Here is a 112,877-nt window from a genome sequence, read left to right on the forward strand (position 1 = left end):
AAACCGTGGTGCAGATGCGGTTGCAGCAGGGCGCCGATCGGGTCGGCCTGCAGGTTTACTGCGGTGGCGGCGGGAAAGGACGGGCTGCGCTGGCCCAGGTGGTCGTACAGCCACAGGCCCAGCCGCAGCATCCAGCGCGGCCGCAGATGCGGTTCCCACGGCAGCACGAAGCGCAGTGGCTGCACCAGGAAGGGCGCCTGTCGGCGGACGATCTCGCGTTCGCTCAAGGCCTTGCGCACCAGCGCGAATTCGCCCTGTTCCAGGTAGCGCAGGCCACCGTGGATCAGCTTGCTGCTGGCGCTGGAAGTGTGCGCGGCCAGATCGTGCTGTTCGCACAGCAGCACGCGCAGGCCACGGCCGCTGGCATCACGGGCGATGCCGGCACCGTTGATGCCGCCGCCGATCACCAGCAGGTCTACCTCGTGCATGGGGCTCCCGTGTGTCCAGGTAGAGTCGAGCTTGCTCGACTGACTCCCGCGTAGAGTCGAGCTTGCTCGACTGCTGGAGAAACAGTCGAGCAAGCTCGACTCTACCGAACAGGGCAGTCGAGCAAGCTCGACTCTACCGAATGCGGGTGACGGAAACGACGACGGGCCCCGCAGGGCCCGTCGCGTTATTGCAGTGAAGCGGGTACGTGCTTAGAAGCGGGCACCGATACCGAAGCCCACGGTCCACGGGTCGATCTTGGCTTCACCCACCTTCACGCCATCGATCTTCACGTCCGGGCGCGAGCGCATGTAGCGCGCGTCGGCACGGGCGAACCAGGTGGAATTGATGTTCATGTCCACGCCGACGGTACCGATCACGCCCTTGGCATCCTTCAGGCGGATGTCCGAGGTGCTGCCATCGGACAGCGATTCATTGCTGAATGCCGACTGGAAGTAGCCCACGCCCACGAACGGACGGAACACGTTGTCAGCCTGGCCGAAGTGGTACTGGCCGCTCAGTGCGACCGGCTGCTGCTCGACGCTGCCCAGGCGGGCATTGCCCGGGCCCTTCACGCGGTGGTCGAACTTGTCGGCAGCGCCCCACAGTTCAACGGCCCAGTTGTCGTTGACGTAGTAGCTGAAGCTGACGGTCGGCGCCGGGCCGCCATCGACCTTCTTCACGCCTTCGATCGGATCGTTCTTCGGCTGCAGCAGCGTCACCCCGCCAACCACGGCAAAATGCTTGCCCGAGGCGGTGTCGGTGCTGCTGCTGTCCTGGGCGAAAGCGGCCGGCGCAAAGGCGGCGGAAGTCAGCAGGGCGAGGCTCAGAATACGGATGGAGCGCATGGGGGAATCTCCTGATGTTTCTTGTTTTGGGCCCCCGGTTGCGGGGCGAGCACACCGTAGTCGCCCCAACATGAATCGAATCCGACGCGCGTTAAAAAATGGTTTTCCTTGTTCAGCGAGCAGCGCGAAAGCGCTGTTTCAAAGGGGTTTTTGATGCAGCGTGATGTTCATGCTGTTGGAGATGATGTGAGTGTCGAACACCTGTGCATCGGCTTTCCTGCGCAGGTGAACGACGACTGTCGCGTGTTGTTGCTGGGTTCGATGCCGGGCGTGGCATCGCTGCAGGAACAGCAGTACTACGCGCATCCGCGCAATCGCTTCTGGCCGCTGCTGGGCGCGCTGTGCGGTTTCGATGCGGACCTGCCCTACGCGCAGCGCCTGCACGCGCTGGCCGCCGCGCGGGTGGGGCTGTGGGATGTGATCGGCCAGTGCCAGCGGCGCGGCAGCCTGGATGCGGACATTGTGCGTGGCAGCGAAGTGCCCAATGCGCTGCCTGCGTTGATCGCCGCCCTGCCGTCGCTGGTGCTGATCGGCTGCAATGGTGCCGCCGCGGCGCAGGCCTTCCGGCGCTGGGTGCTGCCGCAGCTGGTGGCGCCGCCGCCGGTGCTGGCCTTGCCTTCCACCAGCCCGGCCAATGCCGCCTGGTCCTTGCCCCGCCTGCGCCAGGCCTGGCAGCCGGTGGCCGACGCACTGGCGACATGAAGCGGACATCGGCGGGACAATACGCTACCCACTGGAAGGCCGCGCAGGCCCGTGGCAACAGCGTGTCCCGGTGGCGTGCGTACTGAAAACACTTGTAACGGTTGGCGCTGGCCCCCGCTGGCCGCACAATAGACGTTTCCCTACACCAGATTGCCGGAGTTATCCCCATGGCCGAAATCAAGGAAGCACTTGTCCCCGATATCGGTGACTACAGCGATATCCCGGTAATCGAGGTGCTTGTCGCCGTCGGCGATACGGTCAAGAAGGACCAGGGCCTGGTCACGCTGGAAAGCGACAAGGCCACGATGGAAGTCCCGTCCTCGGTCGCCGGTGTGGTCAAGGAAATCAAGGTCAAGGTCGGCGACAACCTGTCCGAGGGCAAGGTCGTGGCGCTGATCGAAGTGGCCGAAGGCGAAGCCGCCAAGCCCGCCGCTGCCGCCCCGGCTCCGGCCAAGGCCGCTGCCCCGGCTGCCGCCACCCAGAGCGCGCCGGCCCCGGCCGCTGCTGCCCCGGCCGCCCCGGCCGCCAGTGGCGGTGCGGTGGAAGCCCTGGTGCCGGACATCGGTGATTACACCGACATCCCGGTCATTGAAGTGCTGGTCGCCGTGGGCGACACGGTGAAGAAGGACCAGGGCCTGGTCACGCTGGAAAGCGACAAGGCCACCATGGAAGTGCCGTCCTCGGTCGCCGGTGTGGTCAAGGCACTGAAGGTCAAGGTCGGCGACACTCTGTCGCAGGGTGCCGTGGTCGCCATCATCGAAGCTGAGGGCGCCGCCGCTCCGGCCGCTGCTGCCCCGGCCCCGGTGGCTGCCGCGCCGGCCGCCGCCCCGGCCCCGGCCCAGGTCAGCGCCCCGGCGCCGGCCGCCGCCGCCCCGTCTGCGGGCGCGCCGTCCAGCCCGCCGGTGCAGTTCAACGCCGATGGCGTGCTGCCGGCCAAGGTGCCCTATGCCACCCCGGCCGTGCGTGTGTTCGCCCGCGAACTGGGCGTGGACCTGCTGCAGATCAGCGGCACCGAAAAGGGTGGCCGCATCACCAAGGGTGACGTGCAGAAGTTCGTCAAGGCCGCGCTCAGCGGTGGCGTGCCGGCTGCCGGTGGTGCCGCCGTGGCCGCCGGTGGTGGCCTGAACCTGCTGCCGTGGCCGAAGGTCGACTTCAGCAAGTTCGGCGAAACCGAAGTGCAGCCGCTGTCGCGCATCAAGAAGATCTCCGGCGCGAACCTGGCCCGCAACTGGGCGATGATTCCGCACGTCACCCAGTTCGAACAGGCCGACATCACCGACCTGGAAGGCCTGCGCGTGGCGCTGAACAAGGAAAACGAGAAGGCCGGCATCAAGCTGACCATGCTCGCCTTCCTCATCAAGGCCAGCGCCGCGGCACTGAAGAAGTTCCCGGAATTCAACGCTTCGCTCGATGCCAGCGGTGAAAACCTGACCCTGAAGAAGTACTTCCACATCGGCTTTGCCGCCGATACGCCGAACGGCCTGGTCGTGCCGGTCATCCGCGACGTGGACAAGAAGGGCGTGGTGCAGATCGCGCAGGAAACCGGCGAACTGGCCAAGAAGGCGCGCGACGGCAAGCTGGGCCCGGCCGACATGAGTGGCGGCTGCTTCTCGATCAGCTCGCTGGGCGGCATCGGTGGCACCGCGTTCACCCCGATCGTCAATGCACCGGAAGTGGCCATCCTGGGCGTGTCCAAGTCCTCCATCCAGCCGGTCTGGAATGGCAAGGAATTCGCGCCGAAGCTGATGCTGCCGCTGTCGCTGAGCTACGACCACCGCGTCATCGATGGCGCCCTGGCCGCACGCTTCACCACGTACCTGTCGCAGGTACTGGCCGACATGCGCCGCGTGCTGCTGTAAGGCCGCGCTTCGCCCCCACCGTGCGGCCGCTGCCCCTGGCGCGGCCGCGTGAACAGATGCAGTGACAGCCCGCCGGCCCGCCCGGCCGGGCACGAGGAAAACCACCATGGCCACGATTGAAGTCAAGGTTCCCGACATCGGCGATTACAGCGATGTGCCGGTGATCGAAGTGTTGGTCGCCGTCGGCGACACGGTGAAGAAGGACCAGGGCCTGGTGACCCTGGAATCGGACAAGGCCACCCTGGAAGTGCCGTCGTCGGCCGCCGGTGTGGTCAAGGAAATCAAGGTCAAGCTGGGCGACACGCTGTCCGAAGGCGCCGTGGTCGTGCTGCTGGACGCTGAAGGCGCCGCCGAAGCCCCGGCCAAGGCCGCCGCGCCGGCCCCGGCTGCGGCCGCCCCGGCCAGCAAGCCGCCGGTGACCCCGTCGCACCGCGCCCCGGCCGAGCCGGCGGCACCGAAGCCGGCGCTGTCCAGCGGCAAGCCGGCCGACATCGAATGCGAAATGGTCGTGCTGGGCTCGGGCCCGGGCGGCTACACCGCCGCCTTCCGCGCCGCCGACGTCGGCCTGGACACGGTGCTGGTCGAGCGTTACGCCAGCCTCGGCGGCGTCTGCCTCAACGTGGGCTGCATTCCGTCCAAGGCGCTGCTGCACGCCGCTGCGGTCATCGACGAAGTGGCCCATGCCGGTGATTTCGGCGTCGAGTTCGGCAAGCCGACCATCACTCTGGACAAGCTGCGCCAGTACAAGGAAAAGGTCGTCAACCAGCTGACCAAGGGCCTGGCCGGCATGGCCAAGCAGCGCAAGGTCCGCAGCGTGCAGGGCGTGGGCAAGTTTGTTTCCGCCAACGAGCTGGAAATCACCGCCGCTGACGGCAGCACCCAGCTGCTGCGCTTCCAGAAGTGCATCATCGCCGCCGGTTCGCAGGCGGTGAAGCTGCCGAACTTCCCGTGGGACGACAAGCGCGTGATGGATTCCACCGACGCGCTGGAGCTGGCCGAAGTGCCGGGCTCGCTGCTGGTTGTCGGCGGCGGCATCATCGGCCTGGAAATGGCCACCGTGTATGGCGCGCTGGGCAGCAAGGTCACCGTGGTCGAGTTCATGGACCAGCTGATGCCGGGCGCCGACAAGGACCTGGTCAAGCCGCTGGCCGACCGCCTGAAGAAGCAGGGCATTGAAGTGCACCTGAAGACCAAGGCGTCCGGCGTCACCGCCGATGGCAAGGGCATCACCGTCACCTTCGAGGCCGCCGAGGAAGGCCAGGCGCCGGCATTGGCGCAGGGCACCTTCGACCGCGTGCTGGTGGCCGTGGGCCGCTCGCCGAACGGCAAGAAGATCGATGCCGAGAAGGCCGGCGTGCAGGTCACCGATCGCGGCTTCATTCCGGTCGACCGGCAGATGCGCACCAACGTGCCGCACATCTTTGCCATCGGCGATATCGTCGGCAACCCGATGCTGGCCCACAAGGCCACGCACGAGGGCAAGCTGGCCGCCGAAGTGGCTGCCGGCCACAAGAAGGAATGGGTTGCCCGGGTGATCCCGTCGGTGGCCTACACCAACCCGGAAATTGCCTGGGTGGGCGTGACCGAGACCGAAGCCAAGGCAAAGGGCCTGAAGGTTGGCGTGGCCAAGTTCCCGTGGGCCGCCAGCGGCCGCGCGATCGGCATCGGCCGTACCGAAGGCTTCACCAAACTGATCTTCGACGAAGAGACCCACCGCATCATCGGTGGTGCCATCGTCGGCGTGCATGCCGGTGACCTGCTGGCCGAAATCGGCCTGGCCATCGAAATGGGTGCCGAAGCCGAAGACATCGGCCACACCATCCACGCGCACCCGACGCTGAGCGAATCGGTGGCAATGGCCTCGGAAATCTACGACGGCACCATCACCGATCTGTACATGCCGAAGAAGAAGTAACGCGCTCGCGCGCTGTAAACAAAAACCCGGCGAAAGCCGGGTTTTTTGTTGCCTGAAGCATGCGTGGGGCTTCGGTTGCTGCTGTGGCGAGGGTCGGGGCCGCGCCGCGGGTGGCCGGCATTCCGGCAAATGTCCCCCGGCCGCCGCTTGGCGGCGCCAGCCTCCTCCTTGAATTTGCCCGAATGCCTGCCACCCGCGATGCGGCTCGGCTTTCGGCGGACAGAAAGCCGCGCCCTCCACAGCCCGCGCCCGACACACCATCAGCCACGCGTTCTACACGGGAACACAAAAAAACGCGGCGCCTGGTTGCCCGGGCGCCGCGTTGGAGAGAGAGAGCGGTAACGCTTAGAAGCTGACGCTGATGCCGGCCACCGGGCCCTTGAATTCCTGCTTCAGGCCGATGGTGCCGTCGCTGCCCTTCTGGTCCACGTCCAGCTTGAACCAGTCGTAGCCGGCGAACACGCCGAAGTTGTCGGTGAAGCGGTAATCAACGATGGCATTGGCGCGGCTCAGGTCGCCCTTGTAGTCGTCGAAGCTGCCCCAGCGGGTGTTCAGGTACTGGCCCTGCAGGGTGATCATCCACTTTTCCGACGGGGTGAAGCTCAGTCGCGCACCGACCACCGGCGCCACGCCGTCGGCCTTCTCGTCCAGGAACTGGCCTTCATACACGGTGCCCAGATCGGCATAGCCCTTGGTGCTGACCTTGGCGTACTCGGCACCCAGCTGCAGGCCCAGGTCGAACTTCTCGGTGTCCACCACCGAGTAGTCGTACACCAGGCTGGCCACCTGGTACTTCAGTTCGGCCTTGACGAAGCTGTCGGCCGGCACGTTGACGTCACCGAAGGTGATGTCCTGGCCCAGCGTCTCGCGGCGGTCCTTGTCGTACTTGAAGTAGTTGAACAGCAGGCGCTGGCGGTCGCTGATGCGGAACATGCCGTCGATGCGCGGTTCCCATTCCTTGCCGCCCAGCTTGAAGTCCTCGGAGAAGCCGATGTCCTGTCCGGCCACGTTGGTCTGGCCACGCAGCGTGTTGTCCGAATCGATGTTCATCGCACCCAGGCGCAGGGCGAAGCGGTCATCGCCTTCCGCAGCTTGGGCGGACGAAGCGAAGGAAGCGCCAGCGGCGAGCAGCGAGAGGGCGAGCAGGGTGGGTACGGAGCGCATCAGAGAGTCCTTGCGGTGGTTCATTCGGGATGAAAGCCACTGTGCCGGACGCGCGCGTCCACCCTACGTGAACGTATGGTCCACGTTGCGTGGACGGTTCAGCGCGGTCATGACGTTGCAAAGAAGATGGCCCCGGAGCGCGCTTCGGGGCCATCCTGGGACCTGCTGGGCGGAGCATCGACGAGGAAGTGCAGCAGGCAGGTCGAAAGGTCAGACTGCAGGCGTGCGGGAAAGTTCCCGGCCGTGCGACCAAAGTTCAATGCGCTGCGCTGCAGCATGCGGCGGACGCCATTGTCCCCCTGCTGGGCCGTAAAAAACCTGCCGTTCCCGCAACTTGCGGCTTCCGGGATGAACAGGCAGCGGTTGTCTCGCAAATTGTCCCATTGCTATAATTTGGCGGCTCGATGAGGCACCCCCTGTTTTAGCGGCCTCAGCCATTCACTTGTAACCACGTGGGACGTCCTGTGCTGAACTCCGTTGAAGCGGGTCGGCGACTGATGCTGCGCGCCGCGGTCTACCCGCTGGCTGCAGTCGCTGTGCTGGCTCTGGCCTTCCTCCTGGTAGGGCCGAAGTACGCCCTTGGCGCCCTGGCGTCCGGGGTGGCGATCTCGGCCGGTGGCTGGGTCGCGGCACGGATGGCGCTCAGTGGTGGGGCGGTGGCAGCGGGTTCGGCGATGGCGCGGCTGATTGTCGCGATTGTCGCCAAGTGGGTCGTGGTTTTCGGCGTCCTGCTGGTGGGGTTCCTGGTCTTCAAGCTGCCTGCATTGGCGCTGCTGGCCGGTATCGCCGTCGGTTTGATGTTCCAGGTCCTGGCCATGGCCAGGCGTTGACAAAAATTCAATTAACGAAGGTTCCGGACACATGGCGGGCGAGGCTCTAACCCCTACCAGCTACATCCAGCATCACCTGCAGAACCTGACCGCCCCGGTCGGTAACGGCGAAGGGATGTTCTGGCACATCCACGTCGATACGTTCCTCACCGCGGTCCTGATGGGCCTGGTGATCGTGGTCGCGTTCTGGCTGGGCACCCGCAAGGCCACCGCTGGCGTGCCGGGCAAGTGGCAGGCCTTCGTGGAAATCTGCCTGGAGTTCGTCGACCGCCAGGCCAAGGACACCTACCACGGCAAGAGCAAGCTGGTCACGCCGATCGCCATCACCATCTTCTTCTGGATTCTGCTGATGAATCTGCTGAAGATGATCCCGGCCGATTTCATCGCCAAGCCGCTGGAAATGGCCGGTATCCACTACTGGAAGCCGGTGCCGACCGCTGACGTCAACGCCACCCTGGGCATGGCCTTCAGCGTGTTCTTCCTGATGCTGTTCTTCGCCCTGCGTGCGAAGGGCCTGGGCGGTTTCATCAAGGAATTCCTGACGGCGCCGTTCGGCAAGTGGATGATGCCGTTCAACCTGATCCTCAACATCGTCGAGTGGCTGAGCAAGCCGATCTCGCTGGCGATGCGACTGTTCGGCAACATGTTCGGCGGCGAAATCGTGTTCCTGCTGATCTGGGTGCTGGGTGGTGCCGGTTTCTTCGGTGCCATTGCCGGTGGTGCGTTCGGCCTTGGCTGGATGCTGTTCCACCTGCTGGTGATCCCGCTGCAGGCCTTCATCTTCATGATGCTGTCGATCGTGTACCTGAGCCTGTCGGAAGACGCTCACTAAAGTTCCAAGCTTCAACGCGTTTCAACCTTCATCCGTTTCATCACCCTTAGCAACTTAGTTCCTGGAGATAACCATGTACTTCGCCGTCCTGACCAACTTCGCGCAGATTCAGAGCTCCACCGCCCTTGCCGTCGGCATCATGATCGGCCTGGCCGCGCTGGGCGCCGGTCTGGGTCTGGCCATCATGGCTGGTAAGTTCCTGGAGTCGGCCGCCCGCCAGCCGGAACTGATCCCGGTCCTGCAGGTCCGCATGTTCATCACCGCCGGCCTGATCGACGCCGCGTTCATCATCTCGGTCGCCGTCGGCCTGCTGCTGGCCTTCGCCAACCCGCTGTCGGCCGCCTTCGCTGGCGCCGTCACCAAGGCTCTGGCCGGCTGATACAGCGGTTTGAGACGACCGGGTGCTGATGCACCCGGTTTCGGATGAAGGTCCGGGTGCGCCGCTCCGGCGGCGCATCCACCCCGAAACCAGCGATCGAGCTAACCATGAATATCAATTTCACCCTTCTTGCGCAGGCGCTCGCCTTCGCTGGTCTGATCTGGATCATCGCGACCAAGATCTGGCCGCCGCTGATGAACGCGATCGAAGAGCGCCAGCAGAAGATTGCTGAAGGCCTCGCCGCTGCCGACCGCAGCCAGAAAGATCTGGCCCAGGCGCAGGAAAAGGTCAACGAAGCACTGAAGGACGCACGCACCAAGGCCAACGAGATCATCGACCAGGCCCACGCGCGCGCCAACCAGATCGTCGACGCTGCCCGTACCGAAGCGATCACCGAAGCCACCCGTCAGAAGGAACTGGCCCAGGCTGAAATCGACGCCGCCGCCAACCGTGCCCGTGAAGATCTGCGCAAGCAGGTGTCCGCGCTGGCCGTGACCGGTGCCGAAAAGCTGCTCAAGCGCGAAATCGACGCCAACGCCCACAAGGCGCTGCTCGACGAGCTGGCCTCGGAGATCTAAGGATGAGCCAGGCCCTCACGCTTGCCCGCCCGTACGCCCGCGCCGCCTTCGCGACCGCGCGCGACGAAGGCACGTTCGCGCCGTGGTCGGACGCCCTCGCGTTCTCCGCCCACGTCGCCGCCGACCCGCGCGTGGCGGCCCTGCTCGCCAACCCGGAGCTGGGTCGTGACGACGCCGTCGCCCTGCTGGCGCCGGTGAACCACGGCGAAAGCTACTCGCGTTTCCTGGCCATCCTGGCCGAATCGCATCGTCTGCCGCTGCTGCCGGAAATCGCCGGCATGTACGACGCCCTGCGCGCCGAAGCCGAACAGGTGGTCAAGGCCACCGTGACCTCGGCCGCCGAACTGTCGGCCGGCGAGCTGGACGCGATCAAGGTCGCGCTGCGCAAGCGCTTCAACCGCGAGGTCGATGTGACCACCGCGGTGGATGCCTCGCTGATCGGCGGCGCCGTGATCGATGCCGGCGACGTGGTCATTGATGGTTCGCTGAAGGGCAAGCTGGCCCGTCTGCAGACCGCGCTCGCTAACTGAATTCATTTAACGTCCGGCCCCGCTGCCGGCACTAGGACTTGACGATGGCAACCACGCTCAACCCCTCCGAAATCAGCGAACTGATCAAGAACCGCATCGAGAAGGTCAAGCTGGCCGCGGAATCGCGCAACGAAGGCACCGTGACCAGCGTGTCCGACGGCATCGTGCGCATCTTCGGTCTGGCCGACGTGATGCAGGGCGAAATGATCGAACTGCCGAACAACACCTTCGCCCTGGCCCTGAACCTGGAGCGCGACTCGGTCGGCGCCGTGGTCCTGGGTGACTACGAGAACCTGCGCGAAGGCGACGTCGCCAAGACCACCGGTCGCATCCTGGAAGTGCCGGTCGGTCCGGAACTGCTGGGCCGCGTGGTGAACGCCCTGGGCGAACCGATCGACGGCAAGGGCCCGCTGGGCACCGACGTCACCGCCCCGGTGGAGCGCGTTGCTCCGGGCGTGATCTGGCGCAAGTCGGTCGACCAGCCGGTGCAGACCGGTTACAAGTCGGTCGACTCGATGATCCCGATCGGCCGTGGCCAGCGCGAGCTGATCATCGGCGACCGCCAGACCGGCAAGACCGCCATGGCCATCGATGCGGTGATCAACCAGAAGGGCACCGGCATCAAGTGCGTGTACGTTGCGATCGGCCAGAAGGCTTCGACCATCGCCAACATCGTGCGCAAGCTGGAAGAGAACGGCGCGCTGGCCCACACCATCGTGGTTGCCGCTACCGCTTCCGAATCGGCTGCCATGCAGTACATCAGCGCCTACTCGGGCTGCACCATGGGTGAGTACTTCATGGACCGCGGCGAAGACGCGCTGATCGTGTACGACGATCTGTCCAAGCAGGCCGTGGCCTACCGCCAGATCTCGCTGCTGCTGAAGCGCCCGCCGGGCCGTGAAGCCTACCCGGGTGACGTGTTCTACCTGCACTCGCGCCTGCTGGAACGCGCTGCCCGCGTGTCCGAGGAATACGTCGAGAAGTTCACCGAAGGCAAGGTCACCGGCAAGACCGGTTCGCTGACCGCGCTGCCGATCATCGAAACCCAGGCCGGCGACGTGTCCGCCTTCGTTCCGACCAACGTGATCTCGATCACCGACGGCCAGATCTTCCTGGAAACCGACCTGTTCAACGCCGGCATCCGCCCGGCCGTGAACGCCGGTATCTCGGTGTCGCGCGTCGGTGGCTCGGCCCAGACCAAGATCATCAAGAAGCTGTCGGGCGGCATCCGTATCTCGCTGGCCCAGTACCGTGAACTGGCTGCGTTCGCGCAGTTCGCCTCGGACCTGGACGAAGCGACCCGCAAGCAGCTGGAGCGCGGCCAGCGCGTGACCGAGCTGATGAAGCAGAAGCAGTACGCGCCGATGTCCATCGCCAACCAGGCGCTGTCGATCTACGCCGTCAACGAGGGCTACCTGGACGACGTGCCGGTCAACAAGCTGCTGGCGTTCGAAGAAGGCCTGCACGCCCACTTCGCCAACACCCAGGGCGAACTGGTCAGCAAGGTCAACGCCACCGGCGGCTGGGACAACGACATCGAAGGTGCCTTCAAGAAGGGCATCGCCGAGTTCAAGACCACCGGCAGCTGGTAATCGCGGTCCTGTAGAGCGGAGCCATGCTCCGCTGGACCAGATGACAAACGGTTGAACAACGCGGGGCAGCAGCCCCGCGCCACGGGAAACAAGAGATGGCAAGCGGACGCGAAATCAAAACCAAGATCAAGAGCGTGCAGAACACCCGCAAGGTGACGCGCGCCCTGGAAATGGTCTCGGCCTCCAAGATCCGCAAGGCGCAGGATCGGATGAAGACCTCGCGTCCGTACGCGCAGGCGATGAAGCAGGTGATCGGCCACCTGGCCCAGGCCAGCACCGATTACCAGCATCCGTTCCTGGTCGAGCGTGAGCAGGTCAAGCGGGTCGGGTTCATCGTGATCTCCTCCGATCGCGGCCTGGCTGGCGGCCTGAACAACAACCTGTTCCGCAAGATGCTGGGCGAAGCCAAGGCATGGCAGGACAAGGGTGCCGAAGTGGACCTGGTGACCATCGGCCAGAAGGCATCGACCTTCTTCCGCCGCGTGAAGGTCAACATGGTCGGCAGCGTGACCCACATCGGCGACGTGCCGAAGCTGGAATCGCTGATCGGTGTGATCAAGGTCATGCTCGACGCCTTCACCGAAGGCAAGGTCGACCGTGTGTACCTGGTCTACAACCGCTTCGTGAACACCATGACGCAGAAGGCCAGCTTCGATCAGCTGCTGCCGCTGCCGCCGGCTGAAAAGCAGGTCGCTCACCACGACTGGGACTACCTGTACGAACCCGATGCCGCGACCGTGCTGGAGCACGTGATGACGCGTTACATCGAATCGCTGGTGTACCAGGCACTGCTGGAAAACGTCGCCTCCGAACATGCCGCACGCATGGTCGCGATGAAGGCGGCGAGCGACAACGCCAACAAGCTGATCGGCGAACTGCAGCTCGTCTACAACAAGGCGCGCCAGGCAGCGATCACCCAGGAAATCTCCGAAATCGTCGGCGGCGCGGCAGCAGTCTGACCGCGTTCGTTCAAAGCACACATTTAGAGGATGCAGCAATGAGTCAGGGCAAGATCGTTCAGATCATCGGCGCGGTCGTCGACGTCGAATTCCCGCGTGAGTCGGTGCCGAAGGTGTATGACGCACTGAAGGTCGACAACACCGAAATCACCCTCGAAGTCCAGCAGCAGCTGGGCGACGGCGTGGTGCGTACCATCGCCCTCGGTTCCACCGATGGCCTGAAGCGCAACCTGGTGGCCACCAACACCGACCGCGGCATCTCCGTGCCGGTCGGCGCTGGCACCCTGGGCCGCATCATGGACGTGCTGGGCCGTCCGATCGACGAAGCCGGCCCGGTGGCCGCCAGCGACAGCTGGGAAATCCACCGTGCAGCCCCGTCGTACGAAGACCAGAGCCCGGCCACCGAACTGCTGGAAACCGGCATCAAGGTCATCGACCTGATGTGCCCGTTCGCCAAGGGCGGCAAGGTCGGCCTGTTCGGCGGCGCCGGCGTCGGCAAGACCGTCAACATGATGGAACTGATCAACAACATCGCCAAGGCGCACAGCGGTCTGTCCGTGTTCGCCGGCGTGGGTGAGCGTACCCGTGAGGGCAACGACTTCTACCACGAAATGAAGGACTCCAACGTCCTGGACAAGGTGGCGATGGTGTACGGCCAGATGAACGAGCCGCCGGGCAACCGTCTGCGCGTCGCCCTGACCGGCCTGACCATGGCCGAGTACTTCCGCGACGAGAAGGACGAAAACGGCAAGGGTAAGGACGTCCTGCTGTTCGTCGACAACATCTACCGCTACACCCTGGCCGGTACCGAAGTGTCGGCACTGCTGGGTCGTATGCCGTCCGCCGTGGGTTACCAGCCGACCCTGGCCGAGGAAATGGGCGTTCTGCAGGAACGCATCACCTCGACCAAGAACGGTTCGATCACCTCGATCCAGGCCGTCTACGTGCCCGCCGATGACTTGACCGACCCGTCGCCGGCGACCACCTTCGCCCACCTGGACTCGACCGTCACCCTGTCGCGTTCGATCGCCTCGCTGGGTATCTACCCGGCCGTCGATCCGCTGGATTCCACCAGCCGCCAGATGGACCCGCTGGTCATCGGCCACGAGCACTACGACACCGCCCAGCGCGTCCAGCAGACCCTGCAGAAGTACAAGGAACTGAAGGACATCATCGCCATCCTGGGCATGGACGAACTGTCCGAAGAAGACAAGCAGGCCGTGTCGCGCGCCCGCAAGATCGAGCGCTTCTTCAGCCAGCCGTTCCACGTGGCCGAAGTGTTCACCGGTTCGCCGGGCAAGTACGTGCCGCTGAAGGACACCATCCGTGGCTTCAAGGCCATCGTCGATGGCGAATACGACCACCTGCCGGAGCAGGCGTTCTACATGGTCGGCGGCATTGAAGAAGCGGTCGAGAAGGCCAAGAAGATGGCTGAGAAGGCCTGATCATGAGCACCATTCGTTGCGACATCGTCAGCGCTGAACAGGAAATCTTCCGTGGCGAAGCGACCCTGGTCGTGGCGACCGGTGAGCTGGGCGAGCTGGGCATTGCGCCCAAGCACGCCCCGCTGATCACCCGACTCAAGCCCGGCAAGGTCGTGGTCACCACGCCGAACGGCGAGCAGCTGGATTTCGCCATTTCCGGCGGCATCCTGGAAGTGCAGCCGCAGGTAGTGACCGTGCTGGCCGACACGGCCATCCGCGCCCAGGACATCGACGAAGCCTCGGTCCGCAAGGCCAAGGAAGAAGCCGAGCGCATCCTGGCCAACCGTGGTGAAGCGATGGAAGTGGCCGAAGCCCAGCAGAAGCTGGCCGAAGCCGTGGTCCAGCTGCAGGCCCTGGAACGTCTGCGCAAGAACCTGAAGCACTGAGGTTCACCCGCAGCACCCACGAAAACGCCGGCCCAGTGCCGGCGTTTTTGTTTGTGCGGATAATGGGCCGAGGCGCGTAGAGTCGACCGTTGGTCGACTATCGCGCGCACCGCCTCAGCGGTAGACCACATACCGCATCAGCAGGAACGACACGCACGCCAGGCCGCCTTCCACCAGCGGCTTGGCCAGCCATGCGTACTGCAGGCCCAGCGCATGGTCGGCGGCGGCCACCAGCAGGGTGCTGGCGATCGTCACCAGCGCCCACAGCGGCAGGAAGCGCGCGAACCGGCGCCACCCCAGCCGCTGGCGGCCCTGGCCATCGGCGAAGGTGTAGCGCCCGTTGAGCCAGAACCCCAGCAGCATGCCGCCCACGCGCCCGGCCACGTTGGCCGGCACCACCGGCATGCCCGCCGCCGTGCAGGCGACGAACAGCAGCCAGTCCAGCAGCAGCTGGGCCAGGCCGACAACAAGGTAGGAACGTCCCTGGCGGAACAGGCTCATGGCGGACGGCAATGGCAATGGATGCCCATGTTAACGGCCTGCGTTCTAGAATCGTCGGCAACGACCTACGGATAGCCGCCCATGACCCAACCCCTGCACGTGATCATCCTGGCCGCCGGCGCCGGCAAGCGCATGAAGTCGGTGCTGCCCAAGGTGCTGCAGCCGATCGCCGGGCAGCCGATGCTGGCGCATGTGATCGCCACCGCGCGCGAACTGCAGCCGGCGGCGATCCACGTGGTCTACGGTCATGGTGGCGATGCGGTCCGCCAGCGCTTCGCCGGCCAGCCGGACCTGCTGTGGGCCGAACAGGCGCAGCAGCTGGGCACCGGCCACGCCGTGGCCCAGGCCATGCCCGAAGTGCCCGACGCCGCGCAGGTGCTGGTGCTGTACGGCGATGTGCCGCTGATCCGCGCGCAGACCCTGCGTGACCTGCTGGCGCAGCCGGGCCGCCTGGCGGTGCTGGTGGCCGAGATGGACGACCCGACCGGCTACGGCCGCATCCTGCGCGATGCCGAGGGCAAGGTCGGCGCCATCGTCGAACAGAAGGATGCCGATGACGAGCAGCGCCGCATCCGCATCATCAACACCGGCATCATCACCGCCGAATCGACCGCGCTGCGGCGCTGGCTGTCGCAGCTGTCCAACCGCAACGCGCAGGGCGAGTACTACCTGACCGATGTGTTCGCCTTCGCCGCCCATGAGTTCACCCCGGCGGAGATGGCCCTGGTGGCCGACGCCCAGGAAGCCGAAGGCGCGAACGACCCCTGGCAGCTTTCGCAGCTGGAACGTGCGTGGCAGCGCCGCGCGGTGCGCGCCCTGTGCACCCAGGGCGCGCGCGTGCTCGACCCGGCGCGCGTGGATGTACGCGGCCAGGTGACCGTGGGCAGCGACGTGCAGATCGACGTGGACGTGATCCTGGAAGGCACCGTGGTGCTGGCCGATGGCGTAAGCATCGGGCCGTTCACCCGCTTGAAGGACGTGACGCTTGGGCCGGGCACCGAAGTGCGCGCGCACTGCGATCTGGAAGGCGTGGTGAGCGAAGGCGCCGCACAGATCGGCCCGTTCGCGCGGCTGCGCCCGGGCACGGTGCTGGCCGACGGCGTGCACGTGGGCAACTTCGTGGAAACCAAGAAAGTCACCCTGGGCGTGGGCAGCAAGGCCAACCACCTGACCTACCTGGGCGATGCGGTGATCGGCAGCAAGGTGAACATCGGCGCCGGCACCATCACCTGCAACTATGACGGGGTGAACAAGTCGACCACGACCATCGGCGACAACGCCTTCATCGGTTCCAACAGTGCGCTGGTGGCGCCGGTGCTGATCGGCGAGGGCGCCACCATTGCGGCGGGCTCGGTCATCACCCGCACCGCACCCGATGGCAAGCTGACCCTGGCGCGCGCACGACAGGAAACCATCGATGGCTGGAAGCGCCCGATCAAGAAGTCCTGAGCCACGTGTGCCGCACGCCGATGAGCTCGGCGTGCTGCCAGGCATCGAACAGCGCGCCGGCGAGCTGCTGAAGGGCCATGATGCCTATCAGGTGTTTGCCGGGCATGGCCTGGATCTGCCTGCGCTACACGAAGGTCTGCGGCGCCGGCAGGTGTGGGTGGTGGATGCGGCCGACGGCGGAATCGCCGGTTACCTGCTGGCCGGTGAACTGGCAGGTGAGTTCCATGTGCTGCAGATGGATGTAGATCCCGCGCACGCGCGCCGGGGCCATGGACGTGCGCTGTTGCGCCACGCATTGGCGATGGCCAGGGCAGACGGCTATCCGGCAGCGGTACTGACCACGTTGAGCGATGTGCCGTGGAACGCGGCCTTCTACGCCAGCGAAGGATTCGTCACGGTGCCGGAAGCGGAATGGGGCGCCGGCCTGCAGGCCGTGATGGCCGAAGAGGCTGCGTTGGCGTTTCCGATGCATCTGCGGGTCGCGATGCGTCGGGTGCTGTAGCGGCCGACCTTGATCGGCCTATCCACGCATGGCGTGGATCTACTGCCGCCGGCCATGGTCCTATCCCCGGTAGATCCACGCCATGCGTGGATACGGCCCCCCGTTCACCCCACCGGCAACAGGATCGACACGCACAGCCCGCCCTCGCCGCGGTTCTGCAATGACACCCGCCCGCCGTGCGCTTCCACGATTTCCCGGGTCAGCGCCAGGCCCAGCCCGGTGCCGTTGCGCTTGGTGGAATAGAACGGCATCAGCGCGTTCTGCAGCACCTGCTCGTTCATGCCCTTGCCGCGGTCCAGCACATCCAGCCGCAGCCACTGCGGCAGACGGGTCAGCTGCACCTGCACATCGTCGTTGGGCGGGTCGGCTTCGGCGCAGGCTTCATGCGCGTTCTTCAGCAGGTTCAACAGCGCCTGGCCGAACTGGGCGATGTCGATGCGGCTGCTCAGGTCTTCGCTGGGCGGGTGGTCCATGGTGAACGGAATCTGCTGGCCCAGGCTCGCCAGGAACGGCGCCCAGTGCACGGTCTGCAGCTGCGGCTGCGGCAGCTTGGCAAAGCGCGCGTAGCCGCGGATGAAGCCTTCCAGGTGGCGTGCGCGGTCTTCGATGGTGCTGAAGATCTCGGGCAGGCGGTCGAAACGCTCGCGCTTCACCAGCTCGCCGCCGGAATGGGCCAGCGAGGCGATCGGCGCCAGCGAGTTGTTCAACTCATGGCTGATCACCCGGATCACCTTCTTCCAGGTCTGCACTTCCTGCCGCCGCAGTTCGGCGGTCAGCAGCCGCACCAGCAGCAGATCGTGCGGGCGGCCGTTCAGATGGAACGCGCGCCGCGACAGGTGGTAGACCTGTTCGTCGTCCTCGTCCACTTCGGTACCGTCGTCCACGTCCGGGCGCACTGCGAACAGGCTGTCGCCGCCGCGCTCGATGGCATCGCGCAGCTCCACCGGCATCTGCTCCAGCACATCCTGCAGCCGTTGGCCCTCCAGCTTCCAGCCGCCGTGCAGCAGCTTGCGTGCAGCCAGGTTGGAAAACACCACGCGCGCAATGCCATCGCCACCGGCGGCGATCAGCAGCATGGCCACCGGCGTGTTCTGCACCATGGTGTCCAGCAGCAGCTCGCGCTGCACCAGGCCCTGGCGCTGTTCGCGCAGCACATCGCCCAGTTCGCGGTGGGCCTGCACCAGGTCACCCAGCTCGTCGTTGCCTGGCCAATGCACGCTGAAGTTGTATTCGCCGTCGCGGTAGCTGCTGGTGGTGCCGGCCAATGCCCGCATCAGCGATCGCACCGGTGCGGTGGCACGGCGCAGCGCCCACCACATCAGCGCCAGCAGCAGCACGGTGGACACCAGGGTGACCGCCCAGCCGTGGTCCAGCCAGTAGGCCAGCAACCACGGCAATGCCGCAGCCAGCGCCAGCACCGGCAGCAGGCGCAGGAACAGGCGGAAGGTGAACGAGCGCCGCTTCATTCGCGCGGAATGCCGTGGCGATCCATGCGGCGATACAACGCCTGCCGGCTCAACCCCAGTTCGGCGGCCGCCTGCGCAATCACCCCGTGGTTGCGTGCCAGCACCTCTTCAATACGCGCGCGGTCCGGGTCATTGCCGGCACTGGGCGCCGGGCGTGCTGCGGCCGGCGCGCGCGGCAGGTTCAGATCGGTCACCTCGATGCGCGGGCCACTGGCCAGCAGTTCGGCGCGCTGGATCACATTGCGCAGTTCGCGCACGTTGCCCGGCCACGGGTGGCGCTGCAGCGCGGCCGCGGCGGCGCTGGACAGCGGCTTGCCGGCGGCCAGGAAGCGCTCGGCCAGCGGCAGGATGTCACCGGGCCGCTCGGCCAGCGGCGGTAGTGCCAGCTCCACGGTGTTCAAGCGGTAATACAGATCTTCGCGGAAGCTGCCGTCGCGGATCATCGCCGGCAGGTCCGCATTGGTCGCGCTGACCACGCGCACCTTCACCTGCCGCTCGCGGTTGGAGCCCAAGCGCTCGAAGCGGCCGGTTTCCAGTACGCGCAGCAGTTTCATCTGCCCGCCCAAGGACAGGTTGCCGATCTCATCCAGGAACAGCGTGCCGCCGTCGGCCGCCTCGAACTTGCCCTCGCGTGCCTTGTTGGCACCGGTATAGGCACCGGCCTCGGCGCCGAACAGTTCGGCTTCGATCAGTTCCGAGGGCAGCGCGCCGCAGTTCACCGCCACGAACGGGCCCTTGGCCGCCAGTGAATTGGCCTGGATGATCTGCGCGATCTTTTCCTTGCCGGCGCCATTGGGGCCGGTGATCAGCACCGGCAGTTCCGAGCGTGCCACCTGGCAGGCCAGGGCGATGATGCGCTCGCTGGCTGGATCGGCGAACACCGCATCACACAGCTCGTACTTGGTTTCCAGCGCCGTGCGCTGGCGCTGTTCGCGGGCGCGGCGCTGGTCCAGCTCGCGGCGCGCCTCGGACAGCTCCAGCAGGTTGTTCACCGTGGTCAGCAGCTTGCGGTCATCCCACGGCTTGGCCAGGTAGTCGGCGGCACCGGCCTTCACCAGGTCCACCGCACTGCTCAGGTGGGTCCAGGCGGTCAGCAGGATGACCGGCAGATCGGGGTGGCGCGCGCGGATCTGCGCGAACAGTGCTTCGCCTTCCTCACCGGAGGTGGTGTCTTCGGTGAAGTTCATGTCCTGGATCACCAGATCCACCGGCTGCGATTCCAGCAGGGCCAGCCCATCGGCCGGGCTCTGCGCCTGCAGGGTGTCGATGTCATGCAGGGAAAACAGCACGTCCAACGCGGTAGCTACGCTGGCGTTGTCGTCGATGATCAGGATCGCAGGCATGGACGCATTCTGGAGAAGGGATGGGTGGCGCCAAGAGAGCCGTGACCGGCGCCACCCATCAAGCATAGCCAAACCCGTGGCCGCGCAGGGCCCGGGGGTACGTCTCAGGCCCCGCGGGTGGCCACCGCCGGCGGTACCGCGGCGGCGCGCCGGGCCGGGCCGAACACCGCGATCTGGCCCAGCACCCACAGCAGCAGGGCGCCCAGCGGCAGGTACAGCAGCGGCATGCGCGGCAGCTCGTACATGTTCATCAGGGCCAGGTTGATGGCGTAGGCCGCCAGCATGCCCAGCACGATGCCCAGGGTGGCCAGCAGGAAGTTCTCGGTCTGGAAGTAGCGCAGGATCTGCCCGCGGGTGGCACCCAGCGCACGGCGGATGCCGATCTGCTTGCTGCGCTGCTGCACCCAGAAGCTGGCCAGGCCGACGATGCCCAGGGCCGTGACCACCAGCAGCGCCACGCACACCGTCACCAGCAGGCCGACCATGGCGCGGTCGTTGCTGAAGTACTTCTGGCGCTGTTCTTCATAGGTCATCTTTTCGCGCATCAGGCGGTTGGGATCGTTGCGTTCCAGTGCAGCCACCGCGGCCTTCAGCACCTCGTCGCGGCGCTCCGGTGCGGTGCGCAGCATGTAGGTGCCGCCTTCGTCGAAGCCACGGCGCAGCGGCATCAGCATCGATTCGGACCAGTTGTTGGCCCAGCCGGTGGGGGTGGTGAGCGTATCGACGATGCCGATCACATGCAGCGGCTGCTTGCCCATGTAGTAGGTCTTGCCCAGCGCATTGCCGTTGGGTTCCATCTTCGCGGCGGTGGCCTGGGTGAAGATCACCGGGATCGCCTTGTCCTGCGAACCGGCCTTGCTGACCACTTCATAGTCCCGGTATTCGTCGGGCTGGAAGTCACGCCCGGCGATCACGTTGATGCCCATGGTGCGGATGCCGTCTTCGGACATCGTGTACATCGACGCTTCCGTGGTCGGCTGTTCCTGGTCCTGCTGGCGCTGGATGCTGCTGCTTGAAGAACCGCCGCGGAAGGGGACCTGGTTGATGATGGTGGCGCTGGTGACGCCGGGAATGGCGCGCAGCGAGGCCAGGTCTTCGCGGGTGCGGGCCAGGCCGTTGGTCTGCTTGCCGATGCCGCTCACGCGCACCATCACCAGTTCGTTCTCGGCAATGCCGCTGGGCATGCTGATCTTTTCCACGCGCTGGCTGACCAGGAACAGCGCATTGCAGACGATGGCGCAGGTCAGGGCGACTTCCAGCACGATCAGGGCGGCAGCGGTCTTGTGCCGGCGCAGGGTGCTGAGGATGGGGCGGATGTCCATGGGAGTCCTCGTTCGGGTGCTTACTGCGACTTGAGCTGGATGGCCGGGGTGACCTGCATCGCGCGCCAGGCGGGCAGGAAGCCGGCTGCAAGGCTGGCAAACAGGGTCAGGCCGATGGCCAGCAGCAGCATGCTGCCGTCCAGGTGGGCCAGCTTGGCGTAGTCCACCGGCTGCTGGCGCACCGCGAACAGACCGAGCAGGGCCACGCCGATGCCGAGCACGCCGCCGACCACGCCCACCGCACCGGCTTCCACCAGGCACTGCAGGAAGATCTGGCCGCGGCTGGCGCCCAGCGCACGGCGCACGCCGATTTCACCGCTGCGGCGCAGGAACTTGGCCAGCAGCAGGCCCACCGTGTTGACCAGGCACACGCCCAGGAAGCCCAGCGCCAGCCACAGCTGCAGGCGCACATCGCTGGGCACCGCGCCGTTGAAATCCAGCCACTCCATCACGTTGCGCAGGCGCACATTCGGCGGGCGCTCGAAGCGGCCGGCCTCACGCTGCTGGCTGGAGTAGTTTTCCAGGTAGCGGCGGTAGTCGTCGGCCTTTTCCGGCGGCACTTCGGCCCAGTACTGGAGCCAGGTGCAGGGCGCGTTCAACGAATAGCTGTTGCCGTCCGGGTTCTCGCCGAAGCAGTTCATGTTGCCGCCGCTGCCCAGCTTCATGTCGAAGGAGGTGGTGACCGGCAGCAGCAGATCCTCATCCTTGCCGTAGCTGCCGGTGGTCAGGTCGAAGAACTGCGGTTCGGGATTCCATTCCTTCATCACGCCCACGATGCGGAAGCTCTGGCCATCCATGCGGATGTCCTTGCCCACGCTGTTGCCGCCCTGGTACAGCTTGTCGTTCAGCGCCTTGGAGATGACCACCACGCGCGCGCGGCCCTCATCGTCCTGGCGGGTCCAGGGGCGGCCGTACTGCATGGGCACGTTGAACATCGGGAAGAAGTCGGCCGAGGTCCAGCGCGTATCGATCGTGAACGGCTGCAGGGTGCTGCTGTCCGGTTCGATGGTACCGCCGCCGGCGCTCATCAAGGCCTGGCGTTCGGCCTTGGCTTCGCGCAGCAGCGCCTCGCCGTCGAAGCGGGTCATCTGCGAATTGGGCTCTTCGCCGGGCACGTAGCCACCGCGCGGGCCCGGGTCCAGCTGCACGTAGAACAGGCGATCGCTCTTGTCCGGAATCGGATCGCCGGAGAGCACATGGAAGACGGTCAGGGTGGTCATCGAGGCACCGATGCCCAGCGCGATGGCCACCACCATCAGCGCGGTCAGCACCTTGTTGCGGCGGAAGCTGCGCGCCGCCAGGCGGGCGTAGTAGGCGAACATGGTCAGGCCCTCACTCGTTCACGGCAACGATGCGGCGCGGCGTGGCCAGCACCGGCTCACGCACCAGGTCGGTCACCTGGCCGTCGACAATGTGTACGTTGCGCTGCGCGCGCGCGGCCAGTTCCGGATCATGGGTGACCATGACGATGGTGGTGCCGGCGGCGTTGATCTCTTCCAGCAGCTCCATCACCCCGCGTGCCATCTGCGTGTCCAGGTTGCCGGTCGGTTCGTCGGCCAGCAGCAGGCGCGGGCTGCCAGCCAGGGCACGGGCAATCGCCGCGCGCTGCTGCTGGCCGCCGGACAGTTCGTTGGGGTAGTGCTTCATGCGCGAGCCCAGGCCGACCTGGGTCAGCGCCTTTTCAATGCGCTCGCGGCGCTCGTTGGCGCTCATCTTGCGGTAGCGCAGCGGCACATCCACGTTGTCGAACAGGTTCAGGTCGGGAATCAGGTTGAAGCCCTGGAAGATGAAGCCGATCTTCTGGTTGCGCAGGCGGCTGCGCGCATCATCGCCCAGCGTGCTCACGTCCTGGCCGTCCAGCAGATAGGTGCCGCTGGTGAAGGTTTCCAGCAGGCCGGCAATGTTGAGGAAGGTGGTCTTGCCGGAGCCGGACGGGCCGGTGACGGCCATGAATTCGCCTTCCTTCACCTGCAGTTCCAGTGAGCGCAGTGCGTGGGTTTCCACCTGTTCGGTGCGGAAGACCTTGGCGACCGAACGCATTTCGAGCATGTACATGGGGTGTCCTCTCTCCAGGATGTGTCAGTTGACGGAGACGCGTTCGGCGTCCTTGAACAGGTCGCTGCCGGAGACCACGATGCGGTCGCCCGGCTGCACACCCGACTTGATTTCCACTTCGCCCAGGCTGCTGACGCCCAGCTCCACCGGTCGGCGCACCGCAGTGCGGCCGTCCATTACATAGGCCACGCCGTTGCCCTGTTCCACGAACGGGCCACGCTCGACCTTCATTACGTTCCGGCGCGTATCCAGCAGCACGCGCACCGACATGCGCTGGCTCTGGCGCAAACCTTCGGGCTGTGCGGCGGCAAAGCGCACGCGGGCGTTCACTTCACCGTTCACCACCTCCGGCGAGACGGCGCTGATCTCGCCGGCGAACGGCTTGCCGTTGCCGCCAGTCAGCTGCGCCGGCATGCCGATGGCCAGGTCGCGGGCGAAGCTTTCCGGCACCTTGATCTCCACTTCGAACTTGGACAGGTCCACCACGCCCAGCACCGGCGCGTTGGCCGCCAGGTTGGTGGCCTGGGTGGCCTGCACCTGGCCCACCTGGCCATCGAACGGGGCGCGCAGGGTCAGTGCGTCCACCTGGCGCTGCACTTCGGCCACCACGGCCTTCTGGCGGTCGGCCAGCAGGCGCTTGTTGCGCGCATCCAGGTCGGCGCCCTGGCTCTGCAGGCGGGCGTCGGTGGTGGCGTTGGCCAGGGTGATGTCGGCCTTCTTCAGGCTGTCCTGCGCCTTGGCCAGATCGATCTGCGGCACCGCGCCGCCGTCGTAGCCGCGCTGGTAGCGCTGCAGGTCGCGGTCGGCGGCCTGCCTTTCGATGCTGGCCTGGTCGGTTTCCTTGCGCGACTTGGCGCGGGCCAGGGTGGCGTCCAGCGCGGCGCGGCTGGCTTCGGCTTCCAGGCCGGCCAGGGTGGCCTGTTCCTGGGCCAGCTTGCTGCGCAGTTCCGGGCTGTCGATGATCGCCAGCTCCTGGCCCTTCTTCACCACGTCACCGGCCACCACCTTCAGGTCCACGGTGCCGGCCGAGATGGCGTACAGGGTGGGGCTGTTGGCGGCGATCACGCGGCCGTCGGCGGCGATGTCGCGCACCAGGTCGCCGCGCTGCACTTCGGCAATGCGCACCCGGCTGCTGTCGAAGGAGCGGCTGGCATTGGACCAGGCATGCACCGCCCAGCCGATGGCGGCCAGCAGGGCAAGCCCGCCCAGCACCGGCCAGCGGTAACGGCGCAGAGCGGCGCCCGAGCGGGAGGTGCCGGCCGGGGCGGAGGAAACGATCTGGTCCTGGGCAGAGGTGTCGCGGATCATCGGGTGCGTGCCTGTCGGTGGTAGCCCATACCAAGCACGTCGCGTGCCAACTTTTTGGTGTTATGAATCAGTGGTTTAGCGGGCCGTGATCGGTGTCCGGGTGTCCGCGGACACTGTGGCGGACACTTTCATTAAGCGGACAGGCGGGGGAGGGCGGACACCCACGCTAGAATGCCGACACCGTCTTCAAGGAAACGCGACATGTGTGGAATCGTAGGTGCGATCGCTGATCGCGATGTGGTGCCGGTACTGATCGAAGGACTGAAACGACTGGAATACCGCGGCTACGATTCTTCCGGTATTGCGGTGATCGACCAGGGCGAGCGCCCGGACGTGCGCCGCGTGCGCCGCACCGGCCGTGTTTCGGAAATGGCCACCGCCGCCGAGGCCGAAGGCTTCAACGCCAGCCTGGGCATCGGCCACACCCGCTGGGCCACCCATGGCGGGGTGACCGAGGCCAATGCGCACCCGCACATCAGCCACGGCGTGGCGCTGGTGCACAACGGCATCATCGAAAACCACGAAGAGCAGCGCGAGAAGCTGCGCGCGCTGGGCTACACCTTCGAGTCGCAGACCGACACCGAAGTGATCGCGCACCTGATGCACCACCACCTGAAGGGCGGCGACAGCCTGCTGGGCGCGCTGCAGCGCACGGTGAAGGAACTGACCGGCGCCTACGCCCTGGCCGTGGTCAGCCGCGCCGAGCCGGACCACTTCGTCTGCGCGCGCATGGGCTGCCCGCTGCTGGTGGGCCTGGGCGAGGGCGAGAACTTCGTCGCGTCCGATGTATCGGCCGTGATCTCGGCCACGCGCAAGGTCATCTTCCTGGAAGAGGGCGACACCGCCGATATCCGCCGTGATGGCGTGCAGGTGTTCGACGAACACGACCAGCCGGTGCAGCGCGATACCCATCTTTCCGACGTGTCGCTGGCCTCGCTGGAACTGGGCCCGTACCGCCACTTCATGCAGAAGGAAATCCACGAGCAGCCGCGCGCGCTGGGTGACACCATCGAAGCGGCGATCGACGCCGGTGGTTTCCCGGCTGAGCTGTTCGGCAAGAATGCCGAAGCCGTGCTGGCCGGCATTGAAGGCGTGCAGATCCTGGCCTGCGGTACCAGCTACTACTCGGGCCTGACCGCGCGTTACTGGATCGAATCCATCGCCGGCCTGCCGTGCAGCGTGGAAATCGCCAGCGAGTACCGCTACCGCGCGGCGTATGCCAATCCCAAGCATCTGATCGTGACCATTTCCCAGTCCGGCGAAACGCTGGATACGATGGAAGCGTTGAAGTACGCCAAGTCGCTGGGCCACACCCACACGCTGTCGATCTGCAACGTGCCGGAAAGCGCGATTCCGCGTGCCAGCGAACTGGTCTGCTACACCCGTGCCGGCGCCGAAATCGGCGTGGCGTCCACCAAGGCCTTCACCACCCAGCTGGCCGCGCTGTTCCAGCTGACCGTGGTGCTGGGCAAGCTGCACGGCCGGGTGGATGCGGCGCAGGAAGCGGAATACCTGGAACAGCTGCGTTTCCTGCCGGGCAGCGTGCAGCACGCACTGAACATGGAACCGCAGATCGCCGCCTGGGCCGAGCGCTTCGCGCGCAAGAGCAGCGCACTGTTCCTGGGCCGTGGTCTGCATTACCCGATCGCACTGGAAGGTGCGCTGAAGCTGAAGGAAATCACCTATATCCATGCCGAGGCCTACCCGGCCGGTGAGCTGAAGCACGGCCCGCTGGCGCTGGTGGACGAAGACATGCCGGTGGTGGTGATCGCGCCCAACGACAGCCTGCTGGAAAAGGTGAAATCGAACATGCAGGAAGTGCGCGCGCGTGGCGGCGAACTGTTCGTGTTCGCCGACCAGGACAGCAACTTCAACGAGTCCGAAGGCGTGCACGTGATCCGCACCCCGCGCCATGCCGGCGTGCTCAGCCCGGTGGTGCACACCATTCCGGTGCAGCTGTTGGCCTACCACACCGCGCTGGCACGCGGCACCGACGTGGACAAGCCGCGCAACCTGGCCAAGAGCGTTACGGTGGAATAAGCCGGGAAGGCTGTGGCCGCCGGGCACGGCGGCCCGGCCCGCATCGGTAGCGCCGGGCCATGCCCGGCGGGGAGCGATATTCCGGCGCGACGGCTTCGGCCTGAACTCTAGCCTTTGCTTAGGGGCTTCCCGTCATCTGGTGTGGCGGATTCATGAATGATTAAACGTTGGGCTCACCCCTGAAACCCTGTGAGGGCGAGGCGGCGCTGCGTGCCTTGGCCTGCCCACGTCATTGCACCCGCTGGGTTCAACCGATGGTGGCACTTGTTCGACCTGGACGCAGGCACTAAGCTGATCCCAACACACCCGCCACGCCTCTGACGCGCACCGTCGCGACATGCTCAAATTGGCGGTTTTTTTTTTTGGCCGTTCTTTTGTGCGTCAGGATGACCCAATACGTAAAGCCGCCTCTTTCGATTGACGAACAGCTGGATCAACTGTCTGCGAGAGGCTTGGGAATTGGCGACCCTCACCGCGCCCACTTTTATTATGGAGCATTCGGGCATTTGGATTCTGTGCACTTTGCGACCAGCGCGTCTCAGCACGCTGACTGGATTGAAGGAATCTTCAAAGAGATCCAACGATCCAAAGAGGTCTTCATCCGCCACTATCAGAGCAAATACACCAGCCCTGCATTCCCCAAAGTCCCCATCTGGATGGCGACAGAGATCATGTCCTTGGGCTCGCTGTCGCGATTCTACGGAGCGCTGCGAGGACGCGAGCAGAAGTTGATCGCACATGATGCAGGTGTCGCAGCACCCGTACTTCAAAACTGGCTGCATGTGACCAGCGTTGCGCGCAACGTGGTTGCCCACCACGGTCGCCTTTGGAACAAGGAATTGGGTGTGAGCGCTACGCGTCCGCGCTCGGTCGGCTGGTCTGAACGCGAAGCGCGATTTCCTGTGAAGCGGGCGTTCTTTCTGCTTCTGATTCTTCGAAAGTTGCTCGTCGCCACTGCCGCTGATGAAGCGAGCTGGCGAGATAGGGTGGACGCGCACCTTAAGGGTGGACTGAGCAGCCACGCGCGGGTGCAGGCCTTCGGGGCCGACACTGGCTGGGATACGCATGCCTTGTGGTGCCCCTGACGGACAGGTATGCGACAACGAGGCCGTACCGCCCGCCATAGCTTCGCAGGTAGAAGAAGCAGCACTACGCGGCCACCATCGGTAGCGCCGGGCCATGCCCGGCGGCATGCCTCAGGCCGCGTGCACCTGCACATCCACATACTCAGCCAGGCCACGGCACGCCAGCAGCAGGCCTTCGCGCACATCGTTGCCGATCTGCTGCGCTTCGTCGCCATCCACGCGTACGCGCTCGCTGGCGTGCAGCAGTTCCAGCAGCAGCGTCAGCCCGGCGTTGGCGCGATTGATGCGCGCCAGTGCCATGCACTGGCCGGTGCTGCGCCCCTTGCGCTGCAGCGGCTGGCCATCGGCGGCATCTACCTGGCGGATGCGCTGCAGGCTGCCCAGCAGGGTGATGCCCGCATCGGTCTGCTGGGCGGCAAGCGTGGTTTCCAGCGGTTGGGCAAGCTCATCGGGCAGGGTGTTGGCGGCCTCGCCCAGGGTGGCGAACAGGTACGGGTATCGCGAGGTGCTCATGGCGGCTTCCTTCTGCATGCGGCAAAGAAGCCACCCCGCTTAACAGCAAGGGTGGCGGACGGTGCGTGGTTGCAATACCGGGGAGCTTCTGCAAAAGCCGGCGGGCACGAGGCCCCCACGCACCGCCCGCCATAGGCGCGCGGACAGAGTGCCTGCCGACGCCACCCACAGGGAATGGGCGACGCCGACAGGCAAGCGTAACCAGCAGAAACTACCCACGGGATTGCAAGCCCGTGCCACCCGTTTTCGGTGGCCACCCATATTTCGCATGGGTCGCCTTGCCCGCCAATGAGGAAAGTTGGAAAGATCGAAAATGTTGCAATACGCCGATGCGCGGCACACGCACGCGGCGGCGCGCCGATTGCGACACCGATTCCCGACCGTTCGTCGAGCATGGCTCGACGCTACAGATCCGCCAGACGCGGCTCAGGTCCCCACGTGGAAGCGGTTGCTGTCTTCGGCCAGCCCCAGGTGTTCCAGCGCTATCTCCAGCCCCAACGCATAGCTCTGCGCACCGTAACCACTGGCCACCGCCAGCCGGCGCCCCGCACCGGCGGGAATGCAGGTCTCGCGCTGCGCGCCATCGTCGTGCACTTCCACATAGGCGTTATGCAGGTGCGGCAGCAGGCGCTGCAGGCGGGTGCTGTCGGCGCACGCACCGGGGTCGAGCAGGGTGATCTCGCCGCGGCTGTGGTCAGCCACGCGCAGTGCGTCCAGCAGTTCCTGTTCGGAACCGCACGCGCGGATGGCGATGGTGGTGCCGGCATCGATCGCGCGTTCCACCAGCGCTTTCAATACCGGGCTGGGCAGCGGTGCGGCCGTGCGGATCAGACGGCCACTGGCTTCCGGACCACGAATGATGAAGATCGACATGGCTCAGGCCTCCATGGCCAGACGGTGGCGGATGATGCCCAGCGAGAGCGGGTAGCCGCCCTGCGCGTTGCGATGGTCGACCACCACGGCGGCCGGTGCATGCTGCAGGCGCAGCCGCGACTGCAGATCCAGTTCGCAGGTGGCCTGGACTTCAATGTACTGCGCCGGCAACTGGTCCAGCGCGTGGCCCAGCGCGGCGGCCTGTTCGCACCATTGCTGCTCGTCCACGGCACCCAGTTCCAGCACCACCCAGTCGCGGGGCTGGGCGTCGATCTGGCACAGACACTGGCGAATCTCTTCCACGCCACTGCAGTCTTTGCAGACCACGGGATGGTTGCCCACGTGCGCAGGCAGGCTCGGCGGCACACTGCTGGGGGTTGCGTGGCGAATCACGATCACGGTCATGGCGGTTCTGGTTTCACACCCTGCGGTGCGGTGATGCCATGGTCGCGGTGGGCTACGTAAAATCGCCAGCCGTGTTCTGCCTCCCCTGCATAAAATCAACGTAACGGCCGGCGCGGCGCGCTGCATCGTCGCCAGCGGGGCGTGAAATTTTATGAAGATTTTACGCGGCGTATCAACGCGGGAATGGGCTTTTTACAGGCATCGATTCGACAATTTTCGCATCGGCTGAACAGCCATCCTGTGAGTTGTCATTCCATGTCTCTGCACCTCTTCCCGGGCCAGCGCGTCAGCGCCCAGGTCATTGCCATCCGTAGCCTGGCCGGCCTTGTCCTGTTCGCCGGCACCGCGCTCAGCAGCCATGCGGCCACCGTGTCCGGCTCGGCCGCCATTGCCAATGATTATGTGTGGCGCGGTTCCAGCCAGACCCAGGGCGATGCGGCCGCGCAGGCCGGCTTCAAGGCCAGCGCCGAATCGGGCTGGTACGCGTCGGTCTGGGGCTCCAACGTCGAATTCGCGCCGGAGACCCATGCCAGCAGCGAGCTGGATTTCATTGCCGGCTGGTCCGGTGGCCTGTCCGACGATTGGGCGCTGGACGTCAACCTGACCCACTACCGGTACCCGTCCACCACGGTGGATCTGAACTGGACCGAGTTGAACAGCACCGTGACCTGGAAGCAGAACTACTGGCTGCAGGTGGCGTACTCGCCCGATGCACTGGCCACCGACGAGCGCGGCGTGTACGCGCAGCTGGGCGCGCGACTGCCGGTCAGCGACAGCGTGCGCTTCGAGGCCGCCGTGGGCCATTACTGGCTGGAAGACGCCTACAACGACAGCTACACGCACGGCCAACTGAGCGGCATCTGGGCCTTCAAGGCGCCGTTCGAACTGCGCGTGACCGCGCACGCCACCGATTCGGCGGCCAAGCGCATCTTCCCCGATCTGGCGGGTTCGCGCGTCGAAGCCGCGCTGCAGGCGTCGTTCTGAACTGAGTCCGGCATCGCTGGCAGGCGCCCCCGCGCGCACGGCGATCCAACCACAACAAGGTGGGACATCCCATGTTCGAGTTCCTTTCCGTAATTGCGCTGGCCCTGTTGCTGGGCTGGCCGATTGGCCGCTATCTGGCGGCGGTGATGCGTGGCAACCCCATGTGGGGTGACCGCGTGTTTGGCCTGATCGAACGGCCGCTCTATCGCATCCTGGGCGTTGCGCCTGGCCAGGGTATGGGCTGGAAGCAGTACGTTACGGCGTTCCTGGTCAGCAACCTGGTACTGGCCGTGCTGACCCTGGCCATCTTCATGACCCAGGCCTGGTTGCCGCTGAACCCCAACAACGCGCCGAACATGCGCTGGGACCTGGCGCTGCACACCATGGTCTCGTTCCTGACCAACACCAACCAGCAGCATTATTCCGGCCAGGCGCAGTTGTCCTACTTCGCGCAGATGACCGGCATCGTTGGCCTGCAGGTGATCACCCCGATGATGGGCCTGGCCCTGGTGGTGGCAACCCTGCGCGGCCTGTTCGGCGGGCGCAGGCGCGATGTGCTGGCCGCTGCGGGCAACGATCGCGCGACGTCGGTCGCTGCCAGCGATGGCGAACCCGACCTGGGCAACTACTGGGCCGATGTCATCCGCCCGGCCGTGCGCCTGATGCTGCCGCTGTGCCTGCTGTGGTCGCTGCTGCTGACCTGGCAGGGCGTGCCGTCCACGTTCGATGGCGGTCCGGTGGCCACACCCATCGACGCATCTGCGGGCATGGCCGAGCAGAAGATTCCGTTGGGGCCGGTGGCCTCGATGGTGGCGGCCAAGCAGCTGGGCACCAATGGCGGTGGCTGGTACGGCCCCAACAGTGCCGTGCCGCTGGAAAACCCGACTGCCCTTTCCAACCTGCTGGAAACCCTGGCCCTGATCCTGATTCCGGTCAGCATCGCCTTCATGGTCAGCGCCTTCACCGGGCGCCGCCGCTTCACCGCGCTGGTGGTCGGCACCATGCTGGCGATGTCGCTGGTTTCCACCGGCGTGGCCCTGTGGTCTGAATCACTGTCGTCCACCAGTACGGACATTGCGCTGATGGAGGGCAAGGAAGTGCGCTTCGGCGCCGACGCATCGGCGCTGTGGGCGGCGTTGACCACGCAGACCTCCAACGGCTCGGTCAACGCGATGCACGATTCGCTGGCGCCGCTGACCGGCCTGGTCACGATCGGCAACATGCTGGTCAACTCCATCTGGGGTGGCATCGGCTGCGGCCTGCAGCAGTTCCTGGTCTATCTGTTGCTGAGCGTGTTCCTGGCCGGCCTGATGACCGGCCGCACCCCGGAACTGTTCGGCCGCAAGATCGAAGCGCCGGAAGTGAAACTGCTGGCCGTGCTGGTGCTGCTGCAGCCGCTGGTTCTGCTGTCCCTCACCGCCATCACCCTGGCCGTGCCCAGCCTGACCGGCAATTCCAACCCGTCCTTCCACGGCATCAGCCAGGTGTTCTATGAATTCACTTCGGCCTTTGCCAACAACGGCTCCGGCTTCGAAGGTCTGGGCGATGCCACCTACTGGTGGAACCTGACCTGTGCGGTGGTTTTGGCGCTGGGTCGCTACCCGGCACTGATCATCCCGCTGGTCATTTCGGCGATGTTGGCGCGCAAGCGTGCCGTTCCGGAAAGCCCGGGCACGCTGCACGTGGAAACGCCCACCTTCGCACTCACCCTGATCGCGGTGGTCGTCATCCTGACCCTGCTTCAGTTCATGCCGGTTCTGGTGCTGGGCCCCATCGCCGATCACCTGGCGCTCAAGGCCTTCTGAGGATTTCCCAATGACTGATACTTCCATGCACACCGGGCATCGCCCCGGTCGCCCGGCGCTGCTGGATGCGGCCGGGTTCAAGGCCGCTGTCATTGCGTCCTTCGCCAAGCTGTCGCCTGGCCATGCCTTCCGCAACCCGGTGATGGCCGTGGTGTGGCTGGGCACCCTGCTCACGGCGGGCCTGACCATTACCGGCAAGGCCGCCACCGGTACCGGCTGGGCGGTTACCGCACTGCTGCTGGTCACCGTGCTGTTCGCCAACTTCGCCGAGGCAGTGGCCGAAGCGCGCGGTCGCGGCCAGGCCGCCTCGCTGCGCCGTGCGCGCAAGGATCTGGTGGCACGCAGGACCAGCGATGCGGCCATGCCGGCCAGCGCGGTCTCGGTGCCGGCCGCCGAACTGCGCCCGGACGATCTGGTGGTGGTGTCGGCGGGCGAGATCGTGCCCGCCGACGGCGAAATCATCCGTGGCCTGGCCACCATCAACGAATCGGCGGTGACCGGCGAATCGGCACCGGTACTGCGTGAGGCCGGTACCGACCGCTCCGGCGTGATCGGTGGCACCAAGGTGCTGTCCGACGAAATCGTGGTGCGGGTAACCGTCGAACCAGGCAACAGCTTCCTGGACCGCATGATCTCGCTGGTGGAAGGTGCCAACCGGCAGAAGACCCCGAACGAGATCGCGCTGGGCCTGCTGCTGGTCACCATGACGCTGACCTTCCTGATCGTGGTGCTGACCCTGCCGTCCATCGCCGGTTTCGTGGGTATTTCGCTGGACCCGCTGCTGCTGGTCGCGTTGCTGGTCTGCCTGATCCCGACCACCATCGGTGGCCTGCTGCCGGCCATCGGCATTGCCGGCATGAACCGCGCGCTGTCGTCCAACGTGCTGGCCAAATCGGGCAAGGCGGTGGAAGTGGCCGGTGACGTGGACGTGCTGCTGCTGGACAAGACCGGCACCATCACCCACGGCGATCGCCAGGCCACGGCGTTCCATCCGCTGGCGGGCGTGGACATGCAGCGCCTGCGCGAAGCGGCCCTGCTGTCCTCGCTGGCCGACCCGACCCCGGAAGGCAAGTCGATCGTCAAGTTGGCCCGCCAGCCGAACACGCCCATCGAAGAGCCGACCAACGCGCACTTCGTGCCGTTCAGTGCGCACACCCGCATGTCCGGTGTCGATCTGAATCTGGCCGATGGCCAGGTGCGTGCCATCCGCAAGGGCGCCATCGACGCCATGGTGAAGTACGCGCAGTCGCTGGGCTCGGAGCCGTCGCCGGAACTGTCGGCGCGCGTGGAGCAGGTAGCCCGCAATGGTGCGACGCCACTGGTGGTGGCCGATGGTCGCCACCTGCTGGGGGTGATCGAACTGTCCGACGTGGTCAAGCACGGCATCAAGGAAAAGTTCGCGCAGCTGCGTGCGATGGGCATCAAGACGGTGATGATCACCGGCGACAACCCGCTGACCGCCGCGGCCATCGCTGCCGAAGCGGGCGTGGATGACTACATCGCCGAGGCACGCCCGGAAGACAAGCTGGCCCGCATCCGCCAGGAGCAGGCCTCGGGGCGCCTGGTCGCGATGGTTGGCGACGGCACCAACGATGCGCCGGCGCTGGCGCAGGCCGACGTCGGCCTGGCGATGAATTCGGGCACGCAGGCGGCCAAGGAAGCGGGCAACATGGTCGACCTGGATTCGGATCCGGCCAAGCTGCTGCAGGTAGTTGAAGTGGGCAAGCAGCAGTTGATCACCCGCGGCGCGCTGACCACGTTCTCGCTGGCCAATGACGTATCCAAGTACTTCGCCATCCTGCCGGCGATGTTCGCCGCCGTTCCTTCGATGGCCGCGCTGAACGTGATGCACCTGTCCAGCCCGACCCATGCGGTGGTGGCCGCGCTGATCTTCAACGCGATCATCATTCCGATCCTGATTCCGCTGGCCCTGCGCGGTGTGCGCTTCCGTGCCGCCAGCGCCACCGCGCTGCTGCGCCGCAATGTACTGGTGTACGGCCTGGGTGGCGTGCTGCTGCCGTTCCCGGCCATCAAATTGATCGACATGGCGCTGGCCGCCGTGTTCGGTGCCTGAGGACCTGCCATGAACAACATCATTGAACACGCTTCGTCGCACTCCGCTCCCACGCGCAGTGGTGTCTGGCGCGCATCCATCGGCCTGGCGATCACCTCGCTGCTGGGCTTTGGTTTCGTCTACTCGCTGGCGGCCACGAACCTGGGGAAACTGATGTTCCCGGCCGCCGCCAGTGGCAGCCTGATCGAGCGCGACGGCAAGGTGGTCGGTTCGTCACTGGTGGCGCAGCCGTTTGCCGATGACCGCTACTTCCAGTCGCGCCCGTCGGCCGCGTCGTACGACGTGATGGCGCTGGCCGGCAGCAACCAGGCCCGCACCAACCCGGACCTGCGCAAGCGGGTGGACGAGACCCGCGCGGCCGTGGCGGCGCGCGACGGCGTGGCGCCGGAGGCGGTGCCCAGCGACCTGGTGACCCAGTCCGGTGGCGGCATCGATCCGCATCTCTCGCCGCAGGCCGCGCAGATCCAGGTGCAGCGCGTGGCCAAAGCACGCGGCATGCAGGCTGCCGATGTGCAGGCCTTGCTGGCCAGGCACACCGAAGGCATGCGCTTCGGCCTCTACGGTGCGCCGCACGTGAACGTGCTGGAGCTCAACCTGGCGCTGGACCAGGTGGCACCGGCCCCGACCCGGAACTGAGCGCGGCACGCGCGGATCGAGCCGCCCCTGTGCACGCACAGGGGCCTGCGCACACCTGATGGAACCTGCCCATGAACGATGACCGCAACGCCAAGGCCGATGCGCTGGCGGGCGAACTGCGCCGGCAGAACAGCGGCCACCTGACCGTCTTCCTGGGCGCCGCGCCCGGCGTGGGCAAGACCTACGCCATGCTGTCGCGCGCACGCGAGCTGCGCCGCCAAGGCATCGACCTGGTGGTGGGCATCGTCGAAACCCACGGCCGCTCCGAAACCGCCGCGCTGGTGGACGGGCTGGAGCTGATTCCGCGCAGGCGCATTGAATACCAGGGCCGCAAGCTGCAGGAACTGGATGTCGATGCGATCCTGGCGCGCCGTCCGCAGGTGGCGTTGATCGATGAGCTGGCCCATCGCAACGTACCGGGCAGCCGCCATGAACGGCGCTGGCAGGATGTGATCGATCTGCTGGATGCGGGCATCGATGTCTACACCACGATCAACATCCAGCACCTGGAAAGCCTGAACGACGTCGTCCATCGCATCACCGGCATCCGCGTCAGCGAAACCGTGCCCGATGCGGTGTTCGACCGCCTGCGCGACATCCGCCTGGTCGACCTTCCCGCGCGCGAACTGATCGAACGCCTGAACCAGGGCAAGGTCTACCTGCCCGAGCAGGCGACCCACGCTTTGCAGGCATTCTTTTCGCCGTCCAACCTGGCGGCGCTGCGCGAACTGGCCATGCAGACCGCGGCCGACCACGTGGAAGAAGACCTGCGCGAATCGCAGATCGCACGCGGCCTGCCCGGCATTGCGCTGCGCAACCGGGTGCTGATCGCCATCGATGGCATGGGCGCATCGGAATACATGGTGCGCGCGGGGCGCAGGATCGCCCAGCGCCGTGATGCGCCCTGGACGGTGGTGACGGTGCAGTCGGGCAAGCCGGTTGACGCCACGCGCCAGGCCGAGCAGGACCGTGCCTTCGCACTGGCACGCAGCCTGGGTGCGGACGCCGAAGTGGTGCATGGCACCCACGTGGCCGATGCGTTGCTGGACCACGCCGAACGCTGCGGTGCGTCCACGCTGATCGTGGGCCGCACCCGCGAGCGGCCACTGGCCCGCATGATCAACCGCACGCTGACCCAGCAACTGCTGCAGCGCGGTGCGCATTACGAACTGGTCATCATCAGCTCGCCCGAAGCACGTGCGCGTGCGCGCCGCCGCCTGCGCATTCCCGACCGTTCGCTGCTGCGGCACGATCTGACCGCCGCCGTGCTGGCCACGTTGGGGGCGATCGTGGCTGCGTGGATGGCGCAGCGGTGGCTCGGAATCGACGACATGTCGATGGTCTTCATCGTGGCGGTGATCCTGGTGGCCACCCGCACCAGCATGCTGGGCGTGGTTGGCACCGCGGCGCTGTGCTTCTTCAGCTACAACTTCTTCTTCATCGAACCCACCTTCACCTTCAGCATCAGCGCCAACCGCGGCGTGGCCACGGTGGTCATCTTCCTGGTGGCCGCACTGGTCTGTGGCAGCCTGGCCACCCGGCTGCGCGCGCAGATCCTGGCGCTGCGTGCGGTCAATGCGCAGGCCACGATGATGGAACGGCTGGGGCGCGGCCTGAGCAGCGCGGCCGACCTGGGCCAGGTGCTGCATGTGGGGCGCATTGCGATGGAACGCAGCCTGGGGGTTGCGGTGTGGATCCAGTCCGCCGATCGCACCGAGCAGTCGCCCGGTACGCTGCTGCAGGGCACCGATCGGGCGGCGGCGGACTGGTCATTGGCGCACCGCCAGCAAGCCGGGCGCTTCACCGACACGCTGGCCGCCTCGCCGTGGTGGTTCGTTCCGCTGCTGGCCAACCGCACCGTGGTGGGGGTGATGGGGCTGCGCTGGGGCGAGGACACCGCGCGCCTGGCGCCCGAGCAGCGCCGCCTTGCCGAAGCGATGATCGACGATGTGACCCAGGCCATCATGCGCACCCGGCTGGTGGCCGATCTGGAGGGCGCGCGGGTGAGCAATGAAACCGAGCGCCTGCGCTCGGCGCTGCTGTCGTCGGTGTCGCACGACCTGCGCTCGCCGCTGGCGTCGATGATTGGTTCGGCCAGCAGCCTGGTGAGCTATCCCGATGCGCTGTCGGCCGAGGACAAGGCGAACCTGCTGGACACCATCCTGGAGGAGGGCGATCGGCTGGACCGCTACATCCAGAACCTGCTGGACATGACCCGGCTGGGCCACGATGGGCTGACGTTGAACCGGGACTGGGTGGGCGTGGATGAGCTGATCGGATCGGCCGCCGGGCGTCTGCGCCGGTACCAGCCGGGGGTCACGCTGGATGTGGCCATCGCCGCGGACGTGCCGCCCATCTGGGTGCATCCGGCGCTGGTCGAACAGGGGCTGTTCAATGTGCTGGAGAACGCCGCGAAGTTCTCACCACCGGGCGCGGCGGTGGATGTGTCCGCTCGCCTGCTTGGCGGCAACCTGCAGATCGACGTGCGCGATCGTGGCCCCGGCATTCCCGAAGACGAGCGCAAGCGCATCTTCGACATGTTCTACAGCGTCGAGCGTGGCGACAGGAACCGCAAGGGCACCGGGCTGGGCCTGACGATCGCGCAGGGCATGATCGGCGCGCATGGCGGATCGGTTGAAGCGTTTGCCGGGCCGGATGGCGTGGGCACGGTCATCCGCATCACCCTGCCGATGCTGCGGCCCACGGCGGCATGAGGAACCCGATGTGACGCAGATTGCCGCCGTGGAATCGGGCATCAACGTGCTGGTCATCGATGATGAGCCGCATATCCGTCGCTTCCTGCAGATCAGCCTGCGTGCGCAGGGCTATACGGTGCTGCTGGCCGAGAACGGGCAGGGCGGGCTGGACGTGGCCCGCAGCTGCAGCGTGGATATCGTGGTGCTGGATGTCGGCCTGCCCGACATGGACGGGCACGCGGTGCTGGCCCAGTTGCGGGCGTTTTCGCCGGCGCCGGTGATCATGCTGACGGCCCGCGCCGGTGAGCGCGAGAAAGTGGCCGCGCTCGATGGCGGTGCACATGACTACGTCACCAAGCCGTTCGGCATCGATGAACTGATGGCGCGAATCCGGGTGCTGCTGCGCTCGGCCAGCCGCAGCGGCGATGAGCCGTTCCGCTTCGACGACGGTTGCCTGTGCATCGACGACCAGACCCACGTGGTCACCTTCCAGGGCAGCCCCCTTGCGCTGTCGCGCAAGGAGTACGCGCTGCTTCTGCTGCTGGCCCGCAACGCCGGGCGGGTGGTGACCCAGCCGGTCATCCTGACCGGCATATGGGGCCCCACCCACAACCGCGATGCGCACTACATCCGCATCCTGCTGGCACGCCTGCGGCCGAAGATCGGCGACAGCGCCGCCGCACCGCGTTACATCCAGACGCTGCCCGGGGTGGGGCTGCAGTTCCACGGCAGCGGCTGACAACGGCGCCGGTGCTGCGCCGTTACTGCGCGGCGCCCTTGCCGGGGCCGCGGTAGCGCGACAGCCAGTAGGCGTAGGGCGGCGGCAGCACGCCGGCCGGGTTCTGTTCGCCCAGTGCCAGCGCCAGCTGGTACGGGTAGTGCGGGTTGGCCAGGTGCGCACGGGCGATCAGCACCAGATCCATGCTGCCCTCACCCACGGCCTTTTCGGCCATGTGCGGATCGTCGATGCACCAGCTGGCGGCCACCGGCATCTGCACATCGCGCTTCAGGCGTGCGGCCACCGGAACGAAGAAGCCCGGGCCCCACGGCGCGCGACTGGCGGCGGTGGAAAAGCCGATGCTGGCGTCGATCAGATCCAGCCCGCCATCGCGCATATCCCGCACCAGCTGCGCGGCTTCGTCGTAGAAGCTTTCGTCGTTGCCGTCGTATTCCACGACGCCGAAGCGCGCGGTCAGCGGCAGGTGTTCGGGCCACACGCGGCGCACGGCGGCCAGGGTTTCGCGCAGGAAGCGGCCGCGGTTTTCAGCGCTGCCGCCGTAGGCATCGGTACGCTGGTTGGCCACCGGCGAGAAGAAGCTCTGCGCCAGATAGCCATGGGCGAAGTGCAGTTCCAGCCACTGGAAGCCGGCGGCAAGCGCGCGTTGGGCGGCGGCCACGAAATCGGCCTGCACGCGCGCGATGTCATCCAGCGTCATCGCCTGCGGCACCTTGCCCAGCCCGCCGCCGAAGGCCAGCGCGGACGGCGCCAGTGTCGGCCAGCCACGGCGGTCGCCCTCGGCAATGTGGTCGTCGCCTTCCCACGGCAGGTTGGCGCTGGCCTTGCGCCCAGCGTGGCCGATCTGGATGCCCGGCACGGCGCCGGCGGCCTTGATGGCCGCGGCAACCTGCGCCATGCCTTCGATCTGGCCGTCTTCCCACAGCCCGGCACAGCCGGGGGTGATGCGGCCTTCAGCCGAAACGGCGGTGGCTTCAACGATGACCAGACCGGCGCCACCCCGCGCCATGCCGGCGTAATGGGTGGTGTGCCATTGGCTGAGATAGCCCTCGTGCGCCGAGTACTGGCACATGGGCGGAATGGCGATGCGGTTGCGGAGCGTGATGCCCTTCAGGGTGAAGGGACTGAACAGAGCGGTCATGAAGATCTCGGTAGCGGGGGTGCAGCGAACGGGCGGGGAGCGATGGGATCAGCGCGGCGGAAGGGCGCGGGCGGCGCCGACCAGGCCGTCCAGCCAGTCCTGGTGGCCGTTGATCATCGGGTTGGGCTTGGCCGCCTGCAGCGCCTTGGCCGGTGCGCCGTTCTGGGTTTCCTGGGTGAGGATGCGCACGCGGCCAGCGTCCAGGTCTTCCACCAGCCAGGCATGGTGGACATCCAGCCGATCGGCGGTGCCTTCCTCGCCGGCCCAGCCGTGCCACGCCACCCGGCCCGGCGTGCCGGCGGTGGGCGCAACGTATTCGGTGCAGCGGGCTTCGACCGGGAAGTCGAAGGTTTCGAACTGGAAGCGGTCACCGGCTGCCAGCACCGGGCCACGGCCATCGTTGAAGCGCACGTTGGCCGAGTTGGCGTAGTAGGTCGGCCAGTGCGCCGGGGTGGCCAGCAGCGGCCAGAGGTCGGCGGCGGTCAGGCCGGCGACGATCACTTCGTTGGAGACAAAGTTGTCGGTCAGGCCCGGCAGGTAGCCGTCGGGCCAGTGGATGGCGTTCATTTTCATGGGGGAGCGGAACAGGGCAGGGAAAGAGGGCCTTACAAGCGTAGGTGGCCCCTGCCCATAGGTGGTCTAATGGCGACTTATTCCGTGGATAAAACCTGCTTATGCATAATCCGCAGTGGCTGCGCTCGTTCGCGGCCGTGGTCGCCCACGGGGGCTTCACCCGTGCGGCCCAGCAGCTCGGCCTGACCCAGGCCGCGGTGAGCCAGCACGTACGCCACCTGGAAGACGAACTGGGGCCGCTGTTGATCCGCCGGCCGCGGCAGGTCGAGCTGACCCCGGCGGGCACCGCCTTGCTGGCCTTCATCCAGGACATGGAGCGCGCGCAGGGGCGCTTGCGGGCGAGCCTGTCGCAGACGGTTTCAGACCAGGGTGAGGTCAGCCTGATCAGCCCCGGCAGCGTGGGCCTGGCGCTGTATCCCATCCTGCTGGACTACCAGCGCAATCACCCGGGGCTGGTGATCCGCCACCGCTTCGCGCCCGACTCGGAAGCGCTGCAGGCGGTGGTGAACAAACAGTACGAACTGGGCCTGGTGACGCTGAAGCCGGACGACCCGCGCGTGGCCGCCTCGGCCTTCACCGAGGAAGTGCTGGAACTGGTGGTGCCTGCCGGTGCGCAGGCCGAAGACTGGGCAGATCTGCAGCGGCTGGGCTTCATCGACCACCCCGATGGACGAGCGATGGCTACGCGCCTGCTGTCGCGGCGCTTCCCGGGCAACCCCGGGGTGGGCACGCTGCCGGTGCACGGCTTCACCAACCAGGTCGCGCTGATCCTGGAACCGGTGTCGCGCGGCCTGGGCTTCACTGTCATTCCGCGCCACGCACGCGAATCGTTCGCACAGCCGGCGTTGATCGACACGGTGGAATGTGGCGATCCGGTGCGCGATACGCTGTGGCTGATCCACCGCGCGGAGTGGCCGTTGTCGGGCGCGGCGCAGTGGCTGGTGGAGCGCCTGCGCGGGCTGCCGCGCTTCCGCCGCGACCGCGCCACGTAGCGCCTGAACAGGGTTCTATTGCGGCGCAACATCGAAGGCGTACAATCCGCTTCGGCCAGTCGGCTGCTGTAACCCGCCTCCCGCCGTTTTCCCCTGCAACGCACAGTGCCGGGGCATTCCGGGGACGTCGCTACGGACCAGCGTACTTCCCAGGACTCACCTGTCCCCCTGTCCTGCCTGTCCCGTTGTCGGGGCCGGGCGCAGGCGGGCGCGTGCCTTTCAACCGAACTGCCCTTGTTGTCGTCGCCCCCATGTACGGCTTCCGCGCGCTGCGCGCTTCTGCGTCCCCCCATCTTCCTACCCTGATCGGCGCCAGTGCCGTGCTGCTGTGGAGCCCCACGCTGGGCATGCTGCGCACGATCAGCGAGATCTTCGGTGCCACCGGTGGCGCCGCACTGATCTTTACCGCTGCCGCGTTCTTTTCCGCGTTGATGCTGGGCATGCCGCGGCCTTCGCAGCTGCCGCGCCGCTACCTGCTGCTGGGCGGTGCGTTGTTCATCGGTACCGAGGCGTCGTTGTCGCTGTCCATCGGTCTGGCCCACCACCGTGGGCAGGCGCTGGAACTGGTGATGATCAATTACCTGTGGCCGTGCCTGACCGTGCTGCTGACGGTGCTGACCCGCATGCAGCGCGGCAACTGGCTGCTGCTGCCGGCCACGGTGCTGTGCCTGCTGGGCGTGGTGATGGTGGTGACCGGCGAGGGCGCGTGGTCGCCGGCGGTGCTGTGGGGCAACCTGCGCAGCAACCCGCTGGCCTATGCGCTGGCACTGGGCGCGGCCTGCATGTGGGCTACCTATTCGCTGGTGACCAAGCGCATCGGCGGCACCCGCAATGCGGTACCGCTGTTCATGGCCGCCACCGCGGTGGTGCTGTGGCTGAAGTACCTGCTGGGCGATGCGCCGCCGCTGCACCTGCACTGGGGTGGGCTGGCCCAGGTGGCGGTGTTCGGCCTGCTGACCGCCACCGCCTATGGCTGCTGGAACCACGGCCTGCAGCACGGCAACGTCACCTCGATGGCGATCTTTTCCTACTTCGCGCCGGTGCTGTCGGTGCTGTGGAGCAGCCTGTGGCTGTCGCTGCAGCCGGGCATGGGCTTCGTGCGTGGGGTGGCCTGCGTGACCGCCGGTTCCCTGCTGTGCTGGTGGGCCACCCGCCCGCCGCGCGCGCTGCCACCGCCGGCGCCGCCGGCCGCACATACCGCCTGATATCCCCTGGCTGCGTGTGGCGCCGTGTTGCGCCGCACGATGTTTCAGCCGGATGACACTGTTACGTTGCCTGTCCCCCGGTGTCATCAACTGATGCGCACCTACGACCGCCAGTAGCAGTGATTGCAAGGGATTTTCATGACGCACAGGCTGAATCGCAAAAAGACACCGGTTACCTTCGTCGCCAGCGCGCTGGCCAGCGCCGTGCTGCTGGCCCTGGCTGGCCCGGCCGCCGCGCAGGACAGCGGCGCCAACCCCACCGACCTGGATGCGGTGACCGTGACCGGCTACCGCGCCAGCGTGGAAAAGGCGCTGGACATCAAGCGCTCGGAAAAGGGCATGGTCGATGCGATCGTCGCCGAGGACATCGCCAACTTCCCCGATCTGAACCTGGCCGAATCGCTGCAGCGCATTCCCGGGGTGACCATCACCCGCGACGCCGGCGAAGGCCGCAATATTTCCGTGCGCGGGCTGGGCCCGGATTTCACCCGCGTGCGTATCAATGGCCTGGAAGCGCTGACCACCGTGGGTGGCTCGGACCAGTCCGGCGGCACCAACCGCAGCCGCGGCTTCGACTTCAACGTGTTCGCCTCGGACCTGTTCTCGCAGCTGATCGTGCGCAAGACCGCCTCGGCCGACGTGGAAGAGGGTTCGCTGGGCGCCACGGTGGACCTGCGCACCGCACGTCCGTTCGACTACGACGGCTTTACCTTCGCTGCCAGCGGGCAGGGCAGCTTCAACGATCTGTCGAACAAGGCCAGCCCGCGCGCGGCCGCGCTGATTGCCGATACCTGGGCCGATGGCCGCTTCGGTGGCCTGCTGTCGGTGGCCTATTCCGAGCGCCAGGTGCGCGAAGAAGGCAGCAACACCGGGCGCTGGTACAGCGCCAGCAGCAATGGCGGCTTCAATCCGGCATCGCCGTTCACCGCCGGCCTGGCCGATGGCGTGTGGCACCCGTATTTCCCGCGCTACACGCTGTTGGAACACGACCAGAAGCGCCTGGGCGTGACCGCCGCGCTGCAGTGGAAGCCGACCGACAACACCGAATTCGCGCTGGACGCGCTGTATTCGAAGATCGACACCGTGCGCAGCGAGAAGTACATCGAGGCGATCTCGTTCGCCTATTCGGCGCAGAAGCAGAACATGCTGCTGCGCGATGGCTACATCGATCCGACCTCCGGCGCGCTGCTGTACGGCGTGTTCGATGGCGCCGGCGTGCGCTCGGAACAGCGCCGCGACGAATGGAGCACCGAGTTCAAGCAGGTCTCGCTGAGCGGTGAACACCGCTTCAGCGATGCGTTCAAGATCAACCTGCTGGCCGGGCATTCCAGTTCCAAGCACGCCAACCCGGTGCAGACCACGTTGATCATGGACAAGGCCAACGTGGCCGGCTACAGCTACGATTTCCGCGACAGCGTCACCCACCCGACCTTCAACTACGGCATCGATCCCACCGACGCCACGGGCTGGACCCTGGCCGAAGTGCGCCTGCGCCCGCAGTACGCCACCAATACCTTCGACACCGCCGCGCTGGATTTCAGCTGGAACTTCGGGCCGTCGTTCACCCTGAAGGGCGGTCTGCTGGCCAAGGACTACCAGTTCGACACCAGCGAATACCGCCGAAGGAGCGAGACGGTGGTGCCGGCCTTCGCCGATGGCAGCTACACCGTGCCGGCAGCGATGGTGGACATCGCGCGCCTGGGTGGCGTGGCCGGTGCGCCTGATGCCTGGGCGGTGCCGGATCTGGCCGCGCTGTCGCAGCTGCTGGGCATCTACAGCGGGCAGGGCATCTACCAGCTGTACGAACGCAACGCCACGCGCCGCAGCGTGGAAGAGCGCGACCGCGGTGCCTGGCTGATGGGTGAGTTCGGCTTCGATATCGGCAGCGTGCCGGTGTCGGGCAACGTGGGCGTGCGCCGGGTGAAGACCACCCAGTCGTCCACCGGCTATTCCACCGTGGATGGTGCGATGGTGCTGACCCATGTCTCGCGCGACTACACCGACACGCTGCCCTCGCTGAACCTGGTGGCCGAGCTGGGCCCCGACGTGATGCTGCGCTTCGGTGCGGCCAAGGTGATGGCACGGCCGGGGCTGTCATCGCTCACGCCGGGCACCACCCTCAGCCTGTCCAGCGGCCACCGCTACGTGAACGGCGGCAACCCCAACCTGGACCCGATCCGCGCACGCACGCTGGACCTGGGTGTGGAATGGTACTTCCAGGAAGGCGGCCTGCTGGGGCTGGCGCTGTTCCACAAGGACATCGAAAGCTTCGTGCAGGGTACCAGCACGGTGATGCCGTTCACCGCCAGCGGCCTGCCGACCAGTCTGCTCGACGGCACCGGCGTATCGCCCAACGAGGACTTCACCTTCACCCGCCCGCTGAACACCCCGGGCGGTGACCTGAAGGGCGCCGAGTTCAACTATGTGCAGCCTTTCAGCTTCCTGCCCGGGCGCTGGAGCAACCTGGGCCTGCAGTTGAACTACACCTGGGTGGATTCGCAGATCCAGTACCTCACTTCCACCGGTGCGGCATCGCTGAAGACCGATCTGACCGGGCTGTCGAAGAATGCGTACAACAGCACGCTGTTCTACGAAGGCGAGAAGCTGGGCGCGCGCGTGTCCTACACCCATCGCGACGGCTACTACACGCAGGTGCCGGCCAGCGTGCAGGGCTTCAGCTTCCACGGCATGGATGCGGTGGACACGGTGGATGCCTCGATCAGCTGGAAGATCGACGACCAGCTGGAAATCAGCCTGGAAGCGATCAACCTGACCAACGAAACCAGCAACGAATGGGTGGGCACGACGGCGTGGAAGCTGCCGCTGACCTACACCCAGACCGGGCGCGAATACCTGGTCGGCCTGCGCTACAAGTTCTGACCGTTGCCACGTCCAGCTGGAGCCAACATGCGTATTCCATGCCGTCGTTTCCTTCCCTTGGCGGTACTGCTGCTGTGTGCCAGCGTGCCGGCCACTGCCCGTGACTGGGTGGTGGCCGCCGATGGCAGTGGCGACTACCGCAGCGTGCAGGCCGCCATCGATGCCGTGCCCGATGGTAACCGCACGCGCCAGGTGATCGTGCTGCGCGAAGGCCTGTACCGCGGGGTAGTGAAAGTGCCCAAGGAAAAGAGCCGGGTGACACTGCGCGGCGCGGGTGCGGGCGCCTCGATCATCAGCTGGAACAATTACGCCGACCTGGTTGACCCGGCCACCGGCAAGGCGATGCGCACCAGTGGCTCGGCCACGGTCTATGTGTATGGCGATGAGTTCATCGCCGAAGACCTGACCATCGAGAATACGGCCGGCAATGTCGGCCAGGCGCTGGCGCTGTACGCGGCGCCGCCACGGGGTGGCTTCCGCAACGTGCGCCTGCTTGGCAACCAGGACACGCTGTACACCCACGAAGGCAGCGTGCTGCACTTCAAGGACTGCTATATCGAAGGCACGGTGGACTTCATCTTCGGCGCGGCCACCGCGTTGTTCGATGACTGCACGATCGTGTCCAAGGGCCGGCTGGGCTGGGTGACTGCCGCGTCCACGCCGGAAGGCCAGCGCTTCGGTTATGTGTTCCGGCGTGCGCTGCTGCGTGGCGAAGGCGCCGGCACCACCTACCTGGGCCGGCCGTGGCGGCCGTTCGCGCGCACGGTGTTCCTGCAGTCCAACCTGGGCCCGCACATCGTGCAGGCCGGCTGGCATAACTGGGACAAGCCCGATGCCGAACGTACCACTTACTACGGCGAATTCGGCAGCACCGGGCCCGGTGCCTCGCCGGAGGAACGCGTGCCGTGGTCGCACCATCTGTCGGGCGATGAGGCGGCGCAGTACAGCACCGAGGCGGTGCTGGGCAGCTGGCGCCCGTTCCCCTGACTTTGCAGGGTCGGGCGGCTGCACGTGCGTCGGCCGGCGCGGCGCGAACTTTAGTGCTGGCGGGCGGCTGTATTCAGCGCCGGTTTCAGCGCGGGTGCGATTCTCGGAATCGTCGACAGGTTCCACGACGAACTGTCCCACCGGTGCCGGTAGTGGCCGCACAGGGCAGTCGTAGAATCGAATCGACCGGGGCCTTCGCTGCTGCTGCAGCATTGGGTTTCGATCGCGTTGCAGCACGCCACCTGCCCATTGTTTTCACCGGCAGGGAGCATGCGCCAGACGTGCGCTGAAAGGTCTGTTCCCGGGGAGGGGGCGATTCGGAAGAGCACACTTTTTTGACTTCAGTGACCTGCACCAGGAAACAAGAATGAACGTCCGCGAACTCCTGCAATCGAAGAAAGAAGCTGTCATCACCATCGACGCCGAAGACACGATCGGTGCCGCCGCGCACAAGATGAGCGCGAACCGTATCGCCGCGTTGGTCGTGGTCAAGGACGGTGCCCCGGTGGGCATCATTTCCGAAAAGGACATCGTGCGCGTGCTGGCCGATGACGGCCCGCAGGCCGGCCGCCGGGTCATTTCCACGCTGCCTTCCACCGGCCTGGAAGGCATTGCGCCGGACGCCACGCTGAAGCAGGCCATGTCGCTGATGACGTACTCGCGCCGCCGCCACCTGATGGTGACCGAGGGCAACACGCTGGTCGGCATCCTCAGCCTGGGCGATATCGTGAAGAACCTGCTGGGCGAGCTGGAGCTGGAAAAGGCCGTGCTGCAGGACATCTACATGGCGGCACACTGAGTGCCGTGTGCGCGCCGGGGTCGGCCCCGGCGCGCAGCAGGTATTCGTACAGCGGAAAAGCTGCAACAACGCAGACGTTGTGATTTTCCGGTGCGCCGGGCATGGCCCGGCGCTACCGGTACGCACGATGACAAGTGCAACGGGCGTCTAGCCTGCGATCTGCGCCTTACGGATGTGCGTCGAACCAGGCCAGTACGCGCGCCGGTGAACTGGCGAACCATTCATGCCCGCCCAGTGGTTCGGTGTACAGCGCCGTTTCCAGGCCCTGGTCCTGCAGGCGGTTGAAGTAGCGGTTGGTGGTCCACCACGGCACCACCGTGTCGACGAATCCCTGCAGGAACAAGGTGGGCGGATGGTCGGACGGCAGCACCGCCGGTACATCGCACAGCGGCCCGCTGCAGGTGGCGTACGAGCCGGACTGGATGGCCAGCGCACGGAATTCACCCGGGAATGAAACCGCCATGCGGCTGGTGTTGTAGCCGCCGCTGGAAATACCGGTGGCATAGCGCCGCAGCGGGTCGAGCGGTCCGAACTGGCCAGCGGCAATCGCATCGAAGACGTTGCTGAGGAAATCGTAATCGGTGCCCAGCTCGTAGGCCGCACTCAGGCCCGGCACATTGGTCTGCCAGAACAGATCGGCCGGCGCGGCCGGTGCCACCACCGCATAACCGTGGTCGAGCAGGGTCTGGATCAGCTTGCCTTCGTAATAGCCGCCAAACGGCTGGTTGCTGCGGTAATCGAAATTCTGCAGCGGGAAGAACGAGCCCTGGTAGACCAGTACCACCGGCCAGCCATGTGCCGGCGGTGTGCCCAGCGGCAACTGGTAGGTCACCCGGCGCTGACCGACCACGCCCGAATCGATCCACGCGGTCTGGTGCGTGCAGGTCACCCGCGCCGGAGTCAGCAGACCGCGTGGCGTTTCGGTGCAGCGCGATTGCGCAGCGGCGTTCTGGCCCAGCAGGGCCCACAGCAACAGGCACGACAACCACATCCTCATTGCACGCTCCTTGCAGACAGGGACGGCGGGGATCAACTCGCTTCCGTCCCACTGAGGTAGAGCGACGCGATCCCCTTCGTCGCTGGGTTCAGAAGGTGACTTTCACCGAGTCGGCGCTGTAGCGGGCAGGGCCGTGGTAGACCACTTCGATGTTGTTGCCATCGGGGTCGAGTACGAAGGCGCCGTAGTAGCCGGGGTGGTAGGGGCGCTCGCCGGGGGCGCCGTTGTCGGTGCCGCCAGCGGCCAGGGCGGCGCGGTGGAAGGCATCGACGGTGGCCGCATCACGGGCCTGGAACGCCAGATGGTGGCGGCCGGTCAGTTGGCCGGCGGCGGCCCCGCTGCTGGCGGTGGAAATGAACAGTTCGTCGGCCCAGAAATAGTCCGGGCCTTCGCCGGCCACCGGAATGCCGATCGTGTCGAACACCGCCTGGTAGAAGCGGCGGCTGGCGGCCAGGTCGCGCACCACCAGCTGCAGGTGGTCGATCAGGCGGCCGCGGTGCAGCTCCATCGTTTCCATACGCACCTCATCACGGGGGAACGGAGGGGATCAAGACGCTTGCGGTCCGATAGTGCCAGACCGCCCCCTCCGCTTCCGTGATCGGGTTGTCGATCAGGTATTGGCGATGATCTCGACCCAGTAGCCGTCCGGGTCCTTGATGAATGCGATGTTCTTCATGCGACCGTCGGTCAGGCGCTTCTGGAACGGTACGCCCAGATCCTCGAAGCGCTGGCAGGCCGCTTCCAGGGCCGGCACCGACACGCACAGGTGGCCGAAGCCGCGCGGGTCGCTGTTGCCGTCGTGGTAGACCGGGCCGTCCTGGCTTTCCGTGCCGTGGTTGTGGGTCAGTTCCAGCACGCCCGGCAGGCCGGCCATCCACACCCGGCGGGTGGCATCGTCTTCCGGCACGGTCACGCCGGCCGGCACGTAGGCCAGGAAGTACAGGCTGAACTGGGCTTCGGCGAAATCGCGCTTGTCGATCAGCTGGTAACCCAGCACGCGGGTGTAGAAGTCCAGCGAGGCGGTGATGTCCTTCACCCGCAGCATGGTGTGGTTGAACACGAAGCCGTGGGTTTCGGCCGGGGCCTGGGCAGCCACGCCGGGAACGTCGCGCAGGGCGGCAAGGGTCATGGGGGAAGTCCTTCAGACAGGGCCGGGAACGGCCGGATGGACCATTCTAACGGGCGCCCACCATGCTGATTGCGACATACAATGGACGGATCGCACCGTTCCGTCCTGACAACGACTCTCCGCCATGTCGCAGCGTGAATGGGTGGCTGCCGCCATCCGCAAGATCGAAGCCGATTTCAATCGCTCCGCCGATACCCATCTGATCCCGCTGGCGCTGCCCGGGTTTGCCGGGATCGATGTCTATCTGAAGGACGAGTCGAGCCACCCCACCGGCAGCCTGAAACACCGGCTGGCGCGCTCGCTGTTCCTGTATGCGCTGGCCAACGGCTGGCTGCGCGAAGGGCGGCCGGTGATCGAGGCCTCCAGTGGCTCCACCGCGGTGTCCGAAGCGTATTTCGCACGCCTGCTGGGGCTGCCGTTCGTGGCGGTCATTCCGGCCAGCACCTCGCCGGAAAAGATCGCGGCCATCGAATTCCATGGCGGGCGCTGCCACCTGGTGGAACGTGCCTGCGACCTGAACTGCGAATCCGAACGCCTGGCCCGCGAAACCGGCGGCCACTTCATGGACCAGTTCACCTACGCCGAGCGCGCCACCGACTGGCGTGCGAACAACAACATCGCCGAATCCATCTTCAAGCAGATGGCCGAAGAGCCCAGCCCGGTGCCGGACTGGATCGTGTGCAGCCCGGGCACCGGCGGCACCGCCGCCACCCTGGGCCGTTATGTCAGCTACCGCCGCCACGACACGCGCATCCTGTGCGCCGACCCGGAAGTCTCGGTGTTCTACGCCGGCTACCAGGCGGCCGTGGCCGGTGAACAGGACTGGCGTGGGCTGACCTGCAGCGGCGGTTCGCGGGTGGAAGGCATTGGCCGGCCGCGGGTGGAACCCAGCTTCATTCCCACCAGCGTGGATGCGATGGTGAAGGTGCCCGATGCGCTGAGCCTGGCCGCCATGCGCCATGTCAGCCGCCAGCTGGGGCGGCGCGTGGGCGGTTCCACCGGCACCAATTTCATCGGCGTGCTGCAGGCCGCGCAGTGGATGCGCGCGGCCGGGCGCAGCGGCAGCATCGTCAGCATCCTCTGCGATGCCGGCGAGCGCTACGCGCACAGCTATTACAACCCCGAGTGGTACCTGAAGCAGGGCATCGACGTGGACGGCGCCGATGCACAGCTGGCCGCCGCCGTGGCCGGGCAGGGGCTGCCCGAGCTGGCGTGCTGCAGCCTGGAAGCGCTGTAAACGGGCCGACATCGTGCTGGGCACGCCGTTGTAGAGTCGAGCCATGCTCGACTGCTTCTGGCGGTCAATACCCCGCCGCCATGAACGCATCCAGCACCGCATCGCGCAGTGCATCGGGCAGCGCCTCGATATCCATCGCGCGGTCATCCAGGTGCAGATGCGGGTCCAGGCTGCTGGCCCGGCCCTGGGCCAGTGCCTGCAGCCATAGCAGCACGCAGATCACGAACTCGCGCTCATGCCCGGGATGCAGATGGCTGGCGCCGCGTTCGATCACCTCGAACGGATACCACTCCTGGGTCTCATTCAATCGACCGCCCTGCTGCTGCACGGCCTGCAACTGGGCAAGATGGCGCGGCGCATCGTCGCCGGCGTCGCACAACCCGGCGATCCAGGCCAGTTCGTTTGCACTGGCCGTCAGGGCCATCGACCGGCCCGGTGCTGCGGTTGGGGCTGGAGCCAGACCTTCCATGTGGGGCCTCGTCGGTACGTACCGCTGCGGTCTCCCCCGCGTCGCCAGCTTCGGCGCGGTGCCGTAAGGCCGGTGTGAATGCCCGGTGCGCCGCCCCCTTGTCTGCTGCCGCTGCCAGCGCCATATCGACGGTGATGCCCGCGCGCCGGGCCTGTCCCCCTGGAGATCTGCCGTGACCGAAGCCAACCCCCTGCTCGATTTTTCCGGCCTGCCGCGCTTCGAGGCGATCCGCCCCGAGCACGTGGCACCGGCGCTGGATGCGCTGCTGGCCCAGGCCGAGGCGGCGGTCAGCGCGGCCGAGCAGGTGCAGCCGGTCACCTGGCAGACCTTCGTAACCCCGCTGGACGACGCCACCGAGCGCCTGTGGCGCGCCTGGGGCCTGGTCAGCCATCTGCAGGGCGTGGTGAACACCCCTGAGCTGCGCGAGGCCTACAACAGCAACCTGCCGCGGGTGACCCGCTTCGCCAGTGCGCTGGGCCAGAACCTGGCGCTGTTCCGCCAGTACCAGGCCCTGGCCGCCAGCGCCGAAGCGGCGCACTTCGATGCGGCCCAACGCAAGGTGCTGGACAACACCCTGCGTGATTTCCGCCTGGGCGGTGCCGAACTGGAGCCGGCCGCGCAGCAGCGCTTCGCCGCGATCAAGGAGGAGCTGTCGGCACTGTCGGCGAAGTTCTCACAGAACGTGCTCGATGCCACCGACGCCTGGTCGCTGGTGGTGGACGACGAAGCGCGCCTGGCCGGTGTGCCCGACGACGTGAAGGCCGCCGCGCGTGTGGCCGCGCAGAAGGACGGCCACGAGGGCTGGAAGCTGACCCTGCAGATGCCGTGCTACCTGCCGGTGCAGACCTGGGGCGAAGACCGCGACCTGCGCGAGATCCTGTACCGCGCCAGCGCGCAGCGCGCCTCGGAATTCGGCGACGACGCGCTGGACAACAGCGGCAACATCGACCGCATCCTGGCCCTGCGTGGCGAGCTGGCGGCGCTGCTGGGCTTCGCCTCCTACGGCGACTACTCGGTGGCCACCAAGATGGCGCAGGACCCGGCCGAAGTGCTGGGCTTCCTGCGTGACCTGGCCGTGCGTGCCAAGCCGTTCGCCGCACAGGATCGCGCTGAACTGGAACAGTTCGCCAGCGAACAGCTGGGCATCGCACCGCTGCAGGCCTGGGACCTGGCCTTCGCCGCCGACCGCCTGAAGCAGGCGCGCTACAGCTATTCCGAGCAGCAGGTGAAGCAGTACTTCACCGAACCGAAGGTGCTGGCCGGCCTGTTCGCGGTGATCGAGCAGCTGTACGGCCTGCGCGTGCAGCCCGACAGCGCACCGGTCTGGCATGACGACGTGCGCTTCTTCCGGCTGGTGGATGCGCAGGGCGCGCTGGTGGGCCAGTTCTACCTGGACCTGTACGCGCGCGAAGGCAAGCGCGGTGGCGCGTGGATGGACGACTGCCGCAACCGCCGCGTACGCGCCGATGGCAGCGTGCAGACGCCGCTGGTCTACCTGGTGTGCAACTTCGGCCGCGGTGCCGACGGCAAGCCGGCCACCTTCAGCCACAACGAAGTCACCACCCTGTTCCATGAAATGGGCCATGGCCTGCACCAGCTGCTGACCCGCATCGGCGAACTGGGCGTGGCCGGCATCAACGGCGTTGAATGGGACGCGGTCGAGCTGCCCAGCCAGTTCATGGAGAACTTCTGCTGGGAATGGGACCACCTGCAGGCGATGACCGCGCACGTGGACAGTGGCGAGCCGCTGCCGCGCGCGCTGTACGAGCGCATGCTGGCCGCGCGTAACTTCCATAGCGGCATGGCGACCGTGCGCCAGCTTGAATTCGGGCTGTTCGACATGCTGCTGCACAGCCAGTTCGAACCGGCGCAGGACAGCGTGCTGGCGTTGCTGGATCGCGTGCGCGCGGAAGTGGCGGTGAACCATCCGCCGGTGTGGAATCGCTTCCCGCACCAGTTCAGCCATATCTTCGCCGGTGGCTATGCGGCGGGCTATTACAGCTACAAGTGGGCCGAAGTGTTGAGTGCCGATGCGTATGCGGCCTTCGAAGAAGCGCCGCAAGCGCTGGCTGAAACCGGTGCGCGTTTCCGCGACGAGATTCTTTCGCGCGGCGGCAGCCGTGCCGCAGCGGAAAACTTCAAGGCCTTCCGCGGCCGCGCACCGCAGATCGACGCGCTGCTGCGGCATTCGGGCATGGCGTAACGCGGTGCCGTTGCGGTAGGTGCCAACCTTGAAGCGGTGGTGCTGTGGTAGGTGCCAACCTTGGTTGGCACTTGCTGGCACTTGTGCGGACCAAGGTCCGCACCTACCGAGCCGCGGTGCCGCCTGGCAATCGTGCGGACCAAGGTCCGCACCTACCGGCAGCGGTGCTCTACTCGGCGTAGATCATCTTTCGGGTCATGCCGCCGTCCACGATGAAATCCTGGCCGGTGCTGAAGCCGGACAGCGAGGACAGCAGGTACACCGCCAGGGCGCCGATATCTTCGGGCTGGCCCACGCGGCCCACCGGGTGTTGGGCGTGGTCGCTGGCCGAATAGTCCGGCGCGTGGCGGCGCGACGGCGCCTGCCAGGCACTGGTGCCGATCCAGCCCGGGCTGATGCTGTTCACCCGCACCGCCGGGCCGGCGCTGATGGCCAGTGCATGCGTGAAGGCCACCAGCCCACCCTTGGCGGCGGCGTAGGCCTCGCTGTGCGCTTCGGACTGCCAGGCGCGGGTGGAGGCGATGTTGATCACCGCGCCTGCGCCACTGGCGGTCAGTGCCGGCAGCGCGTGCTTGCAGCACAGGAACGCGCCATGCAGCGACGACAGCCGCCGCTGCCATTCGTCCCACGCCATGTTTTCCAGGGTGGTGCCATGCGGGCCGGCAATGCCGGCGTTGTTCACCAGGCCATCGATGCGGCCGAAGCGCTGCTGCGCCACGGCGATGAAGTCGCGCACGCTGCCTTCGTCGGCAATGTCCAGGCGCTGGAACGCGGCATCATCGCCGCGCTGCCATTCGTCCAGGCAGGCCTGGCCCGCCTCGGTGTCCAGATCGCCGATCAGCACGCTGCCGCCGGCGCCCAGCACCGCCTGGGCGATGCCGCGGCCAATGCCATTGGCACCGCCGGTGACCAGCACCACCTTGCCCTGCAGGGGCACCGCAGGCCACGTGGCGATCGGCGGTGCCGCGCTCACGACAGGTCTTCCCCGCGCAGGCGGCGGTACCAGCCATCCACGCCAATGCGGTCCAGGGTCTGGATGTTGCGCTCCACGATCACGTCCGGGTCCGGAAAGGCGTCCACCGCGCGCGCCACGCTGTCTTCGCGCAGCAGGTGCAGGGTGGGGAAGGGGGCACGGTTGGTGTAGTTGCTGGCATCGTCAGCGGCCACGCCGTCGAACTGGTAATCCGGGTGGAAGCTGGCCACCTGCAGGATGCCCTGCAGGTCCAGTGCCTCGATCGCCGCGTCGGCGTTGTCCAGGAAATCGTTGTAGTCCAGGAAATCCACCAGCACCTGCGGATGCACGATCAGCGTGGTGTCGATCTGTTCGGCCGGGGTGTCGCGCAGCAGCACCAGTTCTTCGGCCAACTGCTCCACCAGCGCTTCCGGCGTGGTGGCATCGCTCAGCACGAAACGCACCTGGTCCTTCACGTACACGGCCTTGGCGAACGGGCACAGGTTGAGGCCGATCACGATCCGCTCCAGCCACAGGCGGGTGGCGGCGATCGGGTCGTCGGTGGGCAGGGCGGTATCGGTCATGGCGGGCACATCGGCTGGCGGGGCCGCCATTGTAGGCGCGCGGTCACCGCCGCGCTGTTCACTGTCCACGAACTGGACAGCGGCGATGCTGGAAAGCCGTTTGCATTCAATCACCTGGCCGCGCACAGCCAATGGCCGATTGCCGCCCCGGCAGTGAAAGGCGTGCAATGGCCCCACGTAACTGGAGGACCCAACATGACTGCTTCTTCCCCGTGGCTGCCGGCCGATCTCTGGTCCGGTGCTTTCTTCGATGGCCAGTGGCGCGCCGCCGCGCAGCAGCAGCCGGTGCTTGAACCGGCCACCGGCCAGACGCTGGGCCAGGTGGGCCTGGCCGATGCCGCGCAGGTGGCACGTTCGGCCGCGGCCGCCGCGCAGGCACAGCGCGACTGGGCCGCCGCGCCCTACGAGCAGCGCGCGCAGGTGCTGCGCCAGGCCGCACGCCTGGCCGAAGACAACATCGACACGCTGGTGGACTGGCTGGTGCGCGAAAGCGGCTCGACCCGGCTGAAGGCCGGCTTCGAGGCCAAGGTGACCATCAAGGCGCTGCACGAAGCGGCCGCGCTGCCCTCGCGCAGCACCGGCGAAATCCTGCCTTCCGAACCGGGCCGGCTGAACCTGGCCCGGCGCCGCCCGCTGGGCGTGGTCGGGGTCATTTCGCCGTTCAACTTCCCGCTGTACCTGGCCATGCGCGCGGTGGCACCGGCCATCGCGCTGGGCAATGCGGTGGTGCTCAAGCCCGATCCGCGCACGGCGGTCTGCGGTGGCGCGGTCATCGCCCGCCTGTTCGAACAGGCCGGGCTGCCCGCCGGCGTGCTGCACATGTTGCCCGGTGATGGCGCCGCCGGTGCCGCGCTGACCAGCGACCCGCACGTGGCGATGATCCAGTTCACCGGTTCCACCGCGGCCGGCCGCAAGGTGGGCGAAGCGGCCGGCAAGCACCTGAAGAAGGTGTCGCTGGAACTGGGCGGCAAGAATTCGCTGATCATCCTGGACGACGCCGATCTGGATCTGGCCGTGGCCAACACCGCCTGGGGCGTGTACCTGCACCAGGGCCAGATCTGCATGGCCACCGGCCGCGTGCTGGTACATCGGAAAATCCACGCTGCCTTCCTGGAAAAACTGGTGGCCAAGGCGAAGTCGCTGAAGGTGGGTGACCCGGCACGCGAAGACGTGGCCATCGGGCCGCTGATCAACGCCACCCAGCGCGACCATGCCGCGCGCGTAGTGGCCGATGCGGTGCAGGCCGGTGCCACGTTGGAAGCCGGTGGTACCCACCAGGACCTGTTCTTCGCCCCCACCGTGCTGGGCAACGTGGCTGCCGACAACCCCGCGTTCAACGAAGAAATCTTCGCGCCGGTGGCGGTGGTGGTGCCGTTCGACGATGACGACCATGCAGTGCAGCTGGCCAACGACAGCGAGTACGGCCTGTCGATGGCCATCGTGTCCAGCAACGTGGGCCGCGCGCTGAAGCTGGGCGAGCGCCTGCGCACCGGCCTGCTGCACATCAACGACCAGACGGTGAATGACGAAGTGATCAATCCCTTCGGCGGCGTGGGTGCGTCCGGCAACGGCACCAGCATCGGCGGCCCGGCCAACTGGGAAGAGTTCACCCAGTGGCAGTGGATGACCGTCAAGGGCGAAGCGCCCGCCTACCCGATCTGATCCAGGAGGAACATCGCGATGAGCAACACTACTGCAGGCCGTGACATCACCGCGGCCGTCGTGCGTGGCAAGGAACAACCGTTCGTGATCGAGCAGGCGCACCTGCGCGGTCCCCAGGACGACGAAGTGCTGGTGAGGGTGGTGGCCACCGGTCTGTGCCACACCGACCTGATCGTGCGCGACCAGTACTACCCGGTGCCGTTGCCGGCGGTGCTGGGCCATGAAGGCGCGGGCATCGTCGAAGCCGTGGGCCCGAACGTGCGTGACCTGAAGGTGGGCGACCACGTGGTGCTGACCTACGGCGCCTGCGGCCACTGCAACCCGTGCCGCGGCGGCCATGGCGCCTACTGCAAGGATTTCTTCGGGCTCAACTTCGGTGGCGACGATGGCCACGGCCATACCGCCATCACCGATGCGCAGGGGCAGCCGCTGCACGATCACTTCTTTGCGCAGTCCTCGTTCGCCACCTTTGCCATCGCGCGCGAGATCAATGCCATCAAGGTGCCCGACGATGCGCCGCTGGAACTGCTGGGCCCGCTGGGGTGCGGCATCCAGACCGGTGCCGGTGCGGTGCTCAATTCGCTGCAGGTGCGTTCGGGCAGCAGCTTCGCCAGCTATGGCGCCGGTGCGGTGGGCCTGAGTGCGGTAATGGCGGCCAAGGTGGCCGGCGCGACCACCATCATCGCCATTGATGTGGTGCCGTCGCGGTTGGAACTGGCGCTGGAACTGGGCGCCACCCACGTGGTGAACAGTCGCGAGACCGATGTGATCGAGGCGGTGCGTGCGATCACCGGCGGTGGTGCGGATTACGCGCTGGAATCCACCGGTCGCCCGGAAGTGCTGTCGGCCGGCATCGAGGCGCTGGGCGGGCTGGGCATGATGGGCGTGGTGGGCGCGCCGAAGCTGGGCACCACGGCCAGTTTCGATGTGAACAACCTGCTGCTGGGCGGGCGCAGCATCCGCGGCATCGTGGAAGGTGACAGCGTGCCGCAGGTGTTCATTCCGCAGCTGGTGACGCTGTACCAGCAGGGCCGGTTCCCGTTCGACAAGCTGGTGAAGTTCTATCCGCTTGAGCAGATCAACCAGGCGGCCGAGGACAGCACCAAGGGCATTACGTTGAAGCCGATCCTGCGTATTGCGGCGTAAGGGTGGGGTGGTTTGCAGGGCTGCGCCCTGCACCTGCCGAATCAACGTCAACGTCAAATGCGGGCTATCCGTGGGATGGCGGGGTGGGTCCGGTTGCGGGGGACGAGCGTGGGGTCGGATCCGTTTTCCAGAGGAAAACGGCTCTGACCCCGCAAACGACCACATAACGCGGGCATGGCACGGGTGGGTGTACGCTGTTGCGATGATGGCCACGACAGTCGGGCAACAACAGTTGGTGGCGGCGCGCGATGCGTTCGTCGAGGGCGATATGGCGTCGCTGGCCGGGCTGCCGTTGCCCCTGCAGCAGTCCTGGCAGCGCTCGCGGGCGGCCGGGGTGCTGCCCGGGCAGGAACCGTATTACCCGCCGCTGCAGGGCGATGGCCGGCGCCTGCGCGATGCCGACGACCGTCGCCTGGCGCGCTGCGTGCAGCCGGAACTGGAACAGCTGTGGGCGGCCTTCGGTGGGCGTGGCTGGACGATGTTCTGTGCCAACCGCCACGGCATGGTGATCGCGCAGCAGGCCCACGGCCTGGAAGATGCCGCCTTGCTGCGGCCGATCCAGGTCGGGCGGCAGCTGGGTGAAGCGGAGATCGGCACCACCGCGCCGGCGGTCAGCCTGGCCGACGACATGCCCGCCCTGGTGCGCGGCAACGAGCATTACCTGCAGCGCTTCGCGCCGGTGTTCTGCCTGAGTGAGCCGCTGCACGATCTGGACGGCCAGGTCTGTGGGGCGATCGACATCACCGGGCTGGGCGAGCGTGATCCGGCGCTGCTGCAGGGCTATTTCCGGCAGGCCGCGCTGGCCAGTGAGAACCGCCTGTTCCAGACCTTGGCCGATGTGCACCTGCTCGCCGTGCAGCATGATCCGCGCTGGCTGGCAACGCCGTTGCAGGGGCTGCTGGCGGTGCAGGAGGACGGGCAACTGCGCGCAGCCAACCGCGTGGCGCGGCGCCTGCTGGGGCTGCCGCGGCGGGGGCCTTTACCGCTGCTGTCGATGGAAACCGTGTTTGCTGGCGCCAGCGCGGCGCAGCGCCGCCATCTGCTGCAGCCTGGCCCTGCGCACCGGGTGCGGCTGGGCGAGGGCACTGCGGTCTATCTGCAGCACCTGCGGGCCCCACGGGCACCGCGTACACGTATGGCGGCGCCTGCAGCGGTGGCTGCTGCGCCACTGCGCGAGCAGCAGCGCGAAGCGGCGCGTCGTGCAGCACATGCCGCCGATGGCAACCTGAGCCTGGCCGCACGTCAGTTGGGCGTCTCGCGCACCACGCTGTACAAGCTGCTGCGCGATTAGTCGCGCAGTCCGCCGGGCATGGCCCGGCGCTACCGCTGAGGCGCGGGTAGCGCCGGGCCATGCCCGGCGAAAGAATCAATCGCGGAAGTTGTTGAACTGCAGCGGCAGTTCGAACTTGCCGGCCTTCAGCACCGCAATCGCATCCTGCAGGTCGTCGCGCTTCTTGCCCTGCACGCGCAGCTTGTCGCCGTTGATCTGGCTTTCCACCTTCAGCTTGGCTTCCTTCAGCGCCGCGGCGATCTTCTTGGCGATCTTCTGCTCGATGCCCTGCTTGACGGTGATCTTCTGCCGGGCCTGGGCCAGGTTGGTTTCGATATCGCCAAATTCCAGGCTCAGCACGTCGATGCCGCGGGCGGCCAGGCGCGCGCGCAGGATGTCGTTCATCTGCTTGAGCTGGAATTCGGTCGGTGCAGTCTGGTTGATCACATCGCCATCGCGCTCGAACTTCGCGTCCACGCCCTTGAAATCGAAGCGGGTGGCAAGTTCGCGGTTGGCCTGGTCGATGGCGTTGGTCAGTTCGTGGGTGTCGACTTCAGACACGACGTCGAAGGAAGGCATGGGCGTGGCTCCGCGGAATTCAGTGGCGGCCATTCTATCGCGTGGGCCCCGCGGTGTTTGTAGAGTCGAGCCATGCTCGACTGCCGCGTGAAAGCCAGTCGAGCATGGCTCGACTTTACCGGGGGGGCTAGTCGAGCAAGCTCGACTCTACCGGGGATGCCAGTCGAGCAAGCTCGACTCTACAGACGGCGGTTGCCGGGCGATAATGGGCCATGAACCTGCAACGCTCCCCTTCGCGCGCGGTGGCCTGGATGGTCGCGGCGGTGGCCTGTTTCTCGCTGATGGACGCCGGCATGAAGCAGCTGTCGGCCAGTTATCCCTCGCTGGAAGTCACCTTCCTGCGCGGTGCGGCCTCGCTGCCCTTCGTGCTGGTCTGGGTGCTGGCCAGCGCCGGCCCGCGCTCGCTCATTCCACGTCGCTGGGGCCTGCATCTGTTGCGCGGTGGGCTGGGCATGGCAATGATCGGCTGCTTCGTGTTCGCCCTGCGTGACCTGCCGCTGTCCACCGCCTACAGCATCTATTTCGTCGCCCCGCTGCTGATTGCCGCACTGTCGGTGCCGTTGCTGGGCGAGCGGGTGGGGCCGCGCCGCTGGGTGGCCATCGGCGTCGGCCTGCTGGGGGTGATCGTGGTGCTGCGGCCGGGCGTGGACGGCTTCATTTCGATCCCCGGCCTGATGGTGCTGGCCGCGGCCACCGCCTACGCCATCGCCGCCATCACCGTCAGCCTGCTCACCCGTACCGATACCTCGCAGTCGATGGTGGTCTGGTTCCTGGTCATCATGGCCATCGGCGCCGGCCTGCTGGCGCTGCCCGACTGGGTGCCGCTGCAGCTGGCCCATGCGCCGCTGATCGCCGGCATGGGCCTGGCCGGCGCACTGGGCCAGATTGCCCTGACCCGGGCCTTCCAGCTGGGCGAGGCCTCGATGATCGCGCCGCTGGAGTACAGCGGCCTGGTCTGGGTGATCGGCTGGGACCTGGCTTTCTGGGGCCAGCTGCCGGACGCCTACACTTGGGTGGGCGCGGCCATCATCGTGGCCTCGGGCCTGTACCTGCTGCACCGGGAACGCCTGAACCGGGTGCAGCCGCCGAAGCCGCTGGACCACCCGTAATCGTGGCGGGTCGGGGGCGGAGCCCCTGCGGGGATCCGACCCCGGGGTCAGACCCCCGCAGGGGCTCTGACCCCCGCCGTCATCCCCGGTACACGCGGCTTAGAACCAAAAGGAATAACATTCTGGCCCAAGGCGCAGGCGCGGAACCGCCGGCGCTGGTAGGCTGCACGCCCCTTCTTCCGCCCCGCCGGTGAGCCACGCCCGTGATCGAGTTCCAGCGCCTGCACAAATCCTATGCCGTTGCCGGCCGCCAAGTGAGCGCGCTGCAACCGTTGGACCTGACCATCGAGGCCGGCGAAGTGTTCGGCATCATCGGCCATTCCGGCGCGGGCAAGTCCACCCTGATCCGCATGATCAACCGCCTGGAAGAACCCAGCGGTGGCAAGCTGCTGATCGGTGGTGAAGACATCACGGCGCTGGATGCCGACGGCCTGCGCGCGCTGCGCCGTCGCATCGGCATGATCTTCCAGCACTTCAACCTGCTGTCTTCGCGCACGGTGGCCGGCAACGTGGCCTTCCCGCTGGAACTGGCCGGCACGCCGAAGGCGGAGATCGACGCGCGCGTGGCCGAGCTGTTGCAGACCGTTGGCCTGCAGGACCACGCGACGAAGTACCCGGCGCAGTTGTCCGGTGGGCAGAAGCAGCGCGTGGGTATTGCCCGCGCGCTGGCCACCCGCCCGCAGATCCTGCTGTGCGACGAAGCCACCAGCGCGCTGGATCCGCAGACCACCGCGTCGGTGCTGGCGCTGCTGTCGAAGATCAACCGCGAGCTGGGCCTGACCATCGTGCTGATCACCCACGAAATGGATGTGATCCGTCGCGTCTGTGATCGCGTGGCCGTGCTCGACGGCGGCCACCTGGTGGAAACCGGTCCGGTCACCCAGGTCTTCCTGCACCCGCAGCATGCCACCACGCGGCGCTTCGTCAGCGAATCCGAACATGTGGACGAAGGCGTGCTGCACCGCGATTTCGACGTGGTGGGCGGGCGCATCGTGCGCCTGACCTTCCTCGGCGGTGACACCTATGAGCCGTTGCTGGGCCGCGTGGCCCGCGAAACCGGCATCGACTACAACATCCTGTCCGGCCGCATCGACCGGATCAAGGACACCCCGTATGGCCAGCTGGTGGTCGCCCTGGTGGGCGGCGACCAGTCCGCCGCGCAGGCCGCGTTCGTGGCTGCCGGCGTGCACGTTGAGGAACTGCGCCGATGATCGTCGCCACTGCTGAAGGTTTCTTCCGCCACCTGGATGCCAACAAATGGGTGGATATCGGCAAGGCCACCATCGAGACGTTGCTGATGATGGCCGGCTCGCTGCCGCTCACCCTGGCCATCGGTCTGCCGATCGGCGTGCTGCTGTATGTGTTCGGTGCGCCGCAGATGAAGCGCCGTCCGCTGGCGTACGGCGTGCTGGCGATCGTGGTGAACCTGCTGCGTTCGGTGCCCTTCATCATCCTGATGGTGGTGCTGATTCCGGTGTCGCTGTGGCTGATGGGCCAGTCGATCGGCGTGCTTGGCACGCTGCCGGCGCTGGTGATCGGCGCGGCGCCGTTCTATGCGCGCCTGGTCGAAACCGCGCTGCGCGAAGTGGACCGTGGCGTGGTCGAGGCGGCGCAGTCGATGGGCGCCACCACCTGGCAGCTGGTCACCCGGGTGCTGCTGCCTGAAGCCCGGCCGGGCCTGATCGCGGCTGCCACGGTCACTACGGTGGCCCTGGTCGGCTTCACCGCCATGGGCGGTGCGATCGGTTCCGGTGGCCTGGGCGACCTGGCGCTGCGCGAAGGCTACCAGCGCAACCGCACCGACGTGGCCCTGGTCACCGTGGTGGTGCTGCTGATCCTGGTGCAGCTGCTGCAGATGCTCGGCGACCGCCTGGTCGCGCACTACACCCGCAAATAGCACGATGCCGGGCATCGCCCGGCATCGTTCGGGTAGCGCCGGGCCATGCCCGGCGGCGTCAGCATGACGCGATCCGTCCATCGAAACCTTGAATCGCCAAAGCGAGACTGGCCTCACATCCAGTCAATCGGTGCATTCCGTTCTACGTACTACGCTCACGGGTGACCGCAAAGGGCAGCACAGCCTGCGCATCAACGATCAGTGGCGGCTGTGTTTCATCTGGACCGAAACCGGGCCGGAGGCCGTGGAAATCGTTGACTACCACTGAGGTTCTGGCCATGAAGCCATCCACCAACCGCATGCGGGCCATCCATCCCGGTGAGATCCTTCGCGAAGAGTTCCTCGCGCCGCTGTCGCTGAGCGTGAATGCGCTGGCGAGGGCCTTGGATGTACCTGCCACGCGCCTGCATGCCATCGTGCATGGTGAACGCGCGATCACGGCCGATACGGCGGCCCGCCTGGCACGGCATTTCGGGGGCGATGCGGCATCGTGGCTCGCATTGCAGGCAACCTACGATCTGAAGACGTTGCCGACCCTGGGCGAGATTGAGCGCCGCGTGCAGCCAAGGGCTGCGTAGCATGGCGCTACCGCAATGATCGCGCGGCTACGGTAGCGCCGGGCCATGCCCGGCGAACGCTATCTCACCGCACGTTCGGCACTTCGTAGCCGAGCTTGCCCACCTGTTCGGGGTGCTGCGGCACGCGCTTGAGCTTGTCGGTGTTCACGCCGTACTCGTCACGCAGGCGCTCGGCCAGTTCCTTGTACAGCGCTTTGTCCATGTCCGGCTGGCGGGCGAAGATCCACGCCATTTCACGGCCGGGATAGCCGATCAGCGCCCACGAATAGTCCGGCGCCACTTCCAGCACGCGCGAATGGGTCGGTACCACCCGGTAGAACCAGGTGCGCCACGCGTGGTTGCCACTGTCCGCATCGACGCTGGCGCGCGCCCGCACTTCCTGCAGCGGCTGGCCGAAGCCATCGCGGTAACGGTAGGTGATGGCGACCTTGTGGTCGTCGCGCAGTTCGTACTGGTTGACGCTGGCCACGTGGCCACGTTCGATGAAATTCGGCACGCGGCCGATCACATACCAGGTGCCCATGAAGCGCTGCAGGTCGACCGGGGCATCCGGATCGATGGCCGTATGGTCAGGCAGCGCGCTGCGCGATGCCGGCGGATCTTCGGCAGCCAGCGCGGCGCCTCCCAGTGACAGGGCCAACACCATGGCGCAGAACGGGCGGATCGGGGACATGCGGGAGCGGGCTCCAAAAGGCTTGCCCGCGCATGGTCACTGGGTGCAGCCGATCCGTCAATGGTGTCGCAGCCAGTGAGAAGCGTTGCCGCCACGCTGTGCACCATCGACCACGGGAGACCGACCATGAACGCACGCACCGCACATCGCCCCTCAGCTGAACGCCTCAGGCAGCGCCCCGATCCGCGCGTGCTGCGCCTGGTGCAGCAGCTGGCCCTGGCGGGCGTGGCGCTGGTGCTGGTGTGGCCGGCCGCGCGTGGCCACCACGCCTGGCTGGGCTGGGCGCCGCTGTGGCTGGTGGGCATGCCGCTGGTGGCGTGGTGGGCCCTGCTGGGCTGTCCGTTGCCGCTGCGGGCGGCCCTGCGGCGGCTGCGCGGGCCGCAGCAGCAGGCGCGTCGGCGTCCGGCCCGCAGGCCGCGGCGCGCGCGGGGGCAGGCGGCCACAGCCTGACCTTCGACACGGGGGCGGCCCGTCCGAACCGTGCTAGCGTTCCACGGCTAATGACTGCCTGGAGCTGCAATGTCGCGATTCGCTTCCGCCTGCCTGTTGGCCGGCATGATGACCGGCGCCTCGGTGGGGACCGCCGTGGCCGCTGAAGACACCGACCGTTACGCCTGGCTGGAGGACGTGACCGGCGACAAGCCGCTGTCCTGGGTGAAGGAACAGAACGCCAAGTCCGAGGCGCGCCTGGCGCAGACGCCGGCGTTCAAGCAGATGGAAACGAGCATCCGCGAGGTGCTCGATTCGGACGCCAAGATTCCCGGCGTGCAGAAGATCGGCGAGTACTACTACAACTTCTGGAAGGACAAGCAGCACGAACGCGGCCTGTGGCGCCGCACCACCCTGGCCGAGTACCGCAAGGCCTCGCCGCAGTGGGAAACCGTGCTGGACCTGGACGCGCTGAACAAGGCCGAAGGTGAGAACTGGGTCTGGCACGGCGCCGACTGCCTGCGCCCGGATTACAGCCGCTGCCTGATCGCGCTGTCGCGCGGCGGCGCCGACGCCGATGTCACCCGCGAATTCGACCTGGCCAGCAAGACCTGGATCAAGGACGGCTTCTTCCGCCCCGAATCGAAGGGCGGGCTGAACTGGATCGACCGCGACACGGTGTTCGTCTACACCGATTTCGGTGCCGGTTCGATGACCACCTCCGGCTACCCGCGCATTGCCAAGCTGTGGAAGCGTGGCACGCCGATGGCCTCGGCCAGCGTGGTCTACGAAGGCAAGCCGGAGGACATGTACATCGCGGCCATGCACGATGACACCCCCGGCTTCGAGCGCAACCTGGTCAGCCGCACGCTGGCCTTCTACAACAACGAACTGTACCTGCGCGCCGACGACGGCACGCTGAGCAAGATCGATGCGCCGAATTCGGCAGAAAAGGGCCTGCACAAGCAGTGGCTGACCCTGGAACTGCGCGATGCCTGGACCGTGGGTGGCAAGACCTACGCCTCCGGTTCACTGCTGGCGACCAGGCTGGACGATTTCCAGGCCGGCAAGCGCGATTTCGAAGTGCTGTTCACGCCCACCGCCACCACCTCGCTGGCCGGCACCGCCTGGACCCGCAACCACCTGGTGCTGAACGTACTGGATGACGTGAAGAATCGTCTGTCGGTGCTCACCCCGGGCGCCAAGGGCTGGCAGAAGAGCGAGTTCGTCGGCGCGCCGTCGTTCGGCACGCTGGCCGTGGGCGCCGTCGACAGCAATGACAGCGACGCGGTCTGGCTGACCGCCACCGATTACCTGACCCCGACCACCCTGGCCCTGGCCGAGATCGGCAAGGCGCCGGAAACGCTGAAGACCATGCCGGCCTTCTTCGATGCCGACGGCAAGGTGATTGAACAGCACTTCGCCACCAGCAAGGACGGCACCCGCGTGCCGTACTTCGTGGTGCACGACAAGGCGATGAAGCTGGACGGCTCCAACCCGACCCTGCTGTACGGCTACGGCGGTTTCGAGATCTCGCTCACCCCGAACTATTCCGGCGGCATGGGCCGCGCGTGGCTGGAGAAGGGCGGCGTGTACGTGGTCGCCAACATCCGCGGCGGTGGCGAGTACGGCCCGCGCTGGCACCAGGCGGCGCTGAAGCAGAACCGTCACAAGGCCTATGAAGACATGGCCGCCGTCGCCCAGGATCTGGTCACCCGCAAGATCACCAGCGCCAAGCACCTGGGTGTGCAGGGCGGCAGCAACGGTGGCCTGCTGACTGGCAACATGCTCACCCAGTACCCGGAGCTGTTCGGTGCGGTGGTGGTGCAGGTGCCGCTGCTGGACATGAAGCGCTACAGCCACCTGCTGGCCGGTGCGTCGTGGATGGCCGAGTACGGCAACCCGGACACCAGCGACTGGGAGTTCATCAAGACCTTCTCGCCGTACCACCTGTTCGACGCGAAGAAGAACTACCCGCCGGTGCTGTTCACCACCTCCACCCGCGATGATCGCGTGCATCCGGGCCACGCCCGCAAGATGGCGGCGAAGATGATCGACGCTGGCAAGGATGTGACCTACTACGAGAACATCGAAGGCGGTCACGGCGGTGCAGCCAACAATGCGCAGGCCGCACATATGTCCGCGCTGGCCTACAGCTTCCTGTGGGAGCGCTTGGGCGGCAAGTGATGGAATGAAAAACGCCGCCTTCGGGCGGCGTTTTTCGTTGGGGGGCACGTATCCACGCATGGCGTGGATCTACCGGTGCGCGGTGCGCTCGCCGGGCATGGCCCGGCGCTACCGGAACCGTTGCAACCCGCGCGCGATGCGCGCCACCGCTTCCTGCAACCGCGGCACTTCCTGCGTGTACGCCAACCGCACGTGCTGGTTGGCCCGGTGGAAGCCGAAGTCCAGGCCCGGCGTAAACGCCACGTGCTCGGTTTCCAGGAAGTGCGCGCAGAACGCCTGCGCGTCGTCGGTGAACGCGCTGACATCGGCGTACAGGTAGAACGCGCCCTGCGGTTCCACCTCGATACGGAAACCCAGTTCGCGCAGCGCGGGCAGCAGGAAATCACGGCGCTGCTGGAACGCCTGCCGGCGCTGCTCGAAGATCGCCATCGCTTCGTCGCTGAAACAGGCCAGCGCCGCGTGCTGGGCAATGCTCGAGGCGCTGATGTACAGGTTCTGCGCCAGCTTTTCCAGCTCGGGCACCGCGGCCGGCGGCGCCACCAGCCAGCCCAGGCGCCAGCCGGTCATGCCGAAGTACTTAGAGAAGCTGTTCAGCACGAACGCGCTGTCATCCACCTGCAGCACGCTGGGCGCATCCAGGCCGTAGGTGAGGCCGTGGTAGATCTCGTCCACCACCAGGTGGCCGCCGCGCGCATGCAGCGACGTCGACAGGGCGGCCAGTTCATCGGCCGACAGCACGGTGCCGGTCGGGTTGGCCGGCGAGGCCACCAGCGCGCCGACGCTGCCGCTGTTCCAGTGCTGTTCCACCAGCGACGGAGTCAACTGGTAGGCGGTGTCCGGGCCGACCGGCACCAGCTGCGCGCCGCCTTCCACCAGGCGCAGGAAGTGGCGGTTGCACGGATAGCCCGGATCGGCCAGCAGCCAGTGCCGGCCCGGATCGACCAGCAGGCTGCTGGCCAGCAGCAGCGCGCCCGAACCGCCCGGGGTGACCAGGATGCGCTCGGGATCAATGTCCAGCCCGTAATGGCGGGCATAGAAACCGCTGATCGCCTGGCGCAGCGCCGGCAGCCCGCGCGCAGCGGTGTAGCGGGTATGGCCGGCGGCCAGTGCGGCCTGGCCGGCGCGCACGATGGGTTCGGCGGTGGTGAAGTCCGGCTCGCCGATCTCCAGGTGGATCACATCGTGGCCGGCCTGTTCCAGCGCCTGTGCGCGGGCCAGCAGGGACATCACGTGGAACGGGGCGATTTCATGGCTGCGCCGGCTGTAGCCCGGCGTGTGGGGCAGGGTGCTCATGCGCCCATGGTACGCCGCAGGCCGGGGGGACGCTGCGGCGGTGGTAGAGTCGAGTTTGCTCGACTGCTGTTGCGGTCAGCCGAGCAAGCCCGACCCGACCTACGCCACGGACGCCATTGCGTAACCGCACCAGGACCCTTATTTCATGAAACCCACCCTCTGCCTGTTGCTTGCCAGCCTGATGACCAGCACCGCTACCGCCGCCACCCCGCCCGTTCCGCCGGATGCCCAGAAGCGTCCGCACGAGGTCAAGGCGCCGTTCGGCGCGACCCGCAACGATGACTATTACTGGCTGCGCGACGACACGCGCGAAAACAAGGACATGCTGGCCTACCTGCAGGCCGAGAATGCCTACGCCGACCAGCTGCTGGCGCCGCTGAAGCCGCTGGAAGACACCCTCTACAAGGAAATCGTCGGCCGCATCAAGCAGGACGATGCCAGCGTGCCGGCGCGCGAGCGCGGCTACTGGTACTACAGCCGCTTCGAGACCGGCCAGGACTATCCCATCCATGCGCGCCGCAAGGGCAGCATGGAAGCGCCGGAAGAAGTGCTGCTGGACGTGAACACGATGGCCGCCGGCAAGGGCTACTTCAACGTCGGTTCGATGGACGTAAGCCAGGACAACCAGCTGCTGGCTTGGGCCGACGATGACGTGGGCCGCCGCCAGTACACCATCCGCTTCAAGGACCTGCGCACCGGCAAGGTGCTGCCCGATGTGATCACCGGCAGTTCCGGCGATCTGGTCTGGGCCGATGACAACCGCACCGTGCTGTACGTGGAAAACGACCCGGAAACCCTTCTGACCGTGCGGGTGAAGAAGCACGTGCTGGGCACCCCGGCCAGCGCCGATACCGTGGTCTACGAAGAAGAGGATGACAGCTTCTACATGGGCATCGGCCGCACCCGCGACGATCGCTTCATCACCATCGGCGTGCACAGCACCGTGTCTTCGGAAGAGCGCTACGCCCCGGCCAGCGACCCGACCACCTTCACCGTGCTGGCCCCGCGCCAGCGCGACGTGGAATACGACGCCGACCACTACGATGGCCGCTGGGTGATCCGCACCAACGATGGCGCGAAGAACTTCAAGCTGGTCACCGCGCCCACCGATGCCACCTCGCGCGCGCAGTGGAAGGACTGGATCGCCCACGACGAAGCGGTGTTCATCGAAGGCTTCGAGCTGTTCGACAGCTACACCGCCATTGCCGAGCGTTCCGAAGGCCTGGAGCGCGTGCGCCTGCTGTTCAAGGACGGTCGCACCGATTACGTGAAGGCCGACGAGCCGGCGTACTCGATGGGCCTGGGCGACAACACCGAGGCCGATACGCCGTGGCTGCGCTACGTCTATACCTCGATGACCACCCCGACCACGGTGTTCGAACTGAATACCGCCACCGGTGAGCGCCGCCAGCTGAAGGTGCAGCCGGTGATCGGCTACGACGCCAGCAAGTATGAAACCGACCGTGTATGGGTGACCGCGCGCGACGGCGTGAAGGTGCCGGTGTCGCTGGTCTACCGCAAGGGCTACCAGAAGGACGGCAAGGGCGCGCTGTTCCAGTACGCCTACGGCAGCTACGGCATGTCGATGGACCCGTACTTCAACCAGACAGCGGTCAGCCTGCTCGACCGGGGCGTGGTGTATGCCATTGCGCACATCCGCGGCGGCCAGGAAATGGGCCGCGACTGGTACGAGAACGGCAAGCTGCTGCACAAGCAGAACACCTTCAACGACTTCATCGACGTGACCCGCGCGCTGGTGGCGCAGGGCTGGGCGGCGAAGGACCGCGTGGCCGCTTCCGGTGGCAGTGCCGGTGGCCTGCTGATGGGCGCAGTGGCCAACCAGGCGCCGCAGGATTACCGGGTGATGGTGGCGCAGGTGCCGTTCGTGGACGTGGTCACCACCATGCTCGACCCGACCATTCCGCTGACCACCAACGAATACGACGAGTGGGGCAACCCGGAACAGAAGCCGTACTACGACTACATGCTGTCCTACTCGCCCTACGACAACGTGAAGCGCCAGGCCTACCCGGCGCTGTTCGTGGGTACCGGCCTGTGGGATTCGCAGGTGCAGTACTGGGAACCGGCCAAGTGGGTGGCCAAGCTGCGCGATGACAACACCGGGTCGTTGCCGATCCTGTTCCGCACCAACATGGAAGCCGGCCACGGCGGCAAGTCCGGGCGCTTCCAGCGCTACCGCGAACTGTCCGAGTCGTACGCGTTCGTGCTGCAGCAGCTGGGCATCGCCCAGCCGTAAGCGGGGTGGGGTGCCGGGCACTGCCTGGCACCCTGAACCGGTATTCTTGCCGCCATGACCCTGCCCGAACCGCCCCCGGCCCGCGATCCCGCTCCGCCCCCGCGCGTGGTGCGTTTCCGCTGGGCCTGGTGGCTGCTGGCCTATGTCAGCCTGGGCACCGGCATCGTCGGCATCTTCGTGCCGGGCCTGCCCACCACCGTATTCATCCTGATTTCCGCCTGGGCCGCCTCGCGTGGTTCCGAGCGCCTGCACAGCTGGCTGCTGCAGCATCCGCGCTTTGGCCCGGCCATCGCCAACTGGCAGGCCCACGGCGCGGTCAGCCGCTACGGCAAGTGGATGGCCACGATCACCATGGCCGTGTGCGCCGGCATCATGCTGTGGTGCGTGCCCATTGCCTGGGTGAAGTGGTTTTCCATCGGCAGCATGACCGTGGTGGCGATCTGGTTGTGGACGCGGCCGCTGCCGCCGGACGCTTGACGGGCCGCGGGCGAAAACCCCGCGCTGCGCGCGATGGTCGACCAACGGTCGACTCTACCTACCGCTCAGCCGCCAATGGCTATACTCGGGGCCATGAAGATCCCCCATCGCAATGCCATTCTGATTCCGTTGGCAGCGGCCTCGCTGCTGTTCCTGTCCGCCTGCGGCAACAAGGGCCCGCTGGTACTGCCGCAGAAGCCGGTGCCGGTGGAAGAAGTGGTTGAGCCGGCCGCCGATGCCGACGCCACGCCGCCGGCCACCCAGCCGACCAGCGACGGCAGTCCGTCCACCACCCCCGACCCGATCAAGCCGGTGGACGACGGGAATGAGTAAGGCTGGCAACAACGCGCTGCGCTTCAGCAAGATGCACGGCGCAGGCAACGATTTCGTGGTGATCGACCTGCGCGACGGCACCCCGCCGCCGTCGCCGGAACTGGCCGCGCGCCTGGCCGACCGCCATACCGGCGTGGGCTGCGACCAGATCCTGACCATCGAGCCGCCGCGTGCGGAAGGCTCGGTGGCCTCGTACCGCATCTGGAACGCCGACGGTTCCAATTCCGAGCAGTGTGGCAATGGCGCGCGCTGCATCGCCGCTTGGCTGGTGCGCGAGGGCAGTGCGCAGGGCGCGCAGTTCGTCATCGACAGCCCGCTGGCCAGCCATGCCGTGCAGGTGCTGGGCGATGGCCGGTTCTCGGTTGCCATGGGCGTGCCGGCGTTCGAACCGGCGCAGGTGCCGCTGGTGGGCTTTGCCCACCCGCGTGAGGAATACCTGCTGCCGCTGCAGGGCGAGAGCGTGCGCTTCGCCGCCGTGTCGATGGGCAACCCGCATGCGGTGATCGAAGTGGGCCTGGTCGATGCCGCGCCGGTGGAGCGCGTGGGCGGCCTGCTGCAGCAGCACGCCTCGTTCCCCAATTCGGTGAACGTGGGCTTTGCCCAGGTGATGGCGCCGGACCATGCGCGCCTGCGCGTGTTCGAACGCGGCGTGGGCGAGACCCTGGCCTGCGGCAGCGGTGCCTGTGCCGCAGCGGTCACCCTGATGCAGCGCGGCCGCCTGCAGCGCGATGCCCGCATCAGCCTGCCCGGCGGTGAACTGCGCATCCAGTGGCCCGGTGAAGGCCAGCCGGTGGTGATGGCCGGCCCGACCGCATTCGTCTTCGAAGGGGAGTGGAGTGCATGACTGAGACCGCCGACAAGCTCGGGGCCCACGAAGTCGCCAGTTGGCTGCGGCGGCATCCCGGCTTCCTCAAGCAGTTTCCCGACCTGGCCCTGACCCTGGTGGTGCCACGCGACGATGGCCCCACCGCGTCGCTGGCCAGCTACCAGCTGGAAGTGCTGCGCGAGAAGAACCGCGAGCTGGCGCGGCGGCTGGCCGACCTGGGTGCCACCGCCCAGGTGAACGAGCGGCTGGCGGTGCGTACCCACCAGCTGACCCTGGCCCTGATGAAGCAGGACAACGCGGCCGACACGCTGCGCGCGATGGCCGCCTCGCTGCAGGAAGACTTCGCCGGTGATCTGGTGCGGCTGGTGGTGCATGCGCCGGTGGCCGGGCTGGAACAGGCCGACTGGCTGCAGGTGATTGCCGCCGACGACCCGCAGCTGGGCCCGTTCCGCGACTGCCTGAAGGATGGCGAGCCGATCTGCGGCCGCCTGCAGGCCGACAAGAACGCCGTGCTGTACGGGGTGCGCAGCGAGGAAGTGCAGACCACCGCCCTGCTGCCGCTGCCGGGTGTCGGCCTGATTGCCGTGGGCAGCCACGACCCGAATCGTTTCTACCCGGGCATGGGCACGCTGTTCCTGCGCATGATGGGCGATGCACTGGCCACCGGCCTGAAGCGATTCCACGACTGAACGGAGCGCTGCCTCGATGAGCGCGGTACAGCAGTTCCTGCAGCACCTGCAGGTGGAACGGCGGATGTCGGCGCACACGCTCGACGCCTACCGCCGCGACCTGGATGCGCTGTCGGTCTGGGCCGAACCGCGCGGTGTGGCGGTGGAGGCGCTGGACGTGGACGCCGTGCGCCAGTTCGTGGCCGACGAGCACCGCCGCGGGCTGTCGGCCAAGAGCCTGCAGCGCCGCCTGTCGGCCTGCCGCAGTTTCTATGCCTGGCTGCTGCGCCATGGCCGCATCGAGGCCAGCCCGGCGGCCACCCTGAAGGCACCGCGCGCGCCGCGGCGCTTGCCGCAGGTGCTGGATGCCGATGAAGCGGTGCAGCTGGTCGAGCTGGAACCGGAAGGCGAGCTGGGCCGCCGCGACCGCGCGCTGCTGGAACTGTTCTATTCGTCGGGCCTGCGCCTGAGCGAAGTCTGCGCGCTGACCTGGCGCGACCTGGATTTCGCCAGCGGCCTGGTGAACGTGATGGGCAAGGGCAACCGCCAGCGCCGGGTGCCGTTCGGGCGGCCGGCACGCGAGGCGTTGCTGGCCTGGCGCAGTGAAAGTGGCGGACTGCCGGCCTTGCCGGTGTTTCCCGGCCGCAACGGGCCGATCAGCCAGCGCGCGGTGCAGGTACGCATCCGCCAGCTGGCGCAGCGCCAGGGCCTGTTCAAGCATGTGCACCCGCACATGCTGCGGCACAGCTTCGCCAGCCACATCCTGGAATCGTCGGGCGATCTGCGCGGCGTGCAGGAGCTGCTGGGCCATGCCGACATCGCCACCACCCAGATCTACACCCATCTGGATTTCCAGCACCTGGCCAAGGTCTACGACGCGTCCCACCCGCGCGCCAAGCGCAAACCGACGGGGTAGCGCCGGGCCATGCCCGGTGAGCGCATTGCTGCCGCTGAACGGCAGCCATCCACGCAGGCTTGATCACCCCCGCTGCTGTCCCCATGTCCGGTGAACAGCTATCGGAGGCCGCATGGACCCCAGTCAGAATCCCAACGTTTTCCACGCCACCACCATCGTCTGCGTCCGCCGCGGCGAGCACGTGGCCATTGCCGGTGATGGCCAGGTCACGCTGGGCCACACGGTGATGAAGGGCAATGCACGCAAGGTCCGCCGGCTCGGCCGCGACGGCCAGGTGCTGGCCGGTTTCGCCGGCGCCGCCGCCGATGCCTTCACCCTGTTCGAACTGTTCGAAGCCAAGCTGGAAAAGCATGGCCAGCTGCAGCGTGCCGCCGTCGAGCTGGCCAAGGATTGGCGCACCGAGCGCCGCCTGGGCAAGCTGGAGGCCCTGCTGGCCGTGGCCGACAAGGAAACCTCGCTGATCATCAGCGGCACCGGCGATGTGATCGAGCCGGAGGACGGCATCATCGCCATCGGTTCCGGCGGTTCCTATGCCCTGTCGGCCGCCCGCGCGCTGATGGCGCACACCGAACTGGATGCACGCACGATTGCCAGCGAAGCCATCGGCATTGCCGGCGACATCTGCATCTACACCAACCGCAACGTGGTGGTCGAGGAGCTGTAAGGCTCCCCGATCCGCCGGGCAGGGCCCGGCGCTACCGGCCGGAGCCGTTCGGTTCCGGCGTCATCGACAACGCATTCGTGAGCACATCCATGTCGAAGATCGAAGTTTCCTCTGCCACCATGACCCCGCGCGAGATCGTGCAGGAACTGGACCGGCATATCGTGGGCCAGCACGACGCCAAGCGCGCGGTGGCCATCGCCCTGCGCAACCGCTGGCGCCGCATGCAGCTGCCTTCCGAGCTGCGCAACGAAGTGATGCCGAAGAACATCCTGATGATCGGCCCCACCGGCGTGGGCAAGACCGAGATCGCACGCCGCCTGGCCACCCTGGCCAACGCACCGTTCGTGAAGGTCGAAGCGACCCGCTTCACCGAAGTGGGCTACGTCGGCAAGGACGTGGAGCAGATCATCCGTGACCTGGCCGACACCGCGGTCAAGCTCTACCGCGAGCAGGCCAAGGTGCGCGTGCGTACGCAGGCCGAAGAGCGTGCCGAAGACCGCATCCTGGATGCGTTGCTGCCGCGTCGCAGTGGCGGTATCGGTTTCGATCCGGAAGCCGCACGCAACGAACCGTCGGCGCAGGACAACGAAACCCGCATCAAGTTCCGCAAGATGCTGCGCAGCGGCGAGCTGGACGAGCGCGAGATCGAACTGGATCTGGCTGCCAACGTCAGCATGGACATCATGACCCCGCCGGGCATGGAAGAAATGGGCCAGCAGTTGAAGTCGATGTTCGCCAATCTGGGCGGTGGCGCCAAGGCACACAAGCGCACGCTGACCATCAAGGCCGCGCGCCCGCTGCTGGTGGAAGAAGAGGCCGGCAAGCTGGTCAACGAAGACGATATCCGCACCGCGGCGATCGAAGCCTGCGAACAGCACGGCATCGTCTTCATCGACGAGATCGACAAGGTCGCCAAGCGTGGCGATAACGTGGGTGGTGGCGATGTGTCGCGCGAAGGCGTACAGCGCGACCTGCTGCCGCTGGTGGAAGGTTCCAACGTGTCCACCAAGTACGGCACGATCAAGACCGACCACATCCTGTTCATCGCCTCCGGTGCGTTCCACCTGGCCAAGCCCAGCGACCTGATTCCGGAGCTGCAGGGTCGTTTCCCGATCCGCGTGGAACTGGGCGCGCTCAGCAAGAACGATTTCGTGCGCATCCTGACCGAGCCCAAGGCCGCGCTGACCAAGCAGTACGAAGCGCTGCTGGCCACCGAAGGCGTCAAGGTCAGCTTCACCGCCGATGCCATCGACCGCCTGGCCGAGATTGCCTTCCAGGTGAACGAGCGCCAGGAGAACATCGGTGCGCGGCGTCTGCACACCGTGCTGGAACGCCTGCTGGATTCGCTCAGCTACGAAGCGCCGGACCGCGACGGTGAAACCCTGGCCATCGACAGCGCCTACGTCGATGCCCACCTGGGTGAACTGGTGCAGGACCCGGACCTGAGCCGCTACATCCTGTAATGCCAGGCGGGGTCGGATCCCTCGCGCCAGCGAGGGCTCTGCCCCCCCGACCCATAACGCATGAGGCCGCCGAAAGGCGGCCTTTTTCGTGGGGTCGGATCCCTCGCATCGCGAGGGCTCCGACCCCCGGATATCTGCGCAGGGTCAGAGCCCTCTCCTGCGGAGAGGGGTCTGACCCTACGGCAGCGGCTCGGGAATCGATCCCGGCACGAACACGCCGTCCTTCACGTAGGCGGCCAGGGTCATGTCCAGCGCCAGCATGCCGTCGCGCTTGAGGTCCATCAGCTCCGGTTCCACCATCGCCCCGTGCAGCACGCCCAGCACGGTGGCGTGCAGCATGCGCGCGGCAATCTTCGGGTCGGCACCGGCGCGCAGCTGGCCCAGGTCCTGCGCCCGGCGCAGCGCACGTTCCATCCGGTCCAGCGCATCGCGGAAACCGGACTGCTGCAGTTCGGCCAGCGCCCGGCTTTCCGACGAGGCATCGCTGCGCAGCATGATCTCCATGGTCTTGCGCAGGCGCTCGTCCTCGGACAGTTCGATGAACGAGTAGATCATCACCGCGCGCAGGTCGTGGATCGGCGTCTGCCGCTCATCGCTGGACGTGCGTTCCAGCTCCTGCATGAAGGGCAGGTGCACCCGCTGGATGATCGCGGCCAGCACCTCGGTCTTGTTCTTGAAGTGCCAGTACACCGCGCCGCGGGTATAGCCGGCGCGCGCGCCGATCATCTCCAGCGTGGTGCGGGCCACCCCGTGTTCATGGAAACAGGCCTCGGCCGCATCAAGGATGCCTTCGCGGGTGGCCTGGGTGTCCTCTTTGGTCTTGCGCGCCATGGGTCGGTGAGTGGGTACGAATGCCGGTGAAACCTGGCTGAATTGTACCGCTTTACAAACAAACAAGCATGTATGTATATTTCGCATCCACGCTCCCCGCCGTGTATGTGCGCCTGCCCATGCCCCGGGGAGGGCAGCCCCCTCGCGACCACCCAGCCCGTTTCTGGTGCCCGGCAGTCGTATCAGGGCGCCCTGAGAATTCCCTCTACCCGCGAGCCCCCAGCCCCATGCACCTGACCCGAATCCGTCCTTTCCTGCTGTCGCTGGCCATCGCCGCGACCGTGGCCGCCTGCGGTGGCCAACCCGAACAGCCCCAGCAAGGCCCCGGCCAGGTGACCGTGGTAACCCTGAAGTCGGAAAGCGTGGGCCTGACCCGCGAGCTGCCCGGCCGTACCAATGCCTTCCTGGTGGCCGAAGTGCGCCCGCAGGTCAGCGGCATCGTCGCCAAGCGCCTGTTCGCTGAAGGCGGCCTGGTGAAGGAAGGGCAGCCGCTGTACCAGATTGAAGACGCCAGCTACCGCGCCCAGGCCAACAGCGCCCGCGCCCAGTTGGCCCGCGCCGAAGCCACCGCCAACGCCGCACGCCTGAGCGCCAAGCGCATTACCGAACTGGCCAAGGTCGATGCGGTCAGCCAGCAGGACCTGGAAAACGCCGTGGCCGCGCAGAAGCAGGCCGAGGCCGATGTCGGTGCCGCCAAGGCCTCGCTGGATGCGGCCAACGTCACCCTGGGCTATGCCCGCATCACCGCGCCCATCAGCGGCCGCATCGGCAAGTCCAGCGTCACCCAGGGCGCGCTGGTCAGCGCCGGCCAGGCCGACGCGCTGGCCACCGTGCAGCAGCTCAGCCCGATCTACGTCGATCTGACCCAGTCCTCGGCCGAGCTGCTGCAGCTGCGCCGCGAACTGGCCGCCGGCCGCCTGCAGGACAACCAGACCCTGCCGGTCACCATCCTGCTGGAAGACGGCAGCGAGTTCCCGCACAAGGGCGCGCTGGAGTTCTCCGAAGTCAGCGTGGACCCGACCACCGGCAGCTACGCGCTGCGGGTGAAGGTGGACAACCCCGATGGCCTGCTGATGCCGGGCATGTACGTGCGCGCGGTGATCGGCGGCGGCGTGCGCGCCGATGCCGTGCTGGTGCCGATGCAGGGCATCGCCCGCGACGCCAAGGGCGATACCAGCGCCATGGTGGTGGGCAAGGACAACAAGGTGGAAGTGCGTCCGGTGAAGGTCAGCCGCGCGATCGCCGACAAGTGGCTGGTCGAGGACGGCCTGCAGCCGGGTGACAAGGTCATTGTTGAAGGCCTGCAGAAGATCGGCCCCGGCATGCCCGTGCAGACCACCGAGAAGGGCGCTGCTCCGGCCACGCCGGACGCCGCCCCGCAGCCTGCCGCGCAGCCGGCCGGCGACGCGAAGTAAGCGGAGAATTCCATGGCACGTTTCTTTATTGATCGACCCATCTTCGCGTGGGTGATCGCCATCATCATCATGCTGGCCGGTGCGCTGGCGGTGATGAAGCTGCCGGTGTCGATGTATCCCGAAGTGGCCCCGCCGGCCGTCGAGATCAGCGCCACCTACCCGGGTGCATCGGCCAAGGTGGTCGAGGACTCGGTCACGCAGATCATCGAGCAGAACATGAAGGGCCTGGATGGCCTGATCTACTTCTCGTCCAACAGCTCGGCCAACGGCCAGGCCACCATCACCCTCACCTTTGAAGCCGGGACCAACCCGGACATCGCCCAGGTGCAGGTGCAGAACAAGCTGCAGCTGGCCATGCCGCTGCTGCCGCAGGAAGTACAGCGGCAGGGCATCAACGTGGCCAAGTCCAGCAGCGGCTTCCTGCAGGTGCTGGGCTTTGTGTCCAACGATGGCAGCATGGATGCCAACGACATCGCCGACTACGTGGGCTCCAACATCGTCGACACGCTCAGCCGCGTGCCGGGCGTGGGCAACATCCAGGTGTTCGGCGGCAAGTACGCCATGCGCATCTGGCTGGACCCGAACAAGCTGCACACCTACAAGCTGTCGGTCGATGAAGTGACCGCGGCGATCACCGCGCAGAACGCACAGGTGGCCATCGGCCAGCTGGGTGGTGCACCGTCGGTGAAGGGCCAGCAGCTCAACGCCACCATCAACGCGCAGGACCGCCTGCAGACCCCGGAACAGTTCCGCAACATCCTGGTGCGCGGTGGCACCGATGGCAGCGAACTGCGCCTGGGCGACGTCGCCCGCGTGGAACTGGGCGCGGAAAGCTACGACTTCGTCACCCGTTACAACGGCAAGCCGTCCACCGGTATCGCCATCACCCTGGCCACCGGCGCCAACGCGCTGGATACCGCCGAAGGCGTGCGCGCGGCACTGGAAGACATGAAGGCCAGCTTCCCGGCGGGCCTGGAAACGGTCATTCCGTACGACACCACTCCGTTCGTGAAGGTCTCGATCAAGGGCGTCATCAAGACCCTGATCGAAGCAATCGTGCTGGTGTTCGTGGTGATGTACCTGTTCCTGCAGAACTTCCGCGCCACCCTCATCCCCACCATCGCGGTGCCGGTGGTGCTGCTGGGTACCTTCGGCGTGCTGGCCGCGCTGGGCTTCTCGGTGAACATGCTGACCATGTTCGCCATGGTGCTGGCCATCGGCCTGCTGGTGGACGATGCCATCGTGGTGGTGGAGAACGTCGAACGCATCATGTCCGAAGAGGGCCTGTCGCCGCTGGAAGCCACCCGCAAGTCGATGAGCCAGATCACCGGCGCGCTGGTGGGCATCGGCCTGGTGCTGTCGGCGGTGTTCGTGCCGATGGCCTTCATGAGTGGCTCCACCGGCATCATCTATCGCCAGTTCTCGGCCACCATTGTTTCGGCCATGGCGCTGTCGGTGCTGGTGGCGATCGTGCTGACCCCGGCGCTGTGCGCCACCATGCTCAAGCCGCTGAAGAAGGGCGAGCACCATGTGGCCCACCGTGGCCTGGTCGGCCGGTTCTTCAACGGCTTCAACCGCGGCTTCGACCGTTCCAGCGAAACCTACCAGCGCGGCGTGAAGGGCATCATCCACCGCCCGTGGCGCTTCATGGGCATCTTCCTGGCGCTGGCCGTGGTGATGGGCGTGTTGTTCGCGCGCCTGCCCAGCTCGTTCCTGCCCAACGAAGACCAGGGCATCATGATGGCGCTGGTGCAGACCCCGGTCGGCGCCACCCAGGAACGCACGCTGGAAGCGATGGCCAAGTTGGAAGACCACTTCCTGAAGAACGAAGCCGACGCCGTCGAGTCGATCTTTGCGGTGCAGGGCTTCAGCTTCGCCGGCATGGGCCAGAACGCGGGCATGGCGTTCGTGAAGCTGAAGGACTGGAGCGAGCGTGATGCCGACCAGAGCGTGGGTGCGATCACCGGGCGTGCGATGGGCGCGCTGGGCCAGATCAAGGACGCCTTCATCTTCGCCTTCCCGCCGCCGGCCATGCCGGAGCTGGGCATTGGTTCGGGCTATACGTTCTTCCTGAAGGACACCAGCGGCAAGGGCCATGACGCCCTGCTGGCCGCGCGCAACCAGCTGCTGGGTGCGGCGGGGCAGAGCAAGCTGCTGGCCAACGTGCGCCCCAACGGCCAGGAAGATACGCCGCAGCTGCGCATCGACGTGGACGTGGAAAAGGCCAATGCACTGGGTCTGTCGATCAGCTCGATCAACAACACCCTGGCCGCGGCCTGGGGCAGCAGCTACATCGATGACTTCATCGATCGTGGCCGGGTCAAGCGCGTGTACGTGATGGCCGATGCACCGTTCCGCATGAACCCGGACGATTTCAACGTCTGGTCGGTGAAGAACGGGCAGGGCGAAATGGTGCCGTTCAGTGCCTTCGCCACCAAGCGCTGGGATTACGGTTCGCCGCGCCTGGAACGCTACAACGGCGTGTCGGCGATGGAAATCCAGGGTGAGCCGGCCGCCGGCGTTGCCTCGGGCGATGCCATGGCCGAGATCGAGCGCATCGCCAAGGATCTGCCGCCGGGCTTCGAGATCGAATGGACGGCGCTGTCCTACCAGGAACGCCAGGCCGGTTCGCAGACCCCGCTGCTGTACACACTGTCGCTGCTGATCGTGTTCCTGTGCCTGGCCGCGCTGTATGAAAGCTGGAGCGTGCCGACCTCGGTGCTGCTGGTGGCGCCGCTGGGCATCCTGGGTGCCGTGCTGGCCAACACCTTCCGTGGCATGGAACGCGACATCTACTTCCAGGTGGCCATGCTGACCACGGTGGGCCTGACCAGCAAGAACGCGATCCTGATCGTGGAGTTCGCCAAGGAGAACCTGGAGAAGGGCGTTGGCCTGATCGAAGCGACGATGCACGCCGTGCGTGACCGTCTGCGCCCGATCATCATGACCTCGCTGGCCTTCGGCCTGGGCGTGCTGCCGCTGGCCATCGCCTCCGGCGCGGGTTCCGGTGCGCAGCGTGCCATCGGCACCGGCGTGCTGGGCGGCATGCTGGTCGGCACCGTGCTGGGCGTGTTCTTCATTCCGTTGTTCTTCGTGGTCGTGCAGCGCGTGTTCAAGCGCAAGACCGCGGCGTAACCCTGCCGGCGGCGCCGGGCCCTGTCCGGCGCCGCCATCGTGACCCCAAGGTGTCGCCATGAAATTCCATACCCTTGTTCTTTCTGCCGCCGTGGCCCTTGTGCTGGGCGGCTGTTCCACCCTGGTGCCGAAGAACACCGCCGTCGCCCCGGGCATTCCCGCGCAGTGGCCGGCGGAAGCCACCGAAGGCGAAGTGGCCGATGCGGCCGCTGTCGGCTGGCGCGACTTCTTCACCGATGCGCGCCTGCAGGAGGTGATCGGCCAGGCCCTGGCCAACAACCGTGACCTGCGCGTGGCCGTGCTGAACGTGGAAAAGGCACGCGGCCAGTACCGCGTGCAGCGCGCCGACCGCGTGCCTGCGCTGGCCGCGCAGGGGCAGATGCAGCGCAGCGGCGGTGATGTGCCGGTCAGCGAACAGTTCACTGCCAACCTGGGCGTGGCCGAGTTCGAGCTGGACCTGTTCGGCCGCGTGCGCAACCTGAGCGAAGCGGCGCTGCAGCAGTACTTCGCCGTGGCGGCCAACCGCCGCAACGCGCAGCTGAGCCTGGTGGCCGAGACCGCCACCGCATGGCTGACCTACGGCGCCGACCAGCAGCAGCTGAAGATTGCCGAAGCGACCCTGAAGACCTACGAGGATTCGCTGCGCCTGGCCGAAGCACGCCACGAGCGCGGTGGCAGTTCGGGCCTGGAACTGAGCCAGACCCGCACGCTGGTGGAAACAGCACGCACCGACGCGGCGCGTCTGCGCGGCCAGCTGGCGCAGGACCGCAATGCACTGGCGCTGTTGGCCGGCGGCCAGGTCGATCCGGCACTGCTGCCGGACAGCATCGCACCGCAGGTACTGGCGCTGGCGCCGCCGCCGGCGGGCCTGCCCAGCGACGTGCTGCTGCAGCGTCCGGACATCATGGCCGCCGAACACCAGCTGCTGGCCGCCAATGCCAACATCGGTGCCGCGCGCGCCGCGTTCTTCCCCAGCATCCAGCTGACCGGCAGCGTAGGCAGCAGCTCGGGCGAACTGTCTGGATTGTTCGACAGTGGCACCCGGGTGTGGAGCTTCCTGCCGACCATCACCTTGCCGATCTTCCAGGGCGGCAAGCTGCGCGCGAACCTGGACGTAGCCAATGCCGAGCGCGATATCGCACTGGCCGAGTATGAAAAGTCGATCCAGACCGGCTTCCGCGAAACCGCCGATGCGCTGGCGCTGAACGTCAGCCTGGACGAGCAGGTGGCCTCGCAGCAGCGTCTGGTGGAAGCGGCCGAGCTGGCCAACCGCCTGTCGCAGGCACGCTATGACGCCGGCCTGGACAGCTTCGTCACCCTGCTCGATGCGCGCCGTACTGCCTACAGCGCACAGCAGACCCAGCTGCAGGCGCAGCTGGCGCAGCAGGCCAACCGCATCACCCTGTACAAGGTACTGGGCGGCGGCTGGCGCGAGCGCAGCTGAGCCGCGCCCCGGCACGGCCCAGCGCAGGCCGCGCGAGGTTGCCTTGGCTCTGGTAGGTGCCAACCTTGGTTGGCACAACGTTGGCACGCGCGTTGAAAAGCATGCCAACCAAGGTTGGCATCTACCAACGCGGGGTTGCAGGCACGCGCGTTGAAAAGCATGCCAACCAAGGTTGGCATCTACCGAAGCGGGGTTCCAGACACGTGCTTTGAAAAGCATGCCAACCAAGGTTGGCATCTACCAAAGCGGGGTTCCAGGCACGTGCGTTGAAAAGCATGCCAACCAAGGTTGGCATCTACCAAAACGGGATTGCAGGCGCGGGCGTTACACGGCTTCATCATCGCGCGGGGGAACGCGGCATGCGCGTACCCGCGCCAGTGCGTCACCCGCCTCGCGGGCCATGCGCTCGTACTCGGCGCGGATCTCCTCCAGCCGTTCCTCGTCCATCTCTTCCAGATCCAGCAACTCGTTGTTGGCATCGGCCGTGGCGCGGATCAGCTCGTCCAGCTTGATCTGCATCGCCGCGGTATCCGAGTTCTGCGTGTGCTGGATCAGGAACACCATCAGGAAGGTGATGATGGTGGTGCCGGTGTTGATGACCAGCTGCCAGGTGTCGTTGAAACCGAACACCGGGCCGCTGATGCCCCACAGCACCACGATGCTGATCGCCGTCAGGAAGGTCCACGGCGAGCCGGCCGCGGCGGAGGCCTTCTTGGCCAGGGTGTTGAACAGGTTGCGTGCGCTCATCGGGGTCGTTCCAGGGGAATGACGCGGATGATCGGCAGCGGCCCGTGCACGGGCCGTGCAGCAGCGCGGCTCAGGCGCGCAGGCGCGGCGCCTGCTGGCTGCGTACCGGGCTGCTCTGGTAGACGTGCTGCCAGCAGCGTTCGACGAACTCGCGGGCCTGCGCCTCGGTCAGGCGCGGCATGATCTGCAGGGCGTACTGGGTCTGGAACATCTCGTCGCGCTGCGCATCGCTGGCACGCGGCTGGGTGATCAGCGAATCGCAGGCGAACTTGACCCACGGCACGTACGAACCGAACGAGTTGTGCGCAAGCGCGCCATCGGCATGCTGGCGGCGCCAGTGGTCCAGCTCGGCGTCGACATTGATGACCGGGGGAATGGTGGGGACTTCAGCGTGCATGACGATCCAATGGGCAGAAGGTGAAAGGGAGTGGGGGCTGATGCCGAGTGTCGTGGGTTGCCGGTGCATGCAGTGTCAGTGCGGCGTGCATCCGGTGTGCGCATCCAGCAGCTGCGCATGCTCCACCGCGCCCAGTGCTTCGGCCATGTCAGCCATGGCATTGCACAACTGCAACTGGTCGCGTGGGTGCTCGCGCATCACTTCCAGCTGCAGGCCTTGATAGGCAGCCCAGAACGGCGCGCCACGGCGGTGCAGCGCGAATTGCTGGCGCAGGCGTTCACGAATACCGGCAAGGGCCGGGTGGTCGGGCAGGGAAGGTGCGGCGTGCGCGCTCATCGGCTGGCTCCGCCGGAGCAACGGGCCCCGGTGCATTCCACCGTAGGCCCCTTGTGTGCACGCGATGTTAGTGGCGTGTGTGCAACTGACGTGGCTGACTGTGCGCCAGTGCGCACACAACGCCGCAGACGCAACCGGCACAAGGCGGTGCCGGCGCTGAAGAATTCATAAAGCGTGCAGCGCCTTCACTGCGCGGCGGCTTATTCGCCGATGTCTTCGTTCCAGATGTCCGGATGCTGCGCAATGAAACCGCCCAGCAGATCCACGCATTCCTGGCTGTCCAGGTCGATCACGTTCACGCCGTTCTCGCGCAGCCAGTCGATGCCGCCCTGGAAGGTGCGCGATTCGCCCACCACCACGGTGCCGATGTTGAACTGGCGCACCAGCCCGGAGCAGTACCAGCACGGAGCCAGGGTGGTCACCATGATGGTGTCCTGGTAGCGGCGCTGGCGGCCGGCCTTGCGGAAGGCATCGGTTTCGCCGTGCACCGACGGGTCGCCTTCCTGCACGCGGCGGTTGTGGCCGCAGCCCAGCAGGCGGCCATCGTTGTGGTACAGCGCCGCGCCGATCGGCACGCCGCCTTCGGCCAGGCCCTGGCGGGCTTCGGCAATGGCGGTCTGCAGCAGGGCCTGGTAGTCGGGCGTGGTGATCATGCGGGGCTCCGGTGGGTCATGGCCGGCCATGATACGGTGCCGTTGCCCCGCAGCGGCCCCAGCGGTGCGATAATCGGGGGCATGAGCGAATCCCCCTACAAATCCGGTACCACCCACTTCGGGTTCCGCGACGTCGACGCCAAGGACAAGCAGAAGCTGGTCGGGCAGGTGTTCACTTCGGTCGCGCGCAACTACGACCTGATGAACGACCTGATGAGCCTGGGCGTGCACCGGGCCTGGAAGCGCTACTACGTAGCCACCGCGCAGGTGAAGCCGGGCGACCGCGTGCTCGACCTGGCCGGCGGCACCGGCGATATCGCCGCCCTGCTGAAGGAGCGCGTGGGCGCCGAGGGCTCGGTGGTGCTGGGCGACATCAACGCCGGCATGCTGTCGGTCGGCCGTGACCGCCTGACCAACCGCGGCCTGGTGCTGGGCCTGGACTACGTGCAGTGCAACGCCGAAGCCCTGCCGTTCCCGGACAACAGCTTCGATCTGGTCACCATCGCCTTCGGTCTGCGCAACGTGACCGACAAGGATGCCGGCCTGCGCGAGATGTACCGCGTGCTGAAGGTGGGCGGCCAGGCCCGCGTGCTGGAGTTCTCCGAAGTCACCGCCGACTGGTTCAAGCCGATCTACGACTTCCACTCGTTCAGGATCCTGCCGAAGCTGGGCAAGCTGTTCGCCAACGATTCGGACAGCTACCAGTACCTGGCCGAGAGCATCCGCAAGCACCCGCCGCAGGAAGAGCTGAAGGCGATGATGGGGCAGGCCGGTTTCGAGCGCTGCCACTACAAGAACCTGACCGGCGGCATCGTTTCGATCCATTCCGGTTACAAGCTGTAAGCCCTGCCCTGGTAGGTGCCGACCTTGGTCGGCACTGGGTCCACGCCGGGCGCTGACACACCGTGCCAACCAAGGTTGGCACCTAGCAACGCCGCAGGGCGGGCCCCCCGGTCGGCCTTACCCCGCATCGCGCAACGCCTGCGGGGCCGGAGGGAGGTACCATTGGGGTTTGATCCCCGTAACGGTCCCGATTCATGCGTAATCCGCTGATGCTCCTTCCGCTGGCCGTGGCCCTGGCCGCCGGCTGCTCCCAGGAGGCGGCCGCGCCCGCCGCCGCCCCGACTGCCGAAAAGGCCCCCGCCGCCCCCGTGAACGCCGAAAACCGCAGCCACGACGAAAGCTCCTATGCCGAGCCGGACAAGGTCGTCATCAAGGACATCGCGCTGGATCTGAAGCTGGACTTCGACCAGAAGCAGATTGGCGGCACCGCTACCTACACCCTGGAATGGAAGCAGAAGGACGCCCAGCAGCTGGTGCTGGATACCCGTGAGCTGAGTGTTTCCAAGGTCGAGGCCATTGCCGCCGACGGCGCGCGCAGCCCGCTGAAGTTCGAGCTGGCCCCGGTCGACAAGGTGTTCGGCAGCAAGCTGACCATCGAAGCCCCGGCCCAGCCGGCCAAGGTGGAAGTGAGCTACCACACCGCCCCGACCGCCTCGGGCCTGCAGTGGCTGGAGCCGTCGATGACCGAGGGCAAGAAGCTGCCCTTCATGTTCAGCCAGTCGCAGGCCATCCACGCCCGTTCCTGGGTGCCGCTGCAGGACACCCCCAGCGTGCGCTTCACCTACAGCGCGCACGTGGTCTCGCGCCCGGACGTGATGGTGCTGATGAGCGCCGACAACGATCCCAAGGCCGCGCGTGACGGTGACTACACCTTCAAGATGCCGCAGCCGATTCCGTCCTACCTGCTGGCCATCGCCGCCGGTGACCTGGTGTTCGAACCGATTTCCGGCCGCTCCGGTGTCTGGGCCGAGCCGACCATGGTGAACAAGGCCGCCAAGGAATTCGAAGACACCGAGAAGATGATCGGTGCCGCCGAGAAGCTGTACGGCGAATACCGCTGGGGCCGCTACGACATGCTGGTGCTGCCGCCGTCGTTCCCGTTCGGCGGCATGGAAAACCCGCGCCTGACCTTCGCCACGCCCACCGTGATCGTCGGCGACAAGTCGCTGGTTTCGCTGGTGGCCCACGAACTGGCGCACAGCTGGTCGGGCAACCTGGTCACCAATGCCAGCTGGAAGGACATCTGGTTGAACGAAGGCTTCACCACCTACGTGCAGGGGCGCATTACCGAAGCCCTGTACGGCAAGGAAATGGCCGAAATGGAAAAGCAGATCGACCAGACCGACCTGCTGGCCGAAGTGAAGGACATGAGCCCGGCCGACCAGGCCCTGGCGCTGCCGCCGCTGAACGAGCGTGACCCCGACGAAGCCCTGAGCCAGGTGGCCTACGTGAAGGGTTCCTGGTTCCTGGAGTTCCTGGAACAGCGCTTCGGCCGCGAAACCTTCGATCCGTTCCTGCGTGGCTGGTTCGATGACCATGCCTTCCAGAGCGCCAACACCGACCAGTTCGTCGAGTACCTGAAGAAGAACCTGCTGCCGAAGAACCCGACCGCGGTGAGCGAAGCCGAACTGAAGGCATGGCTGGACGAGCCGGGCATCCCGGCGTTCGCCGCCAAGGCGCAGTCGCGCAACTTCAGCAGCGTCGATGCCGCGCGCATCGCCTTCTCCGGCGCCGGCAGCCTGCCGGGCAGCCAGGTCACCGCCGAATGGGGTACCCAGGAATGGGTGCGCTTCATCGACGGCCTGGGCACCACCCTGCCGCTGGACAAGCTGGCCGCGCTGGACAAGGCCTACCACTTCACCGGCACCGCGAACGGTGAAATCGCCATGCGCTGGTACCCGCTGACCATCCGCAGCGGCTACACCCAGGCCAACGAAGCGGCCGGTGCGTTCATCGAGCGCGTGGGCCGTCGCAAGCTGATCATGCCGATCTACGCCGAACTGGTGAAGACGCCCGAGGGCCTGGCGTTCGCCAAGCAGGCCTTCGAGAAGGCCAAGCCGGGTTACCACCCGATCACCACCGCCTCGGTGCAGGACATGCTGGCCAAGGCCGAAGCCAAGTAAGCAGAAGCGCCGGGCACCGCCCGGCGCTTTTTCGTAGAGTCGAGCCATGCTCGACTGCCGTTGCTTCGGTAGAGTCGAGCCATGCTCGACTGCCGTTGCTTCGGTAGAGTCGAGCTTGCTCGACTGCTCTTGAAGAGCAAGTCGAGCATGGCTCGACGCTACATATCTGCGCACACACGAAGGACCTCCACATGAAACGTCTGTTCCTGATCGCCGCCTGCACCCTGGCGCTGGCCGCCTGCAGCAACCCCGAAGAAGAGCGCAAGGCGCAGGAAGCGGCGGCCGCGGCCGCGCAGGCGCAGAAGGAAGCCAAGGCCGACGACGTGGCCAAGCAGTACGACACCGCCGTGGCCGCACAGGACTGGGAACGCGCGCGCATCCACGGCGGCTCGCTGCTGGACCAGTACAAGGACACCGCCGCCGCCGAGCGCATTGCCGCCGGCTTCGATGAGGTGAAGGCCAAGGCCGATGCCGCGCGCAACCTGCGCCGCATGCAGGCGCTGTGGCAGTACAACGAGATTCCGGTAGGCAGCAATGGCGTGCAGCGTTCGGCGTCGATCTACAGCAAGGAACGCGTGGACGTGGACGGCAGCGGCGCCAAGCCGGTGCAGCTGGTGTTCCGCGACCACCCCGAATGGAAACGGCACGCCTACCTGGTGCTGCAGGCCGGCGATTTCCGCTGCCCGCAGTGCACGGTGAAGGTGACCGTGGACGGCGGCAAGCCAGTATCGATGGCTGCGTGGCGGCCGAAGACCGACGAGGCCATCGCGATGTTCATCACCGACCAGAAGGCGCTGTGGAAGCTGGCGCAGAAGGGCCAGTCGATCCGCATCGAGTTCCCGGTGAAGGCCGGCGGCACCCGCACCGCGGTGTTCGAAACCGGCGGCGTGGACAGCAGCCGCATGCCGTCGTGGTGGAAGTAACGGCCCGCGCGACGGCGGCACCACCCCTGTCGGCCGTGCGCCACTGGGTGTTCGACATGGATGGCACGCTGACCGTGGCCATGCACGATTTCGACGGCATCAAGCGCGCGCTGGGCATCCCGCCCAGTGCGGACATCCTGGCGCACCTGGCCGGCCTGCCGGCGGCGGAGGCGGCGCAGAAGCACGCCTGGCTGCTGGACCATGAGCGGGCGCTGGCCGCAGGCGCACTGCCGGCGCCGGGGGCGGTGGCGCTGCTGCGTGCGCTGGCCGCGGCCGGCTGCCAGCTTGGCATCCTGACCCGCAACGACCATGCGCTGGCCAAGCTGACGCTGGATTCGATCGGGGTAGGGGATCTGTTCGACGATGGCGCCATCATCGGCCGCGATGAAGCGGTGCCCAAGCCCTCGCCCGATGGCGTGCAGCAGCATCTGCGGCGCTGGGGTGCCAGCGCAGGCGGGGCGGTGATGGTGGGCGACCACGCCTACGATCTGGACTGTGGCCGCGCCGCCGGTGCGCGCACCGTGCTGGTCAACCTGCCGGACAACCCGTGGCCGGGCCGCGCGGATTGGCATTTCGCCGATTGCCGCGCGTTGCACGCGGCGTGGCAGGGCTGATCATTCCACCGTGCCGGGCCATGCCCGGCGTGTCGACCAAGGTCGACACCTACCAAGCGCGTGTCGACCAAGGTCGACACCGACCCAGCGCATTGCCGTTCGGTTAGGCGTTCAGCGCGTAGCCAAATTGCTGCTTGAACTGCTCGTTGAACTCGTCAAAGGTGAAGCGCTGGTTCTGGGTGCCCGGGTGCTCGACCTTCAGCGCGCCCATCAGGTTGCCCATGCGGCCGATGGTCAGCCAGTCGTAGCCCTTCTGGATGCCGTAGATCAGGCCGGCGCGGAAGGCGTCGCCGCAGCCGGTCGGGTCGACCACGCGGCGCTCGTGCGCCGGCGGGATGTCGTAGCTCTTTTCCGGGGTGTGGATCACCGCGCCCTTCGGGCCGCGGGTGGTGATGTAGGCCTTCACCCGGCTGACGATCTCCTTCTCGTCCCAGCCGGTGCGTTCCTGCAGCAGGTTCGACTCGTAGTCGTTCACCACCACGTAGTCGGCCTGCTCGATGAACGCGCGCAGCTCCGGGCCGTTGAACAGCGGCATGGCCTGGCCCGGGTCGAAGATGAACGGGATGCCGTCTTCGTGGAATTCCTGCGCGTTCTGGATCATGCCCTCGCGGCCGTCCGGGCCGACCAGGCCCAGGGTCACGCCCGGCACGCCGCGCACGTGGTTTTCGTACGAACGCATCATCGCGCCCGGGTGGAAGGCGGTGATCTGGTTGTTGTCGTGGTCGGTGGTGATGAACGCCTGCGGGGTGAACAGCTCATCGATCACGCGCACGCGCGACAGGTCGATGCCCAGGCCTTCGAAGTATTCGCGGTAGGGGCCGAAATCCGAACCCACGGTGCCCATCGGGATCGGCTCGCCGCCCAGCAGGTGCAGGTTGTAGGCGATGTTGCCGGCGCAGCCGCCGAACTCGCGGCGCATGCGCGGGACCAGGAAGGACACGTTCAGGATGTGCACCTTGTCCGGCAGGATGTGATTCTTGAACTGGTCCGGGAACACCATGATGGTGTCGAAGGCAAGAGAACCACAGATCAGAGCGGACATCGATGTAAGCCTATGCGGTGAATTTTGGGGTGGGCCGGCCCGCTTCGGCGGGCAAGCAAACGGCGCCCATGGGCGCCCGACGGCGCAAAGGTTACCCGCTGGTGCCGCTCAGGGCCAGAACCGGGTGATGCCCGATCAGGCCGAAAGCCTGTGAAGACGCGGGTTCAGCTAGTTTTTTCCTTGCTCGGCGGCAGGCGGGTTGCTAGGCTTGTCGGCCTCGATTTCTGCCCATTTTTTCGCCATCCCGCGGCGGGCACGACACCCCTCAGGACTCCTTCCTCAGATGTTCAAGAAACTCCGTGGCATGTTCTCCAACGACCTGTCCATCGACCTGGGCACGGCCAACACCCTCATCTACGTGCGCGGGCAGGGGATCGTGCTGAACGAGCCGTCGGTCGTGGCCGTGCGCCAGGACCGCGCCATTGGTGGCACCCGCTCGGTGGCAGCCGTAGGCGCCGAAGCCAAGCAGATGCTGGGCCGTACCCCGGGCCACATCACCACCATCCGCCCGATGAAGGACGGCGTCATCGCCGACTTCACCTACACCGAGGCGATGCTCAAGCACTTCATCAAGAAGGTGCACAAGTCCCGCGTGCTGCGCCCCAGCCCGCGCGTGCTGGTCTGCGTGCCGGCCGGTTCCACCCAGGTCGAGCGCCGCGCCATCAAGGAATCGGCCGAGGAAGCCGGTGCCCGTGATGTGTTCCTGATCGAAGAGCCGATGGCCGCCGCGATCGGCGCCGGCATGCCGGTCACCGAAGCCCGCGGTTCGATGGTCATCGATATCGGCGGCGGCACCACCGAAGTGGCGGTGATCTCGCTGAACGGCATCGTCTATTCGGCCTCGGTGCGCATCGGCGGCGACCGCTTCGACGAGTCGATCACCAACTACGTGCGCCGCAACCACGGCATGCTGATCGGTGAAGCCACCGCCGAACGCATCAAGGTGGAGCTGGGCTGCGCCTACCCGCAGGCGGAAGTGATCGAGATGGAAATCTCCGGTCGCAACCTGGCCGAGGGCGTGCCGAAGATGATCAAGATCAGCTCCAACGAGGTGCTGGAAGCCCTGCACGAGCCGCTGTCGGGCATCGTCAGCGCGGTCAAGCTGGCGCTGGAACAGACCCCGCCGGAACTGTGCGCCGACGTGGCCGAGCGCGGCATCGTGCTGACCGGTGGTGGCGCCCTGCTGCGCGACCTGGACCGCCTGATTTCCGAGGAAACCGGCCTGCACGTGCAGGTGGCCGACGATCCGCTGACCTGCGTGGCCCGCGGTGGCGGTCGTGCGCTGGAGCTGGTGGACATGCACGGCAACGAGTTCTTTGCGCCGGAATAAGCCGTCCCGGCTGCTCCCGCCCGCAGCGCCCCTCCGGGGTGCGGCCTGCCCGCATGGGCCGGCCCGCACCGGCGGGGCGCCCGCATGTTTCCCTTCCGCCTTCTGCCAGTTGAATCGTTGACGTGCCGCCCTACGCCGGACCCCCCGTCGCCTCCCGTTCCGGTGATGCCGCCAGCCCGCTGCGGCTGCTGGCCTATCTGGCGCTGGCCATCACCCTGATCGTGCTGGATGACCAGGCCGGCTGGCTGGCGCGCCTGCGCGAACAGGCCAACAGCCTGGTGCAGCCGGTGTGGTCGCTGGCCGGCCTGCCCGGCAAGCTGGGCAGCCAGGTGAAGGACAGCGCGGCCAGCCATGGCCAGCTGGTGGCCGAGAACCGCGAACTGCGCAACCAGCTGCTGCTGGCCAATGCGCGCCTGACCCGCCTGCAGACCGCCGCACTGGACAACGCCCAGCTGCGCGAACTGCTGAACGTGGCCGAGCGCAGCGGGCTGGACGTGCAGCTGGCGCCGATCCTGGATATCGACCTGGACCCGGTGAAGCAGCGCCTGGTGCTCGATGCCGGCAGCCGCGAAGGCGTGCATGTGGGCCAGGCGGTGATCGACGCCGGTGGCCTGATGGGGCAGGTGATCAGCACCACCGGTGGCACCTCCACCGTGCTGCTGCTGACCGACCCCGACCATGCCGTGCCGGTCACCGTGGCCCGCAACGGCGTGCGGCTGATCGTCTATGGCCGTGGCGATACCCTGGAACTGCGTGACATTCCGCTCAGCGCGGGCGTGGAAGTGGGCGATGAGATCGTTACCTCCGGCCTGGGCGGGCGTTTCCCGGCCGGCTTCCCGGTCGGCACCATCACCGGCCTGCGCCCGGACGATACCCACGCCTTCCTGGTGGGCGAACTGAAGCCGGCAGCGCAGCTGGATCGCGGTCGCGACGTACTGCTCCTGCGCCCGGGTGCGGCGATCCGGATTCCGCAGGCGCTGCGGCAGAGCCTTCAGATGGGGGCTGCCGACGCTCCCGCCGGCAGCGAACCGCAGCCGGCAGGCAGCGCGCCGGCCGCGGCCACATCGGCCGCCCCGGGCGCCTCCGCTCCGGCACCTGCTCCGTCTTCGGCTCCGTCTGCACCGCCGCCGACGGCTCCGACTGCAGCAACGCCCACCGCGCCCACCACGCAGGAGCCCGCACGATGAGCCGCCTGCGCGACAACCCGTGGGTGCTGCCGGCCAGCCTGGTGGTGGCGCTGCTGCTGGGCCTGCTGCCGTTGCCGGCGCTGCTGCAGCCGCTGCGCCCGTACTGGCTGGCGCTGGTGCTGGCCTACTGGGTGATCGAAGCCCCCGAACGCGTGGGCCTGGGCATCGCCTTCGCCAGCGGCGTGGTGGCCGACCTGCTGTACGGCGGGGTGCTGGGCGAACAGGCCCTGCGCCTGGTCATGCTGGCCTTCATCCTGCAGCGCTTCCGCGCCCGCATCCGCTTCTTCCCGATGTCGCAGCAGATGCTGGCCATCGGCGGCCTGCTGTTCAACGACCGCATCGTCAGCGCGCTGGTCCACATCGTGGTGGACGAACCGACCCTGCCGTGGTCGTACTGGTGGGCACCGCTGCTGGGCATGGGCCTGTGGCCGCTGGTGTTCGTGCTGCTGGACGCGGTGCGCTTCGGCAAGCGTGGGCGCTGAGCCATGATTCCGCGCCGGCAGGTGAAGAACCCGCACGCTGAAGCCGAGCAGTTCCGCCGCCGCGCGGCGCTGGGCTTCCTGGGCGTGCTGGTCTGTCTGCTCGGCCTGGGTGGCTGGTACTTCAAGCTGCAGGTGCTGGACCACGACATCTACGCCACGCGTTCGGAAGCCAACCGCATCAAACCGCGGCCGGTGGTGCCCGGGCGCGGCATGATCTACGACCGCAATGGCCGCCTGCTGGCCGAGAACGTGCCGGCCTTCCGCCTGGACGTGACCCCGGACAAGGTGAAGGACATGGACGCCACCCTGGAAGGGCTGGCGAAGATCATCAGCATCAGCCCGGAAGAGCTGGAAGCGTTCAACAAATCGCGCAAGGCGCGCCGCAAGTTCCTGCCGGTCACCCTGAAGCTGCGCATGACCGACGAGGAAATGGCGCGGTTCGCAGTGGACCGCTGGCGTTTCCCCGGCGTGGAGCTGGAACCCTACCTGACCCGTCGCTACCCCTACGGCGACCTGTTCGCGCACATCATCGGCTACGTCGGCCGGGTGGACGACAAGGATCTGGAAATGCTGGGCGAGGGCAATGCGGCCCTGACCCATATCGGCAAGTCCGGCCTGGAGCGCTATTACGAGCACGAGCTGCGCGGCAAGGTCGGCTACGAGCAGGTGGAAACCAACGTGCAGGGGCGGGCCATCCGCACCATCGGCCGGGTGGCCGCGCAGTCCGGTGCCGATCTGCGCCTGTCCATCGATGCCGACCTGCAGCGCGCCATGGTCGCCGCCTTCGGCGAGCAGGAAGGCTCGGCCGTGGCGATGGACCCGCGCACCGGTGAAGTGCTGGCGATGGTCAGCCTGCCGTCGTACGACCCGAATCTGTTCGTCAACGGCATTTCCCATGCCGACTTCAAGGCGTTGAACGAGAACCCGTCGCGGCCGCAGTTCAACCGCCTGGTGCTGGGCGGCGTGGCCCCCGGTTCCACCCTGAAGCCGTTGATCGGCCTGGCCGGCCTGGATTCGGGCGTGCGCCGGCCGGAAGACAAGGTGCTGTCCACCGGCATGTTCTACCTGCCGGGCACCAGCCGCGGCTGGGGCGATTCGCACCGCGGCGGCCATGGCTGGACCGATCTGCGCAAGTCGATCGCGCAGTCGGTGAACACCTACTACTACAAGCTGGCCCTGGACCTGGGCATCGAGCGCTTCGACCATTACATGGAGTACTACGGCTTCGGCGCGCCGACCGGCATCGACCTGACCGGCGAGATCGGCGGCATCCTGCCGTCGCCGGCCTACAAGGCCAAGAGCCGCAAGGAGCGCTGGTACCCCGGTGATACGGTCAACATCAGCATCGGCCAGGGCGACTGGAAGGTCACCCCGCTGCAGCTGGCGCGCGGCGTCAGCGCGTTGGCCGACGGCCAGCTGCGCACCCCGCACCTGGTCATGCAGCAGCGCGCCGGCTTCGACCATGATTGGGTGACCACCGAAGCCGGGCCGAGCAAACCGGTCAGCCCCAATCCGAACAACGTGCAGGCCGTGCGCGAAGGCATGATGGCCACCATGCAGCCCGGCGGCAGCGCCGCGCGCATGGCCGCCGGCGCGCCGTACAGCATGGCCGGCAAGACCGGTACCGCGCAGGTGATCAGCCGCAAGGGCACCGCGGCGGTGAACCCCAAGAGCCTGCCCATGCACCTGCGCCACCGCGCGCTGTTCGTGGGCTTCGCGCCGGCCGAACAGCCGGTGATCGCCCTGGCCATTGCCGTGGAAGGCGGTGGCTACGGTGGCTCGGCCGCGGCGCCGATCGCGCGCAAGATCTTCGATGCCTGGCTGCTGGGCAAGATGCCCGAAGGCATGCAGCCGCTGGACAGCGAGCGTGGCACCACCGCCATCGGCACCACCGCGTTCGACAACGAAGACGTGAACGCGCGCCCGGCCGGCGATGCCGCCGCCGCGCTGCTGGCCGAACGGCCGGTGCTGGTGGGCGTGCCTGCACCCGCGCCTGCACCCGAGCCCGCGCCGGTGCCGCCTGCAGCGGCGGCCGCCGCCCCCAGCGCGCCGCGCCCCCCTGCCGCCGAGGCTTCGCGATGAGAGTGTTCCTGCGCTGGGCCGGCGACATGCTGCGCCGCTTCTTCAGCACCCTGGACTGGGTGCTGTGCCTGGCCCTGGGCGCCTTGATGGCCATTGGCCTGGCCACCTTGAAGAGCGCCGGTGGCGACATCCTGGTGATGGCGCAGGGCGCCCGCTTCATTGTCGGCCTGGCTGCGCTGTGGGCCATTTCGCGCGTGCCGATCCTGCGCATCCGCTCGGCCACCCCGATGATCTATGCGATCTCGATGATTCCGCTGCTGGCGGTGTTCGTGCTGGGTACCGGCAAGTACGGGCGGCAGTGGCTGGACCTGAAGTTCTTCTACCTGCAGCCGGCCGAACTGCTGAAGGTCAGCCTGCCGATGATGGTGGCCTGGTACCTGCACAAGATGCCGTTGCCGCCGCGCTTCAACACGGTGTTGATGGCACTGGTGATCATCGGCGTGCCTACCGGCCTGGTGATGCTGCAGCCCGACTTCGGCACCGGCGTGCTGATCGCCGCCAGTGGCGTGTTCGTGCTGCTGCTGGCCGGCCTGCCGTGGTGGTGGGTGGGGCTGGGCGTGGGCGGCGTGGCCGCGGTGGCGCCGGTGGCCTGGTTCTGGCTGCTGCGGCCGTACCAGAAGGACCGCATCATGATGTTCCTGGACCCGGAAATGGACGCCCTGGGCGCTGGCTGGAACATCATCCAGTCGAAGATCGCGATCGGTTCGGGCGGCTTCGACGGCAAGGGCTGGGGCGAGGGCTCGCAGTCGCACCTGAACTTCATTCCCGAACAGACCACCGACTTCGCGTTCTCGGTGCTGAGCGAAGAATTCGGCTGGATCGGCGTGGCCACCGTGCTGGCGCTGTACCTGGTGGTGATCGGGCGCTGCCTGTGGATCGCCAGCCAGTCGCGCGATTCCTATTCGCGCCTGCTGGCCGGGGCCACCGGCCTGGCCTTCTTCGTCTATGTGCTGGTGAACGGCGGCATGATTTCCGGCCTGCTGCCGGTGGTGGGCGTACCCATGCCGCTGATCAGCTACGGCGGCACGTCCGCCGTTTCGTTGCTGGCCGGCTTCGGCCTGGTCATGGCCGTGCGCAGCCACAACCCCGTGCACGGCGGCTACGGCTGACACCTTTGGGGGCGGATCGCTCTCTCCGGGGAACGGGATCTGACCCCGATGCATGATGCCGGCGCACGACTGCGCTTTGGCCCTCGTCGCGTAGCGTCAATGGTGCTCGACTACGCTTTGGCCCTCGTCGCGTGCCGACGATGGTGCTCGGCTACGCTTTGGCCTTCGTCGCGTGCCGACGCCGGTGCTCGACTGCGCTTTTGCCTTCGCCGCATACCGATGCCGGTGCTCGACCGCGCTTTGGCCCTCGTCGCGTACCGTCGATGGTGCTCGACTGCGCTTTTGCCTTCGTCGCATGCCGACGACGGTGCTCGACTACGCTTTTGCCTTCGTCGCATACCGACGACGGTGCTCGACTACGCTTTTGCCTTCGTCGCATACCGTCGATGGTGCTCGACTACGCTTTTGCCCTTGTAGAGTCGAGCTTGCTCGACTGCTTTTCGCGCAAAGCAGTCGAGCAAGCTCGACTCTACGAACAGCCAACAGCCAACAGCCAACAGCCCACAGCCCACAGCCAACAGCCAACAGCCAACAGCCAACAGCCAACAGCCAACAGCCAACAGCCAACAGCCAGTACGCGTTCCGCTCACGCCACGCGCAACTGCACATCCACGTATTCGGACAACCCCCGGCAGGCCAGCAGCAAGCCCTCGCGGGCGTCGTCTCCCAGTTGTTGGGCTTCGTCGCCGTCCACCCGCACGCGTTCGGCGGCATGCAGCAGTTCCAGCAGGAAGGTCAGGCCGCTGTTGGCGCGGTCGATGCGCGCCAGCGCCATGCGCTGCCCCGGCGTGTGCTGCCGCCCTTGCCAGGCCTGCCCATCGGCGGCGTCCACCTGACGAATGCGCCGCAGGGCGCCCAGCAGGGTAGTGCCGTCTTCGCTATTGGCCGCCTGGTGGGCGGTCAGTGTGGTTTCCAGGGCGCGGGCGATGTCGGCCGGAAGTTGATGGGCGGCGTCGCCCAGGGTGGCGAACAGGTACGGGTACGGCGAAAGCGTCATGGCAGGATCCTCGCGCGGCAGGCAGATCCGCCACCCCGCACGCAGGGCGAGGGTGGCAGGCGATGCGTGGTTGCAATACCGGGGACCAACGGCGAAGAACCGGCGGGCACAAGGCCCCCACGCACCGCCCGCCAGAGACGCACGGACGGATTGCCAGCCGGCGTCGCCCACACGGAAAAGACGACGCCGACTGGCAAGCGTAAACAACGCGTTGGTCCTACGGGATTGCAAGCCCGTGCCACCTGTTGTCGGTGGCCCCGCATGTTTCGCACGCCGCGCCCGCCGCACCAATGAGGAAAGTTTGAAAGTCGAATTCGTCAGAAGTCCGCAACGCGATGCGCCCGTAGCGGCGAAAGCGACACGACGCGCCGCGCGAAACCGCCGCCATTCCCCGGCGTTCGCCACCTGAATCTGCGCAAACCCGTTTCTGTAAGCGTTTGCGTAACCCCGCGTGAACGCCCACTCGCTGACGAAGTTCCAATAAAAGTGGGCGACCAATCACACTTTGACGCGGTGTTGATCTTGATCAATAGATTTGTCGCAATCGGCCTGCACAATGGCGGCCCGTTCGGCACGGCGCGCCATCACTGATGCAGCGCGAGGGGCGCCGGGCGGGAAAGCAGTACTGATCCAACGGGTACAGGGAGCGCGGAGCACTGCCACTGGGGAGCGGCAGCCGCGCAAGTACCGACCGGATCCGGTCGCCGGTTGCGTCTGCGGGGATGGGGACGCAACCGGCCACCTCTGTTTCTGAATGCGGCAGGTCACTCACACCGTTTTCACAAAAGCGTCTGCCTGCAGGCAAATCGTTGTGATTCATGGTGTTAGGGGTTTTAATTCATCCATGACCTGCTAACCTGCGGTGATGATTCGACGCACTCTGGCCTGCATGCTCACCCTCGGCCTGGTCGCCTGCGCGACCCAGCCGACGTCCCCACCGTCGTCTCCGCAGGCCAGCAGTTCGCCGCGCCACCCGGCCAGCAAGCCGCAGGGCCCGGCCGAAGCCGCGCCGGAAGCTGCCGCCAGCACCGCACCGCCGGTGGATCTGACCCCGGTACCGTTTGAAACCGCGCGCGCCAACTTCATTGCCGATACCGCCAAGCGCTACGGCCTGGCACCGCAGCAGATCAGCGCCGTGCTGGACCAGGCGCAGGTGCGCCAGCCCATCATTGCCGCCATGGCCCGCCCGGCCGAACGGGTGAAGCCGTGGAACGAATACCGGCCGATGTTCATCAGCAAGGCGCGCATCGACGGCGGCCGCGCTTTCCTGGCCGAACACCGTGCCGAACTGGACCGCGTGCAGCAGCGCACTGGCGTGCCGGCCGAAGTGATCGTGGCGATCATCGGCGTGGAAACCAGCTACGGCAAGAACGCCGGCAACCACCGCGTGCTGGATGCGCTGTACACCCTGGCGTTCTATTACCCGCGCAGTGGCGACCCGGCCAAGCTGGAACGCGAAGTGCGCCGCGAACTGTTCTTCCGCGATGAACTGGCCAAGCTGTTCGAACTGGGCCGCGAAGAAAAGCTGGACATCACCACGCTCAAGGGCAGCTACGCCGGGGCGATGGGCATGGGCCAGTTCATGCCGTCCAGCTATCTGGACTACGCCGTGGACGGCAACGGCGATGGCCGCCGTGACCTGTTCACCAGCTACGACGATGTGTTCTCGTCCATCGCCAACTACTTCGTGAAGAAGGGCGGCTGGGTGCGCGGCGGCCCCGTGGTCGTACCGGCCACGCTGGCGCCGGGCCGCGAGGAGTTCAACCCCACCGAGTGGATGCCCACCTGGTCGCTGGCCGACCTGGCGCAGCGCGGCTACCAGCCCAGCGCGCCGGTCCCGGCGGGCGCCACCGCAACGCCCATCACCCTGGAAGGCAGCACCGGCAAGCAGTACTGGCTGGGCTTCCAGAACTACTACGCCATTACCCGCTACAACCTTTCGAAGATGTACGCGATGGCCGTGCACCAGTTGTCGCAGGCCATTGCCGGACAGGAGCTGCCCCCGGCATGAACATCAGATGGCTGGTTCCCGCACTGGCAGTACTCGCACTGGCGGCGTGCAGCAGCGCGCCGAACAAGCCCAGCGCCGGCCACGGCGGCAAGGTGCCGGGCACGGTGGTGCAGGGCAAGGGCGGGCGCCCGGCGCACTGCCCGGACGGTTCGCCCTATGCGGCGGCCACCGAAGACCTGAGCACGCGTGGCAACTACACCGCCGGTGGCCTGTACAAGCCCGGGGTGAAGGACAGCACCCCCAGCTACGTGCCCAACGTGGCCTGCATTCCCGAGCCGGAAGTGACCGCGGTCGAACGCTCGACCATCGGCAACAAATCGCCGTATGTGGTGCTGGGCAAGTCGTACAAAGTGCTGGACGACACCCATGACTATGTCGAGCGCGGTACCGCGTCGTATTACGGCGCCAAGTTCCATGGCCGCCTGACCTCCAACCGCGAGGTCTACGACATGTATCAGTTCACCGCCGCACACAAGACGCTGCCGCTGCCCAGCTTCGCCCGCGTGACCAACCTGGACAACGGCGAATCGGTGATCGTGCGCGTCAACGATCGTGGTCCGTTCCACGATGGCCGCGTGGTGGACCTGAGCTATGCCGCCGCCGTGCGCCTGGGCATCACCCAGCGCGGCACCGGCAATGTGGAAGTGCGCGCGCTGCAGCCGGGCGAAGGCAACCTGCTGGCGCAGAAGCCGTCGCGCCGCGAGCGCCGTGCCGCCGAAGCCGCTGCCGCCACGGCGGTGGTCTCGGCACGCCCCACAGCAGCAGCGCGCAGCACGCCGGCCAGCGATATCGACCGCCTGGTGCAGCGCCTGCCTGCCGATGCCATGCCCGCACGTGGCCAGCCGGCCACCACCCAGGCTGCCAGCAGCACCCTGCCGGACGTGGCAGTGAGCGCGCTGCCGCCCAGCGCCCCGGCGCCGCGTGCACCGGTGGCCGTGGCCGCCGCCGCACCGCGCGCAGCTGCCGCCCCGGCACGCAGCACGCCGGCCCCCGCGCCCACGCTGTCGCAGCAGGTTGTGGGTGCGGTGATGGTGCAGGTGGCCAGCTTTTCCAGCCGCGACAACGCCACCCGTGCCATGGGCCAGTTGAACGCGGCCGGCATCGTCGGCGCCACCATCAGCGACATCGCCGCCGGCGGCCGCACCCTGTTCCGTCTGCGCGTACCCGCCACCGACCATGCCAGCGCCGCGGAACTTGTCGGCCGCATCGCCGGTCTGGGCCTGGGCGCACCGCAGATCGTCAAAGACTGATTCGACCGGGGCCGGTGCTGCCGGCCTCCGCCCCGTCGGCCTTACAATGGCCGCTTCGTACCACCCTCCATCCTGGCCGTCCCTGGAGCCTGCTGTCCCATGAATTTCCGTTCCGCCGCCACTGCCCTGGCCGCCACCCTGGTGGTCGGTCTGGCTTCCGCCCAGACCCCCCTGCCGACCCCGGCCACCCCGGCACCTGCCGCCGCCGCTGCGCCGGCCACCGTGGCCACGCCGCCGGCCCCGGTGCCGACTGTTTCCAAGGCGTGGGTCCTGATGGATTACGCCACCGGCCAGGTGCTGGCCGGCGAGAACGTGCACGAAGAACTGGCCCCGGCCAGCATCACCAAGGTCATGACCTCCTATGTCATCGCCGCCGAGGTCAAGAACGGCAAGGTGCGTGCGGATGACCAGGTGATGATGAGCGAGCGCGCCTGGCGCGAAGGCGGCGCGGGCACCGACGGCAGCTACAGCGGCTTCCCGGTGAACCAGACCGCGCGCCTGGAAGACATGGAAAAGGGCATGGCGATCCAGTCGGGCAACGACGCCGCCATCGCCCTGGCCGAACACGTGGCCGGCAGCGAAGAAGCCTTTGCTTCGCTGATGAACAGCTACGCCGCCAAGATCGGCATGAAGAACTCGCACTTCGTGAACGCCCACGGCCTGACCGCCGAAGGCCACCACAGCACCGCCTACGACCTGGCCCTGCTGGGCCGGGCGATGGTGCGCGATTACCCGGAAACCTACGCTTACAACAAGATCAAGGAATTCCAGGTCGGCAACATCAAGCAGCCCAACCGCAACCTGCTGTTGTGGCGCGATGGCAGCGTGGACGGCATCAAGACCGGCCACACCTCCGAAGCCGGCTACTGCCTGATGAGCTCGGCGCAGCGCGGCGACCAGCGCCTGATCGCGGTGGTGCTGGGTGGTTCGTCGGAAAAGCAGCGTGCCGATGACAGCCTGGCCCTGCTGAACTGGGGCTTCCGCTTCTTCGAAACCCACCGCCTGTACGAGCCGGGCAAGGCCGTGGCCGAGCACAAGGTCTGGAAGGGCACCACCGACAAGGTGCAGCTGGGCGTGGCCCAGCCGATGCTGGTGAGCGTGCCGCGCGGCCGCTACAACGACCTGAAGCCGAGCATCGACGTGCCCAAGACCCTGGAAGCACCGTTCACCGCTGGCCAGCAGATCGGCACCGTGAAGGTCACCCTGGACGGCAAGGTGGTGGCGGAAGCCCCGCTGGTGGCCGTGGCGGCTGTTGAACAGGCTGGCTTCTTCAAGCGCCTGTGGGACAGCTTCTGGATGTGGTGGGAATCGGAATGATCCACGCACCTGCGTGGTGAATGAAAAGGCCGGCGAAAGCCGGCCTTTTTCGTTTCTTGTAGAGTCGAGCCATGCTCGACTGATGGTGAATGCAGTCGAGCATGGCTCGACTCTACAACCCCGGTTACAGCGAGCGGCTGATGGTGAAGCTGCCGAACACCGGCGCTTCGCGCTGGCCGTCGAACTCGCGGGTGCTGTGGTAACGGGCCAGGGCGAACTTCCAGCGGCCCCTCATCACCGCCAGGCCGTAGCCGCCCAGCGCCACGAAGTTGCGCTTGTCCACGCTGTGGCTGTTGCGGAAGGTGTTGCCGTCCAGGGTGATATCGCGGATCACCCACGAGGCATCGGTGGTGGCGAACAGGTGCCACGACCAGCCGGCCGGGCGGCCGCCGCGGGTCGGCGCGGTGTTTTCGCCGGCCGGGCGCAGCGGGGTGCTGCCGAAGTCGTCGGGCAGCTTCCAGCCAAAGCGCACTTCGGCGCCGGCATTGGCGTGGGTGGCCAGGTTGCCGATCGCACCGCCGTAGTGGGTGATCGCATCCCAGCCCCAGCCGCCGGCATTTTCAGTGGCATCGCCCGGCCAGCGGCGCATGCGTTCGTGGGTCAGCATGAACACCGGTTCGTTGTGCAGCTGGTTGTCCCAACCCTGGAATTTCTCGTCGCCCAGCACCTCGTGCACGGCGTTCTGCACCTGCTTGCCCTGCGCCCACGGGCCCACCACGCCCACCGCCAGCTGGGTGGTCTGCAGGCGGTCGCCGCGGCGCGCGTTGTAGCCGAAGCTGGCGATCAGCACGCCCGCATAGGGGCGGTCGTCCTCGATCAGGTCCTTCCGGGTGAAATCGGTGGGGGTGAAGATGCCCTGGGCCAGGCTGAAGATCATGTTCTGCTGCTCGAACTCACCCGGGTGCAGCCGTTCCAGGTGCCGGTTCACCCAGCGCGCCATCTTCGGCAGGCAGGGGTCGTCCGTGTAGTCCACCAGATTGGGCGAGACCAGGGTGAGCTGGGCGCCGTTGGTGTAGCCCTGGTCCTGGTCCTTGCCGCCGAACAGGTCGTTGTCCACGCGGAAGTTCACCTGCGGCGGGTGGTCGCGCATGGCATCCGGGCCGCACTGTTCGGCGGCCTGGGCAGCAAGGGGGAGGGTGGCAGCGAGCAGACCCGACAGCCCGAGGGCTGCGAGGCGGTGTTGGGAAGGGGAGCTCATCGGGTGCGGGTTCTTTTGTCGTTTTATGCCGCGACACGGTACATCCAGGCAGCGGCCAAAACGACCACATGACGCTCACATGTCTGTTCCGAAAACAACGTTGTCCCACTGGCACAGCCATACGTGGCGGGGGCGCGGCGCAGGCGGGGTGTCGGCAGGGGGCGTGTGCCACGTGTGTCGTCATCGGCATTGGCAGTCAGCTGCGGTTGTGGCGTGCGGCGCAGGCGTGCCATACCTCCTGCGCCGGCGCCTGAGGGGGGCGTCGCAACGGATCCAGGTCCTGGACCCTTTCTCAAACCATGGAATGTGCTTCGCCCACAGCGAGGTGCTGGATGACTCAAATGAAAAAATCGAATTCGCTCCCCCCTGCGTTGGGCTGCGTGCTGCTGGGTGCTGCGCTGGTGGCGGTCAGTGCCCCGGCGTCGGCCGGCCTGCGCGACAGCTTCGCCAACAGCCGCACCTCTGCCCAGCAGCAGAGCAAGAAGGGCCAGGCCGAGATTCCGGTCTGCACCAAGCCGCTCGGTTCCATCTCGGTGATCGAATCGGAAGACGCGGTGAACTGGTGGACCGGCCAGCAGCTGCCGGCGCCTTCGAAGCTGATCAAGGTGTTCGTCAACAAGTCCAAGTGCTTCACCCTGGTCGACCGTGGCGTCGGCATGGCCGCGGCCCAGGCCGAGCGCGCGCTGGCCAGCCAAGGCCAGCTGCGCGGGCGTTCGAACATCGGCAAGGGCCAGATCCGGGCCGCCGATTACGTTCTGGTGCCGGACCTGATCTCGCAGAACAGCAACGCTGGCGGCAGTGCCATCGGTGGCCTGGTGGGCGGCCTGATCGGCGGCAAGGCCGGCTCTGTCGTAAGTGGCCTGAACTTCCGCAGGAAGACCGCCGATGTGACCCTGACCCTGACCGATGTGCGCTCCTCCGAGCAGGTTGCGGTCGTTGAAGGCAACTCCAAAAAAACCGACCTGGGCTGGGGCGCCGGTGGCGGCCTGTTCGGCGGTGGCGGCATTGGCGCGATGGGCGTGGGCGGCTACGCCAACACCGAAATCGGCCAGGTGATCACCCTGGCCTATCTGCAGGCCTACAGCACCATGGTGACCGAGCTGGGCGGCCTGCCGGCCAATGCCTCCGCTGCCAATGCCGGCCAGGCCGTGACCATGCTGAAGGCTGGCCGCCTGCTGGCCAACGCCAAGGGCACCGGTGCGGCGGTGCGCGCGCTGGAGCCGGGCATGCTGCTGTACCCCACCGGTGTGAAGGACGGCACCATGTGGGAAGTGGAAGACGAAATGGGCAACAAGGGCTGGGTCAATTCCACCCTGATGGAAACGGCCAAGTAGGCCGCTGGCGTGCCGGCATCGGGCCGGCACGCGTTGCCTGCCGGGGCCGGCCCGGCAGGCTGGCCCAGCAGCCTGGCTCAGGCCGGCACATTCGCCCCCTGCAACGCAGCGGCTCGCCGGTGCCGCTGTCGACTTTGATGAATACTCTTGGGTTTGTTGCCTTCCGGCCCGATAATGGGCCCATGGAAATCAAGTCCGACAACCCCGACCACGGCTTCCAGTTCCCCGGTCAGTTCGAGCTCAGTGCCATGGGCGCCGCCAACCGCGGCCTCGAGCACGAGCTTCCGCGCCTGTTGCAGGCCGCGGGCATCACCGTGGTGAACGAGCGCATCAGCTGGAAGCATTCGACCAACGGCAAGTATGTTTCGGTTCGCCTGGTGTTCCAGGCCGAGAACCGCGAACAGTACGACGTGGCCCATGAGGCGCTGCGTGGCCACCCGGAAGTGAAGTGGACGGTGTAGCCGCCAGCTGCCCGGCCGACGCCGCCCCCGAAAACCGCCCGGCGCGTCCGGCGGTGGTCCGTGACCTGGGCCGCCAGGCCTATGAACCGGTCTGGCGCGCCATGCAGCGCTTCACCGACCAGCGGACGGACGACGACGCCGACGAACTGTGGGTGGTCGAACACGATCCGGTGTTCACCCTGGGCCAGGCCGGCAAGGACGAACACGTGCTGGCCCCGGGCGATATTCCGGTGCTGCACGTGGACCGTGGCGGCCAGGTGACCTACCACGGCCCCGGCCAGATCGTGGTCTACCCGCTGCTGCGCCTGCCGCGGCTGGGCATCGGCGTGCGCGACTACGTGTGCCGTATCGAACAGGCCATCATCGACACCCTGGCCGACTGGAACATCGGCGCCGAGCGTCGTGAAGGCGCCCCCGGTGTGTACGTGGGTGGGGCCAAGATCGCCGCGCTGGGCATCCGCGTGCGCCGCGGCTGTACCTTCCACGGCCTGGCCTTCAACGTGTCCATGGATCTGGAACCCTTCCACCGCATCAACCCCTGCGGTTACCAGGGGCTGCAGGTGACCTCGGTGGTAGACTTGGGCGGCCCGTCCGGGATGGACGCCGTCAAGCCGGTGCTGCTGGACAACCTGGCCCGCCAGTTTGGCCTGCTGCTGCAGCCCACGCCCGAACTGCCCGATCTTTCTGCGGCCGCCTGACCGCCCCCCCGGAACTGCCATGACTGAGACCACCGCCCGCACCATTCCCCTGCAGATCGTGCAGGCCGACCTGCCGACCGCCGCACCGTTGCAGGTGGGCGTGAAGCAGATGGGCGGGGACAAGATCAACCGTTCGCCGGTGCAGTTCGCCGATGCCCCGGTGCTGCGCAAGCCGTCGTGGATCCGCGTGCGCATTCCTTCGGGCAATGCCGTGCAGAACCTGAAGGCCAAGCTGCGCGAGAACCGCCTGGTGACGGTGTGCGAGGAAGCCAGCTGCCCGAACATCCATGAATGCTTCGGCCACGGCACCGCCACCTTCATGATCCTGGGCGAAGTCTGCACCCGCCGCTGCTCGTTCTGCGACGTGGCCCACGGCCGCCCCAAGCCGCCCGATGCCAACGAACCGGCCAGCCTGGGCCAGACCGTGGCCGACATGGGCCTGAAGTACGTGGTGGTGACCAGCGTTGACCGCGATGACCTGCGCGACGGTGGTGCCCAGCACTTCGTCGACTGCATCACCGCCATCCGCGAGAAGTCGCCGGGCACCCGCATCGAAGTGCTGACCCCGGACTTCCGCGGCAAGGGCCGCATGGAGCGCGCGCTGGAAATCCTGGCGCAGAACCCGCCGGACGTGTTCAACCACAACATCGAAACCGTACCGGACCTGTACCGCAACGTGCGCCCCGGTGCCGATTACCAGTGGTCGCTGAACCTGCTGAAGAACTTCAAGGCGCAGCACCCGTCGGTGCCGACCAAGAGCGGCATCATGCTGGGCCTGGGCGAGGAATTCGAGCAGATCAAGGCCACCATGCGTGACCTGCGTGCCCACGATGTGGACATGATCACCATCGGCCAGTACCTGCAGCCGACCGCGCACCACCACCCGGTGCTGAAGTACTGGACCCCGGAAGACTACAAGGCGCTGGAAGACTACGGCTACGAACTGGGCTTCAGCCACGTGGCCTCCGGCCCGATGGTGCGCTCGTCGTACCACGCCGACGTGCAGGCCAAGGGCGCCGGCGTTTCCTGAGGGGGGCGAACCGCCCCGGTGGGTGCGAACCTTGGTTCGCACGCCTTTGACCCATCTGTCTTCTGCTGCACTCGCCGGGCATGGCCCGGCGCTACCCCCTGCATTCACAATTTGCTACACCGGCCCGGCTAGGCTGGTTTTCCACCGATCGTGGGCGGATGACAAATCCGGCAACTTTCGGCACTGTCGTGGTGTCTGAACACCGCGCAGTCTCCCCCTTGGCAAGCCGCCCTTGAGCACGTTCATGAAATTCAAAGCCCCTGCATTCCTGATGGCCCTGGCGCTGGTAGCGCCGCTGGCGCTGGCGGCCAAGACCGATTCGCCGGCCTTGCCGGCTGCGGCCACCGCCGACCAGGTGACCACCTCCAAGCTGGTCTACGGCTTGCTGTCCGACAGCCGCTACGCCTACCGGCCGCGCGCGCTGGACGAAGCCACCGCCAAGGACGTGTTCAAGCGGTACCTGGACACCCTGGACGGCGGCAAGCAGTACTTCACCCAGGCCGACGTGACCCGCTTCGCGCCGTTCGAGGCCAATATCGCCAATGCCATCCGTGGCGGCGAGATGGAACCGGCGTTCCAGGTGTTTGCCGTCTACAAGCAGCGCGTGGGCGAGCGCGTGGCCTACGCGCGCAAGCTGCTGAAGCAGGAGCCGGACTTCACCACTGACGAGCGCTTCGAGTACGACCGCAAGGACGTGCCGTGGGCCGCCAGCAGCGCTGAACTGGACGAGCTGTGGCGCAAGTCGGTGAAGAATGACTGGCTGCGCCTGAAGCTGGCCGGCAAGAAGTCCGACGACATCCGCAAGACGCTGGACAAGCGCTACGCCACGATGGAAAAGTCGGTGAACGAGCTGAAGGGCGAAGACGTCTTCCAGTTCTTCATGAACGCCTACACCAGCGCGGTCGATCCGCACACCGATTACTTCACCCCGCGCACGGCCGAGAACTTCAACCAGGCCATGTCGCTGTCGCTGGAAGGCATTGGCGCGCAGCTGCAGCGCCAGGACGACGTGGTGGTGATCCGCGAGATCATCGCCGGCGGCCCGGCCGCCGTGGACGGCACGCTGAAGCCGGGCGACCGCATCGTGGGCGTGGGCCAGGGCAAGTCGGGCACCATCGAAGATGTGATTGGCTGGCGCATCGACGACGTGGTGGCCAAGATTCGTGGCGCCAAGGACACCCAGGTCAAGCTGGAATTCATTCCGGCCGAAGAGGGCGCCGACGGCAAGCACCACACCCTGGTGCTGACCCGGCAGAAGGTGCGCCTGGCCGAACAGGCCGCCAAGGGCGAAACCATGACCATTCCGGGCAAGGACGGCGAGCCCGAGCGCAAGGTGGGCGTGATCAAGCTGCCGACCTTCTACCAGGACTTCGAAGGCCGCCGCCGCAACGCGACCGATTACGCTTCGGCTACCCGCGACGTGGCCAAGCTGCTGGCCGGCTTCAAGAACGACAAGCTGGACGGCGTGGTGCTGGACCTGCGCAACAACGGTGGCGGTTCGCTGGACGAAGCCATTGAACTGACCGGTCTGTTCATCGAACAGGGCCCGGTGGTGCAGGTGCGCGAATCCGGCGGCCGGGTGACCGTGAACAACGACCGCAACCAGGGCGTGGCCTGGGACGGCCCGCTGGCCGTGCTGATCAACCGCGGTTCGGCCTCGGCCTCGGAAATCTTCGCCGGCGCCATCCAGGATTACGGCCGTGGCCTGGTCATTGGTGAAACCACCTTCGGCAAGGGCACGGTGCAGAACATCGTGGATCTGGACCGTTGGCCGAGCGGTGAAACCCAGCGCTTCGGCCAGGTGAAGCTGACCATTGCCCAGTTCTTCCGCATCAGCGGCAGCAGCACCCAGCACAAGGGCGTGGTGCCCGACCTGGCCTTCCCGGCCAGCGTGGATGCCACCGAATTCGGCGAAAGCACCTACGACAACGCCTTGCCGTGGACCCGCATCGCCGCTGTGCCGCACACCCAGTACGGCAACTTCGCGCCGCTGCTGCCGAAGCTGGAAACCCGCCACGACACCCGTATCGCCACCGACAAGGAATTCCAGTGGTGGAACGAGGACGTGCAGCAGTTCCGCACCGAGGCAGAGAAGAAGTATGTGTCGCTGAACGAGGCCACCCGCCGTGCCGAGCGCGAGCGCCAGGACACCCAGCGCAAGGAGCGCCAGGTGATCCGCAAGGAACTGGGCCTGGCCCTGGACCCGCTGGCCGATGACAGCAGCGATGACGGCCTGACCGGCAACGAGCGCGACATCGTGAAGGATGCCGCCCGCGAGAAGGCCGCCGAGAAGCGTCCGGACCCGCTGCTGCGTGAATCGGCCGCGATCCTGGCCGATGCGGTGAACCTGCTGGAAACCGACCGCCCGCTGTCGGCGCAGGTGCTGCCGCAGTCCACCGGCGTGGGCCGCTGGGCCGACTGATCGCACCGCACCGTGATACCCGACGGGGCCGGCAATGCCGGCCCCGTTTTGTTTGGCGGTCGCGCATCGGCGCCCTGACGGTAGCGCCGGGCCATGCCCGGCGAGCGCAGCGGCCATCGGACCCGGCGCATGAACCGGCAGCAACGGGCCGGCCGTCCTCGACCCGCCGCACACGGTGCCGGGTCTACCCTTGGGGCTTCCGTTCTCGCAGGAGCACCCATGCGGGCCCCGCGCATCCGTTTTCCCCTGCTGGCCATGGCTGGCACCCTGGCTCTGGCCGGCTGTGGCGGCCGCGCTGCCGACAACGCGCTGCTGCGCGAATCCTTCGATTCGGGCGATACCTTCTCGCGCACCGTCGATGGCCGCCCGGCCGAAGCCTGCGAAGCCGCCCGCCGCACCCTGCTCAGCCAGGGCTACGCGATTGCCCGCGCCGACGATGGCCAGGTGGAAGGCAACAAGAATTTCCAGCCGCGCGAAGACGACCACGAGCAGCTGGTGCTGCGCATTTCCTGTGCCCCGCGCGGCGCCGACCAGGCGCTGGTGTTCGTCAGCGCGGTGCAGGACCGCTACGCGCTGAAGAAGAGCCCGACCTCGGCCAGTGTGGGCGTGGGCGCGCTGGGTTCGGTGTCGCTGCCGTTCGGCAGCAACGACGATTCGCTGGTGAAAGTGGCCAGCAGCACCATTACCGATGCCGATTTCTACCGGCGCTTCTTCCAGCGCCTGCAGCAGTACCTGCCGGCGGCTGCGGCCAAGCCCGCGCCCCCGGCGGCCAGCGCGCCGGAGCCGGCACCCTTGCCCAGCCCGGCACTGCCCAGCGAGCCTGCGCCCCCCGAACCCACTCCGGCCGATGCGCCGGCCCCGGCGGCGGCCCAAGGCTGAGCATGCGGGGGCGGGCGCTGCTGCTGGGCCTGCTGCTGGCCGGCCCGCTGGGCAGCCACGCGGCGCCCGCGGTGGATTGCACGCAGGGGCTGCTGCAACGGCTGGGCTGGCGCTTTGAAGCCAGCGCCCTGCCGGCGCCCGACATTCACGGCGGCCCGGTGTGCCAGCGTGCCTCGCTGGCCGATGCGCAGGCCGCCGGTGATCTGCGCGTGCGCTGGCCGGCGGATCTGCCCGACAGCGTGCGGCAGGCGCTGCTGCAGCAGCTGCTGGACAACCCCGCCACGGTCTGCGCGTACAGCTTCCTGTTGGGTGCGGCCACGCGCAGTGCCACCCAGGCGCTGCAGGACAACCCCGGTTTCCGGTTTTCCGGCCTGCAACTGGGCTGGATCGGCTTCGGCGCGGGTGGTGCGGAAGCCCAGGGCTGGCAACGCACGCGCAGCTTCGGTCGCGGCTACGTGCCCCAGGGCAGCAACAGCGCAGCGCTGCAGGCGTTCCAGAGCGGCCGCGTGCGCGCCGAATGCGGGGTGGGCCGGCAGGTGGCACAGCTGGCCAGCCAGCGCGCGCTGTATGGCGATGCGGCCTTCGATGCGGAGTTCAGCCCGGCCGAGCTGTCGATCGGCACCTTCCTCGGCCTGCACGCCACCGACAGCATCCTGCTGGGCGCACACGCCGGCGACTTCGTGGCCGACGGCAAGGCGGTGCGCGCGTCGGCGCAGGGGCGGCAGGCGTTCGTGGGCCTGCCCGGCTTCATTGAACACGTGGGCGACAAGGCGCTGCTGGACGATCTGAACAACCAGGCCGAAAACTTCGTGGTGGTGGATGTGGGCGCCGACGCCGCGCAGGCGCTGGCCGCGCACGCGGGGTTTGCCTGGTACGACCAGCGCAATGCGCAGCTGTGGCGGTTGGCACAGGGCATTCCACGGGGCGGCCGGCGCTACTTCGAGCGGCTGCTGTACGAACGCGATCCGGCGCTGCGGGCGCAGCTGGCACCGCGCTACCGCGCTTCCCTGGAACGCATGGACCAGTTGCTGGACGATCCGTTCTACCAGCAGTTCGTGATCTATGTGCACCCACGCGGTATACGTCCCATCGGCTACCACATCGTGCGCCTGCTCGACCGGAACCCACGTACCGCGTTTTCCATCGACCTGGCGTTGCACAATCTGCATACCACGCTCTACCGGCGTTGGCGCCAGGCGCAACTGCGTGCCTGCGCGACGACCGGCCGGCCAGGCAGCCTGACTTCCGACAACAACTGAAGGTGAAACAATGGATATTGCAATGATCGGCCTGGGCCGCATGGGCGCCAACATGGCCCAGCGCCTGCATCGCGGCGGCCACCGCGTGGTGGGTTACGACCCCGGCGAAGGCGCGCGCCAGCGCGCGGCCGAGGCCGGCCTGCAGGTGGTTGATTCGCTGGCCGCCGCGGTGGCCGCGCTGCCGGTGCCGCGCGTGGTGTGGCTGATGGTGCCGGCCGGTGAAACCGTGGACCAGACGCTGGGCCAGCTGACCCCGCACCTGGCCGAAGGGGACATCGTGATCGACGGTGGCAATTCCAACTACCAGGACTCGATGCGCCGCGCCAAGGCGCTGGCCGAAGATGACCTGGGCTACGTGGACTGCGGCACCAGCGGCGGCGTGTGGGGCCTGCAGGAAGGCTACAGCCTGATGGTGGGCGGCGATGAAGCGGTGGTCGAGCAGATCGCGCCGCTGCTGCGCACGCTGGCGCCGGCCGAAGACCGTGGCTGGGGCCGTGTCGGCCCGTCCGGTGCGGGCCACTTCACCAAGATGGTCCACAACGGCATCGAGTACGGAATGATGCAGGCCTATGCCGAAGGCTTCGCGCTGATGGAGCGCAAGGACGAGCTGCAGCTGGACCTGGCCCAGGTGGCCGAAGTCTGGCGCCACGGCAGCGTGGTGCGTTCGTGGCTGCTGGACCTGAGCACCGAAGCGTTGAAGCGCAATCCGTCGCTGGATGGCATTGCCCCGTACGTGGAAGATTCCGGCGAAGGCCGCTGGACGGTGGCCGAGGCCATTGCCCTGGATGTGCCGGCGCCGGTGATCACCCTGTCGCTGCTGGAACGCCTGCGCTCGCGCGAATCCAACTCGTTCACCGACCGTTTGCTGTCGGCCATGCGCAACGAGTTCGGCGGCCACGCCATCAAGAAGTCGTAAGCAATGGGGGGCGGAGCCCTTTCCGCAGGAAAGGGGTCTGACCCCGCCGATTCCGATTGTTTCCACGTCATCCACGCATGGCGTGCGAGCGTCGGGGTCGGATCCCTTTCCGCAGGAAAGGGCTCTGACCCCATGGCGCCAGGTGCAGTCGAGCATGGCTCGACTCTACAAAGGCGTGTTCCGATTGTTTCTACGTCATCCACGCATGGCGTGCAGACGTCGGGGTCGGATCCCTTTCCGCAGGAAAGGGCTCTGACCCCATGGCGCAAAAGCCAGTCGAGCATGGCTCGACTCTACAAAAGCGTGTTCCGATTGTTTCTACGTCATCCACGCATGGCGTGGATCTACTGGCAGATCGCGGGGAATTGTCGAAGGCGGGGTGGGTCCGGTTGCGGGGGCGTGAGCCGCATGGGCCCGAGGCATGCCTCGGGCGGGTTGGGCAGGACGCCAAACCCCGGTCTTGCCGTGTGCGCAGGAAAGCGCACGCGAGCAAGCCGCGGCCAAGCCTACAGGGACGTACTTGCGGCGTCCCCCGCGACCGGACCCACCCCGCCATACCACGGATAGCAGGCTTTTGAAGTTGCCGTTGCATTGAGCGGGTGCAGGGCGCAGCCCTGCCGGTCACCCCAGTTCGATCCGCCGCCCTTGCTGGGCGCTGTCCATGCCCGCCTGCAGCAACTGCATCACCTGCAGCGCCTGCGCCAGGCTGACCGTCGGCTCACCGTCGCCATGCAGCGCGGCGGCGAACTGCGCGTACAGGTGCCGGTAATCACCGGGCACGTTGTCCACGGTGCTGCGCTGCACGCTGTCGTCGGCCTCGCAGCGCAGCAGTTCGCCATGCCGTGGGTCGATGCCCCAGCCCGGCGCGCCCGGCGCCACGCCACGGCGCAACTGCGCTTCCTGCACATCCAGACCGTATTTCACCCAGCTCGCCAATTCACCGTGCACGGCGAAACGCGGCGTCGGTGCGGCCACCAGCGAACCGGCATGCACGATGGCCCGATGGCGCGGGTAGTGCAGCACCGCGTGGAAATAATCCACGCCACTGCCGCCGCTGCGCTGCACGGCCAGGTCGGCATCGATTGCCTGCGGCCAGCCGAACAGCACCAGCATCTGGTCCAGCAGGTGCGGCCCCAGGTCGTACCACAGGCCGCTGCCGGGCCCGTCCTGCTCGCGCCAGCGATCGCGCACCTGCGGCCGGTAGCGGTCGAAGTGCGCATGGCATTCGGCCACCTCGCCCAGCACGCCCTGCGCCAGCAGTGCCTGCAGGGTGAGGAAGTCGGCATCGAAGCGCCGGTTCTGGAACACGCTGACGATGCGCCCGGCATCGCGGGCCGCAGCCGCCACGGCGTTGGCCTCGGCCATGTCCAGCGCGAAAGGCTTGTCCACCAGCACGTGCTTGCCTGCCGCCAGCGCGGCCAGCGCCAGCGGCGCATGCTGCGCATTCGGGGTCGCGATCACCACCGCATCCACCGCAGGATCATCGAACACCTGCTGTGGCGTGTCGCGGATGTGCACATCGCTGAAGCTGCGCAGCAGCGTGTCGCGCTGCGAACTGAC

101 protein-coding genes and 2 pseudogenes (2 of these 103 running past the window's edge) are annotated in these 112,877 nt (G+C 66.9%); 70 read left to right on the forward strand and 33 right to left on the reverse strand.

Features of this window, described 5'->3' with window-relative positions; translation table 11 throughout:
* Both glpD and G4G00_RS06215 read right to left on the reverse strand, forming a co-directional pair.
* A protein-coding gene (glpD, locus tag G4G00_RS06210) for a glycerol-3-phosphate dehydrogenase (RefSeq protein WP_164271937.1) crosses the window boundary here: on the reverse strand, positions 1-428 show its beginning. Its footprint begins 1,054 nt before the window's first position; 428 of the gene's 1,482 nt are visible here — the first part of the coding sequence; the start codon lies at positions 426-428; its stop codon lies beyond the left edge, outside the window.
* Between the two features lie 210 nt (positions 429-638).
* A complete protein-coding gene (locus G4G00_RS06215; protein WP_108754244.1) occupies positions 639-1,274 on the reverse strand; it encodes an OmpW family outer membrane protein in 636 nt (211 codons plus the stop codon).
* Between the two features lie 153 nt (positions 1,275-1,427).
* Between G4G00_RS06215 and G4G00_RS06220 the strand changes: the two genes are divergently transcribed.
* The 3 genes from G4G00_RS06220 (at position 1,428) to lpdA (ending at position 5,750) form a co-directional block, all read left to right on the forward strand.
* A complete protein-coding gene (locus tag G4G00_RS06220; RefSeq protein ID WP_205515526.1) occupies positions 1,428-1,976 on the forward strand; it encodes a DNA-deoxyinosine glycosylase in 549 nt (182 codons plus the stop codon).
* 167 nt (positions 1,977-2,143) lie between these two features.
* Positions 2,144-3,835 (forward strand): dihydrolipoyllysine-residue acetyltransferase, encoded by a 1,692-nt coding sequence (gene aceF / locus G4G00_RS06225; protein ID WP_164271944.1) that lies wholly within the window; start codon positions 2,144-2,146, stop codon positions 3,833-3,835.
* Between the two features lie 106 nt (positions 3,836-3,941).
* Complete coding sequence (gene lpdA / locus G4G00_RS06230) at positions 3,942-5,750, forward strand: dihydrolipoyl dehydrogenase (RefSeq protein WP_164271946.1); 1,809 nt, start codon at positions 3,942-3,944, stop codon at positions 5,748-5,750.
* A 345-nt stretch (positions 5,751-6,095) separates the two neighbouring features.
* Here the strand turns inward: lpdA and G4G00_RS06235 are convergent, their stop codons facing one another.
* Positions 6,096-6,914: a hypothetical protein gene (locus G4G00_RS06235; protein ID WP_108754240.1), complete on the reverse strand. Its 819-nt coding sequence runs from the start codon at positions 6,912-6,914 to the stop codon at positions 6,096-6,098.
* A 497-nt stretch (positions 6,915-7,411) separates the two neighbouring features.
* On the opposite strand from G4G00_RS06235, the gene G4G00_RS06240 reads away from it, so the two are divergent.
* The 9 genes from G4G00_RS06240 (at position 7,412) to G4G00_RS06280 (ending at position 14,484) form a co-directional block, all read left to right on the forward strand.
* Positions 7,412-7,744, forward strand: coding sequence for a hypothetical protein (locus G4G00_RS06240; protein ID WP_057496518.1), 333 nt, complete (start codon positions 7,412-7,414; stop codon positions 7,742-7,744).
* A 31-nt stretch (positions 7,745-7,775) separates the two neighbouring features.
* On the forward strand, positions 7,776-8,576 hold the full coding sequence (gene atpB / locus G4G00_RS06245) for a F0F1 ATP synthase subunit A (protein ID WP_108750365.1): 801 nt from the start codon (positions 7,776-7,778) through the stop codon (positions 8,574-8,576).
* Between the two features lie 73 nt (positions 8,577-8,649).
* Positions 8,650-8,955, forward strand: a complete 306-nt coding sequence (atpE, locus tag G4G00_RS06250; protein ID WP_005411133.1) for a F0F1 ATP synthase subunit C — start codon at positions 8,650-8,652, stop codon at positions 8,953-8,955.
* 107 nt (positions 8,956-9,062) lie between these two features.
* On the forward strand, positions 9,063-9,533 hold the full coding sequence (locus tag G4G00_RS06255; protein ID WP_108750366.1) for a F0F1 ATP synthase subunit B: 471 nt from the start codon (positions 9,063-9,065) through the stop codon (positions 9,531-9,533).
* Between the two features lie 2 nt (positions 9,534-9,535).
* Positions 9,536-10,063: a F0F1 ATP synthase subunit delta gene (locus G4G00_RS06260; protein WP_108754239.1), complete on the forward strand. Its 528-nt coding sequence runs from the start codon at positions 9,536-9,538 to the stop codon at positions 10,061-10,063.
* Positions 10,064-10,107: 44 nt separating this feature from the next.
* Entirely contained in the window at positions 10,108-11,655 is a 1,548-nt protein-coding gene (atpA, locus tag G4G00_RS06265) for a F0F1 ATP synthase subunit alpha (protein ID WP_108754238.1), read from the forward strand.
* Positions 11,656-11,750: 95 nt separating this feature from the next.
* Positions 11,751-12,614, forward strand: coding sequence for a F0F1 ATP synthase subunit gamma (gene atpG / locus G4G00_RS06270; protein WP_049435859.1), 864 nt, complete (start codon positions 11,751-11,753; stop codon positions 12,612-12,614).
* 38 nt (positions 12,615-12,652) lie between these two features.
* The gene (atpD, locus tag G4G00_RS06275) at positions 12,653-14,059 is read left to right on the forward strand and encodes a F0F1 ATP synthase subunit beta (protein ID WP_032129045.1); all 1,407 of its coding nucleotides are present in this window, start codon (positions 12,653-12,655) and stop codon (positions 14,057-14,059) included.
* Between the two features lie 2 nt (positions 14,060-14,061).
* A complete protein-coding gene (locus G4G00_RS06280) occupies positions 14,062-14,484 on the forward strand; it encodes a F0F1 ATP synthase subunit epsilon (protein ID WP_005419509.1) in 423 nt (140 codons plus the stop codon).
* Positions 14,485-14,598: 114 nt separating this feature from the next.
* Here G4G00_RS06280 and G4G00_RS06285 read toward each other — a convergent pair whose 3' ends face one another.
* Positions 14,599-14,985, reverse strand: a complete 387-nt coding sequence (locus G4G00_RS06285) for a GtrA family protein (protein ID WP_164271949.1) — start codon at positions 14,983-14,985, stop codon at positions 14,599-14,601.
* An 81-nt stretch (positions 14,986-15,066) separates the two neighbouring features.
* Between G4G00_RS06285 and glmU the strand changes: the two genes are divergently transcribed.
* Together glmU and G4G00_RS06295 are read left to right on the forward strand one after the other, a co-directional pair.
* Positions 15,067-16,434 carry a bifunctional UDP-N-acetylglucosamine diphosphorylase/glucosamine-1-phosphate N-acetyltransferase GlmU gene (gene glmU, locus G4G00_RS06290; RefSeq protein WP_108754236.1) on the forward strand — a complete coding sequence of 456 codons (1,368 nt, stop codon included), beginning with the start codon at positions 15,067-15,069 and terminating at the stop codon, positions 16,432-16,434.
* On the forward strand, positions 16,403-16,936 hold the full coding sequence (locus tag G4G00_RS06295; RefSeq protein WP_108754235.1) for a GNAT family N-acetyltransferase: 534 nt from the start codon (positions 16,403-16,405) through the stop codon (positions 16,934-16,936). Before glmU ends, G4G00_RS06295 begins: the two co-directional genes overlap by 32 nt.
* Positions 16,937-17,040: 104 nt before the next feature.
* Here G4G00_RS06295 and G4G00_RS06300 read toward each other — a convergent pair whose 3' ends face one another.
* The 6 genes and pseudogenes from G4G00_RS06300 to G4G00_RS06325 form a co-directional block, all read right to left on the reverse strand.
* Positions 17,041-18,402 (reverse strand): ATP-binding protein, encoded by a 1,362-nt coding sequence (locus tag G4G00_RS06300; protein WP_108750373.1) that lies wholly within the window; start codon positions 18,400-18,402, stop codon positions 17,041-17,043.
* Between the two features lie 428 nt (positions 18,403-18,830).
* Positions 18,831-19,811: pseudogene (locus tag G4G00_RS06305) on the reverse strand (sigma 54-interacting transcriptional regulator); the annotation flags it as partial.
* Between the two features lie 38 nt (positions 19,812-19,849).
* On the reverse strand, positions 19,850-21,067 hold the full coding sequence (locus G4G00_RS06310; RefSeq protein WP_108754233.1) for an FtsX-like permease family protein: 1,218 nt from the start codon (positions 21,065-21,067) through the stop codon (positions 19,850-19,852).
* Between the two features lie 20 nt (positions 21,068-21,087).
* Positions 21,088-22,389, reverse strand: a complete 1,302-nt coding sequence (locus G4G00_RS06315; RefSeq protein ID WP_164271951.1) for an ABC transporter permease — start codon at positions 22,387-22,389, stop codon at positions 21,088-21,090.
* Between the two features lie 10 nt (positions 22,390-22,399).
* Positions 22,400-23,122: an ABC transporter ATP-binding protein gene (locus tag G4G00_RS06320; RefSeq protein ID WP_108754232.1), complete on the reverse strand. Its 723-nt coding sequence runs from the start codon at positions 23,120-23,122 to the stop codon at positions 22,400-22,402.
* A 24-nt stretch (positions 23,123-23,146) separates the two neighbouring features.
* Entirely contained in the window at positions 23,147-24,430 is a 1,284-nt protein-coding gene (locus tag G4G00_RS06325) for an efflux RND transporter periplasmic adaptor subunit (protein ID WP_108754231.1), read from the reverse strand.
* A 201-nt stretch (positions 24,431-24,631) separates the two neighbouring features.
* On the opposite strand from G4G00_RS06325, the gene glmS reads away from it, so the two are divergent.
* Together glmS and G4G00_RS06335 are read left to right on the forward strand one after the other, a co-directional pair.
* Positions 24,632-26,470 (forward strand): glutamine--fructose-6-phosphate transaminase (isomerizing), encoded by a 1,839-nt coding sequence (gene glmS, locus G4G00_RS06330; RefSeq protein WP_108754230.1) that lies wholly within the window; start codon positions 24,632-24,634, stop codon positions 26,468-26,470.
* 386 nt (positions 26,471-26,856) lie between these two features.
* Positions 26,857-27,555, forward strand: a complete 699-nt coding sequence (locus G4G00_RS06335; RefSeq protein ID WP_164271954.1) for an Abi family protein — start codon at positions 26,857-26,859, stop codon at positions 27,553-27,555.
* A gap of 111 nt (positions 27,556-27,666) precedes the next feature.
* On the opposite strand, the gene G4G00_RS06340 is transcribed toward G4G00_RS06335, so the two are convergent.
* From G4G00_RS06340 to G4G00_RS06350, 3 genes are all read right to left on the reverse strand, one after another.
* Complete coding sequence (locus tag G4G00_RS06340) at positions 27,667-28,068, reverse strand: hypothetical protein (protein WP_164271957.1); 402 nt, start codon at positions 28,066-28,068, stop codon at positions 27,667-27,669.
* A 426-nt stretch (positions 28,069-28,494) separates the two neighbouring features.
* Entirely contained in the window at positions 28,495-28,941 is a 447-nt protein-coding gene (locus tag G4G00_RS06345) for a 3-dehydroquinate dehydratase (protein ID WP_108754229.1), read from the reverse strand.
* Between the two features lie 3 nt (positions 28,942-28,944).
* On the reverse strand, positions 28,945-29,346 hold the full coding sequence (locus tag G4G00_RS06350) for a hypothetical protein (RefSeq protein ID WP_108754228.1): 402 nt from the start codon (positions 29,344-29,346) through the stop codon (positions 28,945-28,947).
* Between the two features lie 255 nt (positions 29,347-29,601).
* Here G4G00_RS06350 and G4G00_RS06355 point away from each other — a divergent pair, with 255 nt between their 5' ends.
* The 6 genes from G4G00_RS06355 to G4G00_RS06380 all read left to right on the forward strand — a co-directional run bounded on the left by G4G00_RS06355 (position 29,602) and on the right by G4G00_RS06380 (position 38,280).
* Positions 29,602-30,330, forward strand: coding sequence for a TorF family putative porin (locus G4G00_RS06355; RefSeq protein ID WP_108754227.1), 729 nt, complete (start codon positions 29,602-29,604; stop codon positions 30,328-30,330).
* A gap of 71 nt (positions 30,331-30,401) precedes the next feature.
* A complete protein-coding gene (gene kdpA, locus G4G00_RS06360; protein ID WP_164271960.1) occupies positions 30,402-32,135 on the forward strand; it encodes a potassium-transporting ATPase subunit KdpA in 1,734 nt (577 codons plus the stop codon).
* Positions 32,136-32,160: 25 nt separating this feature from the next.
* The gene (gene kdpB, locus G4G00_RS06365; RefSeq protein ID WP_240336091.1) at positions 32,161-34,209 is read left to right on the forward strand and encodes a potassium-transporting ATPase subunit KdpB; all 2,049 of its coding nucleotides are present in this window, start codon (positions 32,161-32,163) and stop codon (positions 34,207-34,209) included.
* Positions 34,210-34,218: 9 nt separating this feature from the next.
* A complete protein-coding gene (kdpC, locus tag G4G00_RS06370) occupies positions 34,219-34,845 on the forward strand; it encodes a potassium-transporting ATPase subunit KdpC (protein WP_164271966.1) in 627 nt (208 codons plus the stop codon).
* 71 nt (positions 34,846-34,916) lie between these two features.
* Positions 34,917-37,559 (forward strand): sensor histidine kinase KdpD, encoded by a 2,643-nt coding sequence (locus G4G00_RS06375; RefSeq protein WP_164271968.1) that lies wholly within the window; start codon positions 34,917-34,919, stop codon positions 37,557-37,559.
* A gap of 10 nt (positions 37,560-37,569) precedes the next feature.
* Positions 37,570-38,280: a response regulator transcription factor gene (locus tag G4G00_RS06380; protein WP_234412688.1), complete on the forward strand. Its 711-nt coding sequence runs from the start codon at positions 37,570-37,572 to the stop codon at positions 38,278-38,280.
* Between the two features lie 22 nt (positions 38,281-38,302).
* On the opposite strand, the gene G4G00_RS06385 is transcribed toward G4G00_RS06380, so the two are convergent.
* Both G4G00_RS06385 and G4G00_RS06390 read right to left on the reverse strand, forming a co-directional pair.
* Positions 38,303-39,418 carry an NADH:flavin oxidoreductase/NADH oxidase gene (locus G4G00_RS06385; protein ID WP_164271971.1) on the reverse strand — a complete coding sequence of 372 codons (1,116 nt, stop codon included), beginning with the start codon at positions 39,416-39,418 and terminating at the stop codon, positions 38,303-38,305.
* Positions 39,419-39,466: 48 nt separating this feature from the next.
* Positions 39,467-39,991, reverse strand: coding sequence for an SRPBCC domain-containing protein (locus G4G00_RS06390; RefSeq protein WP_205515527.1), 525 nt, complete (start codon positions 39,989-39,991; stop codon positions 39,467-39,469).
* 101 nt (positions 39,992-40,092) lie between these two features.
* Between G4G00_RS06390 and G4G00_RS06395 the strand changes: the two genes are divergently transcribed.
* From G4G00_RS06395 to G4G00_RS06415, 5 genes are all read left to right on the forward strand, one after another.
* Positions 40,093-40,983, forward strand: coding sequence for a LysR family transcriptional regulator (locus tag G4G00_RS06395; protein ID WP_164271975.1), 891 nt, complete (start codon positions 40,093-40,095; stop codon positions 40,981-40,983).
* 251 nt (positions 40,984-41,234) lie between these two features.
* Complete coding sequence (gene yddG / locus G4G00_RS06400) at positions 41,235-42,188, forward strand: aromatic amino acid DMT transporter YddG (RefSeq protein ID WP_108757213.1); 954 nt, start codon at positions 41,235-41,237, stop codon at positions 42,186-42,188.
* 138 nt (positions 42,189-42,326) lie between these two features.
* Positions 42,327-45,068 carry a TonB-dependent receptor gene (locus G4G00_RS06405; RefSeq protein ID WP_108754217.1) on the forward strand — a complete coding sequence of 914 codons (2,742 nt, stop codon included), beginning with the start codon at positions 42,327-42,329 and terminating at the stop codon, positions 45,066-45,068.
* 27 nt (positions 45,069-45,095) lie between these two features.
* Positions 45,096-46,055 (forward strand): pectinesterase family protein, encoded by a 960-nt coding sequence (locus tag G4G00_RS06410; protein ID WP_108754216.1) that lies wholly within the window; start codon positions 45,096-45,098, stop codon positions 46,053-46,055.
* 367 nt (positions 46,056-46,422) lie between these two features.
* Positions 46,423-46,854: a CBS domain-containing protein gene (locus G4G00_RS06415; protein ID WP_108750461.1), complete on the forward strand. Its 432-nt coding sequence runs from the start codon at positions 46,423-46,425 to the stop codon at positions 46,852-46,854.
* 166 nt (positions 46,855-47,020) lie between these two features.
* Here the strand turns inward: G4G00_RS06415 and G4G00_RS06420 are convergent, their stop codons facing one another.
* From G4G00_RS06420 to gloA, 3 genes are all read right to left on the reverse strand, one after another.
* Positions 47,021-47,851, reverse strand: coding sequence for a prolyl oligopeptidase family serine peptidase (locus tag G4G00_RS06420; RefSeq protein WP_108754215.1), 831 nt, complete (start codon positions 47,849-47,851; stop codon positions 47,021-47,023).
* Between the two features lie 88 nt (positions 47,852-47,939).
* Positions 47,940-48,368 carry a VOC family protein gene (locus G4G00_RS06425; protein WP_108754214.1) on the reverse strand — a complete coding sequence of 143 codons (429 nt, stop codon included), beginning with the start codon at positions 48,366-48,368 and terminating at the stop codon, positions 47,940-47,942.
* 93 nt (positions 48,369-48,461) lie between these two features.
* Positions 48,462-48,980, reverse strand: coding sequence for a lactoylglutathione lyase (gene gloA, locus G4G00_RS06430; RefSeq protein ID WP_108754213.1), 519 nt, complete (start codon positions 48,978-48,980; stop codon positions 48,462-48,464).
* A gap of 124 nt (positions 48,981-49,104) precedes the next feature.
* On the opposite strand from gloA, the gene G4G00_RS06435 reads away from it, so the two are divergent.
* The gene (locus G4G00_RS06435; RefSeq protein ID WP_108754212.1) at positions 49,105-50,217 is read left to right on the forward strand and encodes a PLP-dependent cysteine synthase family protein; all 1,113 of its coding nucleotides are present in this window, start codon (positions 49,105-49,107) and stop codon (positions 50,215-50,217) included.
* Positions 50,218-50,281: 64 nt separating this feature from the next.
* Here G4G00_RS06435 and G4G00_RS06440 read toward each other — a convergent pair whose 3' ends face one another.
* Positions 50,282-50,641: a hypothetical protein gene (locus tag G4G00_RS06440; RefSeq protein ID WP_234414560.1), complete on the reverse strand. Its 360-nt coding sequence runs from the start codon at positions 50,639-50,641 to the stop codon at positions 50,282-50,284.
* 217 nt (positions 50,642-50,858) lie between these two features.
* Here G4G00_RS06440 and G4G00_RS06445 point away from each other — a divergent pair, with 217 nt between their 5' ends.
* On the forward strand, positions 50,859-52,889 hold the full coding sequence (locus G4G00_RS06445) for a M3 family metallopeptidase (protein WP_164271978.1): 2,031 nt from the start codon (positions 50,859-50,861) through the stop codon (positions 52,887-52,889).
* Between the two features lie 169 nt (positions 52,890-53,058).
* On the opposite strand, the gene G4G00_RS06450 is transcribed toward G4G00_RS06445, so the two are convergent.
* Together G4G00_RS06450 and G4G00_RS06455 are read right to left on the reverse strand one after the other, a co-directional pair.
* Positions 53,059-53,862 (reverse strand): SDR family oxidoreductase, encoded by an 804-nt coding sequence (locus G4G00_RS06450; RefSeq protein WP_164271981.1) that lies wholly within the window; start codon positions 53,860-53,862, stop codon positions 53,059-53,061.
* Complete coding sequence (locus G4G00_RS06455) at positions 53,859-54,425, reverse strand: DUF1415 domain-containing protein (protein ID WP_108754208.1); 567 nt, start codon at positions 54,423-54,425, stop codon at positions 53,859-53,861. The genes G4G00_RS06450 and G4G00_RS06455 overlap by 4 nt, the downstream gene beginning before the upstream one ends.
* A 195-nt stretch (positions 54,426-54,620) precedes the next feature.
* On the opposite strand from G4G00_RS06455, the gene G4G00_RS06460 reads away from it, so the two are divergent.
* The 3 genes from G4G00_RS06460 to G4G00_RS06470 all read left to right on the forward strand — a co-directional run bounded on the left by G4G00_RS06460 (position 54,621) and on the right by G4G00_RS06470 (position 58,524).
* Positions 54,621-56,087, forward strand: coding sequence for a benzaldehyde dehydrogenase (locus G4G00_RS06460; RefSeq protein ID WP_164271983.1), 1,467 nt, complete (start codon positions 54,621-54,623; stop codon positions 56,085-56,087).
* Positions 56,088-56,105: 18 nt separating this feature from the next.
* Positions 56,106-57,233, forward strand: coding sequence for an NAD(P)-dependent alcohol dehydrogenase (locus tag G4G00_RS06465; protein WP_164271986.1), 1,128 nt, complete (start codon positions 56,106-56,108; stop codon positions 57,231-57,233).
* 205 nt (positions 57,234-57,438) lie between these two features.
* Positions 57,439-58,524: a helix-turn-helix domain-containing protein gene (locus G4G00_RS06470; protein WP_240336089.1), complete on the forward strand. Its 1,086-nt coding sequence runs from the start codon at positions 57,439-57,441 to the stop codon at positions 58,522-58,524.
* Positions 58,525-58,599: 75 nt separating this feature from the next.
* On the opposite strand, the gene G4G00_RS06475 is transcribed toward G4G00_RS06470, so the two are convergent.
* Positions 58,600-59,082 (reverse strand): YajQ family cyclic di-GMP-binding protein, encoded by a 483-nt coding sequence (locus G4G00_RS06475; RefSeq protein ID WP_010481366.1) that lies wholly within the window; start codon positions 59,080-59,082, stop codon positions 58,600-58,602.
* A 212-nt stretch (positions 59,083-59,294) separates the two neighbouring features.
* Between G4G00_RS06475 and G4G00_RS06480 the strand changes: the two genes are divergently transcribed.
* The 5 genes and pseudogenes from G4G00_RS06480 to G4G00_RS06500 all read left to right on the forward strand — a co-directional run bounded on the left by G4G00_RS06480 (position 59,295) and on the right by G4G00_RS06500 (position 62,666).
* A complete protein-coding gene (locus G4G00_RS06480) occupies positions 59,295-60,191 on the forward strand; it encodes a DMT family transporter (RefSeq protein WP_108750472.1) in 897 nt (298 codons plus the stop codon).
* A gap of 203 nt (positions 60,192-60,394) precedes the next feature.
* A complete protein-coding gene (locus G4G00_RS06485) occupies positions 60,395-61,402 on the forward strand; it encodes a methionine ABC transporter ATP-binding protein (protein ID WP_108754204.1) in 1,008 nt (335 codons plus the stop codon).
* Complete coding sequence (locus G4G00_RS06490) at positions 61,399-62,088, forward strand: methionine ABC transporter permease (RefSeq protein ID WP_164271992.1); 690 nt, start codon at positions 61,399-61,401, stop codon at positions 62,086-62,088. Before G4G00_RS06485 ends, G4G00_RS06490 begins: the two co-directional genes overlap by 4 nt.
* Positions 62,089-62,242: 154 nt before the next feature.
* Positions 62,243-62,356, forward strand: a pseudogene (locus tag G4G00_RS21925) (type II toxin-antitoxin system RelE/ParE family toxin); the annotation flags it as partial.
* Positions 62,357-62,366: 10 nt separating this feature from the next.
* Positions 62,367-62,666 carry a HigA family addiction module antitoxin gene (locus G4G00_RS06500; RefSeq protein ID WP_164271995.1) on the forward strand — a complete coding sequence of 100 codons (300 nt, stop codon included), beginning with the start codon at positions 62,367-62,369 and terminating at the stop codon, positions 62,664-62,666.
* A 64-nt stretch (positions 62,667-62,730) separates the two neighbouring features.
* Here G4G00_RS06500 and G4G00_RS06505 read toward each other — a convergent pair whose 3' ends face one another.
* Positions 62,731-63,339: a lipocalin family protein gene (locus tag G4G00_RS06505; protein ID WP_164271998.1), complete on the reverse strand. Its 609-nt coding sequence runs from the start codon at positions 63,337-63,339 to the stop codon at positions 62,731-62,733.
* 126 nt (positions 63,340-63,465) lie between these two features.
* Between G4G00_RS06505 and G4G00_RS06510 the strand changes: the two genes are divergently transcribed.
* Both G4G00_RS06510 and G4G00_RS06515 read left to right on the forward strand, forming a co-directional pair.
* Entirely contained in the window at positions 63,466-63,789 is a 324-nt protein-coding gene (locus G4G00_RS06510) for a hypothetical protein (RefSeq protein WP_108754200.1), read from the forward strand.
* A gap of 69 nt (positions 63,790-63,858) precedes the next feature.
* Entirely contained in the window at positions 63,859-65,955 is a 2,097-nt protein-coding gene (locus tag G4G00_RS06515; RefSeq protein ID WP_164272001.1) for a prolyl oligopeptidase family serine peptidase, read from the forward strand.
* Positions 65,956-66,063: 108 nt separating this feature from the next.
* Here G4G00_RS06515 and G4G00_RS06520 read toward each other — a convergent pair whose 3' ends face one another.
* Complete coding sequence (locus tag G4G00_RS06520) at positions 66,064-67,248, reverse strand: pyridoxal phosphate-dependent aminotransferase (protein ID WP_164272004.1); 1,185 nt, start codon at positions 67,246-67,248, stop codon at positions 66,064-66,066.
* Between the two features lie 145 nt (positions 67,249-67,393).
* Here G4G00_RS06520 and G4G00_RS06525 point away from each other — a divergent pair, with 145 nt between their 5' ends.
* From G4G00_RS06525 to hslU, 8 genes are all read left to right on the forward strand, one after another.
* Complete coding sequence (locus tag G4G00_RS06525; RefSeq protein WP_164272006.1) at positions 67,394-69,505, forward strand: S9 family peptidase; 2,112 nt, start codon at positions 67,394-67,396, stop codon at positions 69,503-69,505.
* 54 nt (positions 69,506-69,559) lie between these two features.
* Positions 69,560-69,982, forward strand: a complete 423-nt coding sequence (locus G4G00_RS06530; RefSeq protein ID WP_164272009.1) for a YbaN family protein — start codon at positions 69,560-69,562, stop codon at positions 69,980-69,982.
* A 93-nt stretch (positions 69,983-70,075) separates the two neighbouring features.
* Positions 70,076-70,315, forward strand: coding sequence for a lipoprotein (locus G4G00_RS06535; RefSeq protein ID WP_164272012.1), 240 nt, complete (start codon positions 70,076-70,078; stop codon positions 70,313-70,315).
* Complete coding sequence (gene dapF, locus G4G00_RS06540) at positions 70,308-71,159, forward strand: diaminopimelate epimerase (RefSeq protein WP_108750482.1); 852 nt, start codon at positions 70,308-70,310, stop codon at positions 71,157-71,159. Before G4G00_RS06535 ends, dapF begins: the two co-directional genes overlap by 8 nt.
* Positions 71,156-71,830 (forward strand): DUF484 family protein, encoded by a 675-nt coding sequence (locus G4G00_RS06545; RefSeq protein WP_108754195.1) that lies wholly within the window; start codon positions 71,156-71,158, stop codon positions 71,828-71,830. The genes dapF and G4G00_RS06545 overlap by 4 nt, the downstream gene beginning before the upstream one ends.
* A 16-nt stretch (positions 71,831-71,846) precedes the next feature.
* Entirely contained in the window at positions 71,847-72,725 is an 879-nt protein-coding gene (gene xerC, locus G4G00_RS06550; RefSeq protein ID WP_108754194.1) for a tyrosine recombinase XerC, read from the forward strand.
* A gap of 112 nt (positions 72,726-72,837) precedes the next feature.
* Complete coding sequence (gene hslV, locus G4G00_RS06555) at positions 72,838-73,389, forward strand: ATP-dependent protease subunit HslV (RefSeq protein ID WP_005411093.1); 552 nt, start codon at positions 72,838-72,840, stop codon at positions 73,387-73,389.
* Positions 73,390-73,478: 89 nt separating this feature from the next.
* Entirely contained in the window at positions 73,479-74,852 is a 1,374-nt protein-coding gene (hslU, locus tag G4G00_RS06560) for an ATP-dependent protease ATPase subunit HslU (RefSeq protein WP_164272015.1), read from the forward strand.
* A 177-nt stretch (positions 74,853-75,029) separates the two neighbouring features.
* Here the strand turns inward: hslU and G4G00_RS06565 are convergent, their stop codons facing one another.
* Positions 75,030-75,683 (reverse strand): TetR family transcriptional regulator, encoded by a 654-nt coding sequence (locus G4G00_RS06565; protein WP_108754193.1) that lies wholly within the window; start codon positions 75,681-75,683, stop codon positions 75,030-75,032.
* 227 nt (positions 75,684-75,910) lie between these two features.
* Between G4G00_RS06565 and smeD the strand changes: the two genes are divergently transcribed.
* From smeD to smeF, 3 genes are read left to right on the forward strand one after another with little or no spacing between them, the layout of a single operon-like run.
* Positions 75,911-77,098, forward strand: a complete 1,188-nt coding sequence (smeD, locus tag G4G00_RS06570) for a multidrug efflux RND transporter periplasmic adaptor subunit SmeD (protein ID WP_164272018.1) — start codon at positions 75,911-75,913, stop codon at positions 77,096-77,098.
* Between the two features lie 12 nt (positions 77,099-77,110).
* Complete coding sequence (gene smeE, locus G4G00_RS06575) at positions 77,111-80,233, forward strand: multidrug efflux RND transporter permease subunit SmeE (protein ID WP_164272021.1); 3,123 nt, start codon at positions 77,111-77,113, stop codon at positions 80,231-80,233.
* 58 nt (positions 80,234-80,291) lie between these two features.
* Entirely contained in the window at positions 80,292-81,677 is a 1,386-nt protein-coding gene (smeF, locus tag G4G00_RS06580) for a multidrug efflux RND transporter outer membrane subunit SmeF (RefSeq protein ID WP_108754190.1), read from the forward strand.
* Positions 81,678-82,001: 324 nt separating this feature from the next.
* Here the strand turns inward: smeF and G4G00_RS06585 are convergent, their stop codons facing one another.
* From G4G00_RS06585 to G4G00_RS06600, 4 genes are all read right to left on the reverse strand, one after another.
* Positions 82,002-82,424 carry a low affinity iron permease family protein gene (locus G4G00_RS06585; RefSeq protein ID WP_108754189.1) on the reverse strand — a complete coding sequence of 141 codons (423 nt, stop codon included), beginning with the start codon at positions 82,422-82,424 and terminating at the stop codon, positions 82,002-82,004.
* A gap of 70 nt (positions 82,425-82,494) precedes the next feature.
* Positions 82,495-82,821 (reverse strand): hypothetical protein, encoded by a 327-nt coding sequence (locus G4G00_RS06590; RefSeq protein ID WP_108750491.1) that lies wholly within the window; start codon positions 82,819-82,821, stop codon positions 82,495-82,497.
* A gap of 75 nt (positions 82,822-82,896) precedes the next feature.
* The gene (locus tag G4G00_RS06595; RefSeq protein ID WP_108754188.1) at positions 82,897-83,157 is read right to left on the reverse strand and encodes a hypothetical protein; all 261 of its coding nucleotides are present in this window, start codon (positions 83,155-83,157) and stop codon (positions 82,897-82,899) included.
* A gap of 200 nt (positions 83,158-83,357) precedes the next feature.
* Positions 83,358-83,810 (reverse strand): nucleoside deaminase, encoded by a 453-nt coding sequence (locus tag G4G00_RS06600; protein ID WP_108750493.1) that lies wholly within the window; start codon positions 83,808-83,810, stop codon positions 83,358-83,360.
* Positions 83,811-83,891: 81 nt separating this feature from the next.
* Between G4G00_RS06600 and ubiE the strand changes: the two genes are divergently transcribed.
* The 4 genes from ubiE (at position 83,892) to G4G00_RS06620 (ending at position 88,313) form a co-directional block, all read left to right on the forward strand.
* Complete coding sequence (ubiE, locus tag G4G00_RS06605; protein ID WP_108750494.1) at positions 83,892-84,653, forward strand: bifunctional demethylmenaquinone methyltransferase/2-methoxy-6-polyprenyl-1,4-benzoquinol methylase UbiE; 762 nt, start codon at positions 83,892-83,894, stop codon at positions 84,651-84,653.
* A gap of 194 nt (positions 84,654-84,847) precedes the next feature.
* Positions 84,848-86,776 carry a M1 family metallopeptidase gene (locus tag G4G00_RS06610; protein ID WP_108754187.1) on the forward strand — a complete coding sequence of 643 codons (1,929 nt, stop codon included), beginning with the start codon at positions 84,848-84,850 and terminating at the stop codon, positions 86,774-86,776.
* Between the two features lie 191 nt (positions 86,777-86,967).
* On the forward strand, positions 86,968-87,699 hold the full coding sequence (locus G4G00_RS06615) for a hypothetical protein (protein ID WP_108754186.1): 732 nt from the start codon (positions 86,968-86,970) through the stop codon (positions 87,697-87,699).
* The gene (locus G4G00_RS06620) at positions 87,687-88,313 is read left to right on the forward strand and encodes an HAD-IA family hydrolase (RefSeq protein ID WP_267896391.1); all 627 of its coding nucleotides are present in this window, start codon (positions 87,687-87,689) and stop codon (positions 88,311-88,313) included. The genes G4G00_RS06615 and G4G00_RS06620 overlap by 13 nt, the downstream gene beginning before the upstream one ends.
* Before the next feature lie 103 nt (positions 88,314-88,416).
* Here the strand turns inward: G4G00_RS06620 and G4G00_RS06625 are convergent, their stop codons facing one another.
* Positions 88,417-89,355 carry a carbohydrate kinase family protein gene (locus G4G00_RS06625; protein ID WP_108750497.1) on the reverse strand — a complete coding sequence of 313 codons (939 nt, stop codon included), beginning with the start codon at positions 89,353-89,355 and terminating at the stop codon, positions 88,417-88,419.
* Positions 89,356-89,638: 283 nt separating this feature from the next.
* Here G4G00_RS06625 and G4G00_RS06630 point away from each other — a divergent pair, with 283 nt between their 5' ends.
* From G4G00_RS06630 to rodA, 5 genes are all read left to right on the forward strand, one after another.
* A complete protein-coding gene (locus G4G00_RS06630) occupies positions 89,639-90,685 on the forward strand; it encodes a rod shape-determining protein (protein ID WP_005419402.1) in 1,047 nt (348 codons plus the stop codon).
* A gap of 122 nt (positions 90,686-90,807) precedes the next feature.
* Positions 90,808-91,872 carry a rod shape-determining protein MreC gene (gene mreC / locus G4G00_RS06635; protein ID WP_108754185.1) on the forward strand — a complete coding sequence of 355 codons (1,065 nt, stop codon included), beginning with the start codon at positions 90,808-90,810 and terminating at the stop codon, positions 91,870-91,872.
* A complete protein-coding gene (gene mreD, locus G4G00_RS06640; protein ID WP_005419400.1) occupies positions 91,869-92,354 on the forward strand; it encodes a rod shape-determining protein MreD in 486 nt (161 codons plus the stop codon). Before mreC ends, mreD begins: the two co-directional genes overlap by 4 nt.
* Before the next feature lie 3 nt (positions 92,355-92,357).
* Positions 92,358-94,436 (forward strand): penicillin-binding protein 2, encoded by a 2,079-nt coding sequence (mrdA, locus tag G4G00_RS06645; RefSeq protein WP_164272024.1) that lies wholly within the window; start codon positions 92,358-92,360, stop codon positions 94,434-94,436.
* On the forward strand, positions 94,433-95,545 hold the full coding sequence (gene rodA / locus G4G00_RS06650) for a rod shape-determining protein RodA (protein ID WP_164272027.1): 1,113 nt from the start codon (positions 94,433-94,435) through the stop codon (positions 95,543-95,545). Before mrdA ends, rodA begins: the two co-directional genes overlap by 4 nt.
* A 586-nt stretch (positions 95,546-96,131) precedes the next feature.
* On the opposite strand, the gene G4G00_RS06655 is transcribed toward rodA, so the two are convergent.
* Entirely contained in the window at positions 96,132-96,542 is a 411-nt protein-coding gene (locus tag G4G00_RS06655; RefSeq protein ID WP_108754180.1) for a hypothetical protein, read from the reverse strand.
* An 865-nt stretch (positions 96,543-97,407) separates the two neighbouring features.
* Here G4G00_RS06655 and mltB point away from each other — a divergent pair.
* The 3 genes from mltB (at position 97,408) to G4G00_RS06670 (ending at position 101,120) form a co-directional block, all read left to right on the forward strand.
* On the forward strand, positions 97,408-98,553 hold the full coding sequence (gene mltB, locus G4G00_RS06660) for a lytic murein transglycosylase B (protein ID WP_108754179.1): 1,146 nt from the start codon (positions 97,408-97,410) through the stop codon (positions 98,551-98,553).
* Complete coding sequence (locus G4G00_RS06665) at positions 98,550-99,803, forward strand: septal ring lytic transglycosylase RlpA family protein (RefSeq protein WP_164272030.1); 1,254 nt, start codon at positions 98,550-98,552, stop codon at positions 99,801-99,803. The genes mltB and G4G00_RS06665 overlap by 4 nt, the downstream gene beginning before the upstream one ends.
* 99 nt (positions 99,804-99,902) lie before the next feature.
* Positions 99,903-101,120 carry a D-alanyl-D-alanine carboxypeptidase family protein gene (locus G4G00_RS06670; protein WP_108754177.1) on the forward strand — a complete coding sequence of 406 codons (1,218 nt, stop codon included), beginning with the start codon at positions 99,903-99,905 and terminating at the stop codon, positions 101,118-101,120.
* 124 nt (positions 101,121-101,244) lie between these two features.
* On the opposite strand, the gene G4G00_RS06675 is transcribed toward G4G00_RS06670, so the two are convergent.
* Positions 101,245-102,318 carry a lipid A deacylase LpxR family protein gene (locus G4G00_RS06675; protein ID WP_164272034.1) on the reverse strand — a complete coding sequence of 358 codons (1,074 nt, stop codon included), beginning with the start codon at positions 102,316-102,318 and terminating at the stop codon, positions 101,245-101,247.
* Between the two features lie 341 nt (positions 102,319-102,659).
* Here G4G00_RS06675 and G4G00_RS06680 point away from each other — a divergent pair, with 341 nt between their 5' ends.
* From G4G00_RS06680 to gnd, 8 genes are all read left to right on the forward strand, one after another.
* Complete coding sequence (locus G4G00_RS06680; RefSeq protein WP_108754175.1) at positions 102,660-103,652, forward strand: CsgG/HfaB family protein; 993 nt, start codon at positions 102,660-102,662, stop codon at positions 103,650-103,652.
* A gap of 182 nt (positions 103,653-103,834) precedes the next feature.
* Positions 103,835-104,113, forward strand: a complete 279-nt coding sequence (locus tag G4G00_RS06685; RefSeq protein WP_108750506.1) for a DUF493 family protein — start codon at positions 103,835-103,837, stop codon at positions 104,111-104,113.
* Positions 104,101-104,811, forward strand: coding sequence for a lipoyl(octanoyl) transferase LipB (gene lipB / locus G4G00_RS06690; RefSeq protein WP_108754174.1), 711 nt, complete (start codon positions 104,101-104,103; stop codon positions 104,809-104,811). Before G4G00_RS06685 ends, lipB begins: the two co-directional genes overlap by 13 nt.
* Before the next feature lie 19 nt (positions 104,812-104,830).
* Positions 104,831-105,841, forward strand: a complete 1,011-nt coding sequence (gene lipA / locus G4G00_RS06695) for a lipoyl synthase (protein WP_108754173.1) — start codon at positions 104,831-104,833, stop codon at positions 105,839-105,841.
* 244 nt (positions 105,842-106,085) lie between these two features.
* The gene (locus tag G4G00_RS06700) at positions 106,086-108,263 is read left to right on the forward strand and encodes a carboxy terminal-processing peptidase (protein WP_108757181.1); all 2,178 of its coding nucleotides are present in this window, start codon (positions 106,086-106,088) and stop codon (positions 108,261-108,263) included.
* A gap of 219 nt (positions 108,264-108,482) precedes the next feature.
* Entirely contained in the window at positions 108,483-109,142 is a 660-nt protein-coding gene (locus tag G4G00_RS06705) for a DUF2242 domain-containing protein (RefSeq protein ID WP_234414555.1), read from the forward strand.
* Positions 109,143-109,144: 2 nt separating this feature from the next.
* Complete coding sequence (locus G4G00_RS06710) at positions 109,145-110,401, forward strand: hypothetical protein (protein ID WP_164272037.1); 1,257 nt, start codon at positions 109,145-109,147, stop codon at positions 110,399-110,401.
* A 10-nt stretch (positions 110,402-110,411) separates the two neighbouring features.
* The gene (gene gnd, locus G4G00_RS06715; protein WP_108754170.1) at positions 110,412-111,317 is read left to right on the forward strand and encodes a phosphogluconate dehydrogenase (NAD(+)-dependent, decarboxylating); all 906 of its coding nucleotides are present in this window, start codon (positions 110,412-110,414) and stop codon (positions 111,315-111,317) included.
* Positions 111,318-111,938: 621 nt separating this feature from the next.
* Here gnd and G4G00_RS06720 read toward each other — a convergent pair.
* Positions 111,939-112,877: the 3' portion of an oxidoreductase gene (locus G4G00_RS06720; protein WP_108754169.1), read on the reverse strand. It continues 105 nt past the right edge of the window; only the last 939 of its 1,044 coding nucleotides appear in the window; its start codon lies beyond the right edge, outside the window — the gene reads right to left on this strand; its stop codon occupies positions 111,939-111,941.

The sequence above is a fragment of the Stenotrophomonas sp. B1-1 genome (genome assembly GCF_010894375.1).
Classification (GTDB): Bacteria; Pseudomonadota; Gammaproteobacteria; order Xanthomonadales; family Xanthomonadaceae; genus Stenotrophomonas.

Excerpts from the sequence above, each read along its gene's own strand:
- mltB (WP_108754179.1), top strand. The coding sequence starts at position 97,408 with ATGATTCGACGCACTCTGGCCTGCATGCTCACCCTCGGCCTGGTCGCC.
- G4G00_RS06670 (WP_108754177.1), top strand. The coding sequence starts at position 99,903 with ATGAATTTCCGTTCCGCCGCCACTGCCCTGGCCGCCACCCTGGTGGTC.
- G4G00_RS06385 (WP_164271971.1), bottom strand. The coding sequence starts at position 39,418 with ATGACCGCTCTGTTCAGTCCCTTCACCCTGAAGGGCATCACGCTCCGC.
- G4G00_RS06405 (WP_108754217.1), top strand. The coding sequence starts at position 42,327 with ATGACGCACAGGCTGAATCGCAAAAAGACACCGGTTACCTTCGTCGCC.
- glmU (WP_108754236.1), top strand. The coding sequence starts at position 15,067 with ATGACCCAACCCCTGCACGTGATCATCCTGGCCGCCGGCGCCGGCAAG.
- kdpA (WP_164271960.1), top strand. The coding sequence starts at position 30,402 with ATGTTCGAGTTCCTTTCCGTAATTGCGCTGGCCCTGTTGCTGGGCTGG.
- yddG (WP_108757213.1), top strand. The coding sequence starts at position 41,235 with ATGTACGGCTTCCGCGCGCTGCGCGCTTCTGCGTCCCCCCATCTTCCT.
- smeE (WP_164272021.1), top strand. The coding sequence starts at position 77,111 with ATGGCACGTTTCTTTATTGATCGACCCATCTTCGCGTGGGTGATCGCC.
- dapF (WP_108750482.1), top strand. The coding sequence starts at position 70,308 with ATGAGTAAGGCTGGCAACAACGCGCTGCGCTTCAGCAAGATGCACGGC.
- atpA (WP_108754238.1), top strand. The coding sequence starts at position 10,108 with ATGGCAACCACGCTCAACCCCTCCGAAATCAGCGAACTGATCAAGAAC.
- G4G00_RS06280 (WP_005419509.1), top strand. The coding sequence starts at position 14,062 with ATGAGCACCATTCGTTGCGACATCGTCAGCGCTGAACAGGAAATCTTC.
- G4G00_RS06705 (WP_234414555.1), top strand. The coding sequence starts at position 108,483 with ATGCGGGCCCCGCGCATCCGTTTTCCCCTGCTGGCCATGGCTGGCACC.
- G4G00_RS06545 (WP_108754195.1), top strand. The coding sequence starts at position 71,156 with ATGACTGAGACCGCCGACAAGCTCGGGGCCCACGAAGTCGCCAGTTGG.
- G4G00_RS06535 (WP_164272012.1), top strand. The coding sequence starts at position 70,076 with ATGAAGATCCCCCATCGCAATGCCATTCTGATTCCGTTGGCAGCGGCC.
- hslU (WP_164272015.1), top strand. The coding sequence starts at position 73,479 with ATGTCGAAGATCGAAGTTTCCTCTGCCACCATGACCCCGCGCGAGATC.
- G4G00_RS06480 (WP_108750472.1), top strand. The coding sequence starts at position 59,295 with ATGAACCTGCAACGCTCCCCTTCGCGCGCGGTGGCCTGGATGGTCGCG.
- G4G00_RS06390 (WP_205515527.1), bottom strand. The coding sequence starts at position 39,991 with ATGAAAATGAACGCCATCCACTGGCCCGACGGCTACCTGCCGGGCCTG.
- G4G00_RS06600 (WP_108750493.1), bottom strand. The coding sequence starts at position 83,810 with ATGATCACCACGCCCGACTACCAGGCCCTGCTGCAGACCGCCATTGCC.
- G4G00_RS06565 (WP_108754193.1), bottom strand. The coding sequence starts at position 75,683 with ATGGCGCGCAAGACCAAAGAGGACACCCAGGCCACCCGCGAAGGCATC.
- G4G00_RS06590 (WP_108750491.1), bottom strand. The coding sequence starts at position 82,821 with ATGCACGCTGAAGTCCCCACCATTCCCCCGGTCATCAATGTCGACGCC.
- G4G00_RS06435 (WP_108754212.1), top strand. The coding sequence starts at position 49,105 with ATGTCGCAGCGTGAATGGGTGGCTGCCGCCATCCGCAAGATCGAAGCC.
- G4G00_RS06310 (WP_108754233.1), bottom strand. The coding sequence starts at position 21,067 with ATGGACATCCGCCCCATCCTCAGCACCCTGCGCCGGCACAAGACCGCT.
- atpG (WP_049435859.1), top strand. The coding sequence starts at position 11,751 with ATGGCAAGCGGACGCGAAATCAAAACCAAGATCAAGAGCGTGCAGAAC.
- smeF (WP_108754190.1), top strand. The coding sequence starts at position 80,292 with ATGAAATTCCATACCCTTGTTCTTTCTGCCGCCGTGGCCCTTGTGCTG.
- lpdA (WP_164271946.1), top strand. The coding sequence starts at position 3,942 with ATGGCCACGATTGAAGTCAAGGTTCCCGACATCGGCGATTACAGCGAT.
- G4G00_RS06285 (WP_164271949.1), bottom strand. The coding sequence starts at position 14,985 with ATGAGCCTGTTCCGCCAGGGACGTTCCTACCTTGTTGTCGGCCTGGCC.
- G4G00_RS06520 (WP_164272004.1), bottom strand. The coding sequence starts at position 67,248 with ATGAGCACCCTGCCCCACACGCCGGGCTACAGCCGGCGCAGCCATGAA.
- G4G00_RS06425 (WP_108754214.1), bottom strand. The coding sequence starts at position 48,368 with ATGGAAACGATGGAGCTGCACCGCGGCCGCCTGATCGACCACCTGCAG.
- G4G00_RS06460 (WP_164271983.1), top strand. The coding sequence starts at position 54,621 with ATGACTGCTTCTTCCCCGTGGCTGCCGGCCGATCTCTGGTCCGGTGCT.
- G4G00_RS06375 (WP_164271968.1), top strand. The coding sequence starts at position 34,917 with ATGAACGATGACCGCAACGCCAAGGCCGATGCGCTGGCGGGCGAACTG.
- G4G00_RS06240 (WP_057496518.1), top strand. The coding sequence starts at position 7,412 with ATGCTGCGCGCCGCGGTCTACCCGCTGGCTGCAGTCGCTGTGCTGGCT.
- G4G00_RS06440 (WP_234414560.1), bottom strand. The coding sequence starts at position 50,641 with ATGGCCCTGACGGCCAGTGCAAACGAACTGGCCTGGATCGCCGGGTTG.
- G4G00_RS06410 (WP_108754216.1), top strand. The coding sequence starts at position 45,096 with ATGCGTATTCCATGCCGTCGTTTCCTTCCCTTGGCGGTACTGCTGCTG.
- G4G00_RS06415 (WP_108750461.1), top strand. The coding sequence starts at position 46,423 with ATGAACGTCCGCGAACTCCTGCAATCGAAGAAAGAAGCTGTCATCACC.
- G4G00_RS06665 (WP_164272030.1), top strand. The coding sequence starts at position 98,550 with ATGAACATCAGATGGCTGGTTCCCGCACTGGCAGTACTCGCACTGGCG.
- G4G00_RS06420 (WP_108754215.1), bottom strand. The coding sequence starts at position 47,851 with ATGAGGATGTGGTTGTCGTGCCTGTTGCTGTGGGCCCTGCTGGGCCAG.
- gloA (WP_108754213.1), bottom strand. The coding sequence starts at position 48,980 with ATGACCCTTGCCGCCCTGCGCGACGTTCCCGGCGTGGCTGCCCAGGCC.
- G4G00_RS06350 (WP_108754228.1), bottom strand. The coding sequence starts at position 29,346 with ATGACCGTGATCGTGATTCGCCACGCAACCCCCAGCAGTGTGCCGCCG.
- G4G00_RS06630 (WP_005419402.1), top strand. The coding sequence starts at position 89,639 with ATGTTCAAGAAACTCCGTGGCATGTTCTCCAACGACCTGTCCATCGAC.
- G4G00_RS06510 (WP_108754200.1), top strand. The coding sequence starts at position 63,466 with ATGAACGCACGCACCGCACATCGCCCCTCAGCTGAACGCCTCAGGCAG.
- G4G00_RS06395 (WP_164271975.1), top strand. The coding sequence starts at position 40,093 with ATGCATAATCCGCAGTGGCTGCGCTCGTTCGCGGCCGTGGTCGCCCAC.
- G4G00_RS06585 (WP_108754189.1), bottom strand. The coding sequence starts at position 82,424 with ATGAGCGCACGCAACCTGTTCAACACCCTGGCCAAGAAGGCCTCCGCC.
- G4G00_RS06615 (WP_108754186.1), top strand. The coding sequence starts at position 86,968 with ATGAAACGTCTGTTCCTGATCGCCGCCTGCACCCTGGCGCTGGCCGCC.
- G4G00_RS06465 (WP_164271986.1), top strand. The coding sequence starts at position 56,106 with ATGAGCAACACTACTGCAGGCCGTGACATCACCGCGGCCGTCGTGCGT.
- kdpC (WP_164271966.1), top strand. The coding sequence starts at position 34,219 with ATGAACAACATCATTGAACACGCTTCGTCGCACTCCGCTCCCACGCGC.
- G4G00_RS06675 (WP_164272034.1), bottom strand. The coding sequence starts at position 102,318 with ATGAGCTCCCCTTCCCAACACCGCCTCGCAGCCCTCGGGCTGTCGGGT.
- G4G00_RS06455 (WP_108754208.1), bottom strand. The coding sequence starts at position 54,425 with ATGACCGATACCGCCCTGCCCACCGACGACCCGATCGCCGCCACCCGC.
- G4G00_RS06655 (WP_108754180.1), bottom strand. The coding sequence starts at position 96,542 with ATGACGCTTTCGCCGTACCCGTACCTGTTCGCCACCCTGGGCGACGCC.
- G4G00_RS06710 (WP_164272037.1), top strand. The coding sequence starts at position 109,145 with ATGCGGGGGCGGGCGCTGCTGCTGGGCCTGCTGCTGGCCGGCCCGCTG.
- G4G00_RS06525 (WP_164272006.1), top strand. The coding sequence starts at position 67,394 with ATGAAACCCACCCTCTGCCTGTTGCTTGCCAGCCTGATGACCAGCACC.
- G4G00_RS06325 (WP_108754231.1), bottom strand. The coding sequence starts at position 24,430 with ATGATCCGCGACACCTCTGCCCAGGACCAGATCGTTTCCTCCGCCCCG.
- atpD (WP_032129045.1), top strand. The coding sequence starts at position 12,653 with ATGAGTCAGGGCAAGATCGTTCAGATCATCGGCGCGGTCGTCGACGTC.
- G4G00_RS06595 (WP_108754188.1), bottom strand. The coding sequence starts at position 83,157 with ATGAGCGCGCACGCCGCACCTTCCCTGCCCGACCACCCGGCCCTTGCC.
- G4G00_RS06515 (WP_164272001.1), top strand. The coding sequence starts at position 63,859 with ATGTCGCGATTCGCTTCCGCCTGCCTGTTGGCCGGCATGATGACCGGC.
- G4G00_RS06625 (WP_108750497.1), bottom strand. The coding sequence starts at position 89,355 with ATGTCCGCTCTGATCTGTGGTTCTCTTGCCTTCGACACCATCATGGTG.
- G4G00_RS06215 (WP_108754244.1), bottom strand. The coding sequence starts at position 1,274 with ATGCGCTCCATCCGTATTCTGAGCCTCGCCCTGCTGACTTCCGCCGCC.
- G4G00_RS06505 (WP_164271998.1), bottom strand. The coding sequence starts at position 63,339 with ATGTCCCCGATCCGCCCGTTCTGCGCCATGGTGTTGGCCCTGTCACTG.
- G4G00_RS06315 (WP_164271951.1), bottom strand. The coding sequence starts at position 22,389 with ATGTTCGCCTACTACGCCCGCCTGGCGGCGCGCAGCTTCCGCCGCAAC.
- smeD (WP_164272018.1), top strand. The coding sequence starts at position 75,911 with ATGCACCTGACCCGAATCCGTCCTTTCCTGCTGTCGCTGGCCATCGCC.
- mrdA (WP_164272024.1), top strand. The coding sequence starts at position 92,358 with ATGATTCCGCGCCGGCAGGTGAAGAACCCGCACGCTGAAGCCGAGCAG.
- G4G00_RS06475 (WP_010481366.1), bottom strand. The coding sequence starts at position 59,082 with ATGCCTTCCTTCGACGTCGTGTCTGAAGTCGACACCCACGAACTGACC.
- G4G00_RS06235 (WP_108754240.1), bottom strand. The coding sequence starts at position 6,914 with ATGCGCTCCGTACCCACCCTGCTCGCCCTCTCGCTGCTCGCCGCTGGC.
- G4G00_RS06530 (WP_164272009.1), top strand. The coding sequence starts at position 69,560 with ATGACCCTGCCCGAACCGCCCCCGGCCCGCGATCCCGCTCCGCCCCCG.
- G4G00_RS06220 (WP_205515526.1), top strand. The coding sequence starts at position 1,428 with ATGCAGCGTGATGTTCATGCTGTTGGAGATGATGTGAGTGTCGAACAC.
- kdpB (WP_240336091.1), top strand. The coding sequence starts at position 32,161 with ATGCACACCGGGCATCGCCCCGGTCGCCCGGCGCTGCTGGATGCGGCC.
- rodA (WP_164272027.1), top strand. The coding sequence starts at position 94,433 with ATGAGAGTGTTCCTGCGCTGGGCCGGCGACATGCTGCGCCGCTTCTTC.
- gnd (WP_108754170.1), top strand. The coding sequence starts at position 110,412 with ATGGATATTGCAATGATCGGCCTGGGCCGCATGGGCGCCAACATGGCC.
- G4G00_RS06300 (WP_108750373.1), bottom strand. The coding sequence starts at position 18,402 with ATGAAGCGGCGCTCGTTCACCTTCCGCCTGTTCCTGCGCCTGCTGCCG.
- hslV (WP_005411093.1), top strand. The coding sequence starts at position 72,838 with ATGGACCCCAGTCAGAATCCCAACGTTTTCCACGCCACCACCATCGTC.
- G4G00_RS06320 (WP_108754232.1), bottom strand. The coding sequence starts at position 23,122 with ATGTACATGCTCGAAATGCGTTCGGTCGCCAAGGTCTTCCGCACCGAA.
- G4G00_RS06260 (WP_108754239.1), top strand. The coding sequence starts at position 9,536 with ATGAGCCAGGCCCTCACGCTTGCCCGCCCGTACGCCCGCGCCGCCTTC.
- glmS (WP_108754230.1), top strand. The coding sequence starts at position 24,632 with ATGTGTGGAATCGTAGGTGCGATCGCTGATCGCGATGTGGTGCCGGTA.
- G4G00_RS06335 (WP_164271954.1), top strand. The coding sequence starts at position 26,857 with ATGACCCAATACGTAAAGCCGCCTCTTTCGATTGACGAACAGCTGGAT.
- xerC (WP_108754194.1), top strand. The coding sequence starts at position 71,847 with ATGAGCGCGGTACAGCAGTTCCTGCAGCACCTGCAGGTGGAACGGCGG.
- G4G00_RS06680 (WP_108754175.1), top strand. The coding sequence starts at position 102,660 with ATGAAAAAATCGAATTCGCTCCCCCCTGCGTTGGGCTGCGTGCTGCTG.
- G4G00_RS06610 (WP_108754187.1), top strand. The coding sequence starts at position 84,848 with ATGCGTAATCCGCTGATGCTCCTTCCGCTGGCCGTGGCCCTGGCCGCC.
- lipA (WP_108754173.1), top strand. The coding sequence starts at position 104,831 with ATGACTGAGACCACCGCCCGCACCATTCCCCTGCAGATCGTGCAGGCC.
- atpE (WP_005411133.1), top strand. The coding sequence starts at position 8,650 with ATGTACTTCGCCGTCCTGACCAACTTCGCGCAGATTCAGAGCTCCACC.
- G4G00_RS06295 (WP_108754235.1), top strand. The coding sequence starts at position 16,403 with ATGGCTGGAAGCGCCCGATCAAGAAGTCCTGAGCCACGTGTGCCGCAC.
- G4G00_RS06490 (WP_164271992.1), top strand. The coding sequence starts at position 61,399 with ATGATCGTCGCCACTGCTGAAGGTTTCTTCCGCCACCTGGATGCCAAC.
- G4G00_RS06355 (WP_108754227.1), top strand. The coding sequence starts at position 29,602 with ATGTCTCTGCACCTCTTCCCGGGCCAGCGCGTCAGCGCCCAGGTCATT.
- G4G00_RS06500 (WP_164271995.1), top strand. The coding sequence starts at position 62,367 with ATGAAGCCATCCACCAACCGCATGCGGGCCATCCATCCCGGTGAGATC.
- G4G00_RS06255 (WP_108750366.1), top strand. The coding sequence starts at position 9,063 with ATGAATATCAATTTCACCCTTCTTGCGCAGGCGCTCGCCTTCGCTGGT.
- aceF (WP_164271944.1), top strand. The coding sequence starts at position 2,144 with ATGGCCGAAATCAAGGAAGCACTTGTCCCCGATATCGGTGACTACAGC.
- mreD (WP_005419400.1), top strand. The coding sequence starts at position 91,869 with ATGAGCCGCCTGCGCGACAACCCGTGGGTGCTGCCGGCCAGCCTGGTG.
- atpB (WP_108750365.1), top strand. The coding sequence starts at position 7,776 with ATGGCGGGCGAGGCTCTAACCCCTACCAGCTACATCCAGCATCACCTG.
- G4G00_RS06700 (WP_108757181.1), top strand. The coding sequence starts at position 106,086 with ATGAAATTCAAAGCCCCTGCATTCCTGATGGCCCTGGCGCTGGTAGCG.
- G4G00_RS06340 (WP_164271957.1), bottom strand. The coding sequence starts at position 28,068 with ATGAGCACCTCGCGATACCCGTACCTGTTCGCCACCCTGGGCGAGGCC.
- G4G00_RS06685 (WP_108750506.1), top strand. The coding sequence starts at position 103,835 with ATGGAAATCAAGTCCGACAACCCCGACCACGGCTTCCAGTTCCCCGGT.
- G4G00_RS06470 (WP_240336089.1), top strand. The coding sequence starts at position 57,439 with ATGGCCACGACAGTCGGGCAACAACAGTTGGTGGCGGCGCGCGATGCG.
- G4G00_RS06345 (WP_108754229.1), bottom strand. The coding sequence starts at position 28,941 with ATGTCGATCTTCATCATTCGTGGTCCGGAAGCCAGTGGCCGTCTGATC.
- ubiE (WP_108750494.1), top strand. The coding sequence starts at position 83,892 with ATGAGCGAATCCCCCTACAAATCCGGTACCACCCACTTCGGGTTCCGC.